The organism is Chryseotalea sp. (assembly GCF_057350905.1).
Genome location: NZ_JBMRCF010000008.1, coordinates 461,374 through 576,716, shown reverse-complemented (window position 1 = coordinate 576,716; position 115,343 = coordinate 461,374). Strand labels below are relative to the sequence as shown.

At 41.1% G+C, this 115,343-nt stretch carries 89 protein-coding genes, 3 tRNA genes and 2 pseudogenes (2 of these 94 only partly in view); 53 read left to right on the top strand and 41 right to left on the bottom strand.

Going from position 1 to position 115,343, the window contains the following annotated elements:
- The 3 genes from ACO1XM_RS11010 to ACO1XM_RS11000 form a co-directional block, all read right to left on the bottom strand.
- Nucleotides 1-841, bottom strand: the 5' portion of a protein-coding gene (locus tag ACO1XM_RS11010) for an oxygenase MpaB family protein (RefSeq protein ID WP_486228823.1). 188 nt of this gene lie to the left of the window's left edge; the window shows 841 of its 1,029 coding nt (coding positions 1-841); its start codon is at nucleotides 839-841; its stop codon lies off the left edge, out of view.
- Nucleotides 842-910: 69 nt separating this feature from the next.
- Nucleotides 911-3,337 carry a bifunctional UDP-N-acetylmuramoyl-tripeptide:D-alanyl-D-alanine ligase/alanine racemase gene (locus ACO1XM_RS11005; protein WP_486228821.1) on the bottom strand — a complete coding sequence of 809 codons (2,427 nt, stop codon included), beginning with the start codon at nucleotides 3,335-3,337 and terminating at the stop codon, nucleotides 911-913.
- Nucleotides 3,338-3,421: 84 nt separating this feature from the next.
- Nucleotides 3,422-3,754, bottom strand: a complete 333-nt coding sequence (locus ACO1XM_RS11000; protein ID WP_486228819.1) for a tRNA-binding protein — start codon at nucleotides 3,752-3,754, stop codon at nucleotides 3,422-3,424.
- Between the two features lie 137 nt (nucleotides 3,755-3,891).
- Between ACO1XM_RS11000 and ACO1XM_RS10995 the strand changes: the two genes are divergently transcribed.
- The 4 genes from ACO1XM_RS10995 to ACO1XM_RS10980 all read left to right on the top strand — a co-directional run bounded on the left by ACO1XM_RS10995 (nucleotide 3,892) and on the right by ACO1XM_RS10980 (nucleotide 8,498).
- Entirely contained in the window at nucleotides 3,892-4,218 is a 327-nt protein-coding gene (locus tag ACO1XM_RS10995; RefSeq protein ID WP_486228817.1) for a hypothetical protein, read from the top strand.
- Between the two features lie 31 nt (nucleotides 4,219-4,249).
- Nucleotides 4,250-6,658, top strand: a complete 2,409-nt coding sequence (locus ACO1XM_RS10990; RefSeq protein WP_486228815.1) for a TonB-dependent receptor — start codon at nucleotides 4,250-4,252, stop codon at nucleotides 6,656-6,658.
- A 298-nt stretch (nucleotides 6,659-6,956) separates the two neighbouring features.
- Complete coding sequence (locus tag ACO1XM_RS10985; protein ID WP_486228813.1) at nucleotides 6,957-7,580, top strand: hypothetical protein; 624 nt, start codon at nucleotides 6,957-6,959, stop codon at nucleotides 7,578-7,580.
- 144 nt (nucleotides 7,581-7,724) lie between these two features.
- On the top strand, nucleotides 7,725-8,498 hold the full coding sequence (locus tag ACO1XM_RS10980) for a hypothetical protein (RefSeq protein ID WP_486228811.1): 774 nt from the start codon (nucleotides 7,725-7,727) through the stop codon (nucleotides 8,496-8,498).
- Nucleotides 8,499-8,575: 77 nt separating this feature from the next.
- On the opposite strand, the gene ACO1XM_RS10975 is transcribed toward ACO1XM_RS10980, so the two are convergent.
- A complete protein-coding gene (locus tag ACO1XM_RS10975; protein ID WP_486228809.1) occupies nucleotides 8,576-9,319 on the bottom strand; it encodes a 1-(5-phosphoribosyl)-5-[(5-phosphoribosylamino)methylideneamino]imidazole-4-carboxamide isomerase in 744 nt (247 codons plus the stop codon).
- A 71-nt stretch (nucleotides 9,320-9,390) separates the two neighbouring features.
- Between ACO1XM_RS10975 and ACO1XM_RS10970 the strand changes: the two genes are divergently transcribed.
- Entirely contained in the window at nucleotides 9,391-10,977 is a 1,587-nt protein-coding gene (locus ACO1XM_RS10970) for a TolB family protein (protein WP_486228807.1), read from the top strand.
- Between the two features lie 14 nt (nucleotides 10,978-10,991).
- Here ACO1XM_RS10970 and ACO1XM_RS10965 read toward each other — a convergent pair whose 3' ends face one another.
- On the bottom strand, nucleotides 10,992-11,378 hold the full coding sequence (locus tag ACO1XM_RS10965; RefSeq protein ID WP_486228805.1) for a DUF3037 domain-containing protein: 387 nt from the start codon (nucleotides 11,376-11,378) through the stop codon (nucleotides 10,992-10,994).
- The gene (locus ACO1XM_RS10960) at nucleotides 11,356-12,147 is read right to left on the bottom strand and encodes a HipA family kinase (RefSeq protein WP_486228803.1); all 792 of its coding nucleotides are present in this window, start codon (nucleotides 12,145-12,147) and stop codon (nucleotides 11,356-11,358) included. Before ACO1XM_RS10960 ends, ACO1XM_RS10965 begins: the two co-directional genes overlap by 23 nt.
- 434 nt (nucleotides 12,148-12,581) lie before the next feature.
- On the opposite strand from ACO1XM_RS10960, the gene ACO1XM_RS10955 reads away from it, so the two are divergent.
- A complete protein-coding gene (locus tag ACO1XM_RS10955) occupies nucleotides 12,582-12,962 on the top strand; it encodes an SWIB/MDM2 domain-containing protein (RefSeq protein ID WP_486228801.1) in 381 nt (126 codons plus the stop codon).
- Nucleotides 12,963-13,038: 76 nt separating this feature from the next.
- On the opposite strand, the gene ACO1XM_RS10950 is transcribed toward ACO1XM_RS10955, so the two are convergent.
- The 3 genes from ACO1XM_RS10950 to ACO1XM_RS10940 all read right to left on the bottom strand — a co-directional run bounded on the left by ACO1XM_RS10950 (nucleotide 13,039) and on the right by ACO1XM_RS10940 (nucleotide 15,696).
- Nucleotides 13,039-13,896, bottom strand: coding sequence for a dienelactone hydrolase family protein (locus ACO1XM_RS10950; RefSeq protein ID WP_486228799.1), 858 nt, complete (start codon nucleotides 13,894-13,896; stop codon nucleotides 13,039-13,041).
- A 309-nt stretch (nucleotides 13,897-14,205) separates the two neighbouring features.
- Nucleotides 14,206-14,281, bottom strand: a tRNA-His gene (locus ACO1XM_RS10945).
- 74 nt (nucleotides 14,282-14,355) lie between these two features.
- Entirely contained in the window at nucleotides 14,356-15,696 is a 1,341-nt protein-coding gene (locus ACO1XM_RS10940; protein ID WP_486228797.1) for a dihydroorotase, read from the bottom strand.
- 25 nt (nucleotides 15,697-15,721) lie between these two features.
- Between ACO1XM_RS10940 and ACO1XM_RS10935 the strand changes: the two genes are divergently transcribed.
- Together ACO1XM_RS10935 and ACO1XM_RS10930 are read left to right on the top strand one after the other, a co-directional pair.
- The gene (locus ACO1XM_RS10935; protein WP_486228795.1) at nucleotides 15,722-16,978 is read left to right on the top strand and encodes a DEAD/DEAH box helicase; all 1,257 of its coding nucleotides are present in this window, start codon (nucleotides 15,722-15,724) and stop codon (nucleotides 16,976-16,978) included.
- A complete protein-coding gene (locus tag ACO1XM_RS10930) occupies nucleotides 16,929-18,083 on the top strand; it encodes a hypothetical protein (RefSeq protein WP_486229555.1) in 1,155 nt (384 codons plus the stop codon). The genes ACO1XM_RS10935 and ACO1XM_RS10930 overlap by 50 nt, the downstream gene beginning before the upstream one ends.
- On the opposite strand, the gene ACO1XM_RS10925 is transcribed toward ACO1XM_RS10930, so the two are convergent.
- Nucleotides 18,080-20,086: a tetratricopeptide repeat-containing sensor histidine kinase gene (locus ACO1XM_RS10925; protein ID WP_486228793.1), complete on the bottom strand. Its 2,007-nt coding sequence runs from the start codon at nucleotides 20,084-20,086 to the stop codon at nucleotides 18,080-18,082. The genes ACO1XM_RS10930 and ACO1XM_RS10925 overlap by 4 nt on opposite strands.
- Before the next feature lie 191 nt (nucleotides 20,087-20,277).
- Between ACO1XM_RS10925 and ACO1XM_RS10920 the strand changes: the two genes are divergently transcribed.
- Nucleotides 20,278-20,718, top strand: coding sequence for a nuclear transport factor 2 family protein (locus tag ACO1XM_RS10920; protein ID WP_486228791.1), 441 nt, complete (start codon nucleotides 20,278-20,280; stop codon nucleotides 20,716-20,718).
- 69 nt (nucleotides 20,719-20,787) lie between these two features.
- Here the strand turns inward: ACO1XM_RS10920 and rho are convergent, their stop codons facing one another.
- Nucleotides 20,788-22,428 (bottom strand): transcription termination factor Rho, encoded by a 1,641-nt coding sequence (gene rho / locus ACO1XM_RS10915; protein WP_486228789.1) that lies wholly within the window; start codon nucleotides 22,426-22,428, stop codon nucleotides 20,788-20,790.
- Between the two features lie 228 nt (nucleotides 22,429-22,656).
- Between rho and serS the strand changes: the two genes are divergently transcribed.
- The 6 genes from serS (at nucleotide 22,657) to ACO1XM_RS10885 (ending at nucleotide 32,755) form a co-directional block, all read left to right on the top strand.
- Nucleotides 22,657-23,931 carry a serine--tRNA ligase gene (gene serS, locus ACO1XM_RS10910; protein WP_486228787.1) on the top strand — a complete coding sequence of 425 codons (1,275 nt, stop codon included), beginning with the start codon at nucleotides 22,657-22,659 and terminating at the stop codon, nucleotides 23,929-23,931.
- A 150-nt stretch (nucleotides 23,932-24,081) separates the two neighbouring features.
- Nucleotides 24,082-24,435, top strand: coding sequence for a hypothetical protein (locus tag ACO1XM_RS10905; RefSeq protein WP_486228785.1), 354 nt, complete (start codon nucleotides 24,082-24,084; stop codon nucleotides 24,433-24,435).
- Nucleotides 24,436-24,574: 139 nt separating this feature from the next.
- Nucleotides 24,575-27,061, top strand: coding sequence for a YbcC family protein (locus ACO1XM_RS10900; protein WP_486228783.1), 2,487 nt, complete (start codon nucleotides 24,575-24,577; stop codon nucleotides 27,059-27,061).
- A 3-nt stretch (nucleotides 27,062-27,064) separates the two neighbouring features.
- Nucleotides 27,065-28,933 (top strand): proton-conducting transporter transmembrane domain-containing protein, encoded by a 1,869-nt coding sequence (locus ACO1XM_RS10895; protein WP_486228781.1) that lies wholly within the window; start codon nucleotides 27,065-27,067, stop codon nucleotides 28,931-28,933.
- Nucleotides 28,934-28,964: 31 nt separating this feature from the next.
- Nucleotides 28,965-31,220, top strand: coding sequence for a SulP family inorganic anion transporter (locus ACO1XM_RS10890; RefSeq protein ID WP_486228779.1), 2,256 nt, complete (start codon nucleotides 28,965-28,967; stop codon nucleotides 31,218-31,220).
- Nucleotides 31,221-31,405: 185 nt separating this feature from the next.
- A complete protein-coding gene (locus ACO1XM_RS10885; protein WP_486228777.1) occupies nucleotides 31,406-32,755 on the top strand; it encodes a hypothetical protein in 1,350 nt (449 codons plus the stop codon).
- Nucleotides 32,756-32,821: 66 nt separating this feature from the next.
- Here ACO1XM_RS10885 and ACO1XM_RS10880 read toward each other — a convergent pair whose 3' ends face one another.
- Nucleotides 32,822-33,580 (bottom strand): hypothetical protein, encoded by a 759-nt coding sequence (locus ACO1XM_RS10880; protein WP_486228775.1) that lies wholly within the window; start codon nucleotides 33,578-33,580, stop codon nucleotides 32,822-32,824.
- Nucleotides 33,581-33,715: 135 nt separating this feature from the next.
- On the opposite strand from ACO1XM_RS10880, the gene ACO1XM_RS10875 reads away from it, so the two are divergent.
- Together ACO1XM_RS10875 and ACO1XM_RS10870 are read left to right on the top strand one after the other, a co-directional pair.
- Entirely contained in the window at nucleotides 33,716-35,278 is a 1,563-nt protein-coding gene (locus ACO1XM_RS10875; protein WP_486228773.1) for a M20/M25/M40 family metallo-hydrolase, read from the top strand.
- A 266-nt stretch (nucleotides 35,279-35,544) separates the two neighbouring features.
- The gene (locus tag ACO1XM_RS10870; RefSeq protein ID WP_486228771.1) at nucleotides 35,545-37,686 is read left to right on the top strand and encodes a prolyl oligopeptidase family serine peptidase; all 2,142 of its coding nucleotides are present in this window, start codon (nucleotides 35,545-35,547) and stop codon (nucleotides 37,684-37,686) included.
- Nucleotides 37,687-37,976: 290 nt separating this feature from the next.
- Here the strand turns inward: ACO1XM_RS10870 and ACO1XM_RS10865 are convergent, their stop codons facing one another.
- The 5 genes from ACO1XM_RS10865 to ACO1XM_RS10845 all read right to left on the bottom strand — a co-directional run bounded on the left by ACO1XM_RS10865 (nucleotide 37,977) and on the right by ACO1XM_RS10845 (nucleotide 46,496).
- Entirely contained in the window at nucleotides 37,977-40,325 is a 2,349-nt protein-coding gene (locus ACO1XM_RS10865; RefSeq protein ID WP_486228769.1) for a TonB-dependent receptor, read from the bottom strand.
- Nucleotides 40,326-40,395: 70 nt separating this feature from the next.
- A complete protein-coding gene (locus tag ACO1XM_RS10860) occupies nucleotides 40,396-42,222 on the bottom strand; it encodes a carboxypeptidase-like regulatory domain-containing protein (RefSeq protein WP_486228767.1) in 1,827 nt (608 codons plus the stop codon).
- Nucleotides 42,188-43,162: a FecR domain-containing protein gene (locus ACO1XM_RS10855; RefSeq protein WP_486228765.1), complete on the bottom strand. Its 975-nt coding sequence runs from the start codon at nucleotides 43,160-43,162 to the stop codon at nucleotides 42,188-42,190. Before ACO1XM_RS10855 ends, ACO1XM_RS10860 begins: the two co-directional genes overlap by 35 nt.
- Nucleotides 43,159-43,737 carry an RNA polymerase sigma-70 factor gene (locus tag ACO1XM_RS10850; RefSeq protein ID WP_486228763.1) on the bottom strand — a complete coding sequence of 193 codons (579 nt, stop codon included), beginning with the start codon at nucleotides 43,735-43,737 and terminating at the stop codon, nucleotides 43,159-43,161. The genes ACO1XM_RS10855 and ACO1XM_RS10850 overlap by 4 nt, the downstream gene beginning before the upstream one ends.
- A 248-nt stretch (nucleotides 43,738-43,985) precedes the next feature.
- Complete coding sequence (locus ACO1XM_RS10845) at nucleotides 43,986-46,496, bottom strand: zinc-dependent metalloprotease (RefSeq protein ID WP_486228761.1); 2,511 nt, start codon at nucleotides 46,494-46,496, stop codon at nucleotides 43,986-43,988.
- A gap of 272 nt (nucleotides 46,497-46,768) precedes the next feature.
- On the opposite strand from ACO1XM_RS10845, the gene ACO1XM_RS10840 reads away from it, so the two are divergent.
- Nucleotides 46,769-47,242 (top strand): GNAT family N-acetyltransferase, encoded by a 474-nt coding sequence (locus ACO1XM_RS10840; RefSeq protein WP_486228759.1) that lies wholly within the window; start codon nucleotides 46,769-46,771, stop codon nucleotides 47,240-47,242.
- A 204-nt stretch (nucleotides 47,243-47,446) separates the two neighbouring features.
- Here ACO1XM_RS10840 and ACO1XM_RS10835 read toward each other — a convergent pair whose 3' ends face one another.
- Entirely contained in the window at nucleotides 47,447-47,983 is a 537-nt protein-coding gene (locus ACO1XM_RS10835) for a hypothetical protein (RefSeq protein WP_486228757.1), read from the bottom strand.
- Nucleotides 47,984-48,011: 28 nt separating this feature from the next.
- On the opposite strand from ACO1XM_RS10835, the gene ACO1XM_RS10830 reads away from it, so the two are divergent.
- The 5 genes from ACO1XM_RS10830 to ACO1XM_RS10810 all read left to right on the top strand — a co-directional run bounded on the left by ACO1XM_RS10830 (nucleotide 48,012) and on the right by ACO1XM_RS10810 (nucleotide 55,331).
- Nucleotides 48,012-48,602: a LemA family protein gene (locus ACO1XM_RS10830; protein WP_486228755.1), complete on the top strand. Its 591-nt coding sequence runs from the start codon at nucleotides 48,012-48,014 to the stop codon at nucleotides 48,600-48,602.
- 196 nt (nucleotides 48,603-48,798) lie between these two features.
- Nucleotides 48,799-50,073, top strand: a complete 1,275-nt coding sequence (locus tag ACO1XM_RS10825; protein WP_486228753.1) for a peptidoglycan DD-metalloendopeptidase family protein — start codon at nucleotides 48,799-48,801, stop codon at nucleotides 50,071-50,073.
- Between the two features lie 68 nt (nucleotides 50,074-50,141).
- Nucleotides 50,142-52,436, top strand: coding sequence for a patatin-like phospholipase family protein (locus tag ACO1XM_RS10820; protein WP_486228751.1), 2,295 nt, complete (start codon nucleotides 50,142-50,144; stop codon nucleotides 52,434-52,436).
- A 127-nt stretch (nucleotides 52,437-52,563) separates the two neighbouring features.
- The gene (locus tag ACO1XM_RS10815; protein ID WP_486228749.1) at nucleotides 52,564-54,627 is read left to right on the top strand and encodes an OmpA family protein; all 2,064 of its coding nucleotides are present in this window, start codon (nucleotides 52,564-52,566) and stop codon (nucleotides 54,625-54,627) included.
- Nucleotides 54,624-55,331: an OmpA family protein gene (locus ACO1XM_RS10810; protein ID WP_486228747.1), complete on the top strand. Its 708-nt coding sequence runs from the start codon at nucleotides 54,624-54,626 to the stop codon at nucleotides 55,329-55,331. The genes ACO1XM_RS10815 and ACO1XM_RS10810 overlap by 4 nt, the downstream gene beginning before the upstream one ends.
- 151 nt (nucleotides 55,332-55,482) lie before the next feature.
- Here the strand turns inward: ACO1XM_RS10810 and ACO1XM_RS10805 are convergent, their stop codons facing one another.
- Nucleotides 55,483-56,307 carry a hypothetical protein gene (locus tag ACO1XM_RS10805; protein ID WP_486228745.1) on the bottom strand — a complete coding sequence of 275 codons (825 nt, stop codon included), beginning with the start codon at nucleotides 56,305-56,307 and terminating at the stop codon, nucleotides 55,483-55,485.
- 107 nt (nucleotides 56,308-56,414) lie between these two features.
- On the opposite strand from ACO1XM_RS10805, the gene ACO1XM_RS10800 reads away from it, so the two are divergent.
- The 6 genes from ACO1XM_RS10800 to ACO1XM_RS10775 all read left to right on the top strand — a co-directional run bounded on the left by ACO1XM_RS10800 (nucleotide 56,415) and on the right by ACO1XM_RS10775 (nucleotide 63,523).
- On the top strand, nucleotides 56,415-57,848 hold the full coding sequence (locus ACO1XM_RS10800; protein WP_486228743.1) for an aldehyde dehydrogenase family protein: 1,434 nt from the start codon (nucleotides 56,415-56,417) through the stop codon (nucleotides 57,846-57,848).
- A 101-nt stretch (nucleotides 57,849-57,949) separates the two neighbouring features.
- On the top strand, nucleotides 57,950-60,931 hold the full coding sequence (locus ACO1XM_RS10795; RefSeq protein ID WP_486228741.1) for an AsmA family protein: 2,982 nt from the start codon (nucleotides 57,950-57,952) through the stop codon (nucleotides 60,929-60,931).
- Between the two features lie 156 nt (nucleotides 60,932-61,087).
- On the top strand, nucleotides 61,088-61,372 hold the full coding sequence (locus ACO1XM_RS10790; protein WP_486228739.1) for a hypothetical protein: 285 nt from the start codon (nucleotides 61,088-61,090) through the stop codon (nucleotides 61,370-61,372).
- Complete coding sequence (locus tag ACO1XM_RS10785) at nucleotides 61,330-61,536, top strand: hypothetical protein (protein WP_486228737.1); 207 nt, start codon at nucleotides 61,330-61,332, stop codon at nucleotides 61,534-61,536. Before ACO1XM_RS10790 ends, ACO1XM_RS10785 begins: the two co-directional genes overlap by 43 nt.
- 117 nt (nucleotides 61,537-61,653) lie before the next feature.
- The gene (locus ACO1XM_RS10780) at nucleotides 61,654-62,121 is read left to right on the top strand and encodes a hypothetical protein (RefSeq protein ID WP_486228736.1); all 468 of its coding nucleotides are present in this window, start codon (nucleotides 61,654-61,656) and stop codon (nucleotides 62,119-62,121) included.
- A 118-nt stretch (nucleotides 62,122-62,239) separates the two neighbouring features.
- Nucleotides 62,240-63,523, top strand: coding sequence for an aminotransferase class V-fold PLP-dependent enzyme (locus tag ACO1XM_RS10775; RefSeq protein ID WP_486228734.1), 1,284 nt, complete (start codon nucleotides 62,240-62,242; stop codon nucleotides 63,521-63,523).
- Between the two features lie 68 nt (nucleotides 63,524-63,591).
- On the opposite strand, the gene hemH is transcribed toward ACO1XM_RS10775, so the two are convergent.
- The 4 genes from hemH to ACO1XM_RS10755 all read right to left on the bottom strand — a co-directional run bounded on the left by hemH (nucleotide 63,592) and on the right by ACO1XM_RS10755 (nucleotide 68,321).
- Nucleotides 63,592-64,602: a ferrochelatase gene (gene hemH / locus ACO1XM_RS10770; protein WP_486228732.1), complete on the bottom strand. Its 1,011-nt coding sequence runs from the start codon at nucleotides 64,600-64,602 to the stop codon at nucleotides 63,592-63,594.
- 63 nt (nucleotides 64,603-64,665) lie between these two features.
- Complete coding sequence (locus ACO1XM_RS10765; protein ID WP_486228730.1) at nucleotides 64,666-65,250, bottom strand: YqaA family protein; 585 nt, start codon at nucleotides 65,248-65,250, stop codon at nucleotides 64,666-64,668.
- A gap of 2 nt (nucleotides 65,251-65,252) precedes the next feature.
- Complete coding sequence (locus tag ACO1XM_RS10760) at nucleotides 65,253-66,422, bottom strand: hypothetical protein (protein WP_486228728.1); 1,170 nt, start codon at nucleotides 66,420-66,422, stop codon at nucleotides 65,253-65,255.
- Nucleotides 66,423-66,488: 66 nt separating this feature from the next.
- Nucleotides 66,489-68,321, bottom strand: a complete 1,833-nt coding sequence (locus ACO1XM_RS10755) for a PAS domain S-box protein (protein WP_486228726.1) — start codon at nucleotides 68,319-68,321, stop codon at nucleotides 66,489-66,491.
- Between the two features lie 265 nt (nucleotides 68,322-68,586).
- Here ACO1XM_RS10755 and ACO1XM_RS10750 point away from each other — a divergent pair, with 265 nt between their 5' ends.
- The 11 genes from ACO1XM_RS10750 (at nucleotide 68,587) to ACO1XM_RS10700 (ending at nucleotide 81,643) form a co-directional block, all read left to right on the top strand.
- Nucleotides 68,587-70,656, top strand: coding sequence for a GAF domain-containing SpoIIE family protein phosphatase (locus ACO1XM_RS10750; RefSeq protein ID WP_486228723.1), 2,070 nt, complete (start codon nucleotides 68,587-68,589; stop codon nucleotides 70,654-70,656).
- A gap of 21 nt (nucleotides 70,657-70,677) precedes the next feature.
- Nucleotides 70,678-71,016, top strand: coding sequence for an STAS domain-containing protein (locus tag ACO1XM_RS10745; protein ID WP_486228721.1), 339 nt, complete (start codon nucleotides 70,678-70,680; stop codon nucleotides 71,014-71,016).
- Nucleotides 71,013-71,438, top strand: coding sequence for an ATP-binding protein (locus ACO1XM_RS10740; protein ID WP_486228719.1), 426 nt, complete (start codon nucleotides 71,013-71,015; stop codon nucleotides 71,436-71,438). The genes ACO1XM_RS10745 and ACO1XM_RS10740 overlap by 4 nt, the downstream gene beginning before the upstream one ends.
- Nucleotides 71,439-71,503: 65 nt before the next feature.
- The gene (locus ACO1XM_RS10735) at nucleotides 71,504-73,453 is read left to right on the top strand and encodes a peptidylprolyl isomerase (protein ID WP_486228717.1); all 1,950 of its coding nucleotides are present in this window, start codon (nucleotides 71,504-71,506) and stop codon (nucleotides 73,451-73,453) included.
- A complete protein-coding gene (locus ACO1XM_RS10730; protein ID WP_486228715.1) occupies nucleotides 73,404-74,360 on the top strand; it encodes a peptidyl-prolyl cis-trans isomerase in 957 nt (318 codons plus the stop codon). Before ACO1XM_RS10735 ends, ACO1XM_RS10730 begins: the two co-directional genes overlap by 50 nt.
- Before the next feature lies 1 nt (nucleotide 74,361).
- Nucleotides 74,362-75,696, top strand: a complete 1,335-nt coding sequence (locus tag ACO1XM_RS10725; RefSeq protein ID WP_486228713.1) for a peptidylprolyl isomerase — start codon at nucleotides 74,362-74,364, stop codon at nucleotides 75,694-75,696.
- Between the two features lie 3 nt (nucleotides 75,697-75,699).
- Entirely contained in the window at nucleotides 75,700-76,671 is a 972-nt protein-coding gene (locus ACO1XM_RS10720) for an AAA family ATPase (RefSeq protein WP_486228711.1), read from the top strand.
- Nucleotides 76,672-76,742: 71 nt separating this feature from the next.
- On the top strand, nucleotides 76,743-78,284 hold the full coding sequence (locus ACO1XM_RS10715) for a glycine--tRNA ligase (RefSeq protein ID WP_486228709.1): 1,542 nt from the start codon (nucleotides 76,743-76,745) through the stop codon (nucleotides 78,282-78,284).
- A 5-nt stretch (nucleotides 78,285-78,289) separates the two neighbouring features.
- On the top strand, nucleotides 78,290-79,093 hold the full coding sequence (locus ACO1XM_RS10710) for a zinc-dependent peptidase (protein ID WP_486228707.1): 804 nt from the start codon (nucleotides 78,290-78,292) through the stop codon (nucleotides 79,091-79,093).
- A complete protein-coding gene (locus ACO1XM_RS10705) occupies nucleotides 79,086-79,676 on the top strand; it encodes an LURP-one-related family protein (RefSeq protein ID WP_486228705.1) in 591 nt (196 codons plus the stop codon). Before ACO1XM_RS10710 ends, ACO1XM_RS10705 begins: the two co-directional genes overlap by 8 nt.
- 128 nt (nucleotides 79,677-79,804) lie before the next feature.
- Entirely contained in the window at nucleotides 79,805-81,643 is a 1,839-nt protein-coding gene (locus tag ACO1XM_RS10700; protein ID WP_486228703.1) for a gamma-glutamyltransferase family protein, read from the top strand.
- A gap of 129 nt (nucleotides 81,644-81,772) precedes the next feature.
- On the opposite strand, the gene ACO1XM_RS10695 is transcribed toward ACO1XM_RS10700, so the two are convergent.
- The 3 genes from ACO1XM_RS10695 to ACO1XM_RS10685 form a co-directional block, all read right to left on the bottom strand.
- Nucleotides 81,773-82,744, bottom strand: a complete 972-nt coding sequence (locus ACO1XM_RS10695) for a caspase family protein (protein ID WP_486228701.1) — start codon at nucleotides 82,742-82,744, stop codon at nucleotides 81,773-81,775.
- A gap of 3 nt (nucleotides 82,745-82,747) precedes the next feature.
- Nucleotides 82,748-83,497 (bottom strand): hypothetical protein, encoded by a 750-nt coding sequence (locus ACO1XM_RS10690; RefSeq protein WP_486228699.1) that lies wholly within the window; start codon nucleotides 83,495-83,497, stop codon nucleotides 82,748-82,750.
- Between the two features lie 493 nt (nucleotides 83,498-83,990).
- A complete protein-coding gene (locus ACO1XM_RS10685) occupies nucleotides 83,991-84,662 on the bottom strand; it encodes a hypothetical protein (RefSeq protein WP_486228697.1) in 672 nt (223 codons plus the stop codon).
- A gap of 68 nt (nucleotides 84,663-84,730) precedes the next feature.
- On the opposite strand from ACO1XM_RS10685, the gene ACO1XM_RS10680 reads away from it, so the two are divergent.
- A complete protein-coding gene (locus ACO1XM_RS10680; protein WP_486228695.1) occupies nucleotides 84,731-84,988 on the top strand; it encodes a helix-turn-helix domain-containing protein in 258 nt (85 codons plus the stop codon).
- Between the two features lie 69 nt (nucleotides 84,989-85,057).
- Here the strand turns inward: ACO1XM_RS10680 and ACO1XM_RS10675 are convergent, their stop codons facing one another.
- From ACO1XM_RS10675 to ACO1XM_RS10650, 6 genes and pseudogenes are all read right to left on the bottom strand, one after another.
- Complete coding sequence (locus tag ACO1XM_RS10675; protein ID WP_486228693.1) at nucleotides 85,058-88,810, bottom strand: PKD domain-containing protein; 3,753 nt, start codon at nucleotides 88,808-88,810, stop codon at nucleotides 85,058-85,060.
- 677 nt (nucleotides 88,811-89,487) lie between these two features.
- Nucleotides 89,488-89,823 (bottom strand): annotated as a pseudogene (locus ACO1XM_RS10670) (transposase); the annotation flags it as partial.
- Nucleotides 89,824-90,242: 419 nt separating this feature from the next.
- A pseudogene (locus ACO1XM_RS10665) lies at nucleotides 90,243-90,420 on the bottom strand (IS3 family transposase); the annotation flags it as partial.
- Nucleotides 90,421-90,509: 89 nt separating this feature from the next.
- Nucleotides 90,510-90,595: transfer RNA gene (locus tag ACO1XM_RS10660), tRNA-Leu, on the bottom strand.
- A 53-nt stretch (nucleotides 90,596-90,648) separates the two neighbouring features.
- Nucleotides 90,649-90,721, bottom strand: a tRNA-Gly gene (locus ACO1XM_RS10655).
- 134 nt (nucleotides 90,722-90,855) lie between these two features.
- The gene (locus tag ACO1XM_RS10650) at nucleotides 90,856-91,791 is read right to left on the bottom strand and encodes an acyl-CoA desaturase (RefSeq protein WP_486229538.1); all 936 of its coding nucleotides are present in this window, start codon (nucleotides 91,789-91,791) and stop codon (nucleotides 90,856-90,858) included.
- Between the two features lie 172 nt (nucleotides 91,792-91,963).
- Between ACO1XM_RS10650 and ACO1XM_RS10645 the strand changes: the two genes are divergently transcribed.
- The 6 genes from ACO1XM_RS10645 to ACO1XM_RS10620 all read left to right on the top strand — a co-directional run bounded on the left by ACO1XM_RS10645 (nucleotide 91,964) and on the right by ACO1XM_RS10620 (nucleotide 99,111).
- Complete coding sequence (locus tag ACO1XM_RS10645) at nucleotides 91,964-92,560, top strand: sigma-70 family RNA polymerase sigma factor (RefSeq protein WP_486228691.1); 597 nt, start codon at nucleotides 91,964-91,966, stop codon at nucleotides 92,558-92,560.
- A 133-nt stretch (nucleotides 92,561-92,693) separates the two neighbouring features.
- Nucleotides 92,694-93,464 (top strand): acyl-CoA desaturase, encoded by a 771-nt coding sequence (locus ACO1XM_RS10640; RefSeq protein WP_486228689.1) that lies wholly within the window; start codon nucleotides 92,694-92,696, stop codon nucleotides 93,462-93,464.
- 93 nt (nucleotides 93,465-93,557) lie between these two features.
- Nucleotides 93,558-93,752, top strand: a complete 195-nt coding sequence (locus tag ACO1XM_RS10635) for a cold-shock protein (protein ID WP_127121908.1) — start codon at nucleotides 93,558-93,560, stop codon at nucleotides 93,750-93,752.
- A gap of 203 nt (nucleotides 93,753-93,955) precedes the next feature.
- Nucleotides 93,956-95,179: a DEAD/DEAH box helicase gene (locus ACO1XM_RS10630; protein WP_486228687.1), complete on the top strand. Its 1,224-nt coding sequence runs from the start codon at nucleotides 93,956-93,958 to the stop codon at nucleotides 95,177-95,179.
- A gap of 54 nt (nucleotides 95,180-95,233) precedes the next feature.
- Nucleotides 95,234-98,290 (top strand): sensor histidine kinase, encoded by a 3,057-nt coding sequence (locus ACO1XM_RS10625; protein ID WP_486228684.1) that lies wholly within the window; start codon nucleotides 95,234-95,236, stop codon nucleotides 98,288-98,290.
- 47 nt (nucleotides 98,291-98,337) lie between these two features.
- Entirely contained in the window at nucleotides 98,338-99,111 is a 774-nt protein-coding gene (locus ACO1XM_RS10620) for a sensor histidine kinase (RefSeq protein ID WP_486228682.1), read from the top strand.
- An 8-nt stretch (nucleotides 99,112-99,119) separates the two neighbouring features.
- Here the strand turns inward: ACO1XM_RS10620 and ACO1XM_RS10615 are convergent, their stop codons facing one another.
- The 5 genes from ACO1XM_RS10615 to mutS all read right to left on the bottom strand — a co-directional run bounded on the left by ACO1XM_RS10615 (nucleotide 99,120) and on the right by mutS (nucleotide 106,705).
- On the bottom strand, nucleotides 99,120-99,755 hold the full coding sequence (locus ACO1XM_RS10615; protein ID WP_486228680.1) for a response regulator: 636 nt from the start codon (nucleotides 99,753-99,755) through the stop codon (nucleotides 99,120-99,122).
- Nucleotides 99,756-100,108: 353 nt separating this feature from the next.
- Nucleotides 100,109-102,652 (bottom strand): ATP-dependent Clp protease ATP-binding subunit, encoded by a 2,544-nt coding sequence (locus ACO1XM_RS10610; RefSeq protein WP_486228678.1) that lies wholly within the window; start codon nucleotides 102,650-102,652, stop codon nucleotides 100,109-100,111.
- Between the two features lie 127 nt (nucleotides 102,653-102,779).
- Nucleotides 102,780-103,421: a WbqC family protein gene (locus tag ACO1XM_RS10605; protein ID WP_486228675.1), complete on the bottom strand. Its 642-nt coding sequence runs from the start codon at nucleotides 103,419-103,421 to the stop codon at nucleotides 102,780-102,782.
- Between the two features lie 42 nt (nucleotides 103,422-103,463).
- On the bottom strand, nucleotides 103,464-104,087 hold the full coding sequence (locus ACO1XM_RS10600) for an L-threonylcarbamoyladenylate synthase (protein ID WP_486228673.1): 624 nt from the start codon (nucleotides 104,085-104,087) through the stop codon (nucleotides 103,464-103,466).
- 44 nt (nucleotides 104,088-104,131) lie between these two features.
- Nucleotides 104,132-106,705 carry a DNA mismatch repair protein MutS gene (gene mutS / locus ACO1XM_RS10595; RefSeq protein WP_486228671.1) on the bottom strand — a complete coding sequence of 858 codons (2,574 nt, stop codon included), beginning with the start codon at nucleotides 106,703-106,705 and terminating at the stop codon, nucleotides 104,132-104,134.
- A 271-nt stretch (nucleotides 106,706-106,976) separates the two neighbouring features.
- On the opposite strand from mutS, the gene ACO1XM_RS10590 reads away from it, so the two are divergent.
- From ACO1XM_RS10590 to frr, 3 genes are all read left to right on the top strand, one after another.
- Nucleotides 106,977-108,827: a M1 family metallopeptidase gene (locus ACO1XM_RS10590; protein ID WP_486228669.1), complete on the top strand. Its 1,851-nt coding sequence runs from the start codon at nucleotides 106,977-106,979 to the stop codon at nucleotides 108,825-108,827.
- Between the two features lie 84 nt (nucleotides 108,828-108,911).
- Nucleotides 108,912-109,619 (top strand): UMP kinase, encoded by a 708-nt coding sequence (pyrH, locus tag ACO1XM_RS10585; RefSeq protein WP_127121918.1) that lies wholly within the window; start codon nucleotides 108,912-108,914, stop codon nucleotides 109,617-109,619.
- Nucleotides 109,620-109,648: 29 nt separating this feature from the next.
- The gene (gene frr, locus ACO1XM_RS10580; protein WP_486228666.1) at nucleotides 109,649-110,203 is read left to right on the top strand and encodes a ribosome recycling factor; all 555 of its coding nucleotides are present in this window, start codon (nucleotides 109,649-109,651) and stop codon (nucleotides 110,201-110,203) included.
- A gap of 121 nt (nucleotides 110,204-110,324) precedes the next feature.
- Here frr and ACO1XM_RS10575 read toward each other — a convergent pair whose 3' ends face one another.
- Entirely contained in the window at nucleotides 110,325-110,735 is a 411-nt protein-coding gene (locus ACO1XM_RS10575; RefSeq protein WP_486228664.1) for a hypothetical protein, read from the bottom strand.
- 222 nt (nucleotides 110,736-110,957) lie between these two features.
- On the opposite strand from ACO1XM_RS10575, the gene ACO1XM_RS10570 reads away from it, so the two are divergent.
- The 3 genes from ACO1XM_RS10570 (at nucleotide 110,958) to ACO1XM_RS10560 (ending at nucleotide 113,130) form a co-directional block, all read left to right on the top strand.
- Nucleotides 110,958-111,830 (top strand): helix-turn-helix domain-containing protein, encoded by an 873-nt coding sequence (locus tag ACO1XM_RS10570; RefSeq protein WP_486228663.1) that lies wholly within the window; start codon nucleotides 110,958-110,960, stop codon nucleotides 111,828-111,830.
- A gap of 72 nt (nucleotides 111,831-111,902) precedes the next feature.
- Nucleotides 111,903-112,751, top strand: coding sequence for an NmrA family NAD(P)-binding protein (locus ACO1XM_RS10565; RefSeq protein ID WP_486228661.1), 849 nt, complete (start codon nucleotides 111,903-111,905; stop codon nucleotides 112,749-112,751).
- A gap of 1 nt (nucleotide 112,752) precedes the next feature.
- The gene (locus tag ACO1XM_RS10560) at nucleotides 112,753-113,130 is read left to right on the top strand and encodes a DUF5367 family protein (protein WP_486228659.1); all 378 of its coding nucleotides are present in this window, start codon (nucleotides 112,753-112,755) and stop codon (nucleotides 113,128-113,130) included.
- A 229-nt stretch (nucleotides 113,131-113,359) separates the two neighbouring features.
- Here ACO1XM_RS10560 and ACO1XM_RS10555 read toward each other — a convergent pair whose 3' ends face one another.
- The 3 genes from ACO1XM_RS10555 to ACO1XM_RS10545 form a co-directional block, all read right to left on the bottom strand.
- Nucleotides 113,360-114,178: a tetratricopeptide repeat protein gene (locus ACO1XM_RS10555; RefSeq protein WP_486228657.1), complete on the bottom strand. Its 819-nt coding sequence runs from the start codon at nucleotides 114,176-114,178 to the stop codon at nucleotides 113,360-113,362.
- Between the two features lie 87 nt (nucleotides 114,179-114,265).
- Nucleotides 114,266-114,781, bottom strand: coding sequence for a hypothetical protein (locus ACO1XM_RS10550; RefSeq protein WP_486228655.1), 516 nt, complete (start codon nucleotides 114,779-114,781; stop codon nucleotides 114,266-114,268).
- A gap of 74 nt (nucleotides 114,782-114,855) precedes the next feature.
- On the bottom strand, nucleotides 114,856-115,343 hold the 3' portion of the coding sequence (locus ACO1XM_RS10545) for an HD domain-containing protein (protein ID WP_486228653.1). 136 nt of this gene lie beyond the right edge of the window; only the last 488 of its 624 coding nucleotides appear in the window; its start codon lies beyond the right edge, outside the window — the gene reads right to left on this strand; the stop codon is at nucleotides 114,856-114,858.

Below are 115,343 nucleotides of genomic sequence, written 5' to 3'. Positions count from 1 at the left end.
GTGCATCGACAAAGTAAGCAGGCACAGCAGGAAAATAACTTTTATAATGATTGATGAGTTCCTCTGTTAATTTTCTTCCTTCCTCTGAAGGCTTAAAGTGCCTAAGTCTGATTTTTCGCTCCAGTATTTCGGCATTTGCCTTACTTTCTGGCAACAATGCATCATTGATATGAAGTTGATAGCCAATGTAGCGCCACACATATAAGAAATCCTCTTGTTCATCAACACTCAACCTGAAGCCAGTGCGTATTAAACCAACAAGTATGATATAAGAAAAGGCAAGGTTGGTACCAGCCATGTCCTCCTGATTAATCGGAACACCCCAGGATTTATTCCATTCCCCTTTGCCCACATAATAACGCGCCAGAGCATGAATCAATCTGATTTTATTGATTTGTATGTAGCCAATACCTTGAGGCGCTAAACTACCGGGACTTAATACTTTAATAATGAAATCGGCTGTTTCTACAAGACGCTTGCCTGTTGCCTTGCGCATCTTCTCAGTTTGATAAAGTGCTTTGTTGCCGGGGCTTGCCGCATAACAATAGGGGAGAGATAAGGCACCCAAGAGGGTCATTACATCGAGGGCATATTTTTTAAAGAATGCCTGGCCATTTTTTATTCGCTCGTATTGATACCAGTCTGGATCTGGTCTTTTGGTATTAAGAAAAGTATATAGACTATTGACTTTACCTTGTTTCTGAATAAAAGAATCTTCTTGTGCAAAAACACTATAGAGTAAACTTTTTTGTTCGTCTGCAAAATAGTCAGCTACAAGTTTATCAGCCGCTGTATCTCCAACGTTTCTTTGTTCATCTAAAAATCTCTCTGATGCGGTCATAAGGTTTAATCTATTCATTAAAGGTTATAGTGAACAGATTGTTTTGACTTTCTGAATTTTAATTTTCGATCAGATGCTTTCTGCAACAAAAACTCTTTTCACGCGCTCACTGGTGTTGGTCAGTATCTCGTAAGGGATGGTATTAATGCTTTCGGCTACTTGTTCTATAGGTAGTTGTTCTCCAAAAACAATTACCTCATCACCTTCCTTCACAGCTAAACCCGTAACATCAATCATGGTCATGTCCATACAAACATTACCAATAACCGGTACAATTTTACCTTTTACCAAAACCTTGCCAATGCCTTTGCTGAAGGCTCTGTTATAACCATCGGCATAGCCGATGGCGATGGTGGCAATGGCTTGTTCACCTTTTATTTTTCCATGTCTCCCATAGCCAACCGTTTGCCCTTCATGCAGATGATGAACCTGAGAAATAATTGTTTTAAGTGTAGCCACTGGTTTTAGAAACTTACTTTTTTGTGGAGTAGGATCAATGCCATATAAACCAATACCCAAACGAACCATATCGAATTGATATTGACTTAAGCGTAAAATACCCGGAGAGTTTAAGAGATGATAAAGAGGTTTGTAGCCAAGCGCAGTGCTTAACTGATCTGCAAGGTTTTTAAACAATTCTGCCTGCTCGGCAGAGTAGACGTCATGTTGTGGATCGTCAGCGCCTGCTAAATGGCTGAAGATGGTGGCCACTGTAATATTTTTATTTTCAAGAAGCAGATTAATCAATACCGGTAAGTCTTGTTCAGCAAAACCCAGACGGTGCATGCCTGTATCAAACTTAACATGTACCGTGCAGGAGCGGCCTTGTAAAAAAGTAAGTAATTTCTTGAGTTGATTGAGGTTGAAAACCTCTGGCTCTAAATTGTATTGTATTAAAGATTCAAACGTTTCAGGCGAGGGATTCATCACCATAATAGGCAGGTGAATATTATTTTTTCGCAACTCCACACCCTCATCTGCATAAGCAACACCCAAATAATTTACTTTATGGTATTGTAATAAACTTGCCACTTCTTTACTGCCACTACCATAGGCAAAGGCTTTAACCATGGCCATTATTTTAGTAGTCGGTTTTAATGAAGAGCGAAAGTAATTTAGGTTGTGCACCATATTACCCAAGTCAATTTCCATAACGGTGCCATGCACTTTTCGCTGTAAGCGCGCCACTATTTTTTCGAAAGCAAAAGCGCGTGCACCTTTGATGAGCACAATTTCATTAGAGAATAAATCTTCATTTAAATTTTTTAAAAAGGCATCCGTATTGTCATAAAATACAGCGTCCGAATCAAAAAAATCCTTGTGCGCAGAGAGATCCTTACCGATGCCAATGAAACGATCAATTTTATTTTGTTTAATCAGATCGCTCACCGCTTTGGTCCAATGTTTGGCTTCAACACCAGATTGTAAAATATCAGAAAGGATTAATGTCTTTTTAGTTTTTTGATACTGGTTATTCAAAAAATCAAGACTGACCTGAAGACCCGCCAGGTCATTATTATAGGAGTCGTCTATTAGTTGGCATTGATTAACACCCTCCTTCAGTTCAAGACGCATGGCAACTGATTGTAGGGCTTGCAAACCTGTTTGTATGTCAACCTGACTTAAACCCAGGTGCATCATGACCGCAACACAATGCAGGCAGTTTTCAACCGAAGCGGCATCTGTAAAAGGAAGACTCAATCTAAAATCAGTTTTGCCATAGCGGACCCGATAAGCATCAACTTTCTCAATGAAGATATCTGCTTCAGGAGTGTGCCCCCAACTCAGTGTTTTTAATTTTTTTGATTGAAGCACTTCGTCAATAAGTGCATGGTCTTTACAATAGACAACGAGATCGCTATTGGAAAAGAGCAGGGCTTTTTCTTCAACCTTCTCTTTCAAATTTGAAAAACCCTCGTTATGGGCAGTGCCAATGTTGGTAAACAAACCCAAGGTTGGCTTCAATATTTTTTCCAGTGCCTGCATTTCATTTTTCTTTGAAATACCTGCTTCGAAAATACCCATGGTATGATAAGGCCTGATATTCCATACTGACAAGGGTACACCTACCTGTGAGTTATATGATCCTGGATTTTTTACAATAGTGAAGTGTTGTGATAATAATTGATAAAGCCATTCTTTGATGATGGTTTTACCATTGCTACCGGTAATACCAATAATGGGAATGTTAAAAAGTGTTCGATGTGAAGCAGCAACTTGCTGCAAGGCCTGCGTGGCAGACGACACCTGCAGTACGTTCGCATCTGTGGGCAGGTCAATTTTTTTCTCGACAATAAAATTTCTGATTCCTTGGTCGTACAACGATTGGATGTACTGGTGACCATCATTGCGACTGCCACTGATGGCAAAAAACACAGCACCTCTTGAAAGGATAGCTTTTCGGCTATCAATCAGAAGATGTTCAAGCACCACATCTTCCCGGAGTTGTAAAACCTTGCCCTGGCAGATGCTTTCTAATTGCGAAAAATGAATCATGGATCAACTGAATTCATGTAAAGTAAAGCCCTGATTCATCAGCATACAAATTGATTGAAGATTGAATGGTTTTACAGAATTAACTTAAAAAAGTCGCATGCCGTTGGGCACAGGTTTATCTACTGTACTTAGTACAACATGACCATTTTGATCCGGAAAGCCAGTTACCAAAACCTCCGACATAAAATTGCCTATTTGTTTTGGAGCAAAGTTACAGACACAGATTACCTGTTTACCAAGCAGGCTTTCGGCTTGGTAATGTTGTGTTATCTGCGCGCTGGACTTCTTTATACCCCAATCGCCCAGGTCTACCCATACTTTTATGGCAGGTTTCCGGGCCCCTTCAAAGTTTTCGGCTTTCACAACGGTGCCTATTCGCAACTCTACACGTTCAAAATCAGCCCATTCAATGGTCATTTAATTAATATTTAGCGTTAAAACTTACATGAAATTCTAAAATTCAGACAAATTGTGGAATTTAGATGGCTAATTCTATTGAATCAAAGAACAAAAAGCTGAACAAAACCGTTTATAAAGCCTATCTTAAACGAACTATGAGGAAATTGCTCGCACCCTTGCTTACGCTTGTGTTGCTCACCGGAGCACAGATACTCGTTTATGCACAAGAATCAAATTCACGTCAATACGGCACTTTAGAAGGGCAAAATGAAAACCGCTACTACGAAAGTAATGCTGAAGGTGATCCAAATACCTTTAAAGCAGCCCTTAAGTCTGATTCAACCGCTCTGAAAGCGCCCCTAAAGAAATTGGCGGATAGCCAAAAACAGGCAGGTAAAAAACCTGAAGACGAGGCAGTTCCCTTTAATTTCCTCTATTACATTATTCAGCGTTTTAAAACTTCCGATATAATCGAGGACTAATATCTATATTTGCAACTTTGTTGCAAATGCCTTGAGAATCCCCATTCTTTTACTTTTACTTTTTGCGGCTTCAAGTGCCTACACTCAGCCACTATGTACCTATACAATTAACGGTAGGGTACTGGACAATGATGGACAGGCTTTGCCTGGCGCCACTATTTTTATTGCTGAGTTACAAAAAGGTTTGGCAAGCGATGACAAAGGCTACTTTTCGCTCCCCAATGTATGCGAGGGTATCTATACCCTTGAGGTAACTTTTGTAGGTTATAAGAATCAATCTCAAAAAGTAAGATTAAAAAAAACAGAATCTGTGCTGATCAGGCTGGAGTCTGATGAAACGGTTCTGGGGGAAGTAATTGTACAGGAGCACTATGACCACATCAGTAAATCGCAAACCAGTATGGCACTTTCAGGAACCCAGTTAGAAAGCCTGCGCGGCAAAAGCTTGGGAGCCGCGCTGAAAAATATTACAGGCGTTAATACCATTCAATCAGGCCCAGCCATTTTCAAACCAGTTATACATGGCGTGCATAGTCAAAGAATATTAATGTTGAACAATGGCATTCGTCATGAAGGCCAGCAATGGGGAGCAGAACATGCTCCTGAGATAGATCCTTTTCTTGCTTCAAATATTGTAGTGATCAAAGATGCCTCGGCCATCAAGTATGGCACAGATGCCTTGGGCGGTGTTGTTATTGTTAACCCGGCTGCATTACCCGTTACTCATGGGATTGGTGGTGCTTTTCATACAGTGTGGCAAAGCAACGGCAGGTCAGGAACTGCGGCAGGTATTGTAGAAGGTGCGAGTAAAAAAATAAAGGGGCTCAATTGGAGGACGCATGGTTCAATCAAAAAATCCGGTGACTACAATACGCCCGATTATCAACTCACCAACACAGGCTTCTCAGAAAGTAATTTTTCTGCGGCCTTGGGTTATCATAAAAATGAAGCGGCAGGGTATGAAATTTTTTACAGTCGATTCTCCTCTGAGTTGGGTATTTTGAGAGGGGCGTCAGTAAGCAGCATTGAAGACCTTCGAAATGCTTTTGAAGCAACCAAGCCACAGTATACAACAGACTTCTCCTACACCATACAATCACCACGGCAACAAGTGGTACATAACTTAATAAAAGCCAACGCACATTTTCATAAAGAGCATAATACGTTTTCCATTCAATATGCGATGCAGCAAAACGACAGGCAAGAATTTGATTTACGAAGAGACTCGTTGAATAGTTTGCCAGCCATTGATTTGACTTTACAAACGCACACACTTGATGCCGAGTGGGAACAGGAATTAGGTGAAGATAATTTTAGGTGCATTGGTATCAATGCCATGTTGCAAAGCAATGATAATAATTTTGGCACCAAACGCCTCCCCTTCGTTCCCAACTTCAGCAACTATTCCGCAGGCATTTATGCCATTCAGGATTTTACCGTTAAACAATGGGATGTTGAAGCGGGTATCCGTTTTGATTACCGATATTATACGGTTGCAGGTCGTGACTTCAGCAATACCGTTTATTCCAGCAACATGTTTTTTGCGAATGCCAGTGCCACTATTGGTGCTACGCGAAAACTTGGTGATGCTGGTAAATACACTTTTGGTTTAAGCAGCACCTGGAGGCCACCCCATGTTGCAGAGCTTTATAGCATTGGTACCCACCAAAGTGCAGCAGCCATTGAGTATGGTCTGTTAATTGATGAAGTAACAACGCGTGTAAGACCCATAGCGGAAGTAGATTTTCAAAACGAAAAAGCGCTGAAATGGGTGAATACATATCGCTTAACAAAACAAAAGACACAACTGGAGCTAACAGCCTATGCCAACTATATTTTTAATTACATTTATTTAAAACCAGAAGGCATCACGCGCGATGTGCGCGGTGCATATCCATACTTCAGGTACAGACAAACGGACGCATCTTTTATAGGCCTTGATTTACTTGCAGAACAGGCAATAGTCAATAATTGGAGTATACAATTTAAAGGCTCTTTACTTAAAGCAGATGATTTCAGAAATAAGGACTATCTGATTTACATCCCATCGAACAGGGCGGAACTACTCTTGCGTTATGATTATAAAAGAACTGGTAAGCTAACTAATTTTTTTGCCACTGCCGGCACAAGCTTTACTGCCAGGCAGCATCGCGCGCCAAGGGTGGTAAGTGTAGCTGAGATTTTACAAGCGCAAGAGGATGGTATAGATCTGTTTGCTACAGATAAAAGTATGTTTGATTTTATTGAAGCTCCCGATAGTTATTTTTTAGTGCAAGCCAGCGTGGGATTTTCAGTTAACATGAATAATCAAAAAATTGATGTTCAGCTTCAGGGCGAAAATTTGCTTGATCAGCGTTTTCGAGAGTACACCAACCGTATGCGCTATTTTTCGGATGAAATTGGCCGTAACATAAGTCTGTCGCTTAAATATAGTTTTTAAGGAATCGGCTATTCCAACGCATACCGCTTGTTTCCAAAAAGTAGAAATCGGACAATAAAGGCAAGGCATCAACACCCTATTGCACAGCAAACATCATCCAGTCAGAATTTAGCTAAAGACAATGATTAAAATTTTTAAAAAATTTTAAATGAAACATTGTTGCAAATAGGAATTATTTCTATACTTGCAACAGTGTTGCAAATTTGCCAACAATGAAATGGCCATATAATTACTGTGCCGGTGACTGCATATGATGATTTGGCTATTCCATTAGACCTTAAACAAAAATTATTACTACATGAAAAACTTACTTCCCCCCAGCTTTTTAAAAGTAACAACCCTTGCCCTATTGGCATTTTCTTTTAATGCCTGCGATGAAGAGGCGCCCGGCAAAGAGGATACCCCTGAATTAATAACAGAAGTCAAATTAACTTTTACTCCGACAGGGGGTGGTACACCTGTGGTTGTAAGTGCGGTTGATCCTGATGGTATTGGCGTACTTGATATTATTGCTGATGATCCTATTTCACTCACAGCGAATACCTCATACGAGCTTTCAATAGAGTTCTTTAACGGTTTATTAGATCCGACAGAAGATGAATATGATATTACAGCGGAAGTATTGGAGGAAGCAGATGAGCACATGCTTTTCTTTTCTTGGGATGGTGGTTTCAGTAACCCAGCCGGTAATGGTAATATAGATAACAGAGCAGATGCCGTTAATTATGAAGACAACGATGCTAACGGTCTGCCCCTTGGGTTAAGCACAAGCTGGACAACAGTTGATACTGAAGCATCAGATTTAAAATTTCGCATTATACTTAAACATCAACCTGATTTGAAGACTGCCAGCACAGGCGCTACAGTCGGGGAGACAGATGTAGATGTTGAGTTTGCGCTAAACATTGCTGTAGTTAATTAGTAATAATAATCACTTAGGTTTGGTGATAAGAAGGGCTTGCTTTGCGCGGCCCTTCTTTTTTTGTTTTAAGATTTAATGATTTTGCAGTGAGCTGCAACTCAAAATGCATATTACGTTTTGGTAGATATGTTCTATTTTTAACCGATGAAATTTGCCCCTGTTTGCTTTCTATTCTTTATCTCTTTTGTTTCTGTAGCCCAGCTCCGTTTCACTAAACTTGTTATCGAGCCGGGGCAGGTTTTCTCCTACGCCCAATCCGATATTTTAGTGGCGGATACACTCATCATGCGAGATTCTTCCAGTATTGCTTTAAATCATTTGAAGAAAGAAAACTATCTCTATGCGAAGGTAGCCATTATTGGTAAAGGTTGCAGTATTAAAGGTAATGCAGATCATGGCAAGCCTGGTGTTGCGGGGCGTGTAGGCTCATCCTCTAGTGCTCCTTGCAAATCGGCTACCAATGGTGAAGACGCACAGCCGGGTAGCAATGGCGGGCATGCCACACGCTTACTGATATATATCAAAGAGATTCAGATCAACAATCCGATTTTAATCTCCCTCAGTGGAGGAAATGGCGGGCACGGTGGAAAAGGAGGCGATGGCGGAAGTGCCGGTGCCGGCACAATTCATTGCAATGGTGGTGATGGTGGCCATGGAGGTAAAGGTGGTCAGGGCGCGAATGGTGGCAATGGAGGAGCCCTTGTGCTGAACCTGCCTATAACGGAACAGACAAAATTGAAACAGCAGTTGAGCGTATTTTTAAAAGCAGGTACTTATGGTCGTGGTGGGCGCGGGGGTTACTCAGGATCGGGTGGTTTAGGGCCAAGGGGTAAGCACGGAAGAAACGGTTTGCAGGGTGAAGATGGTGTTGATGGTTCGCCTGGTGCCGATGGTGCAATAAGTTATTTCGAATATTAAATTCTACTCAAACTCAGCCCATGAACTTTTATTAACAAGCTGTTGAAAATGAAAAGTATTGAAATAAAAAAGGAAGCCTAGGCTTCCTTTTTTATTAAAAATCTTTCAAGGTCTTTCAGTTTGAGTATGCCTTCGTAATAAGCCTTACCAAAGATTACCGCAAAAACACCCATGTCGTTGAGTCGCTGAATATCATCAACACCACGTACACCACCGCTGGCCAACACACTTATTTCTGGGAATGTCTTAATCATATCAGCATAAAAATCAAATGCCGGACCTTCTAACACACCATCACGGGAGATATCGGTTGTCTTTACATATTTTAATCCACGATCGTAGAAAAACTTAACGTGCTCTACTAAACCTTTATGTGCTTTTTTCTGCCATCCTCTGAAAGCAATTTCTTTGCTGACAATATCAGTTACGTCAGCACCCAGGGTTATTTTCTCACGTCCATAAGTTACTACCCATGATGCAAACAAATCCGGATCGGTAACAGCAATACTGGAGGCGGTAATGTAATCGGCACCTGCTTCATATGCTTTGGCAATATCACCATCGGTAGAAATACCTCCGGTAAAATCTATCTTCAAATCGGTATAACCGGCAATAGCTTCTACAACGTGAAAATTCTTAGGACTTCCCTTTTCTGCACCCTCCAGATCAACCAAGTGAACCACCTCAATGCCGTGGTCTTCGAAACGCTTGGCTAAATCAAGCGGATTTTCATCGTATGCTTTTTCGCTCAAAGGGTCGCCTTTACGCATTTTTACCACTTTTCCCTTTCGGAGCGCTATGGAAGGTATTACTTGGATCATCTTTTGTTAATTCTATTTCTAAGGTACGACAAAAGAAATAAGTAATTTTGATTTACACGCATCCTTTTCTTATGAAATACATAATAATTTTTCTGCTGCTGATTTCGGGGGCAACACAATCGTTTTCGCAACCCAAAAGTGTTCGCAAATTGCCGCATCCGCTCAATCAGCCATCGCTGAATACTTATGCGCCTTATATAAGTTTCGATGGCAATGCCCTGGTATTTCTTAATGACTATACTGATGATGGAAATCTGGCACTTAACTACAGCAAGCGCACGGGCGCAGATTGGTCAGCACCTGTTATACAACCACGCACCTACAGCAATATGCTCACCTTCGTGAAAGGTTTTACCCTCAGTCCGGATGGTCAAACACTTTATCTGACTTCTCAATTATCCAATGGCATCGGTGCCTTTGATATTTATAGTTGCACATTGAAGGGCTCTACCTTTGTGGCTCCTGTAAATATTGGTCTACCAGTTAACTCAAAGTTGAATGATGCTTCGCCCTCCATAACCGCAGATGGCATGACGATGTATTTTATGCGTTGCGAAAGCATGAATAGTAAACAGGCAGACCGCTGCAAAATTATGGTAAGCAAAAAGCAACCCGGTGGTCGATGGGGTGAAGCAACAGAATTACCAGCCACAATAAATACGGGAAACTCGCAAACACCACGCATTATGGCGGATGGTGAAACATTAATTTTTGCTTCTACCTTATTGCAACCTAATAAAGGAGGTATGGATTTGTACCAGACACGATTAATAGATAATGTGTGGACAAAACCGATACCACTTACTTTTGCAAACACAGCAGACGATGATCAGTTTATAAGTGTTACCGGACAAGGACAATACTTACTTCGCGATGCAAAAGGCGAAAGACGCTCTGAACTAACGGAGTATTTGTTTCCCGCAGAACTGAAGCCGAGAGGCGTGCTACGCATTGATGGGAAAGTGAACGACCCCGCCATTCCTGTTTATGTGCTGGTAAATGATTTAAATAAAGGAAAGCTCGTTTATAATGCACGCCCCGATAAGGATGGAACGTTTACGGCTTTTATAGTGGAGGGAAGCAAGTACGAACTTGCCATTGAACCAGAAAACGGAAGTGTAATATATGACTGCAAGCTTTTTGATATCACTGAAGGTTTCCCTCGCCCCTTTGAGCGCTATACGGCAAACATAAAACAAGCCACTGCTAATGATGAACTACCGTTAAATGCCATCAGGTTTAGACCGAACACCAGCATTTTAGAAAAGACACCAGCACTGACCAATGAATTAAGACGTTTTAGTCGCTTGCTAAAAAGTAATCCCAGCCTGATGGCCGAGATTCAAGTTGAACTACAAGGTTATGTAGAAGACAGCATACAGTCTTCACCTGACTTAACAGAAATACGTATTGATTCTGTCGAATATTATTTTGATGAGATTGATTCACTCGGCCAGTTGTACAGACACGATACCATTATGGCAGAGTACACTTATCATAATAATAGAACAATAAAGCAGGCGGAGGCTATTGTTGAGCAGTTAGTTGCTTTGGGCTGCAGCCGTGCGGGCATTGTATACGTAACCGCTGTTAAGCCCGAAGCAATACTTGAAAACAGGAGATTGCTGGTAAAGGCAGTACTCAGGAAAAGGCAATGAAGATGAACACAGATTTATGTTTTTACCAATTGTTCGAATAAGCGTTTAAGGGTTGCATCCGGGTCATCACACAAACCTGGATGTACCTGCGAACATTGCACAACAGTACTCCTGCTGGCCGTAAGCCAACGGAAGCGTTCGGCCAGGGGTAGTACACCTATCGGCCCACCTGCCTTGCCTCCTCTACAAATACGGTCAAATGATTGCATGTGTGTGCTGACCTCTTCAATATCTATTGAGGTGCAGAGGGACTTAAGGCGTTCCTCGTTCAACTCTAATAAGCACGAAAGAAATTTTTGCTTTGCACAAAGCAGTATAACACCAACGTTAATAAACTCCTCGCGTTCTACACGAGGAACCACCCTTACTACAGCATATTCAAATAAGTGATGCTCTTGCATGTTTGGCTTCGTTTACAAAAAATTCAGCATTGGCAATTCGATTTTCCAGAAAAGCTGCATAGGCAGCGCGGTTCGCTTCCGGAGTTTCAAAGGCTGCATCGTTTAGCCATTCGGCAGGAATGAGCGAAACAATATGTCTTATTTTATCTGCACTTAAGCGCTGCCGAAAAGCATTATTTACTTCATCTAACTGATCAGCTGTTGGTAATAATACATGGTCTTTAATTTTTGCGAAGGGGCGTTTTGGATTTTCCCAGTCTTGCCAGCTGTGATGAAAATACAAGGCTGCTCCATGGTCGATAAGCCACAGCTCCTTGTTCCACCAGAGCATATTGGTATTTCTGACGGTGCGGTCTACATTGAGTAAGAGTGCATCAAGCCAAACGATTTGCGATGCGAGAAGACTATCAATGGAAACTGCCAGCGGATCAAAAGTAATTGACCCGGACAAGTAATGCAGGCCAAGGTTTAAACCCGTGCTTGCTTTTAGCAAATCCTGAATTTCCTCATCACCCTCTATGCGCCCGAAGGCACTATCGAGGTTGGCAAAAACAATTTCAGGTACCCTCAGACCAAGCGTGCGTGCTATTTCTCCCCCTAATAGTTCTGCGATTAAAGCCTTTGCACCCTGACCGGCACCTCTGAATTTCAGCACATAAAGAAATTGATCATCTGCTTCTACCAAGGCAGGAAGCGACCCCCCTTCACGCAAGGGTGTAACATAGCGTGTTACATTAATACTTCGTATGGCCTGACTCAGTTCCTTCATGTATTGCGATTTTCCTTGGGGTAAATCAATCGCCTAAAATACAATTAAAAGCATTTCCCTAGGGGAAATCGCATTTTTTAGCAACAATTAAGTTGCCTGCTTGTCTTTTGGTTATTTGATTATTGAAGAATAGTTGACTTGAAAAGATCAATTTCCCTAGAGGATTAAGGATGTTCACTGCATTTTCTCTAGGGGAAATCACGCATTTCCCTAGGGAAAACATGATGAAAAGAGTCTGTTTCCCTAGGGGAATTGTAATGTATTACGAGGGAAAATTAGGATAATTTAAAACGCCCATCTATTTTTAAGCCCAGTATGCCATTCTGTGCATCGGTTATCTTGATCGCCTGAGAGAAAACATGAGCAAAACAGAAGGAGAAAACGTACGATATTTTTTAAACAAATAACTTTTATCATCACAAACCACTTGAGCTATGGCAAAAAAGGCAAGTAAAAAGGTTGCAAAAAAAGCAGCCAAAAAAGTAGCGAAGAAAGCTGCTAAGAAAGTAGTAAAGAAGGTAGCTAAGAAGGCTGCCAAAAAAGTAGCTAAGAAGGCTGCGAAGAGAAAACCTAATGCAGCTTTCATGGCAGCATTAACTCCTAGCGCAAACCTGGCAGCTGTTGTAGGTAACAAAGGCCTACCAAGAACTCAGATCATCAAAAAAATCTGGGAGTACATCAAGAAGAACAAACTTCAGGATAGCAAGAACAGACGTATGATCAATGCTGATGAGAAGCTTAAGGCTTTATTCGCTGGCAAGAAGCAAATCTCTATGTTCGAATTAGCTAAAGTTGTGAACAACAACGTGAAGTAATTCTGCACTATCAGGCAAAAAAAGAAAGCGCAAGTTGGAGAGACTTGCGCTTTTGTTTTTATAGGGGTTTAAGAATTTACTTCAATTTTTCTCCAAAGAAAGTAAGCACACGACTCCAGGCCAGCTTGGCGGCTTCTTCGTTGTAGCGTGTTGGTGCGCTGTCGTTAAAGAAAGCATGCTGTGCACCCATGTACATGTGTACCTCGTAAACTATGTTGGCTTTCTTTAGCGCTTCTTCGTAAGCGGCAATACCTGCATTTACGCGCTCATCTTTCTCCGCATAATGCAATTGCATTGCTGCTTTAATTTTAGGCACATCAGCAGCGTCTGGTTGTCTTCCATAAAAAGGTGCCGCAGCTAAAAGATCAGGCACATTTACAGCCAGGGTATTGGCCATAGCCCCACCCCAGCAGAATCCGATGCAAGCAAACTTTCCGTTACAGCCTTTTAATTCTCTTAGAAAATCGAAAGCGCCTACAAAATTTTGTGTGTTTTTGCTTGCATCCAATTTCTGAAAAAGCTCACGGGCTTTGTCTGCATCCGCAGGGGCACCACCCAAAGGAGAGAGTGCATCGGGTGCTAAAGCAATAAAACCCTCGGAGGCAAAACGCCTTGTAACGTCTTCAGTGTGTGGGTTGAGTCCACGGTTTTCATGGATTACTACAACAGCAGGATATTTACCTTTCTTTTTAGGTCTGGCCAGGTAACCTCGCATGACAACGCCATCTACATTGTAATTGATGTATTCGGTTGTAATGCGGTCGTCTTCCGGGCCAATCGTGGCTGCGTGAGCATAGTTTACCTCCAGGAGGGGTAATACAGTTAGTGCGGCAGCGGTACTGCCTGTGAGTATGGCAAGCTTTTTTAGAAACTCTTCGCGTGTTAGCGGTTTATGCGTGTACTCGTCAAATAAATTGATAATGCGTTGATCCATGGGTGTTGTGTTTAGATGTTAGGTTAAACGATTTAACGCTTTTATAACAACAAAACCACGGCTTTGTGACAGGTGGAAAATAAAAGTATCCCTCATTTATGCGGAAATTTTTAAGGATGAAATATGGAGCTCGAACCGCAACCCTCCCATCTACTGCCGGAATGCTCAGTATCTTCGTTTAAATAATCAGTAATTTTTGCAACAGAACTCACCAATTTTCGCAGAGAAGGAATTGTTATGCTCTGGCAAATTGGATGTGCAGAAATTGAGGTAATAAAAAAAGGCTGTCAATGCTGACAACCTTTTTTTGGGTGAAAGACGGGGCTCGAACCCGCGACCCCCAGAATCACAATCTGGTGCTCTAACCAACTGAGCTACATCCACCATAAAAACTGAGGTTCCTGACCGAAAGCCTCAATTGGGTTGCAAATGTAGCCAGTCGATCGAAATTTGCCAAACCTACTTTCTGTCAAATAGCAGTCTTTGTCCCATTTGGCCGTTATTTATCATACCATTTTCATAGGCCAGGTAGCCAGAAACAAAAGTATGGGTGACCATTGACTTGAAACTTTGTCCCTCAAAAGGCGACCAGTCGCATTTTGCCAGGATATTTTTCTTTTCAACTGTCCAGGGATTATCGATGTCTACGAGTACTAAATCGGCAAAGTACCCTTCGCGTATAAAACCACGGTCTTTAATTCTGAACAAAATGGAGGGGTTATGCGCCATTTTCTCCACCACACGCTCAATCGAAATTTTACCTTGGTGGTACATTTCAAGCATGGCCACCACACTATGCTGCACCAAGGGTCCGCCAGAAGGTGCTTTAAAATAGCTTTGTTGCTTTTCTTCCAGGAGGTGGGGAGCATGATCAGTCGCGATCACATCTATTTTGTTGGATAGAACAGCCGCCAATATCGCTTGTTGGTCGCTTGCTTTTTTTATCGCAGGATTCCATTTAATTAACGTACCCAGTTTTTCATAGTCGGCATCATTAAACCATAAATGATGTACACAGGCTTCTGCAGTAATTTTCTTTTTTTCTAAAGGAATGCTGCCATCAAACAAGGCTAACTCCTTAGCGGTGGAGATGTGCAAAATGTGCAATTGAGTGCCATGCTTTTTAGCAAGTTCCACAGCCATTGAAGAGGAAAGATAGCAGGCCTCTTCACTGCGGATGATGGGATGCTGCGCAATGGGTACTTCTTCACCATACTGTGCTTTTGCGTCCTCCAGGTTTTTGCGAATGGTTGGTTCGTCTTCGCAATGAGTGGCAATTAAACCAGGAAAGCGCGAGAAAATGGCTTCAAGCGTTTGAGGACTATCAACCAAGAGATTGCCAGTGGAGGAACCCATAAAAATTTTCAGTCCACAAACCTCCTGAAGATTTGTCTTCATCACTTCTTCTAAGTTATCATTAGAAGCACCAAGAAAAAATGAATAATTGGCCAGAGAGGAATGTGAGGCAATCTTATACTTATCCTCCAATAAACTTTGTGTGAAAGTTGGCGGACTGGTATTGGGCATCTCCATAAAACTAGTAACACCGCCTGCAACGGCAGCCCTCGACTCAGAAAAAATATTGGCTTTGTGTGTAAGACCCGGCTCCCGAAAGTGCACTTGATCATCAATAGCGCCAGGCATCAAATACTTCCCTTTTGCATCAATAATGGAATCGGCTTGTTCGGAAGTAAGATTATTACCTGTTTTTTCGATACGCTCGCCTTTAATAAGCAGATCGCCCTGCCATACCTTACCTTCGTTGACTATATTCGCGTTTAGAATCAGAGTTTTTTTCATAACGTCATAAAGGTAAAACCAAAACGTGTCAGCCATTACAAGCTTTTCAATATTTAATCTGAATAAACAACTGCTTAATGCAGTGGCTGATTTGGGCTTTGAAACCCCCACAGAAATTCAACAAAAAGCGATACCTGTAATACAAGGTGGTCAGCATGTGATTGGCATTGCCCAGACGGGTACAGGTAAAACTGCAGCCTATATGCTACCGTTGATGATGAAAGTAAAGTACGCACAAGGCACAGAACCCCGTGCGGTTATATTGGCTCCAACAAAGGAATTGGTAGTACAATTAGCAGAGCACGCACACAATTTTGCCAAGTACACTGATTTACGTATTGTGCCTGTGTATGGCGGTGTGGGGATAAAGGCACACGTAGATGCTATTGCCAATGGCGTTGATATTCTGGTATCGACCCCAGGGCGCTTTATGGAAATTTACCTGAAAGGTGAACTGCCGGTTAAGCAAATTAAAACCTTGGTATTGGATGAAGCTGACCGGATGATGGATATGGGCTTTATGCCTCAACTAAGAAAAATTTTTGAAGTGATTCCCAGCAAGCGACAAAATTTATTGTTCTCTGCCACCTTTGGAGAACGCGTAGAAAAACTGTCGCAGGATTTTCTGGAATTTCCAGTACGCATTGAAGTGACCCCACCAGCCACTACTTCTATACAAGTAACGCAGGAGCTATACGAAGTACCCAACATTAAAACAAAGATTAATCTTTTGCTGCATTTATTGGAGGATAAAGAAGATTTTCACCGCGTAATTATATTTACCAGAACAAAAGATACAGCCAATAACATTTTTAAATTTCTGGAACGTAAAGCCCTGGGCACTGTAAAAGTTATTCATTCTAATAAAGGACAGAATACACGCATCAATGCCATGTACGAGTTTAAAGATGGGGGCATTCGCATACTGGTCTCTACCGATGTTTCTGCCAGGGGCATTGACGTAACCGATGTTTCGCACGTTATTAATTTTGACGTGCCTATTGTGTATGACGATTATGTGCACCGCATTGGTCGAACCGGAAGGGCGTTGAGCGAAGGCAAGGCGATTACATTTGTAAATCCTGCTGAACATTATCATATTCAAAAGATTGAAAAATTAATCCGCCAGAGAATTCCGGTAAAAAAATTGCCGGATGCTGTTGAGATAGAGGAAGCGAGTATGGAAGAAAAGCAGGACATGGCGCGCGAAATTGACTGGCAAAAGAAAAAGGATGACCCTACCTACCAAGGTGCTTTTCACGAAAGAAAGAAAAAGAAGTAGTACACACTTTTTTAGGTTAGCTACGCTACTGTGCGTGGTTTTCCTGAGCATTAATCTAAGCGCTCAGGTATCAAATAACAGCATACACCAAAGTAGTTTTTTAATACTCGATGCTGATCCAATTCAATCCACTACCGATCAATCTACTGTTGAATGGGCTTGCATTAATAAAAAGTTGACAGAGAAATGCCTGATCTATCACAACGATCAGTGGTTTACTTTCAGCTCGCCCATTGGAGGTAAATTGTTTCTAAATGTAGGCAGCCAGCAATGCAGGAAAAAGTTTGGTGTACAAATACTGGTCATCGAGGGTAATCCTTGTGAGGCCAGCACTTATAAGTTATTGCACTGCGAATCATTCACTGATCAGAATGATACTTATATTACAATAGATTCTGTCGAGGCGAATAAATTCTACCTGATTAACATTGATGGCTTCTTAGGAGACATCTGCTCCTTTGACATTCAATTATCCACGAAGCCAAAAGGATATCCGTTAAAACAGAAATCGATGGACACTTTGCAGTTTCAAGCTACGCTGGATAAAAACATAGTTACACTACAGTGGCGCGTAGATGAGAGACTGAGAGAAGAACTGAACTTCTTTGAAGTACATAGGCAAGAAAGCACAACGTTTAAAGGTCAATTACTGAAGGAAGTTGCATTGCAATTGAATGCACAAGGTAAAAGTCTTGACCACTATCAATATATAGACACACTACAACAGCATGGAACGTATGTATATGATATCATTGGTGTTTCTAAGGGTGGTGAGTTCAGGCAATTGTTGGATAGAAAGCGAATTGGTTTCTGGCCAACAAGCGTTTACAAGGCAAGGCCTAGTCTGGTGGCCAGTGTACCACTTAACTTCAAGAAAAAGTCTGATGTTGATTTACTCATCATGAATGAGTTGAGCGGAGAAGTGTTGTTTAAACGCACCTGCGTGGAATGTTCGGATCAGGAACTAAGCATTGATTTGTCAAATGAAGTGTTGAAGGGAATTCAGCGATTTCGTATTGAACTCTATCACGTTCGCTCAAAATCGCAAGCAGCCTATACTTATCGGGTTTCGCAAGACGGAACGGAATTGAAGCGATCAGACTAATTATACGGAATCTTGATAACAAAACTGGAGCCTTTACCCTTTTCGCTATTAAGTTCAATACTGGCATTTAACCGATTGATAATGATCTTGACAATAGCCAAGCCCAAACCATGAGAAGTTTCACCTGCTGTTGGTCGGGCGCTCAACTTTTGAAATTTCTCATACATCTTCTCACGATCGGCTTCACTAAAACCCTGGCCCTCATCTACCACTTCGAAAGTAATTAGTTGATTAGTTTTATTCGCAACAAGCTGCACCTGTTTCCCTGCAGGAGAATACTTGATGGCGTTGGATACAAGATTACCAATGAGTCGTTTAACCATCTGCTGGTCGAGACCCACAAATTCATCATCACTTAAAGTATTAATATCAATTTGTTTCTGCTTAGCGTAAGGTAAGTACTCTTCTTTAATGCCTTCAATCAGTTTTTTGAGGTTTGTGTTCTCTATGGTCAGGCCTGTTGTTTTTTCCTCCAGTTCGCGTAACTCAAGCAATTCCTTGATTATTTCGTGGCCACCTTCAATTACACGATGCCCGTGTTTGATCATTTCATTGGCAGAAGTATTATGGCTGGTGTCCTGCTCCAATACGTATAAAATTCCCTGCAAACTATTTAAGGGTGCTTTCAGATCATGAACGATTGTGTTAATCAAACCATTGATCTCCTGATTCAATCGATTAAGCTGGATGTTATTACTAATCAATTGTTCATTATTCTTTTTTCTTTCTATGCTGGCCTTTCTGATCAGGTAAACAAAAGAAAGCAGACTGAGTACGGCTATGCCACCGATGATTAACAGGTAGCGTTGACGCAACACCACCTTGTCTTTTTCCTCAAGGCCATCAAGCGCTTTTTGTTTAGCTCGTTTTTCATTTTCAAGATTGATATTATAGGCCTTGGCAAGAATACTACCTCTTACAGACTGATCAAGGATGGTGTCCTTATAAAGTGATGCAAGGTGAAGATATTTAATAGCCTCGGAGTTCTTGTTTATCTTTTCAAAAACCTTGGCCAATATGGTGCAGCTTTCCATTGCCCACACTTTATTTTTAACAGTTAGACTTGCCTGATAGGCCTCCTGCGCATGCTCAAGGGCCATTTGTTCTTTATTCAGATAAAGGTAAGTCTCTGCTAATAAAATCAGACTGGGTAAACGAACATCAGAGATATATTTATCCTTGCTTAATCTTAGGGCATTCAGAAAATGAAGTCGGGCCTGGTCATAGTTTCCCTCCTTCATACCAATTCTACCCAGGTGACTTTCGCTTCGACAAATTAAATAATCAATACTTTGCTCTTTAGCTAAAGCTGAGGCAATAGAAACAAGCGCTCTTGCGGAATCTAACTTTCCTAATTCAATATAAGCCAGCGCCAACGTTTCAGCAGCGTAGGCAAGACCATATTTTTCTTGCGTTGCATTGATTGTGTTAAATGCCTTTTTACCCCACCGTTCGGCAAGCTGATAATTTTTAGAGAAATAGTAAGTTTCCGATAAGTTAATGTAATCGAAACTTGATCCGATTGAGTCTTTCAAGGCCTCATCTATTTCAATAGCCAATAAAAGGTTATGAACAGCCATGCTGTAATCTCCGATTTGATTATAGCCAATGCCCAGGTTGTTATAGATGATGGATATGTTGGCACTGTCATTTGCTTCGCTATACAGCTCGAGCGCCTTTTCGTTGTAAAGAATACTCTCGGTGTACTTACCCAATGTCTCTATGGCCAATGCATAGTTAAGATAAATGCCAGCGGCTTCTTTTTTAGATCTTGCTTTATCAACCAGTGTTAATGCCTCTTTTGCAAGTGCAATGGTGCGTTCATTATTGCTATCCGTATAGCAACGAATCAATTTATTGATAATGGTGAGTCTTGCCGTATCCGTTGATGTTTGGGATAACCTTGACTCTAGGCTGTCAACCTTTCCCGATTGTCCGTTAGCCCATTGCGTAAAAAGCAACAGGCAAGCCAAGAGCATGCGGAAAATCGGTGTTGGGGGCATAGGTTTACTTGTGTTTAAAGGTATTAAATATTAGGAATCAGTCCATTATATAGTGCCTCCATGTAATAAGTTTTTTGATTTTGATGTTTTTTGAAATACCGATCATTATCATCATAAAGTTGCGGTGATGCTTTTTTGACATCATGAAACCCTGTGGTGGATTAAACGTTTCTGTGTAAAAACCCATTATTATGAAAAGTATTTTACTTGGTATCAGCTGCCTGCTTTTGCTTAGTGTTGCAAATGCGCAGGTAAGCGAGGAGGAGTTGGTAAAAAGTGTTGTCAGCAGTGCCTATGTTGAGGGCATTCAAAACAGTGGCAACGTGGAGGATATACGCAAAGGCTTCCACCCAAGCTTTACTATGTTGCGTGTGATGGATAATGATGTAAAGCCATTTGCTATTGAGGACTGGATAGCAGCTATTGAAAAACGTAAAGCTGAGGCCAAACCGGATGCAAAACCGGTACGCACTGAAGCAAAGTTTTTATCCGTTGATATTACAGGAACAGCGGCAACGGTTAAACTTGAACTATACAGAGAAGGCAAGAAAACCTTTACTGACTATATAGTGCTTTATAAATTTGCCGAAGGCTGGAGAATAGTAAGTAAAACCTTTTATCGCCACCCCTAACAATGAAAAAGAGGTTTTCTACAGGCCAGCGCTTAGTAGAAAACCTCTTTATTTTGTGAGAAAAGAATATTAACCGTTCATAGAGAGTAAAAACTCTTCATTGTTACGTGTTCCCTTCATTTTCTGTTGTAAGAATTCCATGGCCTCAACCGAGTTCATGTCACTCATAAACTTACGCAAGATCCATACACGCTGCAGCTCTTCTTCTTTCATCAACAAATCTTCACGTCTGGTACCTGACGCAGGTACATCAATAGCAGGATAAATTCTGCGGTTGGCCAGCTTACGGTCTAATTGCAATTCCATGTTACCGGTTCCTTTAAATTCTTCGAAGATAACTTCGTCCATTTTAGAACCTGTTTCAATAAGGGCTGTGGCAATAATGGTAAGTGATCCGCCATTTTCAATTTTACGGGCGGCACCAAAGAAACGTTTAGGCTTGTGTAAAGCATTGGCATCCACACCACCTGATAATATTTTACCAGATGAAGGAACCACTGTGTTGTAGGCACGAGCCAGACGAGTAATAGAGTCTAACAAGATCACCACATCATGTCCACACTCAACCATACGCTTGGCTTTTTCCAATACGATACTGGCAACTTTCACGTGGCGATCGGCCTGCTCATCAAAAGTAGAAGCGACTACCTCTGCTTTTACGCTGCGAGCCATGTCGGTAACTTCTTCAGGACGTTCGTCAATCAATAAGATCAAGAGGTAGACTTCCGGATGGTTTTGGGCAATGGCGTTAGCAATATTTTTAAGCAATACAGTTTTACCTGTTTTTGGTTGCGCTACAATCATACCACGCTGTCCTTTACCAATAGGTGAGAACAAATCGAGAATACGGGTCGACATGTTGTCGTGTGTAGTGCTCAGTTTAAGCTTTTCTTCAGGGAAGAGGGGCGTTAAATATTCGAAAGCAACACGGTCGCGGATTTCGTCAGTTGTTTTGCCGTTTACTGATTCGACTTTTAGTAAGGCAAAATATTTTTCACCTTCTTTAGGCGGGCGGATAAGGCCTTTAATCGTATCCCCGGTTTTTAATCCGAAAAGTTTTATTTGAGAAGGAGATACATAGATATCATCGGGGCTGGCTAAGTAATTGTAATCGCTGGAGCGTAAAAAGCCGTAGCCATCTTGCATAATTTCGAGAACGCCTTCATTGGCAATGGCACCATCAAATTCACGTATGGAGTTTTTGAGTTGTTGTGCTCTCTCATCGCGTGGTTCGCGTTCTGGGCGAGGTCCACGTTCTTCACGCGGCTGACGCTCTTCTCTTGGCTGGCGCTCCTCACGTGGTGCCCTGTCTTCTCTGGCCGGTCGCTCCTCACGTGGTTTGTCTTCGTTGGTTGTAACCTGTGGTGCTACAACTTTCTCTGCTTCGAAGGTTACTGGTTTGATGTCTTCATCGAAGGCAGTGATTGAAGGTGAGTCAAGGTCTATATCGATGGATTGGAGTAACTCGTCTGCTGTTAACTCTTTTTCTTCAGGTTTGGTAGGTGCTACGTTTTCCCTTCTTCGGGGGCGTTTACCTGTTTCACTTGCTTCCTTTTTAGGGGCATCTTCAGGCTTGGCCGCCTGTTCGTCAAGAATTTTGTAGATGAGTTCTTGCTTACCTAGTTTCTTGGCATTTTTTACGCCCATACCCTCGGCAATTTCTTTCAACTCAGAAAGAAGTCTGACATTCAGATCGTCAATAGTGTACATGTGATATTAAAAAAGTTGTGTTTGATAATGTGAAACTTAAGGTTCCCCCACTTTGGTTGAGGCAAACAGATTAGTTAAGATTTTGGGTTGAGTAGTGCAAAAAGGTGCTTTATAAGTAACGGGCTTTGGATAAAACCCTGTTGACTCTGCAAGTATAGGCGATTTTAAAACCAAAACAAATTATGCTGCGAAAAATCAGCTATTTTTGAGCCCTTAAAATTAAGAATCATGCTACAGGTAAATGTTATTCGTGAACAAAGAGATAAGATAATAGAGGGTTTGCGCAAACGTGGGTTGACCACCATAAGCGAGACAATAGACCAAGTATTATCACTGGATGTTCAGCGCAAGGAAATGCAGCGCAAACAGGATGACATGCTGGCTGAAAGCAACAGCCTGGCTAAGGAGATTGGAAACCTGATGAAAAGTGGCAATAAAGCGGAGGCTGAGCAGTTGAAGAACCGCACGGCTGAGTTGAAAAAGCAAACAACTGAATTGGGCCCAATGCTCAATACGATTGAGGAGGACTTGCAGAAATTATTGTATGCTATCCCTAACGTGCCTGCTGAAAAAGTACCAGCCGGTAAAAGTGCGGAAGATAACATTACAGTACATACTTTCGGTACACCACAAACCTTGGTTGATGATGCCGTGCCGCATTGGGACCTAATTAAGAAGTATGATATCATTGATTTTGAATTAGGGATAAAAATAGCCGGTGCCGGTTTCCCGGTTTATAAAGGTAAGGGAGCAAAATTGCAGCGCGCCCTCATTAACTTTTTTTTAGATGAGGCCGAGAAACAAGGCTACCGTGAAATACAACCACCCATTGTCGTGAATGAAGCCAGCGGTTATGGAACAGGCCAGCTGCCAGATAAAGAGGGGCAGATGTACCATGCCACAGCCGACAACCTGTACTTGATACCAACGGCTGAAGTGCCCATCACAAACCTATATCGCGATGTGATGGTAAATGAAAATGATTTACCAATTAAGAATGTAGGTTATACTCCTTGTTTCAGGCGTGAAGCTGGTAGCTGGGGAGCACACGTGCGCGGCCTGAATCGCTTGCATCAATTTGATAAGGTAGAGATTGTTCAGATAAGAAAACCTGAAGAATCATATGAAGCATTGGAGGAGATGTGCTTATATGTGCAAAGTCTGCTGGAAAAACTAGAATTGCCTTATCGCAAACTTTTACTGTGTGGTGGCGACATGGGGGTGAACAGTGCCATTACTTTTGATATGGAAGTATATGCAGCTGCGCAAAAGCGGTGGTTAGAAGTCAGCTCTGTAAGCAACTTTGAAACCTATCAAGCCAACCGATTGAAGTTGCGCTATAAAAACAAAGAAGGCAAAACACAACTTTTGCACACCTTAAATGGTAGTGCGCTTGCCTTACCCAGAATTGTGGCTGCCATATTAGAAAACAACCAGACTAAAGATGGAATCCTGGTGCCAAAGGTGCTTGTGCCTTACACCAGATTTGATATTATTAACTAGACTGGCTAAGTAGACTACTTCGATTGCAGGATACTAAAATGATAATTATCATGTAGTTGCGAGGCTCGTTTGAGGTTACTTTTGGGGAGTAGCTTGTATCATTTGCAGAATTCAATAAAAATAGCAGACCTTTGTACTGTTAAATAAAGTATGGCAATACGGACATCTAAATATCTGATACGATCTGTGCTCATACTATTCTGCTTTCAGTTACTTGGGGCCATTTTCGTTAGTCAGGGGGATGAAGAACAAATAGCCATTGCGCAAGGGGTGGTTTTCCATAAACACAGTGCTCCCTCCACACTTACTTCTTTATTTGAGAAAACTGAAAAAGAGACAGAAGAAGAAAAGCACGATAAGCTTTTTGCCTTTGCTTTAATTGATTTCTCGGCTTCATTTTGTGAACGGCTTTTTTCCATACGCTATCCGCTACAGTTCAGCGCAGCTTCTCAACACGCACAAGAACCTTCCTTGCGTGTTCTCCATTGTACTTTCTTAATTTGATGAATACAAAAACTGACTGATTCTCTATCAGTCCAGTAACCGGCCTTGTCGGTATTCGCCATTTTTTATTTCTGCGATTCCACAGTTGAATAGTTCAACACCGGTGTTGTGTTTTTTATTCACTTAAAATTATGAAAACGTGCAATCAATTACTTTTCATGAACATGAGGTGCTGCATCGTTTAAAACACTTTTTGCCAGCACAAGCTCCGCTAAAAGATTTTATTCATCATAACACGCTTCATGCTTTTCAAAACATTCCATTTCAGGAGGCCATTAAACAGGCCACTGAAATATTTGGATACAAAACATCCTTGACTATAGATGAGTATCGCGCATTACTAGCATCTGGCAAAATTAAAGATGAAGTGCTACGCGAGATTATTATTAGCCGAAAAGGAAGTACAGCAGTAAACTTTTGGATGAAAAAACTTCTGCATGATGCTTTTGACAAGACCGAAATCCCGCGGGTCGGCCTAGTGCGTGCTTATTGGCGGAATACCTATCGCCTTGATCTTGATGCGATGGTTCACCCTACACTGTTCAGAATTTTGTGTAGTTACCTTGATCAGGGCATTGCTATGTGGAATTTCCCGGTGTGGCATAAAGGATTTTTGTCGTCCATCAGAGAGATGGAGCGAGCAAGCTTTACAAGTTTTTTTAAAACAAAATATGTGAAGCAGTTACTCTTAGATGGTAAGTGTGGCATTGAATTTCTGCTAGATAAACTTATCGGTGATCCAACATTGTATGAACATTATCTGTATGATCAGCAATTTGCACATCAGGGTTGGTCCGGCATGGTCTCTGCCATTGAAGATAATCCAGATACACTGCTCGATCATAGAAAAATTTCAATTCATGATTTAATAAGCTTTGAGTTGTTATTGGAATTAGATGCTGTTATGCATCAACTTGGCGATAGCTGGAAGCCCTTGGGTAAGAGCATTACCAACAGGCCACTTGAACTGTTTGATAAGGTTCCAACGCGTGACTTGCATGAGGCAACAATGATGTTTCAGGAAGCCTATGAATGGACTTACTATAATGCTGTATTGGGTGGTCTTCAAAAACAGGAGCAGATATCAGAAAAAATTGGCCGAAGTTTTCAGGCTATGTTTTGCATAGATGATCGCGAATGCTCCATCAGACGTTACCTGGAAAAATTTGACCCGACTTGTCAGACTTTTGGCACACCAGGTTTTTTTGGTGTAGAGTTTTTTTACAAACCAGAGCATGGTAAATTCCTTACGAAACTTTGCCCTGCACCAGTTACTCCTAAATACCTTATTAAGGAAATTGAAGGGAGAAGCAAGCAACAGAAGGATCCGCACTTTACTAAACAAACGCATTCGCTTTTCAGGGGTTGGTTGATTACACAAACACTTGGCTTTTGGTCTGCCATAAAGTTGTTTATTAATATTTTCAGACCCTCAGTAAGTCCGGCAACGGCCACTTCATTCCGGCACATGGATAAGTTTTCTAAACTGACCATCGAAAACCATAACCCTAACCATAGAGAAAATGATTTGCAAGTTGGCTTCAGCGTAGAGGATATGGCCAATCGTGTTGAGGGTCTACTTTCCAGCATAGGGCTTGTAAAGGATTTTGCGTCTATCGTATACGTTGTAGGACATGGATCGAGCAGTGTTAACAATCCACACTTTGCAGCTTACGATTGTGGTGCATGCTCTGGCCGACCAGGATCTGTAAACGCAAGGGTGATATGCCACATGGCAAACCATAGGCAGGTTAGAAATATTCTTGCAGGTCGTGGAATTGAAATTCCAGACACTACGCAATTTGTAGGCGCATTGCATGACACTACCAGAGATGAGGTTGTGTTTTTTGACGAAGCGTCATTATCGGATGACAACAAATTGAATCACACACGCCACGAGCAATTATTTTCAATTGCTCTCGATCATAATGCGAAGGAACGCTCGAGAAGATTTGAAATCATAAACTCTGCCTTAAGTCCTGAGACCGTACATGATAAAGTGCGTTTACGTTCAGTATCATTGTTTGAGCCAAGACCTGAACTGAATCATGCTACCAATGCACTTTGCATTGTTGGTGATAGGTCTTTAACGAGAGGTTTATTTTTGGATAGGCGCGCTTTCTTAAACTCCTACGACTATCGAATTGATCCGCAGGGCAAGTATTTGTTTTCTATTTTGAAGGCCGCAGCACCTGTGTGTGGAGGTATTAACCTTGAGTATTATTTTTCTCGCGTTGATAATCAGAAACTGGGCGCGGGCACTAAACTTCCTCATAATGTAATGGGTTTGTTTGGCGTGGCGAATGGCATTGATGGTGATTTACGTCCGGGCCTTCCAAGTCAGATGATTGAAGTACACGACCCGGTGCGCCTATTAATTGTGGTTCAGCATTACCCTGAAGTTGTATTGGAAACCATTCAGCGTAATAGTGAAACTTACGAATGGTTTATTAATAACTGGGTAAACCTTGCTGTCATGCACCCGGACACCAAGAAAATATTTGTCTTCAGGGATGGTGAGTTGCATCTACACAAACAATTAAGCTACGGCCCCGATGTTGTTAGTGATCTAGAATTACTGATGGAAACACATCAGGAAAATTTACCGGTATACCTAATTGCTTAAGCTATGGAAATCTATTTGCAAATTTTTATAGCCATTCCCTTAGTAGGATTTTTGGGTAGTTTACTGGCACCATCCGCCAAAGAAGCATTGCTCTCAAGAATAGCGTTTATAACAGTTGGCCTGAACGCACTGCTGGTTACATTATTTATTGTAGTCTGGATCATGCAGGGGCATGTAACGCTAAACTTGCGTGACTTCGTTGTTTTTCAATCTGCCAATTATGAATTTCTGATTGATTTCTGTTTTGATAAAGTGGCAGCCGTTTACTTAATGGTTGGTTCTATACTTACTTTTTTAGTAACCATCTATAGTCGCTACTACTTACACAGAGAAGAAGGATACAAACGTTTTTTTAATACCGTACTTTTCTTTTATCTCGGCTACACCATTGTAGTACTATCAGGAAATCTGGAGACACTATTTATTGGTTGGGAAATTCTTGGCATATCATCCTTCTTGCTGATTGCATTTTACAGAGACAGGTACTTACCAGTGAAGAATGCAGTAAAAGTATTTTCTATTTATAGAATTGCGGATGTTGGTTTGATTTTAGCCATGTGGTTAAGCCATCACCTGTGGGGGCAGAATATTACGTTCGTTGAATTTAATAACGAAGCATTAGTGAATGCACAATTGCAAACACATGCATTGGTTGGTATTCTGGTTTCATTGATGATCTTAATTTCAGCAGCAGCTAAATCGGCACAGCTTCCTTTTTCATCATGGTTGCCTAGAGCAATGGAAGGACCAACACCTTCCAGCGCAATTTTCTATGGATCATTGTCTGTGCACATTGGTGTGTTCGTATTGTTGCGCACTTTTCATTTTTGGGAACATCAACTATTTATCAGGATACTCATCGGAGCTGTGGGCTTGACCACCAGCCTGATTGCTACCGGTATTGCCAGGGTACAGTCATCTGTTAAAAGTCAGATAGCTTATGCCTCAATCGCTCAGATTGGTTTAATATTTATTGAAGTGGCAGCAGGCTTCGATAATCTGGCACTCATTCATTTTGCAGGGAATGCTTTTTTGAGAACCTATCAGTTATTGGTTTCACCATCAGTGGTTAGTTATTTGATACGCGAGCAGTTTTACAATTTTATTCCTCGCCAACATACCATTGAGGATTCGTTACCTAAAAAGTTAGAGTATACAATCTATATGCTGTGCCTGAAAGAATGGAATCTTGACACTTTGCTGCATCGCTACCTATGGAAACCCATTAAGTGGGCTGGCAACCGTCTGGAGTTTTTACAAGTAAGGGGTGTTTTGATTTTTCTTTTTACAGCTGGTGCAACAGGTGTACTGGCAGTAATCTATAAGCAATCAATTCCCGATTTGTTAAATAAATCACTTCCGTATGCTTTTGGTTTGATAGGATTAATCATGGTGTTTAAAGCTTTTACTAAAAGAAAGAATGTTCAGCTGACCTTGTTGTTGATTGTAGCAAACCATTTTATGATAGCGTTGGCAATTTCTTTCAATGAGCATTTCAGCTATGATCACTTATTGATTTACCTCAGCGGGATAATTGTTTCTGGTGTATTGGGTTATCTGGCCATACTTCGATTAAAAATGCTGGAGCCTCTTGTAGATCTTGAACGATTCTATGGCTATGCCTATGAACATCCTAGAATTGCCTTTACTTTTTTATTGGCTTGTTTAGGTCTTGCCGGCTTTCCCATTACACCGACTTTTATAGGAGAGGATTTAATCTTCAGTCATATCCATGACGATCAGTTTGTGCTCGCCTTTATCGTTGCGCTTAGTTTCATCATTGATGGTCTGGCCCTGATCAGAATGTATGCCCGTGTTTTTATGGGGCCTCATGTTAAGTCAATTCACGAAATGGCCTATCGTTCTTCCTAGTATTTAAAAAAACTTAAAAGCATTTATTTATATGAAAAGTATAATTGTTCCTAAAGACGGTCTACAAGGCCTGAAAGAAAACTGGAGATCAGATATGGTCTCGGGATTCTTAATATTTTTAATTGCCATGCCTTTATGTCTGGCTATTTCTAAAGCATCGGGCTTTCCTCCGATAGCCGGTATTTACACCGCCATAATTGGTGGTCTTTTCGTTTCCCTTTTTATGGGCTCTCGCATTACTATTAAGGGTCCTGCAGCTGGTCTTATTGCCATTTCAGTGGGTGCAGTTGAAGAGTTAGGTCGTGGTGATAACATGAAGGGTTATCAGCTAACGCTGGCTGTCATTGTGATCGCATCTATTATTCAAATTCTTTTCGGATTATTTAAAGCCGGCAAGCTGGGTGATTTTTTCCCTGCTTCAGCGGTGCATGGTATGTTGGCAGCCATTGGTATTATTATCATCTCTAAACAACTGCCCGTATTGTTTGGTGAACAGGCACGTGGTAAAGAACCTTTAGAATTATTGGCAGACATTCCTTACATGTTGGCCAATATGAATCCTGAGGTGGCTTTTATCGGGATCATCAGTTTAATTATCCTCTTCACCTTACCTACTTTTAAAAACAGATTTATTAAATTAATTCCCGCCCCAATGTTGGTTTTGCTAATAGCCATACCGTTGGGTCTTTATTATGATTTTCAACATGAGCACGATTATTCACTTGCAACCATCAGTTACCATATTATTCCTGATAACTTGCTTGTTCAATTGCCCGATACTTTCTTAGGCGGAATAAGTTTTCCTGATTTCAGCGAAATATTCTCACTGACTTCTATTAAGTACATTATCATGTTTGCATTGGTTGGCAGCCTTGAGTCAATCTTAAGTGCTAAGGCCATCGACATTCTCGATCCATTTAAAAGAAAATCTGATTTAAATAAAGACACACTAGCGGTGGGTGCAGGAAACCTGGCGGCAGGTCTTATCGGGGGTTTACCTATGATATCAGAAATTGTTCGTTCATCTGCGAATATTAACAATGGCGCTAAAACGCGATGGTCAAATTTCTTTCATGGTTTATTTCTTTTGGTGTTTGTTGCTTTAGCGGCCCCACTGATTGAACTTATACCCAATGCTGCCCTGGCGGCCATGCTAATTTATACAGGCTTTCGCTTGGCATCACCACGCGAATTTCAGAAGACCTGGAAAATTGGCTGGGATCAGCTAATCATATTTGTAACTACAATTGTTGTAACACTGGCGAGCGATTTACTTCTAGGGATTTTTGCAGGTGTTTTGATGAAATTCATACTGCACATTTTAAGAGGCGCTTCTGTAAAAGGCTTATTTCGTTCGAATGTTACCATAGAAGAACAAAGTGGTGATTATGTGATTAAGGTTAAGGGCGCAGCCATTTTCTCTAATTACTTAAGTTTCAAAAAAGTGCTAGAAGGTATTAAACCTGGAAAGAACCTGACATTTAATTTCTCTGAAGCAAAAATTATTGATCACACCTTCTTAGAACACCTGCATCATTTTGAAGAAGATTATCATGCAACCGGTGGGCATATAACCATACAAGGCATAGGTAAACACAAAACACATTCAGAGCACCCGCTCTCCACCCGCGTGTTTTCTGCAGGTCTGCTCAACAGGATGGAGTTTAAACTCAACGACAGACAGATGGTTTTGCGTGACTTTGCCGAAGAACACGAGTTCGCCTTTTATCCCACGACTTTACGCAACATGGCCAAATACAAGGATTTCCCTATCGAAAAAGGTAAAAGGATATTGTACGAAGAGAATCTGCTATCGAAGTATGATGTTAATGGTAAGATGGAAATTTCTGACATTACGCTTACAGAAGGTGCTGGTGCAGCCATGGAAGAATCAAAAATGACTATAATTCATCTCTCTGATCTTGATTTTGCTATTCCTGACTTTGCATTAGAGCCAGAACGCATGTGGACTAAGTTTTCTGAAGTCACCTTCGGTAAAGACATTGACTTCAAAGACCACGAACGTTTTTCAAGAATGTACTATTTGCGTAGCGATGATGAGATGAGTACGAGAAAATTTTTTCATCCTGAATTATTATCTTTTTTGGAAGAGCATGAGGATATGCATATTGAGTCGCACCGCAATAAATTGCTGGTGTACACCAAACATGATGTGCTTGAACCAGTTGAAATCATTGAATTGATTTTGAGAATCAATGGTCTTGTAGAAGCCATTCAAGCAAAACAGGATTTACTTCAAGAATCTAACGGTATGGCTAAGCGATGAAGAATCTAATTGGTTATTACCTGGCTGCCTAATTTAACGAACAACAGAAAAATGCAAGCAGGGCACTTCAGTATGCTGAGGTGCTCCTGTTTAAGCATTATTATTTTCTATCAAGACAATCAGCCGATAGTCAAATAGCTATTTCATATTAGTGTTTTATAAATAATTTTGATGTAAAATTTATCATGAGAAAGATTTTTTTGCTTATAGGGGTATCGTTGTTTTCTACAATATACGTTGCCGCACAGTCTAATGAAGTTTCCGAAATGAAATTGAAGCTAAACGAGGAAGGTAGTCATTACCTGAAGGCTACTTTTTTAAATCAGGTTTGGCTCAGATTTGATCAGAGTAATCCGGGCACACAGGTACTGGGCGAGCCAGTAGATAACACGTTTGACATTGGCTTACGAAGAACCAGGATTCAATTCTTCGGGCAGCTGACTGATCATGTTTTTTTCTATACACAGTTCGGTCAAAATAATTTTAATTATTTGGCCGGACAAAATGCCACCAATTCGGGCAATAGAAAATTTCAGGTTTTCTTCCACGATGCCTTGGGTGAATATAAAGTATGGAAAGACAAGGATTTATTATTTATAGGGAGCGGTTTAACCATTGCAAATGGTTTGTCTCGTTTTAGTCAGCCCAGCATTGGCACTATTGTAACCATGGATGTGCCCGTTTTTGCACAGGCAACCGTTGATCAAACTGATGAGTTCTCGCGTAAGCTAAGTGTTTATATGCGTGGTCAATTAGGCAAAATTGATTATCGACTGGTGTTAAGCGATCCATTCCCCATTACATCCAATGGTCAACCCGCTCCTGCAATTTCAACTAATGCAACCTTCTCACAACGCGGGCATCACAAACAGTACCAGGGTTTCTTTGCTTATAATTTTTTCGATAAAGAACCACACACCACACCTTACATGACTGGAACATACCTGGGCAAGAAAAAGGTGTTGAACCTTGAAGCAGGTTTTATTACACAGCAAAAGGGTATGTGGACAAGAGAAACTGTTGTGTCAGATACGATTTATCACAATGTGAATCTCTTGTCTGCTGCTGTATACTATGATGCACCCCTTAATAAAGAGAAAGGAACGGCCTTGTCTGCCTATATCGGATATTTTGATTATGATTTCGGTAAGGGTTATCTCCGTTACAACGGTATCATGAATCCCGCAACAAGTATTAGCGGGCCTTACCTGTCCGGAAGTCAGGGAAATGCATTTCCAATGTTTGGCACAGGCGCTGCTATCTATGCACAGATAGCGTACCTACTGAAAAAAGATTTGCTTGGTGAAGGCAACGGAACCCTACTGCCTTATGTATCCATTATGTCAGCTGATTGGGATCGTTTACTTGACAGAATGAACGTGATCGATGCAGGCGTAAACTGGTTGATAAAAGATCACAATGCAAAGCTGACACTTAACTACCAACATAGACCTTTTTTTGAAACACAGGGCAATGATCTTGTGAAGAAGGGAAACAGAGGACAGGTAGTTATGCAGTATCAAGTATTTTTTTAGAATTTGCAATAATTGCCTGTTTAGCAAAGTGCCGTGATTTTTTACGGCACTTTTCTTTTGCGGGATTCAGAGTATGGTGAAACGCAAACGTCTCCATGTATTAAAAGCAGCACCTAAAACAATGAGTAATAAACTCAATGCTGCATAAGCAATGGCATAATTATCCGTGCCTTCCCACCGTACATAAATACCAAACAGTGCCCATACGATTACAAGTGCAAAAGGTGCTACCCTGTATTTAGTAGTTACGAATATGCCAAGCAATGCCGCTACAGTCATCATAATAATGGCCCAGGTAGCATGTGCAATGTTCAATGCGGGCCATTCAGTAGAAACAAGTAAAGCAGCGATGTTGGCAATAGTGGCAACACATATCCAGGCGAAATACAGCGTAAAAGGTAAGCGCACGAAAATTTTTTCAGCAGCGGTGTTCATCGAAATCTTGCGCACTTTTAAAAACAATTGTGCCAACGTAAGTAACAATAATAACATGATCGTGACTGACATAGAAACTTTTAAATAGTGCCAGGCGAGTATCCAGCTTACATTCAATACACACGAAAGCCAAAAGAATTTAGCGGTTTCGGCAAAAACATAAGCATCAGATTTAAGCCATTGTAATACCACATAACCAAGCAGCAGTAAATAAATAATGCTCCAAATTGAAAAGGTAATACCTGCCGGGGTAAAAAGACTGGGATATAGGGCAGAGACCTCGCCAGTATTGAGCCCGTTAATGGGGAGAATATTCGCCAGTGCGTTAACAGCAATGGTCGCTATAAAAGCGAGTGTGGTTAAAAAGGCGTTACGTTTTGTAGATTTCATGCTTTGGTAAACATAAGCAACTGAATTAAGTTAATAAAATGCTATCTGTTTCCGCTGGTGTAAAACAATGGACTTGCCTTGTACCACCTGTTTTAGCTGACTACTTTAGTCCGCAATAACCAAACCGATTATTTCATGAAAATTAAATTTACTATGCTGAGCCTTGTTTTGCTCCTGTTTGTAACCTCAGGTTACACCCAGACAAAAGACAAGGTTGATTCAGCTGTTTATGCTAAATTAAAGAGCGAAGGCTTTGACCGTTCACAGGTTATGCATATCCTGAGTATGCTTACCGATGTAAACGGACCTCGTTTAACGAACTCCCCAGGCTACAAAACAGCTGCGAACTATGCTAAGTCAACCATGGAGGGCTGGGGTTTGAGCAATACTCACTTTGACTCCTTTGGAGAATTCGGTAAAGGTTGGCAAGTGAAAAAATTTGCTTTGAGTGCTACTGCTCCTACTTACTTTAATATTATCAGCAATCCAAAGGCCTGGTCTCCAGGGATTAAAGGAACGGTGACAGCAGATGTTGTTTACCTCGATGTTAAAACCGAAGAGGATCTTGAAAAATATAAAGGCAAACTCAAGGGAAAAATTGTGCTCTTCAATTTTCCAATTATGCCTAAGCCACACTTTGCACCTGATGCCACGCGTCATGCAGACTCTACCTTGTTAAAGATGGCCAACGCGGCACCACGGGATCGCGCTGCCAGTGGAACCAGAAGATTTGCAACTGGTGCACCAGAAGCATTAACCTATAAGAAGTGGTTACTGTGCCAGACAGAAGGTGTTATTGCCGTATTAGAATGTAGCCGTGGCGATCACGGAACCCTGTATCCACAAGCGGCTACCATTCCTTACGCACCTGAAACACCTGCTGCGCAACGCCTTCGTGCACATTCAGCCAATGCACCTAAAATTTTGCCACAGGTATTAGTGGCAGCCGAACACTACAACAGAATGGTGAGACAGATTGAAAAAGGCGTAACTGTTAAAATTGAGATAACCATGGAAACAGAGTTTACACCTGCCGAAGATGGTTTCAATGTGATTGCAGAAATACCAGGTTCCGATAAAAGTGCTGAAGTAGTCATGATTGGTGCTCACTTAGATTCATGGCATGGAGGCACGGGTACAACCGATAATGGTGTTGGTGTAGCCGTTTGTATGGAAGCGATGCGTTTGATTAAGGCATCGGGTATTCAACCAAGACGTACTATTCGTATAGGTTTATGGGGTGGTGAAGAACAAGGTCTATATGGCTCACGCGGTTACGTGAAAAAACACTTGGGAGAAACTATTGATGGCAAAGTTGTATTAAAACCGGCTGCTGAAAAATTCTCTATTTATTTAAATACAGACAATGGCACAGGTAAGTGGCGCGGCATTAACATGCAAGGCAATGAAAAAGTACGACCTGTTTTTCGTGAATGGTTGAAGCCATTTGCAGCAACAGGAACTGCAACACTTTCATTAAACAGCACGGGCAGTACTGATCATGTTCCGTTTGATGGTATAGGACTACCTGGGTTTCAATTCATAACAGACCCGATTGAGTATTTCACCAGAAGCTGGCACTCTAATATGGACACTTACGAACGCGCCATTGAAGATGATTTAAAATATAATGCCGTACTGATGGCTACATTAGCTTATCAGGCAGCGGTAAGAGACGAGTTGGTGCCGAGAAATTAAGTAGTAGGTATTTTAAATGTGAAACGCCCGAAGGAAACTTCGGGCGTTTTTTATTGGCTGTCTTTCCTTGCAAAAAATTACAGAAATAATGCTGCCTTCTACTTTATAAGTCTCTACTGTCAGCAATAAAAATTTCAATAATACCTGAATTACTAGGTGCATTAAATAACCATTTTTCTTTGTCTAAAACCATTAATCACCGATGCTCCTATTGTTCTTGTTGTCTGCCTTTACTTTTTGTACATTTCTTTATTAAACAATCAACTATGAAAATACTAACCCTTATTGCAGTATGCTTTATCGCAGCTGCACTTACTTCCTGCGGCTCTAAAGAGCAGGCGGCTAAGTTTAACTACCCCACTACCGCCAAGGTGGACACGGTTGACCATTACTTTGGCACTGATGTACCAGATCCTTACCGCTGGTTGGAAGATGATACCAGCAAACAAACAGCACAATGGGTGACAGCACAAAACGATGTTACTTTCTCTTATCTCAAAAATATTTCTTACCGCGATAAAATTAAGGAACGTCTGTCAAAAATCTTTAACTACGAACGTTTAAGTGCACCCTTTAAAGAAGGTGACTATTATTATTTTTATAAAAATGATGGTCTGCAGAATCAAAGTGTGATCTATCGTAAAAAGGGAGAAGATGGAGAAGTAGAAATTTTCCTTGATCCGAACAAATTTAGAGAAGATGGAACCATTTCATTGGCGGGTCTTTCTTTTAGTAAAGATGGCACACTCGCTGCCTACCGCATTTCTAAAGGCGGAGCAGACTGGACAGATGCCATTGTGATGAAAACAGCAGATAAAAGTATTGTAGAAGACACACTTAAAAACATCAAGTTCAGCGGTATTGCCTGGAAAGGCAACGAGGGTTTCTACTACAGCACCTATGATAAACCTAAAGGCAGTCAGTTATCGCAGAAAACACAATTTCACAAATTGTATTATCACAAACTGGGTACACCGCAGAGCAGCGATGTCATGATTTTTGGTGGAGAGAAAACACCACGCAGATACATTGGAGCTTACCTGACAGAAGATGAAAGATTTTTAGTGATCACAGCATCGACCAGCACAACCGGTAACGAATTATATGTGCAGGATTTAAAAGATCCTAAAGGAAAAATTATTACAGTCGTAGATAATTTTGACAAAGACCACTATGTAGTAGACAATGACGGCACTCGCTTGATCATTCAAACAAATTTAAATGCGCCTAATAATCGTCTCGTGGAAGTAGATTTTTCCAAACCAACTCCAGAAAATTGGAAGGATTTGATTCCGGAAACAGAAAGCGTATTGAGTACATCGACAGGTGGTGGTAAAATATTTGCCGAATATTTAGTGGATGTCAAAACAGTCGTGAAACAATACGATATGCGTGGTAAACTGGAACGTGAAATAGAATTACCAGGAATCGGAACCGCTGGCGGTTTTGGGGGAAAGGCAGATGAAAAATTTGATTATTACACTTTCACCTCATTTACCTTCCCACCTACTATTTATAAGTATGAGATTGCCACGGGTAAATCAACAGTATACGAAAGACCAAAAGTTGATTTTAATCCGGAGGATTATGAAACGAAGCAAGTGTTTTATACCAGCAAAGACGGAACAAAAGTGCCGATGTTTATTACACACAAAAAAGGCATTGAGTTAAATGGAAAAAATCCAACCATGCTTTATGGCTATGGTGGATTTAGCGTAAGCCTTCAGCCAAGCTTCAGTACTGCGCGTATTGTGTGGTTAGAGAATGGCGGTATTTATGCACAACCTAATTTGCGAGGTGGTGGTGAATACGGTGAAAAATGGCATTTGGCGGGCACTAAAATGAATAAGCAAAATGTGTTTGATGATTTCATTGCTGCAGCCGAATACCTGATTAAAGAAAAGTATACATCAAGTGACTATTTGGCCATCTCTGGTGGTTCCAACGGTGGTCTATTGGTAGGTGCTACCATGACACAGCGTCCTGATTTAATGAAGGTGGCCTTTCCGGCTGTGGGTGTAATGGATATGTTACGCTATCACAAGTTTACAGCGGGTGCAGGTTGGGCTTACGATTACGGAACAGCCGATGACAGCAAAGAAATGTTTGAGTATTTACGAACATATTCTCCTGTTCATGCTTTAAAACCAGGTGTTAAATACCCGGCAACCATGGTAACAACAGCAGATCATGATGATCGTGTAGTGCCTGCGCACTCCTTTAAATTTGCAGCAACTTTGCAAGAAAACCATGCAGGTGATGCACCAGTACTGATTCGCATTGAAACGAATGCAGGTCATGGTGCGGGTACGCCTGTATCTAAAACAATAGAACAAGTGGCAGATCAGTATTCATTTGCCTGGTATAACATGGGTGTAGTTCCCCCTATTGCAAAAGGCGACATGTAAGCCCACCCCAAACCCCTCTCCTTTAGGAGAGGGGCAAGGGTCACTGCAAAGGACGCGAAGATTCGCAGAGTTAACGAATTGTATTTCTTTGCGAAACTCAGTGATCTCCGCGGTTATGTATCAGACGTGTATTCATTTAGTAAGCATGTAAATCATAACCCACTTCACCCCTCTCCAGTTGGAGAGGGGCAGGGTTGAAACCCAATGCAAAGGACGCGAAGATTCGCAGCGTTTATGAAACATCTTTCTTTACGAACCTCAGCGATCTCTGCAGTAAAGAACGTTGAGGCTTAAAATTCAATCTTATAACTCAAAATTGGAATCAAAGGTGTTTGGTAAGATACTTTTACTTCACCAGTAAGTGGTTCGAAGTAGCTACCATAAATATTTTTTCGATTAATGGCATTCTGAATATCTAATGCCAGCGTATGTGTTGATTTAGCTTTATTTCTTTTTAAACTAATGCGTAAATCTGGGCGGAAATAATCGGACACTTGTTCAGTGAAGGCACGTTCTTCGTAATACACCGTTTCACCTTTGTCAACAGACGCAGCTACATTTATAGGTGTAGTTCTGAAGCCACCGCTGTAAATACTTCGGATGTTGATGCCTAAAATTCTGTTTTTGTTTAGCGTAAACTCCTTGCCACCAGTAAAAGTGATGTTGGCATTTCCATTATAACGCGTATCTCTCCACACATCATCAGTTGCTTTATATTTCGATTCATACAATGAAGCTGAAAGAAGAAAGTATACATCGTTGTGCATAAACTGCTCTAAGGTTAGTTCTACCCCATAATTTCTACCCAGCCCATTATTTACTAAAGGATCCGTTTCATAATCCCATTGGCGATTAATGAGTGAAAACGAACTGTTGGCCTCTGCTTTTACAGGTATATCGTACAAATGCTGATAGTAGGTTTCAAGCTTTACACGCAAGTGATCATTCAGCGAACGATCATAACCTAAAACAAAATGGTGGGACTTGCTTAAACCTAAATCTTCATTGGTTCGAACGGATTCACCATTTTGTACTGACTCGCCAAAATAGGTTCCTAAGGGTTGCATCTGGCTGTGTAATCCGTAGCCTAGATTTATGCGTTGAATATCATTCAGAGCATAAGAAGCTGACAAGCGCGGTTCAACAGAGAAGGAATTGTTTAACAAAAGTTGCAGATAATGAATACCGCCATTCAGGGTGAGTTTATCGGTTGCCTTAATATTTATCTGCGAGAAAGCCTGAACACTTTGTGTGTTTCCCTTTGAATTTAAGTGGGTCTCAAAAACATTGGTGTTTTCATTAAGGTCACGCTGTTGTACATTGTAGAAAAGTTGGTTAAGGTAAATACCGCTTCGCAGGTTATAGCGTGCCGAAAGCTTGGTGTTTAGGACACTGCTAAAAGTAATCTTGGCATTACCATACTTTTGTGTGTAATCAAGAAAGGGATTGTAATTATCATCCAGTCTTTCCTGTTCGTAGAAAATTTCATTCCCGGAAAAAACTATGGCATTTTGAAGGTGAGAATTTGTATTTAAAATGGTAGCATACTTGATGCCGAGCGCGCCAGTATTAGAGTGATAGACGGCATTAAAACTTTCGAACTCCGATTCCCATTTGGTTGAATCTTTTTCTGCTTCACTCTTTTGGTCACTCAATCCACCAAATCCAAAAACAGTGAGCGTACTTTTCTTACTTGTAGGTAAATGGATATTGAATGATAAGTCCTGGAAATCAGTTGAATAATCGCCTATGGGCACCCCCATTTTAGCCAGTAGGGTAAGGGTTGAGTATCGGTAGTTAACCAAATAAGAGCCTTTGTATTTTTTGCCCAATGGGCCTTCAGCCGCGATATCTGTTCCTAAAAAGCCAGCTTGAAATGTGTACTCACTTTTTTCATTATTTCCCTTTCTAAGTCGAAGATCGAACACACCAGACAGAGCATTACCATATTCGGCAGCAAAAGCACCTGTTGTAAAATCTGAATTGGCCAGTAGTTGCGAACTTAATATGGAGATACCACCACCTGCTGTACCTGCATTGGCAAAGTGATTGGGGTTCGGAATATCCACACCCTCCATGCGCCACAATAAACCGAATGGTGAATTACCACGGATAGAGATACTGTTGTTGCCATCATCAGCAGAAACTACACCGGCAAAAGAACTTACTGTACGCGCAGGGTCATTAACTGCAGCAGCAAATTTTCTGGTCTCTTCAACAGAGAACGTACGTGCGCTTACCACCGACATATCATTTAGTGCACGGTCTTTTTCTGTGGCAGTAATTACTATTTCCTGCATTTGCATAACATCTTCTTCTATAGCAATGGTAAGCACTACTTCCTTACCAGAATTGACAATCACATTGGGTAAGGTTATTTCTTTATAACCGATAAAAGTGATTTTGAGCGCATGTGATCCAACGGGAACTTTGGTGATTTTAAACTGCCCATCTACATCGGTGGTAACACCAACAATAGGAGAACTATTTAAAAGTATCACATTGGCTCCCGGCAAAGGCATTTGCGATACCTGATCAATAACGGTACCGCGTATGGTTTGGCTGAGTTCTTGTGCTTGTGTATTTAAGCAACTAATAAGTAATAGAAATGTGACTGGGATTGTTTTAAAGGGTTTCATGTTTTGATTGGTTTGTTATGAGACAATCCAATCAATAGTTACCCCTATGTATAAAATAATTTTTTAGGATTTAAAAAAAGCGCAAGGCCACCTTACCACCCCACCACAATTGATAATCTGTGTTGCGGGAGAAGGAGCCCTCATCAATTATTGTAGGCTCGTAATATGTGAATAGTTTAGCGTGATTATCAAAATCAGCATCGTAAATGCGCAGATTTAATGTAGAACCAACAGCTAAAGCAAAGCGTTTCGAAAACTTAAACTCAAAACCCAGATAAAATTTATTGAGCATGTTAAGCGCTTCAACATTGCCTTTGTTAATATGATTTGCAGTAATGTCAGTATTCAAATAGATGCGCTTGCTTAATTTAGGAGCCGCACCTAATCCGTATCCAAACGACCAGGTAGTGGTGTCGGCTTTATCGGGTCTGACACTCGCAGTGAAAATATTATAAAAACCAGTAACGCCCGTTCGTAATGCAACAGCAACCGGAAATAGTTCGTCAGCGCCAATTTCAAGTTGATGATAACCCTTATTGACAAAACTTAAGAAACCAACAGGCACACCCTTTACGCTATCGGCTATATTAAGAAAGCCTACTTGTGTGCCTTTAATATTCTTGGCAATGTTGAGTAAACCAGAAACTTGCGAACCGTTTACTTCTTTTGCTACATTGAATAAGCCTGCCACCTGGGCGCCATCCGTTTTTCCAGGACTAAAATTAAAAAGCCCTGCCGCTTGTGCACCTCTTACATCAGCAGTGGCCAAGTTAAATAAGCCTGCAAATTGTGGTCCACCGTATAGGCCATTACTAAAATTGATAAGTCCGGCAAACTGTGCGCCTTCGGATGCTTGCATATTTACATTGGCAAGTCCGGCAAATTGTATTGCTTTTGTAGTACCTAGATTTGTATTGAATAGTCCTGCGAACTGCACACCTTCTGTTTGCCCACCATTAAGGTTAAACAAACCTCCAAATTGAGCATAACGCACATCACCACTGTTAATATTGAACAAGCCTCCGAACTCTACTATTCTAGTGCCGGCTGAATACCCGCCAAGGATGTTCAATGAATAATCATTCACAACATTCCCACTCAGTTTATGATTTGTTCCGACAAAGGGCACAAAAGAAACTTGCCAGGTGCGCTGCAGCGTGTCTCGAATGTTACGCATGTTAGTACGTTGAACAGATTGTTTCGTCCATGACCACAAGCGATTGAGCTTACTATCTAAACTATCCGAAAGTGCCTGCCATTTTTTTTCATCAATATTTAAAGAAAGATTTTGAAAGGAGGAGCGTCTGCTGTTCACAACAATAGTTGTATCGGCATAATTATTTCTTTTTATAGCCAACTGCATTTCCTCTTTGCTTGGCTTTTTCACCTCAAGTTGAAAATAACCGAACTCATCTGTAACAGTGGATTGAAGTGAAATGGGATCATAGATACTAACTTCCTTTAATTTTTCACCCGTGGCTTCGTCTACCACATAACCGCTCACTACAATGCCATCATCTTTATTTGCTTTCGTCAGAATGATGTAATTATTTTTTTGTTTGTACTTAACTCTCCCCTCAAAAATGATTTCCAGTATCTCTCTTACCGTTTTTGACTTGAAAGTAAAGCTAATGTTTTGCTGAGCATCAAAAGCATTTTTACTGTAGGAAAAAGTGAAGCCCGCCTGTTGCGAAATTTCTTTCAGTGCTTCATCAGTTCTCTTGTTTTGAAAAGCAATACTGACTATTCTTTCAAGCGGAGGACTGGATACTTGTGCAAACAGGGATGTGCCTGCATGTAATACAATCAGGCAGAAGCCAAACGCAAAAATATGATGACGCTTATAAACGTTGTATAAAATTTTATTCACAGCCATCACCCTCCAGGCTGATTTCATTTGCTGATGAAGTAATCTGTAAATTTAAAGTCTCTGCAAGAATCTCAGCAATGGTATCAATTTCTTCGTTATTAAAGTTCACAGTTACTTTGCAGGTCTTTAATTTTTCACTGATTCTGATTTTCTTTTCATAAATGGCATTCAATTGCTCCACCACTTGTTGTAAATCACTCTCTTCGAAAATAAATTGACGTGTTTGGTAAGCTATCACATTGGTGTCAGCCTGCTGAAGGGTAAAGCTTTTAGAAACCTTATCATAAACACCTTTATTGCCCGCCTTAATAAAAATGCCCTCTTTTTGCTGTGTGTAGAAATGAACCTCACCCTCTTGGACGCTTACTTCTACTGTATTGCTTTCCGGATAGGCTTCAACATTAAACACCGTGCCGATATCGCGAATCAGTAACTCCTCTACCTCAACAATAAATTCTTTTTCCTGATCGTGCTTTATTTCAAAGCTCGCCTCGCCTTTCAATTTTATTCTTCCTTTCTTCTTCTTAGCATCATAGGCAACAAACATTTCAGTTTGCTTATTTAGCGCAACTCTCGTTCCATCAGGCAGTGAATCTTTTACAACCACATTGCTGCTGGCCAAAGTCAAGCGACTGGTATTACTAAAGAATTGTTGATATGCCCAAAAACCGGATATCGCAATAAGCGCAACGCTGGCAGCTATACGCAAATATGACCAGTCGCCAGGTTTATTTTGATTCGGTTGAATTTTGGCTTTTACTTTTTTCCAGGCAATATCTGCATCGTAATGACTATTGTCTATCACCATTGCTGCCTTTTCAAAAATCGTCTTAAACTGGTCAAACTGTTTTTGATTCTCGGCAGACACTGCACACCATTCCTCTACCTGTTGCCTTTCCTGGTCAGTGGCTTCTTCGGCAAGGTACTTGCCTATCAACTCATCAATATCGTATTCGTGTGCGCTCAATCCAGTAATCCTTGAAATAACAATAATATGACAGGCAGATAATCGCGCAACTGTTCACGCATTATTTTTAATGCTTTGCCGATTTGGTTTTCTACCGTTTTTATAGAAATATTTAATTGATCAGCAATCTCCTGATACTTCAGTTCTTCGAAGCGGCTTAGTTTAAAAACAAGTCTGCATTGTTCCGGCAGGGCCTGCATAGCAACATATATCCGCTTCTCTAACTCATTAGATAAAATTTCATCCGAAGTAGACTCCGCATGGTCAACTCGCATGTAAGCTTCATGTTGTGCATGTTGCTGCTTTACTTTGCCATGTTTGATAACATTAAGGCAACGATTCCGGATGGATTGATACAAATAGGCTTTGAGGGAAGTATTGACAAAAAGCGCCTCACGTTTCTCCCAAAAACCAAGAAATGAGGCTTGTACAACCTCTTCTGCCTCTTCACGGTCGTTGAGGAAGCTATTGGCATAGCGACAAAGCGCTTGGTAATATTCTTTAAAAATCATTTCAAAAGCAGTTTCATCGCCCTCGCGTATGGCTTCCAATAAACTTGTTTCGGATGCTAGCACTGCTTTTTGTTTTCAGTGCAAAATACGGATTTATACGACTCAGGGTTATGACAACCATAAGCTGCCTTACCCCCACGCGCTTTTCATAAATATATTAGTCATCCATAAACCGACATTCGCAGCAATATCTGGATGCTGATGGGCAGCACTTCTGTTTAAATCTGTGGATTCTGTGAGGAGCAAATCAATTACAAATAAAAAAGCCTGTGAGGCTTATCCCCACAGGCTCTTAAAATCCACATATTTAATTACTTAGGATCAAGAATCTCGTTGATGCGTTGTACGGCATCTTCCAGGTGATACTTCGACATAGGATCGGCAGTTCTGGCAATGGCACCGTTAATCTGAGTGCGCAATGTTTTCAATTCTGCTCTTACCATGGGACGAATGTCGGACTGGCTTACATCGATGGGTGTACCACCAACAAATGCCCTGAAGTTAGCAGGTACTGGGGCTGGTTCCTCCTTCATCAGATATTCCAGACGCTCAATATGTGCACGCTGTAAATTTCTGCGGTAAGCATCAATAGTTCTGCCGGCAGCAAGCTCTGACCAGATACCATTGCGCAAGTCGCTCATCATTTCTAAAGCAGTGTAAGTGCTGTTACCCAATGCAACCTCTGCTTCTAATAGACGTGCTATACGGCTAGGATCTAATAAGTTGTTAAGTGTACCAACCTGAGCACTGCGAATGCGATCCAATGAACCTGCATTTTCAATCTTCTTTAAAATGTTTTGATCTAACATCCAGGTAGGTGTAGCAAAAGTTTCTTTTTGCAAATACGCCATAGCTCTTTTTTGAATGTCTTCAGGTACAGGCACAAATACGTTACCAGCCTGCTCGTACGATTTAGGTGTGTCGTAAACACCACCAATGTTAGCACGCACATGTCCGTTGTAACGGTTCCACTGTCCCAACACCTGACCATACAGTTCTTCAAGGTCATCGTAGTTTTTACCTTCTTCTTTTGTCCACTCAACTAAGTTAGGAATGATACGCTTTAAGTTAGCCACACCATATGTGCTGGCCTTCATGGCATCGTTTCCTAAATCTTCTGATTGTGAACGTGGATCTTGTGGATTACCCGTCTGACGACCATAGAAGTATACAGGGTTGTTTGCTTTTTCAAGAATCCACTTATTAAGGATTGCCTTTTCTTCCTTTGAAGTTTTAGCTTCAGGAATATACTTGTATCCCCACATAACAGCGTACTTATCGTACTCACCAACATCGGGCATTAAAGAAACACCTTTGTCTTCAGGTTGTGCTATGTAGTTGAAACGTGCGTAGTCCATAATAGACGGAGCTGTTCCGCTTTTCTTAGTAAAGGTGGCAGAACGCAAAGAGTCAACCGGATAAGCAAAGCTTGAACCGAAGTTATGTGGTAAGCCAAGGGTGTGACCTACTTCGTGAGAAGACACAAAGCGAATAAGACGGCCCATTACTTCATCCTTAAATTGAACGCCACGGGCATCAGGGTTGATGGCAGCAGTCTGGATAAAGAACCAGTTACGCAACAAGTTCATTACGTTGTGGTACCATCCGATATCACTCTCCAAAATTTCGCCTGAGCGAGGGTCAGCAACGTGTGGGCCATACGCATTCTGAATGTCAGAAGCGAAATAACGAATAACAGAATAACGTGCATCTTCAGGGCTCCAATCCGGATCTTGTTCTTTGGTGGGTGCATCTTTTGCTGTGATGGCATTTTTAAAACCGGCACGTTCGAAAGCAGCGTTCCAGTCTTCAACACCTTGCTTCAAATACGGTCTCCACTTTTCAGGAGTAGCAGGATCGATATAGTAAACAATTTGTTTCTTAGGCTCAACCAATTCACCGCGCTTATAAGCTTCAACATCTTTAGGTTCAAGTCTCCATCTTCTGATGTAAGAAGTAGTTACTGCCTTTTGTGCATCTTGTCCATAATCAACCTGCGACTGTGCAAAGAAACCTACACGGTCATCAGCCAGGCGTGGCATCATGGCTTTTTTCGGAAGCAAGATCATCGAGTTGTTCATCTCTAATGAGATGGAACCTACGCTTGAGTTAGAAGGTGCTTCACCGGCTCTGTAGGTAAGTACATGGCGGGCCTCAATATTGATAGGGAAACTTTTAACATGCTCAATAAAAGTGCGGGATTCGTCAAGGGTAGAAACTTTATATTGTTTTCTGCGCGCATCATCAAAGCCAATAGCAGGCACATCCTTCGTAAATAAAGCGGTCACTTCAATCACTAACGATGAGTCTTTTCCGATCGCCTTGATGTCAAAAGCTTGAACAATAGGTTCGAAGTTAGAATTGCGAACAGATAAAGACATCGGAGAATTTTCGTCAGCAATGTTGCTGTAAGAAACAACCCTTAATAAAACCTTTTTGTCTTTCTTCTGCCAGCGCACTACCTGGTTGCGTACATTCTCACCACCATAACCGATATCATCAGCAGTTTTAGCAATACGCGTTACCATTAACATTTCACGATCAACCAATGAATCAGGTATTTCATAGAAATACTTATCATCAAGCTTATGCACCTTAAACAAACCTTCATCACTTACCGCTTTGGCGGTAATCACTTTGTCGTAAGGTTGAATGCCACCGGCATCTTTCTTCTCACCGTTCGCAGCCGGAGCAGCAGCCGGAGGGGGTGCTGGCGTACTGCCCTTCTTCTTCTTTTGCGCAAGTGCCGGAACCACTGTAGCCAGCATAAATGCTGACAACAGAAGCGCAGCCCCTGCTGTTTTTGTATAGACTATTTTCATTTTATTTGGATTTTTGATGAAGCAAAGTATTGGCAAAAGAATTCACCCTGAAACGGTGCAAATACTGATGGTAAAAGTGCCTGATAAGCGGGCGCTGGAGGTAAGCAGAGGGCTGGAATAATCGGTTCATCTGCCTTTATTTGCAGTAAAATAAAAATATAATGTCGTTTAGTTAAGCTTCTTTGGTCATCCTCTCCTTTGGAGAGGACCGGAGGTGAGGCCAATATAAAGGCTTAAGTAAATGACATTCAGATAATAATAACGAGCTAATTATGGCAACCATTCGAAGAGGCACTAAAGCAGACTTACCACGCACCTTGGAGTTAATTAATGAGTTGGCACTATACGAAAAAGCGCCCCATGAAGTGACAAACACCATTGCCCGAATGGAAGAAGATGGCTTTGGCGCAAATCCTGTTTTTGGTTTTTTTGTAGCTGAAAACAATAGAGGTATCGTTGGTATCTCCGTGTACTATTACCGTTACTCAACCTGGAAGGGCAAGCGTTTATATCTTGAAGACATAGTAGTAACGGAAAAAGAACGAGGCAGTGGTTTAGGTAAATTACTTTTCGACAGAACCATGCAGCAATGCTTAGAGGATAAATGCACAGGTATGATGTGGCAAGTGCTGGACTGGAACGAACCCGCTATCAACTTCTATAAAAAATACAATGCTAAAATGGATTATGAATGGGTAAACTGCCACCTGGAAGCCTCTCAAATTACTGAGTTGTTAAAAACCTGAATTAAAATTTTAACCTCACAAAGCACATTTATTTTATTGTTTAATGTTATCGGGTACTCAGCGCCTATTAGCAGAATACTTACAAGTGCAATATATTAAATGCGATTTTCTTATGCCTTCAGGCTGCATACTCAGCCGTTGCTATTTTTTCATTTGCGGGTATTGGGTCTTTGTTAACGAAAACAGGCATTACTAGACCCTTATTTAAAATATTCTAGTAAGTCTGTAATAATCACCCATTACTTTTCTGAAATTTTCTTTTTCCTCTTCATCATTGAAAAGTAATTGTTGTTTAGTGTTAAGATAGATGGTCTTTTCTTCCATGATATTTTCGTAAATAATGGTGGCAAATTCTAAGACATTGTCACGGGTGCGATCTTTAAGCGAAAAAGATTTTTCTTCAATGATTAAGCTCAGACTATCATAAGCTTGTGTTGCCTCGAGAAAAAGTAAAGCATCATCAGTTTGCTGGTTCAGTACAATGGTTGGATGAAGGTGAAATTGCGTGGTATCTTTGTTACGGGCCTTAAACCGGAAAGCGATTACTTCGCTATCCGCAATGATTTCTCTGTCGTAGTAAATCATGCGGATATTCTGAAAAAAAGTTCTTGTATCGGCATAAGCCTTAAAATGGAAGCGGCTTCTATCTACCGCTTTTTTACGATCCAGCTTACAGGCGGTCAGCATAAACATCAATAAAAAGATAACTACCGGTATTTTGTTAACACTAAATGTTGCCATAACTTCGTCTTGTTAAATAAACAATTTTATGAGCAAAGGTTTAATTACCACATTGGTTATTGTTGGCGTACTGGTATTGGGTGCCCTTATTTTCTTTATGTGGGGAACAGGTGTTTACGACAGCGCAATAAAGTCGCAGGAAGAGGTGAAAGGAGCATGGGCAGACGTTCAGGCTACTTATCAGCGTAGGGCAGACCTTATTCCTAACCTTATTGCCACCGTAAAGGAGGCCGCAGAGAACGAAAAAGGCATTTTAACACAGGTAACTGAGGCACGTGCAGGCATTACGAGCGCACAAACACCGGAAGATATGGAGCTGGCTGGCCGGAAAATAAATACGGCCATCAATCTGGCATTTGAGGCCTATCCACAAATTCGATCAACTGAAAATTTTCAGGACCTGCAGGCCCAGCTAGAAGGCACCGAAAACAGGATTAATGTGGCTCGCCAGCGTTATAACGATGCTGTAAAAGTCTACAATTCATATGTACGCGGATATTTTAAGAAAAGAGCCCTAAGCTTCTTTGGCGATGGTGAGGATTTTTCTCCCCGTAAAGGCTTTGAGGCGAGCGAGGGAGCAGATAAAGCCCCAGATGCTGGCGAACTTTTTAATAAATAAAAAAATCTTCAACTCTCTGCTTGCAAATAGAGAGGCCCCACTCATGGTGAGTGGGGTTTTTTCGTTTTTAGGGATAAGGGAAAGCCCAAAGCTTTTATTAGTCGATAAAGCGCGTTATATTTGGTCAGCGTGGGGCGTGCCCGCTGGTAATTTTTTAATTTTGCCCTTCAATTTTTTACGCTTTTAAACATTTGAAATGAAAAAAATTCGGTGGTCTATTCTTTTGGTTAGTCTGCTCATGGCAGCGCTTGTTGTCGTGCAAATGAACAAACAAGTGGCTGTGGAAGCGGAGACATTGCATGTTCCATTGATTGAGCAGCATCAGCCGGCATTGTTATATGGCCTGCCCATCGACAACAAAATTGTAATAGAAGAGAAGATCAAAAAAAATGAGTTGTTGGGGGATATTCTTTACCAATATAATGTGCCTGCAAAATTGGTACACCAGATGGCTTCATTGCCACGCCACATTTTTGATGTGCGTAAAATAGCACCAAATAAAAAATACACACTGATATGCGATCAGGATTCTGTCATGCGCGCTACAGCGCTTGTATACGAGCCCAATGCTATTGATTATGTAATCATGAAGTTTGGAGACACACTTACTGTTGATGTTTGCCAGAAAGAAATAAGCATTGTTGAAAAAGGTGTATCGGGTACCATTCGTTCCTCGCTTTCTGAAACCATTGAAGAGATGGGCATCACCCACGAGTTAACCAATAAGTTTGTAGATATTTTTGCGTGGGTAGTGGATTTTCAACGCCTGCATGTAGGTGACGAATTTAAAATACTCTTTGAAGAAATTCAGGTGGAAGGCCAGACGGTTGGCATAGAAAAAATTAATGGTATTTATTTTAAGCATGTAGGCAGTGAGTACTATGCTTATCCATTTGATCAGGGTGAAGGCCTGGATTATTTTGATGAGGAAGGGAAAAGTCTGCGCAAAGCGTTGTTAAAATATCCAATCGAGTTTACCAGAATCAGCTCGCGTTATAACTTAAATCGTTTCCATCCTGTTCAAAAAAGATTTAAGGCTCACCTGGGCACCGACTTTGCAGCACCTACGGGCACCCCTATCCGTTCCGTGGGCGATGGGCGTGTCGAGGAAGCACAATACAAAAGCAATAATGGTAACTATGTAAAAATCCGGCACAACGGAACCTACACCACACAATATCTTCACATGTCACGTATTGCACAAGGTGTAAGAGCTGGCACCCGCGTAAAGCAAGGGCAAGTAATAGGCTATGTAGGAAGTACAGGTCTTGCCACCGGCCCGCATTTATGCTACCGTTTTTGGCGTAATGGTGTGCAGGTAGATGCCTTGCGCGTTGAATTGCCCCCTTCGCAGCCCATTAAGCAAGATAAATTAACTGAGTTTAATGCCGTAGTGAATGCGCTAAAGGCCAAGCTCGATCAGATAGAATCTCCGAATCAGTTAGTGGTAACAACAGCATCGGTTTTTTAGTTTTTTCTTTCATCTGTGTACAACAAAAAACCGTAACTGTCGTCTAATAATATAGTCCTCAGTTATTCATGCGCCAAGCATTTCTTATTTGCCTCTTAAGCCTTGCACAAATAGCCCATGCACAAAAAGTGGGCTTAGTCTTGAGTGGAGGTGGCGCAAAAGGGATAGCGCATATTGGCGTTTTAAAAGCCCTTGAGGAAAATCACATCCCCGTTGATTACATCGTTGGTACTTCCATGGGAGGTATTGTAGGTGGCTGCTATGCAGCTGGCATGAGCCCAAAACAAATTGAAGACCTTATGCTGTCTGAAGATTTTTTGCGTTGGGTAACAGGCCAGACAGATAAGGATAAGTACAGCTATTATTTTCGTGAAGAGGACAGTCCGGGCTTTATTACACTTACGCTTACCCTCGACTCTGCATTTAACACCCAGGTAAATACAAGCATTGCAAACGATGTATTACTGAACTTTGCATTAGCAGAGTATATGGCGCAGGCAGAAGCCATTGCAAAACAAAACTTCGATAGTCTTTTTGTTCCGCTGCGCGTAATGGCGGCAGATGTCTTCTCACAATCACAGATTGTATTAAAACAAGGTTCACTCAGCAAAGCGCTCCGAGCTACGCAGACGGTTCCCTTTTTTTACACCCCCATTCGTGTAGATGGAAAATACTTATTTGATGGTGGTGTTTATAATAACTTTCCGGTAGATGTATTGCAGCGTGAGTTTGCACCTGATGTAGTTATTGGCAGTAATGTTTCAAGTAAAATTTTTAACAAATATCCTTTTGGGAAAGATGATGAATTGCTGGATAATTCCATGCTTTTTATGTTTTTGGATAAGTCAAATCCCGAAGATGTGCCGGCATCAGGTGTGTACTTGCAACCCAACTTAGACGGCTATACAGCGGTAGATTTTAGCAAGGCGCGTAGTTTGATTGATAGTGGTTATGTGCAGACCATTCGCAAAATTGAAGAAATTAGAACCAAGGTAAGCAGCAGAATTACCACGGAGGAATTGGAGGTAAAGAGAAAAAAATTCTCGAGTAAATCACACCCCTTTATTTTTGATAACCTGAAGTTCGAAAGCTTCAACTCCAAACAAGAAATTTATTTGAAGCGTGTATTTGGATTCCCTTCACGCAAAGAACCTCAACTACCTATTGATGAAGTACGGTCGCGTTATCTTAAACTGGTATCAGAAAATTACTTCAGCAACACTTTCCCGACCATTTCATTTAATCAACAAAGAAGAAAATTTGAATTAGAGTTAACACGAAGAAGGCAAAAAAACTTCCAGTTGGATTTTGGTGGTGTATTAGCCACACGCGATATCAGTAATATTTATACAGGGGTTAATTTCTATCACTTCGATAAGCAGTTGCTTCATGCCTATATCGGTTTCCAAACGGGTAATTTTTATACATCGAGCACAGTAAGCACACGCATTGATTTTCCTTTCTTCGGACAATTTTTTGTCGAACCTCGTTTTGTATACAACCGTTGGAATTATTCTGCCAGTAATGACTTGTTGCGTGAAAACCGTACTACTATTTTGAGAAGAGTGGATCGGAGCTACACAGTAAGAGTAGGCTGGCCTGTTAGAGAAAAGGCAAAATTAGGACTGGAGTTTGGTGGCCTTTCCAACAAAGACAATTATATAAATGAAACCGTTTTCAGTAACACCAGTACACTTGATGAACTTAAACTGAGTGGTTTTATGGGTGGCATTTCGCTATCGGGAAATACATTAGACAAAAAGCAATATGCTTCCGCGGGGCGAGCTTACTCTCTTTCCCTGAATTACTATAACGTGAACGAGAACCACACCCCTGGTTCAACCAGCGTGCGCCTGTTGAATTATAAAGCCGCGCATCAGTGGATAAGTGCCAGGATAAGGGCTGAAAAATATTTTTCAAAAGGGAGCGTCAGACCCGGGCTTTTGGTTGAGGCTGCCTATTCTTCTATGCCTTTTCTTGTTAATTACCAGGCAACACTCATCAATGCACCGGCTTTCAATCCTTTAGCTGACAGTCGCTCACTATTCCTGGAAAGATTCAGGGCGTTAAGTTATGTAGGTGGTGGCGCCAGGATCGTGGTGACCCTAAGCCCAAAACTTGACTGGAGAACTGAAGCCCACATTTTCAAGCCTTTTGAAGCTTTGGCACAAGGCCCCAATCAGCAGACAATTATTGATACAGACCTGCTGGCTGTCTCTTTGGCTGCGGGCACCTCTTTTGTTTATCACTCACCAATTGGGCCTATCAGCCTCATGGTTAACTATTACGATGACGATGAGAATGAGTTAGGCGTACTTTTTCATGTAGGTTATTTACTGTTTAATAAATCTTCTACGGAATAAATTAAACACTGGCTTTAGATTTGAAAGATCTTTGACAAAACATTGAATTTATAGATGTAGGGTCTCTCACAATTTTTAAAAATTTTACCTAAGTTTAAAGATTAATTATAGGTAGATAGCCCCTCTTATGAAAAGACTCTTATTCTTTGTTTTTTTCGCTCTCACATGCATACCAATAGCACAGGCTCAGGTGGTACAATGGGCCAATAAAGTGCTGGATTTTTCAACAGAATTAACAGCCGGACAATATGCTGCCCAACAGGCCTTGGGCAAACCCAATGTAATCAGCGATGCCAGTGGCAGGCTTACCGGTGGGCAAAGCCCCAGCGCCTGGACGCCTGATCGTCCAAACCGCAAGGAGTTTTTAAAACTTGGTTTCGCCAATCCTATTCAAATACAACAAGTAGCTATAGCAGAATCGCATAATCCCAGTGCTTTATATAGAGTATTGGCGTATGATGAAGCAGGCAATGAATATGAATTGATGACACTAAACCCACAGGTGGTGCCGTTAAAAAGCAGAATGTTGAACATATTTATCGAAAAGACCACCTTTAAAGTGGCTGCCATTAAACTGGAGTTCGATGGGGCTGCGGTAGGCGAATACTTTGCCATCGATGCAGTGGCCATTTCAGACTCTAAGTATGCCATTATACCCGAAATTTCTAAACCCGAATTATTGGCGGCAGGCCTTACGGTAGATGGACTGGATGAAAATGTAAACAGTGAATACAGTGAATTAAACCCACTCCTGTCTCCAGATGGTAAAACACTTTACTTCAGCCGCAAAAATCACCCTGAAAATGTAGGCGGTGTTACTGATAAAGAAGATATCTGGTATTCAGAGCTGGATTCCACCGGGCATTGGAAGTTGGCGCAAAACCTGACGCCACTCAATAATCCCGGTCCTAATTTTATCAACTATATAAGCTCTGTTACACCAGATGGAAAATCGGCCATTGTTTTGCTGGGCAATCAATACAATGAAAAGGGTAAAATGCTGGCTGGTGTTTCAGTGAGTACAAACGTTGGGGGTAATTGGACAAAACCTGAAGCCCTTAAAATTGAAGATGACTACAACTTCAGCGAAAAGGTAAACTACTTTATGGCTAACAATAGAAAAACACTATTGATGTCAGTAGAGCGCGAGGACTCAGAAGGTGATCGCGATTTATATGTGAGCTTTCAGAATACAGACAGTAGCTGGACAAAGCCTTTGAATCTGGGAAAAAATGTGAATACAGCGAGCGAAGAATCTTCTCCTTTCCTGGCAGCAGATGATAAAACGCTGTACTTCTCCTCAAAAGGATTTAGTGGTTATGGTGGAAGCGATATCTACATGTCGAAACGCTTGGATGAAACCTGGACTTCCTGGTCTGAACCTGAAAACCTTGGTCCAGACATAAACTCCGCACAGGAAGATGTTTTCTTCAACATTCCAGCCAACAGCGATTACGCTTACTATTCAAGAGGTATTACTGAAACCAACACCGATATCTACAGAGTAAAATTGCCGATCATGAACTCTCCGGAATTGTGGGTTACAGTAAAAGGAAAACTGATTGATGGAAAAACAGGTTTGCCCATTGCAGCAAAAATTATTTACGAACGCTTACCGGATGGTGTTGAAGCCGGCATAACACAGACCAACCCTGCAACAGGGGAGTACGAAATTCGTTTACCTGCCGGCTATCAATACGGAGTGCGTGCAGAAGCGAAAGATCACATATCTGAAAACCAGAGTTTGGATTTACGCAATGTTAAGGGAGATCAGGTATTAGATCATCAGGACTTTAAACTGAAGCCAATGGAAGTAGAAACCATTGCCATGGTACCCATTGAAGAGAATGCAAAAATTACATTGAATAATATTTTCTTTGATTTTGACAGCCATGTGTTACGCGAAAATTCAAAACCAGAACTGAATCGCATCGTTAGTATGATGAAAGAACGAAGCAATATGCAGGTAGAAATAGCCGGACATACCGATGCTAACGGCCCGGATGCATACAACCTGAAACTCAGCGAACGCAGAGCAAAATCAGTAAGCGATTATCTGGTAAGTCAGGGCATTCAATCAGTGCGTATTGCTGTTGCATTTTTCGGTGAGCAGAAACCCATTGCTGATAATAACACAAAAGAAGGACAGCGTAAAAACAGACGTGTAGAATTCAAAATTGTGAAACCATGAGTAAGTTTTTTACTTTAACAATACTCGCTTTGTGTGTTGCCAGTGGCTCAGCATTGAGTCAGCAACAAGACACTACCACCATTTGGGCAGAAGGACGTGTGTTAAATGCTGAAACAAAAGAGCCGGTAGTAGCACGCATTATGTACCAAAGCTTGCCTTATGGCAACAGAATGGGCTCAGCGACAGCAGCAAATTTTTCTTTTCCTTTGATTGATGGGGATAAGTACTCCATTACTGTGCAGGCAGATGGTTTTGAGCCGGCAAAGTTTTTATTGGATCCTACAGAAGCAAACGCAGGCAAGAAAGTAATTAAAGACATTGAGCTAAAAAAAGGCTCAGCACCACCCGCACACCCTGTAGGACATGTTATGCGTTTGGATAACCTCATCTTCCAGCAAGGCAAGGCACGTATTGAAACAACCTCGTATGAAGAATTAGATGTACTGGTTGATATGCTCAAGACCAACGGTAAAATGGTAATTCAGTTAGAAGGCCATACCGATTATCTCGGCCCTGCGAAACAAAACCTTGAGCTCTCTGAAAAAAGAGTGGAAGCAGTAAAAAATTATCTGATTAGCAAGGGCATTACTAAAACACGAATCAAAACCAAAGCTTTTGGAGGTACACAACCGCTTTCGCGTGATGATACGCCTGAGGCACACACAGCCAACAGGCGTGTAGAGGTAAGGGTGTTACAGAACTAAATAGTTAATTCGTTGATGTGCTGATTGATTTGAGGATTTGGTGATTTGAGAATTTGGAAATGGAACTCAGCCTTCTGCTTAAAAGTCTGGTAGATAAAATTGGTTGAATAATTTTGAGAGAACGTATTCATTGCAAGAATAAAGCCTCATACTAGCGTACTAAACCTGCAGCAAGTTGTGTAGCATGCTGGCGCTGAACAAGGCTCAGTTTATACAAGAGATTTTTCTTCTCATCCGCATCCAGCTTACTCTCACGAATGCTGAGTATAAGTAAAGCACTGAATTCTTCAATTCTTGGAGAAGGCTTATACTGACCAGCTTTGATCAAGAGCATAGCTGCTTCAATGAGATCCTGTTGGTTGTACGCTTTTACCGCATTGTTAAAATACAACAGCCCTGTTAATTCTTCAAGGGTAACAGCCTCCCAAAGATTAAAGCTAAATTCATAGCGAACACCTTCGCGTGCAGCATTTGGTACAACATTATTTCTGTAATCATCCAAACGCATTTGTATTTTTTCAGGATTGTCTACAAATCCTTCCAGGGGATCAGTAGTTTCAATTAATATCTCAGCACCATCGGCCTTGGCGATAATGAAAATGTGGTGGTTTGTTTCAATAATGGAATAGTCAATGTTAAAATGCTCAAAAAGCAAAGCATAAAGCGCAGTGCCTGTTAAGCAATTATACTTACCAGTAGTAAGCAACTCTCCAAAGGACGATTCGGTTTGAAAATTCTTCAGGAATTTCTGGTGTGTTTTATAAAATATGTAACGAACCAGGTCCTTTTCCTGCTTAAAGGAATGTTTCTTTTTGTCTAGTTGCTGGAGAAAGGAAGAGAAATTTTTAGGGTTTGCTTTTATGGCTACATCTGTGTACAAAAAGCCTAAAAGGGGGTCTGATTTCACCGGATCTGCCCCGGCATAAGCCAAAGCAGTGGTAAAAAATAGTGTCAGTATGATGCCCCAGCCCCTCATTGTTATCTCAATATTAACAAATTGTTAATAAAAAGGTATAATAAACCGAATTATTTAACATGATCTTAATATTCATTCACCTCAGGCAGATTTTGTAACTTTCATTTATGGAAGTAAAAACAGCTACTACAGTCACCTCATCCATTGATCAGGCCTTCGAAAAACAGCAAAAAAATGCCCTGAAACTTCGTTTGGCACCACTTAGCGAGCGCAAAAAGCTATTGCAGAACCTGCGCACGTGGGTACACGGGAATCGAGAAGCCATACAAAAGGCTATGTATGCTGATTTTATGAAACCGGCAGGGGAAGTGGATGGCGTTGAAATATTTCATGTGTTGGGCGAGATAAAACTGGCTTTGCAAAAGTTGGATCAGTGGGCTGCCCCACAAAAGGTGGATGCACCCCTTACTTTTTTAGGTACACGCTCTTATGTAAAACCTGAACCCAGGGGTGTTTGCTTAATTATTGCCCCATGGAACTATCCTTTTTCCCTGGCTGTCGGTCCTTTAGTTTCTGCCCTGGCCGCAGGCAACACTGTCATGATTAAACCTTCAGAAGTTACACCTCATACTGCCGCTTTAATCAGTCGCATGGCAACAGAACTTTTTGAAGAAGACAGAGTAAAGGTTGTAGAGGGGGATGCTTCAGTGGCTTCTTACCTTACCTCACTCCCTTTTGATCATATCTTTTTTACAGGTAGTCCTGCGGTGGGTAAACTGGTTATGAAAGCCGCTGCCGAAAACCTGACATCGGTAACGCTTGAACTTGGGGGCAAGTCTCCTGCAATAGTAAGCGCTTCTGCACGTTTAGAGGATGCCGCAGAACGCATAGCTGTGGCTAAATTTTTTAACTGTGGTCAAACCTGTATTGCACCCGATTATGTGTTGGTAGAAGAAAAAGTTGCTGAGGCTTTTGTAACACGCCTGAAAGAAAAGGTAATGGAGCGGTTCAGTCTGAACAACGAACCCTTGCGCGACAGCAAACACTATACGCGCCTGGTTAACCAAAAACATTGGCTGCGCATGAATGCCTTGCTGGAAGATGCCTTGAGTAAGGGTGCCGTTACAGCCTTTGGCGGAGAAGTGCGCGAGGCGGACAGATTTTTTCACCCAACGATATTGACAAAGGTGAGTAGTGATAGTCGTTTGATGGAAGAAGAAATTTTTGGCCCCATACTTCCAATTGTTACTTACTCAAGTCTGACAGAAGCCTTGCAGCTTATAAATGATAAACCTAAGCCATTGGCACTGTACATTTTTTCGCAGCGTAAAACTGATATAAATCAGGTTATGCAGGCAACTTCTTCGGGGGCGGCTTGCGTTAATGAGTGCGCAGTACACTTCTTAAATAACCACCTGCCTTTTGGAGGTGTAAACAATAGCGGGACAGGCAGTACGCATGGTTATTATGGTTTTATGGCCTTTTCGCATTTAAAACCAGTTATGAAGCAACGTAATGGCTTTACCTCCATTAAACCACTTTACCCACCTTATACAAAGATGGCAAAGCGTTTGATGGATCTTGTGCTGAGAATGTTTTGATGGTTCGTTTAGCGTAACAAAGACTTAATCATCGAAACAAAAATTATTTACACTTTTTGCTTTGTATTTTTGTATCCCCTAAAAACTCAATAGAAAACTTTATGAAAAAAGTACTCAAGTGGTCACTGATTGGTGTTGGTTCACTTATCGCATTGGTGGTGGTGGCAGCCATTGTTATTCCAGTAATTTTTAAAGATGACATCAAGGCAGCCATAGATAAGCAATTGGCAGGTTCCGTGAATGCCGATGTTGTGTTTGATATAGACAACCTTAACATTACCCTGTTCAAAAACTTTCCTAACCTCACGGTAGAGATGGCAGACCTGGGCGTAATGAACCGCGAGCCTTTTGCCGGTGAAATACTTTTTGCAACAGAGAGCTTCGGTGTGGAGGTTAACCTGGCTGATATTCTCTTTGGGGATCAGTTAAAGGTGAAAGGTATTTCGGTAGTGAGACCCACCGTTAATATTAAGGTGTTAAAAGATGGTCGCGCGAATTATGATATCGCCATTCCATCTACCGACACAGTAGTTGTGGAAGAATCTGGCGAAAGCGCTTTCTCTTTTGGTATTGATCATTGGGAAATAGTAGATGCCACCGTTTCATATGACGATCAGACGATGCCCTATTTGCTTAAAATAAAAGGACTGAATCATAATGGCAGCGGAGATTTTAACCAGGACACCTTTGACCTAAAAACCTATACAAGTGCTGATACCATTACCACTGCCTACGATGGTGTGGAATACCTGAGCAACAAACGTGCAGTCATTGATGCCGTAGTGCAGATCAGCGAAGATTTCAGCAAGTATACCTTTAAAGAAAACAGCATCAAGCTTAACGACTTTGCTATGAGTTTTGATGGCTGGTTTAAAATGAATGAAAAGGATTTTGGCATGGATCTTACATTCAAGAGTCCAGAGAATACATTTAAAAGCTTGCTCTCCCTGGTGCCGGGTATTTACACGGCCGACTTTAAGGGCATAGAAACAAAAGGAGAATTATCTTTTTCAGGATTGGTGAAGGGAACTTTCAGTGATACACAGATGCCGGCATTTAATGTGGCATTATTGGTAAGCGATGCTATGTTTAAATATCCTGACCTTCCTACCGCAGTAAATAATATCAACCTTGATTTATTGGTAGACAACAAAGATGGTGTGATTGAAAACACGGTGGTGAATGTGAAGAAGTTTCACATGGACTTTGGTTCGAATCCTTTTGATGCCAGTCTGTTGATAGAAAACCTGCGCGACTATCGGATGAAAGCTGATTTGTCTGCCAAGCTTAACCTGGCCGAGCTAACCACCATGTTCCCCATCGAAGGTCTGGAAATGAAAGGTATCTATGCGGCTAACATTAAAGCACAAGGTGTATACGATAGTATCAATAAAATTATACCCACTGTAGATGCAATCATGTCCTTAGATAATGGTTATGTAAAATCAAGCGAGTTTCCCTTGCCTATTGAAGATTTACATTTTGCATCAAGCATTAAAAATACTTCAGGTAAAATGGCCGAGACCTTTATTGCAGTTAAGGACCTGGCTTTAGTATTGGATGGGGAAAAATTTGCAGCCGACATGACTTTACAGAACCTGGACAACTATACTTGGGATGTTAAAGCCAAAGGAGGAATTGATCTGGAGAAAATCACAAAAATATTTCCGCTCGAGGGCATGACCCTCGCAGGAAAAGTGCAGGCCGACTTGCATACACAAGGTAAGATGAGCGACCTGGAGGCAGAGAAATATGATAAACTGCCAACCAGCGGAACAGCCTCATTAAAGAACTTTTCTTACGCAGCAGCTGATCTACCTTATGCTGTAACCATTTCACAAGCTGGTATGGTTTTCGATCCTAAAAAAATTGAACTGACCAACACGGTAGGTACCATAGGTAAAAGTGATTTCACAGTGAGTGGAGCCATTGCCAATTACCTGGGCTATCTCTTTGGCGAGAATGAAACCATTAAGGGTAACGTTACCTTCGCATCCAATCTGTTAGATCTGAATGAATTCATGACAGAGACAGAAGAAACTGCTACCGAAGAAGACACAGCCTCATTTGGTGTTATTCCTATTCCTGAAAATATAGACTTTCTGCTTCGCTCTAACATTAAAACAGTGAAGATGATGGACTACACTATGACAGAAGCAAAAGGTGACATTACATTGAAAAACGGAATCGCGAATTTGCAAGGCATTATATTTAAGATGTTAGGCGGTTCTTTTGGCGTTGATGGCAGTTATAACGCTAAAGACATCAATCATCCGCAATATGATATGGCACTTAAAATTGAAAAGCTTTCTATAAAAGAGGCATCCAATGCATTCTCCATTGTAAAAACCTATGCGCCTATTGCAGGTTTGGTTAATGGTGACTTCTCTACCGATTTTAAAATTAATGGAGAGCTTACACAGGAAATGATGCCAAATATGGGAACTGTAAGTGGTGCAGGTTTAATTAAAGTAGCACAGGCAACACTGCAAGGATCAAAGCTTGTATCAGGTGTTACCTCGCTTACTAAGCTGGACAATACAGACCAAGTAACCATGAAAGACGTATTAATGTCAGCAACCATTAAAGATGGTAAGCTCAGTGTAAAACCATTTGATGTAAACTTTGGTAATTATAAAACAACTGTAGCGGGTAGCACCGGATTGGATGGTGTTATTGACTACACGCTAAAGATGAACGTACCAGCTAATAAAGTGAGTTCACAATTGGCGGGCTTGACCAATAAATATGCGAGTACTTCAACGGATCCTAACCAACCAGTTCCTGTTACTATTGGTGTGGGTGGTAATTACAACGATCCTAAAACACGCCTGATCATGGACGAACAAAAGGAACAAGCCAAGGAAGCTGCAACAGCAGCTGTAAAAGAGGAGGCTACTAAAAAAGCGACAGAGTTAGCGAAAGGAACAGAAGCTGAAAAAATTGTTGGCTCCTTGCTGGGTGGAGATAAAAAAGCGACTGACAGTACGCAAACAACAACTCCAAAAGAAGAGGCCACTAAAAAAGTGCAGGAAGAGGCCACAAAGAAAATTCAGAACCTGCTGAAGAAAAAGAAAAACTAAGCAAGACATATTATTTAAATAACAGAACCCTGATGGTAAAACGTCAGGGTTTTTTATTGATGGAGTTTCCATTGGACTTATTATATTTACTTACAGCAGAAATATTGTGCAGCAGTGTAAAAGTAAATACCAACAGAGATTTAAATCAAAACCAATATGAACGCTAAATTCACTAAACTATTAATCATGCTAAGTATTATACTTGGCGCGTGTAGTTCAGATGTGCAGCAAACCAATAACGAGCTGCTGACTTTATCACCATGGACAGCGGAAAGAAAACCCTTGTTAAATGGAAGCATGCCAAAACTTACCGAAAACCACATTTTCCATAGAGACGGAACATATACACAGGAATTTGGCGATGGAACAGGGCAAGTGGTAATGAAGTCCACGGGTAAGTGGAGAGCTGGACAGAGAATAATGAAATCTATTTCCAGGTAAATTCATTTAGCGTAAAGGACACAGACCATAACTTAAAAAAGCCGCAGGGTTATTATTTACGAATACTGGAAGTTTCTGCAGGTACACTTAAAACATTAGAGCGATTTGAGGGTGATGCATGGGATTCAGGTTTTGCTAAAGAGAAATTCTATAGTCGTAGTTAATTTGAAACTTGTTATTAATCTTATTAGACATCCGATGCTGTGCGATAATTTTTACAAAAAAATGTGACTTTCGGGGCTGTAAGTTATTATAACTGCAAAGCCAACCTATTCATAACCATGAAAAGAATACTCGTTGTTCTCCTTTTGCTCCTGCCGCTAGTTACACAGGCACAAAAAATAGCAGCAACATTTAAAGATGCAGTTGAAAATAAGGGCTTATCTATTGAAAAATTAGACGAAACCTATCAAAGTGCACTCCATGATGATTCTACCAAGGCTGCCTTTAAAGGTCAGGAAAAAGAGTTTTATGATGCTTACATTTCTTTGTTGAAGGACCTGAGCACACACCTCAAGAAAAACAATTTTACATGGGGTAAGAAGACAAGATGTTTTAACAGGATTTATATAAACAAAGAGGGTGGAATCGATTATTTTCTTTTCAGTTTCAAACCAGAAGAAGTATCAAACGAAAAACAAGCAGAATTCAGGCAACACCTGGAGAGTTTCATTCAGACCTATAAATTTCCCCTGAGCAATAAAGTTAATTTTGCCCAATGTAGTCCGGTAACTTACTTAGATCAATAAGGTAGCAATCTTCATAAACCACTTCAGCAGCCCACATGCCAATACCATCGCTTAGCCCTAAACGATTGCAGTTTTTCGGGAATAACACTACATTCCATGTAGTAATCCAATCCTGACCATGACTAACCGCAGATCATTTTTGCAAAAATCATTCACAGCCGCTAGTGCTTTTTCATTGGCCCCGCTTGCAGCAAAAGCCATCGCTGAAGATGTAGTAGATGCCTTACAATCTCTTAATAGACTTAGCCCGCTACAGGCTGCCAGCGATGAGGATTTGTGGGCGCGCATGGCACAAGCTTATACTGTTTCTCCTAATATATTAAACCTGAACAATGGTGGTGTAAGTCCACAACCGAAAGTAGTGCAAGATGCTGTAGACCGTTATTACCGCTACAGCAACGAAGCCCCCACTTATTACATGTGGCAGATTTTAGATAAGGGACGAGAGCCTGTACGCAGAAAGCTTGCAGACCTGGCAGGCGTTTCTTCGAAAACAATTGCCATTAATCGTAATACTACAGAAGCCCTGGCAACAGTAACCTGGGGGCTCACCCTGCAAAAAGGTGATGAGATCATCATGACGAAGCAGGACTATCCGAATATGATTCAAGCCTGGAAGCAGAAAGAAATGCGCGATGGTATTAAAACAGTCTGGCTGAATTTTTCCTTACCCACAGAGAATGAAGAAGAAATTGTGAAAGGATTTATCAATGCCACCACATCGCGCACAAAGATCTGGCACATTACACACATGATTAACTGGACAGGTCAGATTATGCCGGTGAAGCGTTTATGTGAAGAAGCCAGGAAAAGAAACATTATTTCTATTGTAGATGGCGCACATACTTTTGCGCACATGGATTATAAGATCAGCGATTTTAATCCAGATTATTTTGGCACCAGTTTGCACAAGTGGTTGTGTGCACCTTTCGGAACAGGCATGCTCTACGTAAAAGAAGAAAATATTGCAGGTTTGTGGCCCTTATTTCCTAATGATAAACCACAACTGAACGACATCAAAAAATTTGAATCCTTAGGCACACGATCTTTTGCGCCAGAACAAGCTATAGGTCAGGCCATCGATTTTCATCATGCCATTGGCAGCAAACGCAAAGAAGAAAGACTTCGCTACTTAAAAGATTACTGGTGTAAGAAGTTAATGCAACATCCGAGAGTGAAATTAACCATCTCACTTAATCCAGCCTACTCCTGTGCCTTGGGCAGTTTTGCCATAGAAGGAATAGAGCCAGAGGTAATTTCCAGTAAGCTGATGAGCGAGCATCAGATACATACCGTTTCTATAAAATGGGAGAACATCAGTTGTGTTCGGGTAACACCACACGTGTACACCACTACACGCGATCTGGATAGGTTTGTAGAGGCAGTTTTAAAAATGTGTTGAGCCGATCAGAATTTGAAATTTGAAATTTTGGATTCTAGCCAATGCTCCATTACTTCCAGTCTTCAAACTCATCCTTTCAGCACAAGATCTTTCAAGCACTCAATCCACAGCGGATGGCTGTTCAGGCTCTCTACCAACTGCACCTTCTCACCACCATGCTCTTCAAAAATCTCCTGGTACTCTTCTCCAATCTCTATTGTAGTTTCCAAGCAATCAGCGGTAAAAGCCGGTGAGAAAACTAAAATTTTCTTCATGCCTTTTTTAGCACACTCTTCCACTACCTTATCAGAGAAGGGCTCTAGCCATTTTTTATCAAGGCGTGATTGGAAGCACACAGTGTACTTCTCTTTAGGAATATTTAATTTCTCTGCCAACAGCCTTGTCGTTGCATAACAGGTTGCCTTGTAGCAGTATTTATTATCCTCATCAACTTCATGTTCGCAGTTGTGATTTGCACACAAGTCGCTATCGTACACTTTGTCTACCTGGCGCTCAGGCAAACCATGATAAGAGAATAGTATATGGTCGTATTCAGCAAGGTTATGTTGCTTACCGCGCTCTTCAAAACCCTTAATGTAGAGTGGGTGGTCGTAATATTGGCTGATAATTTTTAACTCAGGGATGACCCACCAGGTTCTGATCACACGCATGACTTCATCCAGAGCAGAACCTGTTGACGCTGAAGCGTACTGCGGAAACATCGGAACAATAATCAGGCGATCGTAATTTTTCTTGCGCATCTCTTCTAACACAGAAGGGATCGAAGGATTTTTATATCGCATGGCCAGGTACACATCATGTGTGCCCTCTAATTCCTTTTGAAGAAGATTTTTTACATTAATACTGTGATAGAGCAGTGGTGAGCCATTTTCTGTCCAAAGCTTTTTATAAACTTTTGCAGATTTAGGTGCACGAAATGGCACGATAATACCATTAACAAGGATTTTCCGTAGCAGCCAGGGTATATCAATAACACGAGGGTCGTTAAGAAATTGCGAGAGGTAAGAACGCACATCCGAAACAGAAGGACTGTCGGGTGTGCCCAGATTAATAAGTAATACGCCAATTTTAGAACTCATGATAAACAAATGCTTTTAAACCTAAACCCAAAAGTAACAGAAGAGTTTGGGGTACAGATACTTTTAAAACCAATTAGGAAAACTCCAGACCATCCAGCCATAAACCGCAAAACGAATGATGCGTGTGATGCAGATGAGCAGAAATGTTTTAAATGGATATTTTATTGATCCTGCCAACATACAAGTTGCCGAATAGGGAATAGGTGTAACGGCTCCAACGATTACTAAAAATCCCCCATAGCGCTTCAGTTTTGATTCGTAAGGTTTTAAGTATTTATCATATATTTTTTTGAAGGTCCCAGTTTTCGAGAAATAATACCCGATAAAATAACCGACTACACCAGCAGCATAAGAAATCAAAGTAAGGATGCTTAAGTTAAAAACATATTCAGATAAAATCCCTTTGGTTTGCCAGATTAACATGAAAATCTCAGGAGGGAGAATACCAAAAATGATTTCGGAAACAGTAAACACGCTTAAGAGTAATGCCATGTTATCGCCAATCTTATTAATTTGAGCTTCATAGATTTCCAACTCACTCTGCACAAGTATGTAAGCAGTAATGATAACAGCAAACCAAATGAGGCCTCTTAAAAGGTTTTTGAATAAAAACCCTGATGGTGTTTCTTCTTGTTCTTCGGTTGACATACTTATACGTTCATAATTGGGTAACGCTTAAAAACCTTTTGCGCATCAAATAATTTGCGGTAGGTAGCGTGTCGTTTAACAACATTGGGTGTAACCTGTTCAGCTACACGAATCATTTTGGAATTGAAATCGCCAATCCAATTCATTTCATACTCTTCATAGCGCAGGTATTCTTCCTGCATTACTTTTTTAAATGCCATAATCATGCCCCCGTCCACACCTTTGCCCTGATGTTCAGGTACAACGCCAAAGAGAATACCAAATGCCTTCTTGTTGGTTTTGCGCCACCGGTGGTAAACAAATTTGAGCTTGCCTAACAAATCAAGCTTGCCATTAACATGTTTGAATATCTGATTTACTTCCGGCAAAGAGAGGAAGAAAGCAACGGGTTCGTCTTTATAAAATGCAAACCATAAGAGCTTTTCATCCATGATGGGTTTCATTTGCTTGACGATATGCTTTGCTTGCGCTTCCGTTAATTCTGGTATTTCGCCACGCTTGGCCCATGCTTTATTATACACATACCGTATTTTATCGGCTAATGTGTTATCAGATTTAGAGATGTAGCGAAAACTATAGTCAGGGTCCTTAGCAGCTACTTCTGCCTTTACTTGTAAGCGACTGTCCAGATCGCCCATCATAGGCCTGCCAAAGGTAAGTTGATAGAAATACACCTGAAATCCGTACGCTTCAAAAAAATCTTTGTAGTAGGGAAAATTATAATTGCATTGATAATTGGGTTCGCGATCAAAGCCTTCCACCAATAAACCCCACCACTTATCGCGGTTACCAAAATTGATGGGACCGTCCATGGCCTCCATCCCTTTCGCCTGTAACCAGTTTTTACAGGTATCGAACAGCAAAAAAGCAATCTCCTGATTATTGATACAATCGAAAAACCCCAAACCGCCAGTAGGCTGCTCGTTCCCTTTATTAGTGGTTTTATCATTAATAAACGCGGCCACTCTTCCCACCACAGTACCCTGTGGGTCTTCAGCTATCCAGCGAATACATTGGCCGTGCTGAAAAGTCTTGTTTTTCTTTTTGTCGAAAACGGCCTCAATATCGTTATCCAGGGGTTGGATCCAGCCCGGATGGTTTTTATATAGACTGACAGGGAAATCAAGAAAGGCTCTGATATGTGCCTGCGTTGTAACCTCAATAATTCTCATGCGGGCGCAAATTGCTCAATTTTTAAGTCACGAAAAACGCCTCTTTTGAAAATAAGCTAAGCCAAATCAGGACCTATCGCTTATCAACTGGGGTATTTTGGCAACAATGCTGTTTATTTTATTGGGCAAAATGATATGAAAACGGGTGCCAATGCCAGATTTACTTTGAACAGATATTTTACCGCCTAATTTGTCTACAGCGTTTTTAACAATATATAGGCCTATACCAGAGCCGTCAGATTGCTCAGAGGCACGATAGAACATTTCAAAAACGCGGGACAGATTTTCCTCGCTAATACCTATCCCGTTATCGGTAAAACTGATGTCAGCACGTAAATTGTCGATGCGGATTTTTATGCTGATTTCTGACTGAATCCGTAAATCCAGGTTTCGGTATTTAATGGCATTTGAAATCAGGTTACGCAAAATTTCAGATACACGCCAAGGATCACTAAAAAAGTCAATACCATCAATATTGATATTGCGCTTAATATCACTTGCGCCACTCAGATAACTGAGGTCGCTGAAAGTATGGGCTATTACTTCTTCCAGATTCACTCTGGCAACGGACACATCCAGCTTAAGATTTTTTGAATGGCTCAACACATCGCTGATGAAATGATCCAAACGATCAACTTTTTCACCAATCAAATTAATGTAGTCCATAGGGTCGTCTGTATTACCGGGCAACTTGGCCAGGTTAACCAGACCCAGTATAGAAGAGAGCGGTGCACGCAGATCGTGCGATACTTTATATACGAAATTGTCGAGCTCGGTATTTCTGGTTTTAAGTTCTTCTTCTACACTCTTGCGCTCAGTAATATCAACATACACGCCATAAATGCCGATAGTCATATTCTCCATCATTACCGGCACCCCATACAAAATAACGTTGATGATGCGACCGTTTTTATGTTTGCGAATTGTTTCAAGGCTTACCACCTTGTGTGAGGTAATGAGGTTATTAAGGTCAATGCCTTCATTCTTCAGGTCTTCCGGAACAATAAAGTCGTTCAGGTTTTTACCAAGCAGCACCTCACGTTCATAGCCAAACATTTCGGCAAAGCCTTTGTTAACTTCCTGCACCCTGCCATTTTCGTCCAGCATAACCACAGCCATAGGTGCACTTTCAAAGAGTTTGGTGAAGAGCATCTCATTCTTCTTCATTTGACGCTCTGTCTCTTTGCGCTCTGTAATATCTCTGAAAACTACCTGAACGGCAGGTTCATCGCGGTACATAAAAGGAAAGGCAGTGGCTTCTACGATAATTTCTTTTCCATCCACGCGCACAAACTTTTGCTCAAGCATAGGTACAGGTGCACCACTCATGGCTTGTTGAATGCGCTTGGCTACTTCCTCACGGTAAGCAGGATGTACAAATTGTGTTACGTCAGCGCCAATCAATTCTTTAGAACGTGTTGCCCCCAATGCCTGATAGGCAGTAGTGTTAGCATAAATTAATTTGCCATGCTTATGTATAACAATACCAATGGGTAATTTTTCAACCAGCGACTGATAGCGTATTTCGCTTTCTCTGAGTGTTTCCTTTCGTTTGGTAATGTCCTCGATAATACCCCTCCGGATAATTTTGCCATTTTCAACCAAATCATGATTAGATCGCATCTCCAGCCAGCGCATATTGCTGTTTATAGTAGCGCGTCCCTGCCAATACCACTCACTCTTAGCTTCATGGCTTTCCTGTGCTGTTTCCTTAAGCTTAGGCAGATCGTCAGCATGAATGATGGCATCCAGCAAGGTATGATCCTGCATCAAAGCAGTTGACGATATACCCAAAATCCGCTCACTGGCTTCACTGACAAAAGTGAAGTGACGTTTCCCGGAAGGCTCAATGGTGTATTCGTATAGTACGGCTGGCAAAAACCTGATCAGGTCTTGCATGGATATGCGGTTAAGGTTGGGGACTCGGTTTTAATGCTAAATTTTGTATTACTACAAGCTTGCAAGATACAGTTATCCAGCGATTAAACAACTTTGCCACCAATTGACAGAATGTTATTTGGACTATTCTATTACATCAATAATTTTATTGCGTTTATGCTATTATGATCTTCCCCCTGGCAAAACTTTTGACTTAAAAGGGCCTTTTAACCCCTCGCTCAATTTTTGTATCATTGCAGGCTTAAATTCGAACTAGTTTTTGTTAATGCGTACCAAAGCTCTTACACGCCTGCTCTTCACCCTTGCTGTGTTTACATGGCTGGCTTTGGTATTTACGGATTTAAGCATACTCTTTAGCACCACTAACGGACTTAAACCCGAGGTGGCCACCTGGATTCCGCGCCTGATTCTTAACATTTACATCATCATCCTTTTCTACTATTACAAGTTTAAAATTGAAAGGGATGAGTCGCTCAATTTCATAGATCTCTTATGGCGTGTTTTTGCCACCGGGCTCATATCTACTGTAATTTCCCTATTACTCCGCCTGGTTGAAACCCTCTTAGGCGGTACAAAACTCACAAGTCATTTTTTATACCTTGAGTTTACCTACCTGATCAACCTGGGTTTAATGGTAAGTGTACTGCTGTGCGCTTTCATGGCCTGGAAGCGTCTTATCTTGTATCAAAAATCCAAGTGGCTTATTCGCCTCTGGACTTTCTTTGAGGCGGGTATGGTCTTGTCCCTGCTCTATAACAGCCTTAGCGATCCGTTTGTACAACAGTATTATGAATACGTACTCGGCCTCTTTGTATTCGTGGGCCTGGTGCTTTCGGGTAATATGAAATGGGTGGCCTATCTTAACTTCCGCCAGAAGTGGACAGGTCTGCTACTCTTACTTCTGACGATTTTTTATCTCTTTTACATTTTCCTTACATCAGGCTCCCTTGTTCCTGAGGATCCGACCGAAGGTCAGCGGGTAATCAACCACTCGGTGCATATCTTCATTTTATCACTGATGATTTTTGTGTCGATGTACAGCATCTTCTCCTTTCTGGTGATTTTGTTCAACCTCCCGACCACATCAGTTTTTGAACAGAAGCTGGAGGAGGTGGTGAACTTTCAGCGCATCAGTCAGTCGATACAAACCGAACAAAATGAAGAGAGCGTTTACAACATCTTGTTGGAAACATCTGTAAGTACGGTGTTTGCAGATGCCGCCTGGCTCGAGGTAAATGGAAGTAAAGAATCGCACAGGCTCTACACCTACGAAATATCAGAGAAAGAAGCGAGAGACATTATCGATCATCTGGCCAAGCAACAAGTGCGTGGCTTGCTGGATCAAAACCAGGATAAAACCAGGAACTTGTCGAAACACCTTGGTTCATTGCGTGGCGCACGCTTCCGCTCAATTTTGGCCTACCCGATTTATGTAAAGGGTGAAAATATCGGAACGCTCGCTTTACTGAAGGAACTGCCAGAAGGTTTCAATAAGGAAATGAATAAAATCGTTTCCACTTTTGCCAACCAGGCCGGCATTTCTATTGAAAACTTCCGCTTGATGGAGGAGGCACTTCAAAACGAACGCTATAAAGAAGAGCTGAAAATTGCAAAAACAGTTCAAAAGAGTTTACTGCCCCAACAACTGGAATTCGATGATCATTTTGATCTGGTGGCCTTCTCCGAATCTGCTGACGAAGTGGGTGGCGATTATTATGACTCCCTGCGCATCAATGAACATCAGACGGCATTAATTATTGCAGACGTTTCCGGAAAAGGTACTACTGCGGCCTTTCACATGTCGCAGATGAAAGGAATATTCCACAGCCTGGCACAAGGCTGTACTGATCCGGAAGAGTTTATGTTCAGGGCCAATCAGGCACTTATCCGATGTCTGGAACGCGGTTCTTTTATCAGCGCCATTTTCTTTGTGATTGACACACAAACAAAAAAAGTAAAATATGCCCGCGCAGGACATTGCCCGGTTTTGTATTACAATAGTTTAACCGATAAAGCCGACTATTTTAAAGACAAGGGTGTGGCCTTAGGCATGGTGCGCAATAAAAGCTATAAAGAATTTATTCAGCAGAATGAATTTACCTACGCCCCTAACGATGTAATGGTGCTTTATACCGATGGTATTACAGAAGCAAAGAGTGTGAAAGGTGAACAATTTGGTGACGACAGACTTACCCAGGTATTGTGTGAAGTAAAAACACTTTCACCGGAGCAGATTCAAGAGCATTTAATCAATCGTTTGTATGAGTTTTCAGGAACCGATAATATCGATGATGACTATACAACCATGATTGTAAAATTTAAAGAGAAAACATAATTAGAAAAAAACCGTTTAACCATGATACATATTAAGCGATTACAAGAAGACGGGGCCGATGTAATGGCGTTGGTGGGAGAAATTGATGCGAGCTCGTCTATAGACCTTGATTTGGCTATTGCCAAAAGTGTCGGGGAGGGTTTCACTAAATTATTAATTGATTGCGCTGCACTGGAATACATCTCCTCTGCCGGACTTGGTGTCTTTATGTCGTATATCGAAGAGTTTAGAGAAAAGAGTATTCAAATGGTATTATTTGGCATGAACGAAAAGGTGGCAAATACGTTTCAAATATTAGGCTTGAATGAGTTGCTGAAAATTGCATCAGACAAGACAGAAGCAAAGAAAATGTTAGCATGATTTACAAGCAAAAAGTTGGCTGCAAGCTGGAGAATCTAAAAACCCTCCGCGACTTTATCAGAGAGTCGTTAGGTCGCCATGGCGTGCACGAGTTGCACATTAGCGAGATCGTGTTGGCACTTGATGAGATGTGTTCGAATTTAATGATTCATGCACATCATTGTAATCCATTAGATCTCTTTGAACTTCACATTACCGTTGAAAATGGTAAACCAATAGTTTTTGAAATTATTGATGACGGAACAGTTTTCGACATCAATAAATTTGACGAGCCTGCATTAGGCAACCTTGTGCACGACAAGCGCAAAGGAGGCCTGGGCATTCGCCTTGTAAAATCCATTATGGATAAAATTGAATACATCCAGCGTGATGGTGCTACCGTTTGCCGCCTGGAAAAACAGGTGCGCAAAGCTGTTGCTTAAATAAACCCCGAGATTTCAGATGCCTGCTTTTCAACTTATGTTTGTCGATTAATTTTTTCGTACGTATGCGACTTGTTTTAGGCCTCTTCAGTTTCCTGTTACTAATCAATTTTTCTCTTCTTGCGCAGCCGAAAGAAAAACCAGTAACCATTTTTACAGTTAACAGAAAAGCTGTTAGTGCAGAAGAATTCATCTACCTGTATCAGAAAAATCATAAAGGCCGGGAAGGCGAGTTTAGCAAAGAGAAAATTGAAGAATACCTTGACCTCTACATCAAGTTTAAATTAAAAGTAGAAGAGGCGCGCCAGCGCGGTATGGACACAACCGCAAAATTCACAAAAGAATACCTCGGCTATAAAGAAGCATTGCGCAAACCTTATTTACCCGACAATAACCTCATTGATAGCCTTACGCTGCTTACCTATAATCGTATGCTGGAGGAAGTGAAGGCCGCACACATTTTAATAAAGGTTAATGCAGATGCAAGCCCTGAAGACACAGCAAAGGCATACAACAAAATACTGGGCATCAGAAAGAGAATAGAAGCTGGAGAAGACTTTGGCACACTGGCCATGAGTTTGTCAGAAGACCCATCAGCGAAAAGCAATGAAGGAAATCTGGGTTACTTCACGGCCCTGCAAATGGTTTATCCTTTTGAAGCAGCAGCGTATTCAACCACTGTGGGTGCTGTCAGTAATCCTGTGCGCACCCGTTTTGGTTACCACTTGGTAAAAGTGGCCGATAGGCGTAAAGCCTTGGGTGAGGTGGAGGTGGCTCACTTACTCATTCGCGTGGGTAAAGATCGTGACAATGAAAAAGCCAGGTTACAGATTTTTGATATTTATGACAGACTTCAAGGTGGTATGGCCTGGGCTGATCTGTGCAGACAGTACTCTGAAGATCAAAGCTCGAAAGATAATGGTGGAAAACTCAGGCCTTTTGGCGTTGGTGCCATGGCATCAGTTCCTGAGTTTGAAAGTAATGCTTTCGCCCTGGTAAATCCCGGAGATTACTCAGCACCATTTGCTACCCAATATGGCTGGCACATTGTAAAGCTTGAAAGAAAAATTCCCGTGCCATCTTATAAAGATTTAGAGAGCAGTCTGAAAAGCAGGGTAAGTCGCGATGAGCGTATGCAGGTAGCAAAAGAATCAATTGCCTCGCATTTAAGAAAAAAATATGCATTTCAGGAAAATGCAGAAATAAAGAAAAAAGTAATGCAGCTGGCTGACAGTACCCTGCAAAAGGGAGCGTGGAGAGCCCAGGAGAAAAACCTGAATGCGCAGCCTCTATTTACCCTTGAGAACAAGCCCGTCTCGGTTGAAAAATTCTTTACCTACGTTACAGCTAACCAAAAGCCGAATAAATTAAACCCCTCCCTTTATTTTAATCAGTTGTATGAAAACTTTGTAAACAGCAGTATTGAGTTGGTGGTTGAAGAGACGTTAATGAACACCAATCCAGATTACCGTTTTCTAAGTAATGAATACTATGAAGGCATTTTACTTTTTGACATCATGGAGAAAGAGGTTTGGAATAAGGCCTCAACGGATACGATTGGTCAGCGTGCTTATTTTGAGAATAATCAGGTTAAGTATAAGGCTGGCGAAAGGGCGCAAGCCACTATTTACAGTGCCGCCAAAAAGGAATCATTGGACGCTTTGGAAGCCTTGTTAAAAGCAGACACGCTCATAGATAATGCTTACTTGAAAAGGAATGCTATCCGCGTGGATCAGGGAAAACTTGAGAAGAGCGAAAGAGCAGTGTTAGCCAAAGTAAATTGGGCAGTGGGCCTTGAAAGAATTGAGTTGGATGGAATTTATTATCTTGTAAAAATTGAGCGCATACTGCCGGCAGGTGATAGAACGTTTGAAGAGGCAAGAGGATTGCTGGTAGCAGATTATCAGGCTTATCTGGAAAGCGAATGGCTTAAGGTATTGCGTAAAAAGTATGCTGTAAAAATAAATGCAAAAGGAAAGAAATATGTGTTGGGCAAACTCACCAAAGAAGGCTGAGTCTGCTCGCATCAGCAGGAAACAAAATCTCAAAAGCTATGGATCCTATAGCCTAGTAGCTTTATGCCTGCTGCTTTCTTCATGCGATCTAATTAAGAGAAAAAGCGAATCAGAAACAGACAACATCCGGCCTTCCGTGGCGCGGGTGGGAGAAACCTATCTTTATCTGGACGAATTAACCGGTATTGTGCCATCAGGTACACCCAAGGAAGATAGCATTACAAGGATGGAAGCCTACGTAAACAGCTGGGTGCGCAAGCAGTTGCTGATCAGACAGGCAGGCAGACAAATAGACATCAATAAGGCTGAAGTAGAGCGAAAATTGCTGGATTACCGTTACAGCCTTATAGCCTATGAATTTCAGACCTATTACATCAAGCAGAACCTGGATACCGTAGTGGCACAGTCTGAAATTGAGCAATACTACAATGAACACCTCGACAACTTTGTGCTTAAACAAAATATCGTCAGGGCAACATTCCTGAAAGTACCGCAAAGCGCGCCACGAACCAAGAAAATCAAGGATCTCATCTTTTCTACCAAGGATAAAGATGTTGAAGAACTTAAATCATATTGTCTTAGTTTTGCTGCCGCTTATCATTTATCTGATTCCAGTTGGATGGAGTTTGACGAACTGGTGAAGGGAACCCCCCTGGTGGGTATTCCTGACAAAGTGCAGTTTTTGAAACGTACACCCTATTATGAGACAAATGACGAGGCTTACTTATACTTTTTGAAGGTTGATGAATACCGAATCTCAGATAACGTTTCACCACTTCAATTTGTAAGAGATGACATTGTAAACGTTATTTTGAACAGGCGTAAGGTAGAACTGGCAAAAAAACTGGAGGAAGAGGTATACAGTAAAGCACAAGAGAACAATGAGTTTGAACTTTTTAAAAAATAACATGAAGCAGTTAAAATGCCTGGCACTGGTTTTTTTGTTGGCTGGTTCTGCCTATGGTCAGGGCGAGAACAAGGGCTTTGTGGTTGATGAAATCATAGCCAAGGTTGACAATAATATTGTGCTTAAGTCTGAATTAGAACGTGCTTATCAGGATTACATTACTAATGGTGGCACGCCTTCGCAAGAAGCCCGCTGTCAATACCTGGCTATTTTGGTTCGCAATAAATTAATGGTTGCAAAAGCAGAAATAGACTCAGTTATCGTAGAGGAATCTCAGGTAGACAATAACCTGCAACGCAGATTTGATCTTATACTGGGGCAATACAACGGCTCAGCGCAGCAACTGGAAGCTGCCTATGGTAAATCCATTGATCAGATCAAGGCAGATATCTATGATCTGGTAAAAGAACAGTTGGTAGTACAAAGAATGCAGGAAGAAATAACCAAGGATGTTACAGTAACACCAGCGGAAGTTAAACGCTTCTTTAATAAAATCCCCAAAGACTCTATCCCCTTTCTTTCAGCCGAAGTTGAAGTAGGACAGATTGTACGCATAGCGAAGGTAAGCGATGAGCAGAAAGAAGAAACAAAACGCAAACTTATCGACTTGCGTGAAAGAATTTTGAAAGGAGAGGATTTTGCAACCTTGGCCAGACAATACTCTGCCGATCCAAGCGTAGTGGCGAATGGAGGTGATATGGGTTTTGTAGGCAGGGGTATGATGGTGCCAGAGTTTGAAGCCATGAGCTTTAAATTGAAACCTGGAGAAATTTCCATGCCTGTAGAAACTGATTTTGGTTTTCACATTATTCAGTTAGTAGAACGCAGGGGTAATGAATATAACTCACGCCACATATTAATGTCACCATCACCCTCTGAAAAAGATCTGAAAGACGCGAGCAATTTTCTCGACAGCGTTCGTACCCTCATTTTAAACGACAGCATTAAATTTAATAAAGCAGCCAAAGACTTCTCTGATGACGACCAAACCAAGAGCACAGGAGGATTTTTTGCTGATCAGGATGGTGGAACTTTTGTATCGGTGGATGAACTTGATCCGGTGATCTTTTTTAGCCTGGATACCATGAAAGTAGGCGGCATTTCAAAGCCTGTAGCATATAGAACAGACACGCAAAAGGACGCTGTGAGGATCTTCTATTATAAATCAAGAATCCCGCCACATGAAGCTTCCTTAAAAGACGACTGGAACAAAATTGAAAGCTTTACCCTGAACGATAAGAAGAACAGACTTTTATACAAATGGTTTGAGAAAGCCCGTCAGGATGTGTTCATTAGCATAGATCCTACGTACGATTATTGCGGACTTTTGGAATAAACAATGATGAAACCATTTGCTAACGATGTTGAAGCTGCCGATGCACTGGCGGCTTCGTTTAAGAAAATGCAGGCAGAGATTGGTAAGGTAATTATCGGTCAGCATGAGGTTGTGCGCTTAGTACTTACAGGTATTTTCTGTCACGGGCATTCCCTCTTGGTGGGTGTTCCCGGCCTGGCTAAAACATTATTGGTGCAAACCATTTCATCGGCCCTCGACCTGGACTTTAAACGTATACAGTTTACCCCTGATCTGATGCCATCAGACATCGTGGGTGCTGAAACCCTGGATAAGGAACGCAACCTGAAATTTGTTAAAGGCCCCATCTTCTCCAATATTATTTTGGCGGATGAGATCAACAGAACGCCACCTAAAACCCAAGCCGCGTTACTTGAGTCTATGCAAGAGTATACGGTAACCATTGGTGGGATTAAGTATGAATTACCCCAGCCATTTTTCGTACTGGCTACACAAAACCCTATTGAACAGGAAGGTACTTACCCCCTACCAGAGGCACAGCTCGACCGCTTTATGTTTAACATCTTGTTAAACTATCCGAGCATGGCAGAAGAAATTGCTGTAGTAAAAGCAACCACCAGCGATAATGTAACAAAAGCTACGAAGGTTGTTAGTGCTGAAGAAATTGTTGCCTTTCAACATTTAGTAAGAAGGGTACCCGTTGCTGATAATGTGGTAGAATATGCCGTAGCGCTTGCCAGCAAAACTAGGCCTCAAACCAGCGGAGCTTCCCCATTAGCCAATGATTACTTAGAGTGGGGCGCAGGCCCGAGAGCCTCGCAATACCTGATTTTGGGTGCCAAATGCAATGCACTCTTCAATGGCAAGTATTCTCCGGATATTGAAGATGTACAGGCCATCGCCCAACCCGTGCTTCGCCACCGCATTGTGCGCAACTTTAAGGCAGAGGCAGAAGGCATCAGCGTAGACGAGATCGTAACCCGATTGATGCGTTAATTTTGAGCTATCGCCAAAATTGACAATTGACAATTGAAAATTGTTCATTGTTAAATTTATCTTTGCGCCTTATGGCGAATCAAGAAGACAACCTTTTAAAGAATGTTATATCCCATGCCAAAGAGTATGGATTCATTTTTCCTTCCAGTGAGATTTATGATGGCCTTAGCGCTGTTTACGATTACGGACAAAATGGTGCCGAATTAAAGAACAACATCAAGGAATACTGGTGGAAATTTATGACACTTCTGCACGATAACATCGTGGGTATCGATTCAGCCATTTTTATGCACCCCACCATTTGGAAAGCCTCTGGTCACGTAGATGCTTTTAACGATCCGATGGTTGATAATAAAGATTCCAAGAAGCGCTACCGTGCCGATGTGCTGGTGGAGGATGCCGTTGCTAAACTTCAGGATAAAATTGAAAAAGAAGTTGAGAAAGCTGCCAAGCGTTTTGAAAATTTTGATCGCGCTATGTTTATCTCAACCAATGCGCGTGTAGTTGAATACCAAAAGAAAATTGATGAGGCCAATGAGCGCCTGAAGACTGCCATGAACAACGGTGACATGGTGGCGATGAAACAGCTTATTGAAGACTTAGAAGTTACATGCCCGGTTTCCGGTACACGTAACTGGACAGAGGTTCGTCAGTTCAATCTGATGTTCTCAACTGAGATGGGTTCAGTAGCCGAAGACGCTAATAAGATTTATTTAAGGCCAGAAACTGCACAAGGTATATTTGTCAACTTCCTGAATGTGCAGAAAACCGGCAGGATGAAAATCCCTTTCGGTATAGCGCAGATAGGTAAAGCTTTCAGAAATGAGATTGTAGCCCGTCAGTTCATTTTCCGTATGCGCGAATTTGAGCAAATGGAGATGCAGTTTTTTGTAAAGCCAGGCGAGGAAATGACATGGTACGAATACTGGAAAGAGAAAAGAATGAAATGGCATAAAACGCTTGGTTTAGGCGATGCTAATTATCGCTTTCACGACCACCTGAACCTGGCTCATTATGCCAATGCAGCCTGCGATATACAATTCAATTTCCCCATGGGCTTTAAAGAATTGGAAGGAATTCATTCGCGCACAGACTTTGATTTAAAGAGCCACGAAAAGTTTTCGGGTAAAAAATTACAATACTTCGATACAGAGGATAATCAGAACTATATTCCTTATGTGGTAGAAACTTCAGTTGGTTTAGACCGCATGTTTTTGTCCGTACTTGCCTCCGCTTATCAGGAAGAAAAACTGGAAGATGGCAGCGACAGGGTAGTATTGCGTATACCGGCATCCTTGGCACCTAATAAAGTAGCTATTCTTCCACTGACTAAAAAAGATGGTCTTCCTGAAAAAGCGATGGAGATTATGAATGAATTGAAGTTCGATCTTCGTTGTTTCTATGAAGAGAAAGATGCCATTGGTAAGCGTTACCGCAGACAAGATGCTATCGGTACACCTTACTGCATTACCATCGATCATCAAACTTTACAGGACAATACAGTAACCATTCGCGACAGAGATACTATGCAGCAAGAACGCATTGCAGTTGATGTTTTGCGCACCAAACTCATGGATGCCTGCTCTATTAATAACTTGTTGAGAAAAATTTAAACCGAATGCTGACCATTTTCATTTTCGGAACGATCATCCTACTGGTGTTTAGTTTCCGAAATAAGATGGCTGAAGGTTTTGGCCAGGTGGAGATTCAAACTGCAGCATTGCGTAGCAGAATAGTGCCTGTACCCGCTTCATATACTGAAACACTCAACAAGTACTTTAGCTATTACCAGAAACTTTCTGAGAAAGACAAAAGGGAGTTTGAGCAGCGGATGATGCACTTTTTGATGTCCAAAAAATTTATTCCACGAAACTTCGCGGCAGTAACCGATGAAATGAAGGCAACGATAGCTGCCACAGCCGTTCAGCTTACGTTTGGCTTACCCTCCATTTACTTTCTACATTTTCAAAAAATACTAATCTATCCGGACGATTACTATTCTAATATCACCAAACGCTATCACAGAGGTGAAGTGAATCCGGCCTTTGGTATTATTGTATTGTCGTGGAGAAGTTTTGTAGATGGCTTTATTACACCAGACAATGCCATTAACCTTGGCTTGCATGAGATGGCACATGCACTGCGCTTAGAAAACATGATCAGGAATGAAGAGTTCGGCTTTTTAGATGAAGAGGCACTTGAGCATTTTAATCAATGTGCGTATGAACTCTGCAACGATCCCGTGAAAAGTTTTCAATTCTTCAGAGCCTATGCCTGCACCAATGAACATGAATTTTTTTCGGTAGCGGTCGAAAACTTCTTCGAACGACCCCTTGATTTCAGAAACAATCTTCCTGAATTATATCAAACAATGGTAACCCTGTTAAAACAAGATCCAATTAAACTACTAAACCATGAATAGTGTACTCAACAAAAATGTGTTCTTTGTTAAAGAGCATGTAAAAGTATTTAAGGCATCCAACAGTTTCGACATCTTTGATCCGGAAACACAACAGATAGTAATGCAGGCGCGCGAGGAACGTTTGGGATTTTTTACCAAACTATTTCGCTTCACAGACTATAAGCGCATGACACCCTTTGAAATCGATATCAACACACCAACAGGTCAGCGTATTTTAACGGTGAAACGTGGTGTAGCTTTATTTGTGTCAACGGTAGAGGTACTGGACGAGCACAACCAACTGATTGGAAAATTTAAACAAAAGTTTTTCTCTATTGGTGGCAAATTTGAAGTATTGGATGCGAATGAGCGTTCCCTCTGCTGGTTAAAAGGCAAGTGGACGAGCTGGGACTTTAAGTTTTTAAGCAACGATGGTAAGGAATTTGCAACGGTGACTAAGAAATGGAGTGGCTTTGGTAAAGAGTTTTTTACCTCTGCCGATAACTATGTTTTGCAGATCAGCCATGAAGTGCCGGAAAATCATCCGCTACGTCAATTAATTTTGGCTGCAGTAATGTGTATTGATTTGGTGTTGAAAGAGTAGAAGTATAAATTTTGATTTAAGAATAAAAGACCTCCCTGACCGGAGGTTTTTTATTTTTTAACCACTCGTGTAAGTCACTGTAACAGTCTTAAGGAAAGCTTTATATTCGTTATACTAAATCAATATTTATGAATAAGATCGTTTTGCTTCTTATGCTGTTAAGCTTTGTTGCTACAGGGCAACAAACCCAAAAGCCTGTTTTGCATGGAAAGAACTGGATGGCCATTACCGGTAAACCACTGGCAGCTACTGCAGGTGCTATGATTTTTCAAAAAGGAGGAAATGCCGTTGATGCATCATGCGCCATGCTGGCAGCTACTTGCACCATGTGGGATGTACTCAGTTGGGGAGGAGAAACGCAAGCGATTATTTACAATCCTAAAACAAAAAAGATAATCGGCATTAATGCATTGGGTGTTGCACCTACGGGAGCTACCCCTGAATTTTTTAAAGACAAGGGTATGAATTACCCTCCACAATATGGACCACTGGCTGCTGTTACACCAGGAACCCCCGGTGGACTCATGTACATCCTGGCTGAATATGGCACCATGAGTTTAAAGGAAGTGCTTACACCTGCCATGCAATTAGCAGATGGTTATCCGATTGAAGCGCAAACGGCTAATGCCATGGAGCGTGATAAAGTACGCATCAAAGAATGGCCTTATTCAAAAGCAGTTTTTCTGCCGCATACCGGAGAGAAACGTGAGGCACCGGTAGCAGGAGAAATTTTCAGACAAAGTGATTTATTAGCAACACTGCAAAAATTAGTAGATGCTGAACAACAAGCCTTGAAAAAAGGTAAGAATAGAAAGGAAGCTATATATGCAGCATACGATCGATTCTATAAAGGCGACATCGCTAAAGAATTTGTGCGCGGCAGTAAAGAGCAGGGAGGTTTAATTACAGAACAAGACCTGGCATCCTGGAAGGTAATAGAAGAAGAACCACTTCACGTAAACTATAAAGGCATTGAAGTGTACAAACTTTCACAATGGACCCAAGGCCCTATGTTACTTCAGTCCTTAAACATTCTTGAAAATTTTGATCTTAAAGCAATGGGCTTCAACTCTGCGCGGTACATTCATACATTATATCAAACCATGAACCTGACCTTTGCTGACAGAGATTTCTATTATGGTGATCCCTATAAATCACCTGAAGAACCTATTAAAGGTTTGTTGTCGAAAGAATATGCAAAAGAAAGAGCGAAGACAATTAATCTGGAGAGTAATGACGCCAAAGCAGCACCTGGCGATCCTTATCCTTTCGAAGGAAAAATAAATCCTTATCAGGATTATTTAAAGCAATGGAATCAGGCGGCTGTAGAAAAACCGGTACTCAGTCCGTTGGATGAAGAATGGTTGAAGAATCAATTTTTAGGCACAACATCCATTGAAGCAACTGATAAGGAAGGTTGGATAGTATCGATGGTACCAAGCGGTGGGTGGTTGCCCGCCACCATTGCAGGTAAAACGGGTATTGGTATGAGTCAGCGCATGCAAAGTTTTGTAACGGATGCTAAATTAAATCCTTTCAATGTGGTGGAGCCCGGTAAGCGTCCTCGCGTTACACTTACGCCTACGTTGGCAATGAAGGACGAAAAACCTTTCTTAGCCTTTGGTGTACAGGGTGGAGATACACAGGATCAAAACCTGTTGCAGTTCTTTTTGAATGTAGTGGAGTTTGATATGAATGTGCAGGAGGCCTGTGAGGCACCCAACATCAACACTGATCAGCTGTATTTATCCTTAGGCGCAGAAGACCGCAAACCAAAACCTGGATCAATACTTCTGCATGACAGCACACCACCTTATGTAAGAAGTGAGTTACAAAAAATGGGATACCGTATGCGCTTTGATGACAGAACCTCCGGACCTATTAACGCCATCTTTTTCGATTGGCTGCATGGCAGTTTCTGGGGTGGCTCGAGTAACCATGGGGAAGACTATGGTATAGGATGGTAGATCTTTGAGTTACCAGCTTCTAGCCACTAGCTACTCAGCTTTCTTGGTATTAAGATTGATATTTTCCGCTCCTTGTCTCTTGAAGGGGACAAGGAGCATTAATAATGTTTCTTTTATTTAAGCAATGATTTAATCCTTTCGGATAAAAATAAAATCTCCACCTTCATCACCCGTGTCTTGTATCACACCGTATTGAGGAACTGTATTAGTGTTATTAATAACAGCGTTGTACAAACTGTTAAACAACTCACGAGAGGATAAATATTTGGTATCATTATCCATCAGTCGCTTATTCAGGTATTCGAAAAACTTGCTTTGATCCGGAACAGTCTTCAGGTTTCCGCTGGTCATCGCTTTTCGACTGGATAGCCTGTATATTTTTGCCACACCATAATCAGACAGGCCAGCTACTTCACGCGACTTAAAAATACTGCCACCAAAACACGCATCAGTAATTAGCAAGGTATGCTTGGATTTTATACCGGCTATATAATCTTTAAGGTTACTGTTCGAAAGCCAGGTAGATTTCTTATCAAACCTTGCATCCGATGGCAGCCAATAACCAACCAGTAATTTCTCATCCCAGAAACCATGTCCTGCATAAAAAATCAACAGGTTATCATTCTCCTTTATCTTTCCAGAGAGTACCTCCAGTGTTTCAATAATATCGCTGCGTGTAGGATTTCGTAAGAATGTAGTACGCTCTGCTTCAAAATGATAGTTGCGCAAGGTCTTCATGAGTGCCTCAGCGTCTTTAACAGGTTTATCTAAATCAACTAAATTCTGGTTAGAAAATTGATATTCAGACACGCCAATAATCAGCGCATAATATTTAGGAAAAGCAGTACTGCCAATTTCCTTGCTTACACGATTTGATTCTTCGTTGGATGTTTCTTGCTTAACCACAGTGCGGCTTTCTGAGCTAGCAGGGCTAGCATTTGTTTTCGCAATTGCGGCACCTGCTTTTAAATTTACATGAAGCACATTAGAAATGCCTTCATTCATTTTATACTGTACACTGACAGTATTACTAATATTACTTTGCGCCCAAGTGTTTGAGAAAAGACAAACAACGCTAAAAAGTAGGAGTAACTTTTTCATGACTTAAAAGCGAGGAAGATTATTGAGTTGGATAGTACCCAGTGTGGTATCAACGGTCAGGCTTTGGAGCACCCTGCCAGTAAGGCTTGCGGTATTCATCTTAGATATCTTGAGGATCATCTCCCCATCTTTTCTAGCATTAGCAATAAACTTTCTTGTCTTACTATTTAATACGCCAATACCTTCAATATCGCTGGCAGTAATGGTATATAAATTTCCATTTTGATCTTGAGCTGAACAGGTGTTGAGTAATCCGATTTCAAAATCAGATTTTGCCTTTATTCTGAATACGACTTTAAATCCTTCTGGTACATTGTATACGCTAACTACTGAAAAACTAAGTTGTTCGGTTTCCGCGGTAGCAGATCCAGCTGTACTATTGCTTGTGCCAGTGTTGCTGCTGCGAAGAGGAGGAGCTGTACCACCACCCTTGCCGGTAGCAATGACTTTGAATTGCAAATCGCCTTCAAATTCACCCAGGTCTTTTTTGGCTGCCCAGGTAATCACTTTACTGGTTCCTGGGGCTTCCCACCTGTTAACAGCACCATTAACATTATTGGGGGTAACAGCAAAGGTTTTCCCACCATCTTTAGAGCAGGATATTTTTACCTCATAACTTTCTCCGGCATTGCCTGCCAGGTCATAACTAATGGTAATTTGCTCGCCCTCAGTACGTGCAATAACGTTGCTAACCGATTGACACCAGCCAATGGAGGAGAGAAGCAATAAGAAGGGGCAGATAAGTTGTTTCATAAACAGATTATTTTCGAGACTTATTCCGGATCGGCATACTTAGACGACCGTATATCAAATTTAATGCAATTTTAAAGAGATAATAGTACTTCAGTCGTTTAAACCAAGCTTAATGCTTTACGAAAGTATACCTTTGTAAAAAATTGATCATGCGAATACTATATACGCTTTGTTTCTTTTTACTACTGTCCTCGACTGCTTATGCACAAAGGCCGCCTAAGGTAACCAAAAGCCAGTCTGCACACCTTACTCCGGAACAACGTCTAGTACTGGAGTCCAATCGAAAAAGTAAAGGGGGCAAGAAAAAACTGAGCATGAAAAAGCGGGTTAAAATTGATAAAAAACAAGATAGAAGAGCCCGCAAAATCAGACATTCCGGGTACAGGCCAGCGCAAAGAAATTTAAATAGCCACGCCTGATAAATTGTAACGCACTCCTCAGCACCTTCACTTGTCATCATTTAAATTTCTGGTCATGTGAGCCTTCTTTGAAATTATTTGAAGACGCTCAGCACATCATCTTTAATTGTACGATTCTTCTTTGCCCATGTCTGAACAGATATTGGTTGTGTCGTTGCTACTCCATCAAGATCATAGTGATGAATGATGATTGATGGTTCCTTAGCTTTCTTGTCTGGTTCTGCAATGCAATAATACATCCCCGAATAATCTACTTCATTGATTACACCTAAATCAAAATAATGGCAGTAATGGTTTTCAGACAAATCTAGTTTGAACAAAGTATTTTCAACCCTGTTTCTGAAATTTGGTTGCCTGATAATTTTTAACAAACCATCTATAAGGTAAGTCGGGTGATATACCATGGGTTCAACCAATCCGCTCAATAAAACTTTTATTGTAGCGATATCAATCTCGTTGCTGTTTTCTCTTTCAGTAAAAGAGATTGAACGAAGGTGTATATTAGTAAATACAGAGTCGAGTTTTCCGATAGAAATATGACATGTTGCACCAGACTTATTGATTAACAGAAAAGTCAATTGCTCACCAACTAAATTTGAACTTGTTTTTATATAAAGTGATCTCTCTACAATTAACTTTTTTTCAAGATTATTCAGTCCCAGGAGATCAGTAATAATAAAATACAACTCCTCATTCGAAAATGAAGCTAGTTTTTTAGGGATTTGACCCAATGTTTCAGTGATCATTATCAAATATAATATTTGAACACTATAGTATTCAATCAAACAATTGTCTTCGAAATAGCTTGCTTAAGGTGGAAAGAGATTTAAAACCAGCCTTTGCGAAAATATTAAAAGAGCTGCGGATAAAGAGTGGACTTAGTCAACAGGCATTGGCAGATTATTGCGATCTGGAACGCGTTTACATATCCAAATTGGAGAGGGCATTATCTATGCCTTCGATAGAAACTATTTTTAAAATTGCAGAAGTACTTGCGATTAAACCTTCTGCACTGGTACAGGAGTTGGAGAATGCGCATAGAAAGCAAACAGCTACTGATAAATCAAAGTAAGATCATTTGATATAATGAGTTTTACTTTTCTTGTCTCTACTGCATGTGCATCAGTAATCTCAGTTTGAATTACTTATGGATAACATGAACATAGCCCTTGGCTATGTAATCTTTACGAAGATTATTGCTTAGTTCGAAAAAATAAACACCTGACGCAACATTACTGCCTGTCCAATCATTTTTATACTCATCATTGGTATAGACTAAATTTCCCCATCGGTTATAAATCTGAATACGCCAGCTACCATCCTCTACAGCAGGTATTTTAAAAGCATCATTTTTACCATCTTCATTTGGTGTAAATACATTGGGAAGAAAATCCAGAGCCTGCTGTATAACCAATGACTTAATGACTTCATTGTAACATCCATGTTCATCGATGGCAGATAACTTAATTGAGACCTCGTCTGGTTGTTCAAAAATAGTTTCCACCGTGTCTTGTAGGATTTCATTTTCGAGCCAATGCCATGTTAATGCAGCAGGTTGCTCATAGTTTCCTAGAAGTAACACAGATTCTCCGGTAAAAGGCGAGGACGGATTGGTTGTAAAATCAATTTGAGGTACATCATAAACAACAATTTGCGGCCCCGTATCAATGGCAACCTGACAGCCTTTATTATCAATTAAGAGAAGCACTGGTTTATAATTTCCTGGGTTATTATAAATGTGAGTTTCTGTTGTTGTCCCCTCTTTCACCCGGCCATCGGCAAAATCCCAACGATGCGTAACAGCGTTAGTGCTTGTTGCAGTAAAGGTAAGCGTGTCTAAAATACAAGCACTTACAGGATATAGTATTGCACCGAAAGGACCCCCAACACTCACAATATTTTCTTGTGTAATCGAACTTGTACAGCCTGCATTGTCTGTTACCTGCAGGGTAACATCGAATGTTCCCGGCAACCTGTAAGTATTTAAGGGCGAAGCAAAAGTAGAGTGCTGCCCATCACCAAAGTTCCAGTTCCAGCTCACCACATCTGCCGATGATCGGTTTGAAAAAGTAGCGATCAGCGGTGGGCATTCAGCTGAGGTTTGGAAAGCTTCAAAGGCAGCAACAGGTTTTTTTATTTCAATAAAATCAGGTTTGATAAGTGTAACCTCACAACCGTAGTTGTCCTCTACGGTCAACGACACATCATAGAAGCCGGCCACATCGTATTCAACAACTGGGAAAAAGTCTGTGACAGTTCTCCCATCGCCTAGATTCCATAAAAACTGACTGGCTCCTTGCGATTGATTTGTTAAGAGAATTGCTTCACCTGCACAAAACTGGTTTTTTGCTGCAGTAAAATCAGCAACAGGATTAGTAAATGCAATGGCTTGCTCTCTTACGATAGAACACATACCCAATGCGTTGGTTAACTCAAGCGTTACTGAATAAGTGCCTAATTGATTATAAGTATTAATTGCATGGCGGTCTGTAGATGTTTTCCCGTCACCAAAAAACCAATTCCATTGTGTAATAGGCGGACTGGCTACGGATAAGTCTGTAAAGGTTACCGTCATTTCATCACAAGTACTGGTAGCAGTATGTGAAAAATTTCCGTTGATGTCGATCACTTGTATAATGCCTGCTTTCTGAATTTCATCTATACAACCATCCGAATCTGTTACGGTTAAAGTAGCATTATAGACCCCTGGTTGCGTGAATTGTTTTATCGGACTGCTAAGGGACGAACTAGAGCCATCGCTGAAACTCCAAAACCATTGGGCGGCAAAATTACTTTTATCGATAAATTCTGAAGTTTCCCCTTTACATACATTACTGTTGCTTACTTCAAAATCAGCCTTTACATCCTGTATAGTAATATTTTTTTCTCGGCTGATCGCACAGCCTGTGGTAGTGTTGGAGGCAGTGAGTTTGATGGTATAACTACCTAAAGGATATGTGTGCGATAAATTTTCAGCAGACGATGCAGCACCATCGCCTAAATCCCATTGAATTGAGTTATAATTTGTAGAAGTATTAGTCAACGAAATGGTGTAGGGATCTGCACAATTTTTCTCAAGTATAAAATCTGTTCCCGGATCTCGTACTTCAATCAGATTTGTTTTTACACGATTAGAAGAGCATCCATCATTTTTAGCTGTAAGTGTAACAGTATAGATACCTGGTAAAGCATAAGCGTAATTAATTTCCTTTGTTGAACCGGTGCCACCGTCTCCGAAATTCCAACAAGAAAAGTTACCGTTTTGCGATGTGTCAGTAAACTTAATCACCTCACCTACACAAACAGAAACCTTGTCGCTTGTAAACTCCGCACTGGGTGTTACATCAGATACGTAAATTTTAGCCTTGGTTGTATCAGTACAGCCCAGGGTATTAGTTACACGCAAGAGTACTTCATAAACACCTTTGGAATTAAAGGTTTTGCTTACATCAGTTTGTGTGCTCTGCGTGTTGTCACTAAAAGTCCATAAGGTTTGTATGGGTAAATCTGAGGCACTCTTATTCTCTAGTGGAAGCGTAAAGGGTGCGCAGCCCGAGAGACTGGGTAAGAGACAATTTTGTTTTTCGAAAGGGGAAAAAGCTGCTACCGGATCTCCTGCCACTACAATATTTTTTTTGAGTTGAATCGGGCAATTCAGGGCATTGAAAGCCGTGAGCGTAACCTCGTAGGTTCCTGCTGCTGCATATTGATGTTCGGGTGCACTCGCGATTGAGCTTCCACCATCACCAAAATCCCAGGTAACATTTGTGGTGTGTAGGGATGCTTGAGTGAATAATACCTTTCGCTCACATTGTTGTACCTGACTGAAAAGTGGCTGAGGATTATTAATAATTTCTATTTGTTTTGTTACAAAGGAGGCGCAGGTATTTCCCTGTAGTAATGCTTCGAGTGTTATTGTGTACGTTCCTGCAGAAGTATAAGTAATGATGGGATTAGCCGAGGAGGAGACTTGACTGTTTCCAAAATTCCATTGCCGTGAGAGTACACTTTTTTGTGTTGTTTCAGTTAAGGAAATCGGACTCCCAATACAAGCCTGAATAGCACTTGGTGTAAAGTCAATACCGCCCTCGTTAGCGATTCTAATTATTTTTTTGAAAGTACCAGCGCATTGATTGGCATCTCGAACTGTCAGCGTGACTTCGAAGTTACCTGCTTGCTGAAAAGTATGCACAGGGTTAGCTTCAGTGCTTGTAGTATTATCACCGAAGCTCCATGCGTATTCCAGGTTAGCGCCACCACTGGGATTGCTTGTAAACGAAATTTGTGCAGGAAGTATACACACAATTTCCTTGTCGGCACTGAAATGTGCTGTAACACCAGGTATAGTTATTGAATTTTCTTTAATGCGTGTAGTTTGGCAGCCATGCGAATTTTTAACAGCGAGTGTAACGGAGTAGTTACCTGCATTTTCATAGGTATGTGCTGGCGACTGTTGCGTGCTGCTGGCGCCATCACCAAATAGCCACAACCATTCGGAAAGCGTTCCACTTACGGGAGATGATTGATCTGTGAAAGCAATGGATACAGGCGAGCATACACCCTGTACCTGAGTTGACCAATCGACTATTGGTTTTTCAAAGACTTGAATAAAAGCTGTTTTGGTTTTGGAAACCGATCCGTTTACTGTTAATACAATCGTATAAGTACCAGGCTCTGTATAAATGGCAGAAGGATTTTGTAAAGTAGAGGTGCTTCCGTCATTTCTGCCAAGATCCCACAGCCATGAGGAGGCAGTGCCCACAGTTGCATCCTGAAACTGCACCGTCAGCGGGGCACATCCTGAAGTGACATTGGCAGTGAAATCAACAGTTTGTGAATAGCTTACTGTTGCAGAGAGGAGCAACAACAACGAGGGGAGTAAATGCCGAACCATAAAGCACTAATGACAGAGTATACTTGGGATTGGTTAAATATAACGATACTACGAAATAGTTGAACAAAGGATGGCCTTTTAGAGACACAAATTGAGCGAATGAATGTTTAGATGTAAGGTTTAGGAGTAAGTAGGAGTTTTTTGATTGAGATATTAGTGATTCAAAAGTACCAATGAATTAACTATCATCTTTGTCAACTAAGCGACACTGCCTAACTAAGTGTGTAAATGATGTCTAAGTAACTGTGTAAGGGGACTATAGTTTACATCGCTCTCCGAAATATTAATAAATTGATTGACCTCTAAATTTCGGTTTTTTACTGGCAATGTTCATTGTCCTTGTAATCTCCTGTAGAGCAAGGTAAACAGTTGAGTACAGAAGCATCATTGGGGAGGACATTTTTGTCTTTGTATACTTACGAGTTTTACTATTCAGATTTTCGATAATATTCTGTGTGTACACTAAGGTTAGAACCTCCAATAGTGACTTGTCCTGAAATAGGTTGACAGTTTTAAAATAAATCCTGTTGCCTCAGTTAGCCGGGATTTTTGTTTTATAAACCTGTTCTGTTGTTTTTATATTCAACGCCAAGTGTGCTCTTTTATGATTGTGCAAAGCTATACTTTCTGTGACTAACTGTTTGACCTGATCTTTACTTTTCAATACTTTATCCATTTCAAATTCTTCTTTGATGGGTTCTGTTCATGCGTTCGGCTGGCGCATTTTCATATGGATAACCATTTTCAGTCATACTTAAAGTGATGCTGTTTTTACTGATAACCAATGCGTGTTCCTTACTACAGTATTGTAACTCCCTATCTGAATGATCGATGGAAGCACCTGATTGATTATTCCGTTGCTCAACAGCTATTTTTAATGCTCCAATCATACTCTCTGTTTCCATGTTATCAGCAATTGTATAGCCCACTATCTTCCTGCTATACTCATCTGTAATCATGTTCAGGTAACAATTTCCCTGTTCAGTTTTCAAGTAAGTAATATCACTAACCCAAACTTCAGATTTAGCTCTTCGAGATCAGCCTGTATTAGATGATATGCTTTTCTAATACCTAATCTAGGCAATAACTCTCGCTTCCTGTCTACGAGATGTTTTACAGCTTCCTGTTTTACAATTCTACAATCAGCTTCCTGTGGTTCTTGTAAATATATTGACTGCTATATTCTAAGGTGGAAGCTATATGTCCAATGGGGAGTTGGTTTCCCTCTGTTGCTTTCCTGGAACTTCATGCGACAGAGGCAAGTACTTTTTTCTGATATCTGTACCTAGGTATCATCAGCAATATCAATCGCTCGATTCAAAATCTCTTTCTCGACCTCAAGACACTTAATCTTGGCCTGCAATTGAGAAGTGTAGGTCTTGGGTCATGCTTTCTTCTTCAGGGGAGATTGAGATGTTCAGTTCAAAGTTCAATGTTTTCGCAACCATACCAAAGCAGTGAAGCGACCTTGAATGCCATATTTCTTTTGGCTCTGCTAATAGATTAGGTGTCATTTCTCAATCTGATCTACTACCTGTAATTTAAAAGTTAAGACTATAGCCCCTTTTTGTCCGCTTTAGTGAACATCTCTTCTCAGTCTTAATTTTCATAATAAGCCAACTTTTATATCAACTTATTTCAATACGAGGCAAGATTTTAAATTAAAAAACCCGGCCGTAAGGTCGGGTTTTTGATTCTGTACCTCGGGCGGGACTTGAACCCGCACGACTATTACTAGCCACAGGATTTTAAGTCCTGCGTGTCTACCAATTCCACCACCAAGGCAGGTTGTGAAACCTATTAAAAATAAACCCCTCTCTGTTGAGGAGAGGGGTTTGAGCGGGAAACGAGACTCGAACTCGCGACCCCGACCTTGGCAAGGTCGTGCTCTACCAACTGAGCTACTCCCGCTTTTACCCACCGAAGCCTTAGCTTAGGCAGATTTTGGTCATTTCTTGCTGAAATGGGATGCAAATTTAGTGATGCTTTCTAAAAATGCAAACATCAGAAAAATAATTTCTGAGGCTTTTATAAGCTTACTGGACCTAACTACTGGTTTTCAACTCCTCAAATTCCTTTCGCAACTGCGCAGCCTCCGTTTTATTCTTTGAATATTTAATGTGCTTCGGTACTTCTTTCAAATCCCAGATTAAACCCACGGCCTGAAAAGCCCTGAGCACATAATATGTGATGTCTATCTCCCACCAGAAAAAACCCTGTCGGGCGGCAGTCTCATAATAATGGTGGTTATTGTGCCAGCCCTCTCCTAAGGTTACCAGCGCTAACCAAATACTATTGCGACTTTCATCGTTCGATTCATAACGCTGTGTACCTACTTTGCGCATGATGGAGTTAATAGAAAAAGTAGCGTGATATAAAATCACGGTGCTCAGAAAGAATCCGATCAACAGCGTAGACATACCGGCAGAAGTGAACATATCCTGAATGCCATCACCATTCACAATACCGCCCAGGGCGGTAACAATAACGGCTAAAATAACTGGAGGCACCAGGTAGTGTTTGTTTAACCAAACCAGTTCAGGGTACTTGGCATAATCGCCAATCACTTTATAATCGGTCTTTTTAAAATCAGGGCCTACTATCCAGCCAATGTGCGAATACCAAAAACCATAAATTTTCATGGAATGAGGATCGGCCGGTGTATCGCTGTGCCTGTGGTGATGGCGGTGATGTGCAGCCCACCAAAGTGCACCTTTTTGTGCTGTGGTTTGTGCCATAAAGGCGATTACAAATTGAAACCAACGCGAAGTTTTATAGGATTTGTGGGCAAAATAGCGGTGATAGCCACCCGTGACCCAAAACATGCGTACCACATAAAGTACAGCGCAAACAACCCAATCGAATAATGTAGCTCCTGTTAACAGTGCCAATAAAGGCAACATGTGTACAAGCGCAAAAGCAATTTCTTGTCTTAAAATAGGTTTGCTCCGGGCCTCAGGAACCATGGCATTTTCCGTCATCACAATTAATTTTTGAAAGGGCTAATTTCGTACCTAATTCTTAATAACGTGCAGCTACCAGAAATAATTCTGGTTAAAAGCTTCTTAAACACTTTGAAAACAATTTACTCGGCATGCACACCAAACGGTTGGCCTACTGGTTTTAAGCGTATCTTTGTAAGCTAATATTACTATGAATCACGCCCAGACCATATCGCTTTATCAGCCCATGCTACATGCCATTGCCAACAACTTGGTAAGGTGTAAAGCGGATGCGGAAGATATTGTGCAGGAAACCTTTCTGAAATGGTTAAGCATTGATCAGGCTAAAATCGAAAACACCAAGGCTTATCTTATTAAGGCGGTTACAAACAACTGTCTAAACCACCTTAATTCACTCAAGAAAAAGAAAACCGAATACCTGGATGCGATCCACATGCCTGAGTTTCTGCACAAAGTGATGGAGAATAATTTCTCCAAGATGGACCTCGATGCTAACCTGAAAGCTGCCTTTAAAGTGCTAAACAGCAAGCTTGAGCCTTTAGAAAGGGCCGTTTTTCTTTTAAAAGAGGTATTTGATTTTGATTACGAGGCGGTTCAGGCCACTCTGGATAAAAAGAAGGATCATTGCCGCCAATTGCTGAGCAGGGCTAAAAAGAAGTTAAGCGAGGAGCGCTCCAAAATCAATTTTGAGATGCCAGATGCCACACAATTGATGGAAAGTTTCAGAAAAGCCTGCGACTTAAATAATGCCTCAGACTTCGTTTTAGCGCTCAAAAACGACCTTTAACACTTTTCTAAAAAAATATTTTAAAAAATCTCTCCCATTCTGTCACAAAGGAGAGGTCCGTTTGTCTTACAGGACATTCAAGTCACATTTAGGCTTGTTTGATTTTGTTTAACATTTAACCTTTTCCTAACAAATGGAAGTTATTCTTATCTTTTTTGCAGCGCATTGGTATTTGTCGCTGTTCTTTCAAACCTTCTTTTTGCATCGCTATGCATCGCACAAGGCATTTACGATGAACAAGACCACAGAAAAAATCTTTTATGTGCTTACCTGGTTTTTTCAAGGCTCGAATTATTTAAGCCCTTATGGCTATGGTGTTATGCACCGTATGCACCATGCTTATGCTGATACTGAAAACGATCCGCACTCACCCAAATACGATGAAACGATTTGGAACATGATGTGGAAAACAAAAACGATCTACTCTGACATTGCAAATAAGAAAATGATTCCGGACGCACGTTTTACAGAGGGAGTTCCTAACTGGGAAGCCTTCGACAAATTTGCTCGCTCATGGCCGTCACGCATTTTCTGGGGAGCTGTATATATATCTGTTTATGCTGTATTTGCTACACAATGGTGGTTATGGTTATTATTACCGCTTCAGTTTTTAATGAGCCCTATACATGGTGCCATCATTAACTGGTTTGCGCACAAGTATGGTTACAGAAATTTTGAAGTAGGCGATACATCACGCAACTTCCTTCCTACTGATTTTCTGATGATGGGCGAAAGCTATCATAACAATCACCACAAAAATGGCTCACGTGCAAATTTTGGCGGTATCCGTTGGCACGAGATTGACCCTACTTATCAGGTTATAAAAGTGTTAAATGCTTTAAGGATTATTAAGCTTGTTAAAAACAAGGAAATAAACCTGGAGGCTGTTAAAAAGGCCGCATAAAGCCCTAATTAATAGCATTTTACGAACAAATACTGATATGTGGTTTATTCTGCATACCTTTGTTTATTAATTATTTTAACACAATTATCACAAATGAAACAAGGAACAGTAAAGTTCTTTAACACAACTAAAGGTTTTGGTTTTGTTAAGGAAACAGCAACAGGTGAAGAATTTTTCGTTCACGTATCAGGTCTAGTAGACGAAATCCGTGAAAACGATGCTATCACTTTTGAAGTACAACAAGGAAAGAAAGGCTTAAATGCCGTTAAGGTTCGTTTAGCCAACTAATTTTATATTAGTAACAAAACAAAAAAGCCCCGCCTCATAACGGGGCTTTTGATTTTCTACCCCGCAACAAAACAGATCTTCGCGGGCGAACGACAAGATTCCCAACAATCAGGTAATTTTAGCAGTTGACGCCTGAACACACACGTGTATCAATTCGGACGAGAATTCTGCCTTGTGTATTTTTGATTTTGACATAAAAACAAGTGACATTCCACGATTTTAACTTTGATGAGCGTTTGGCTGAAGGCCTCGACTCAATGAATTACCAAAAGCCTACACCCATACAAGAGCAGGCTATCCCCCTTATTTTAGAAGGATATGATTTGATTGCCTGTGCACAGACAGGCACCGGTAAAACCGCTGCTTACATTTTGCCTGTCGTACACCGCATGATACGCGGAGATCATCGGCATTTAAATACACTCATTATCGCGCCCACGCGCGAGCTTGCACAGCAGATCGATCAACAAATTGAAGGCTTCGCTTACTTTACTGGTGTGAGTTCTATACCTGTCTATGGTGGAGGTGATGGAGCAACCTGGGAGCAACAAAAGCGTGCGTTAGAGCAAGGTGCTGATATTATTATTGCCACACCTGGCCGATTGATTGCCTTGTTAGCATCAGGCACTATTGACCTTACTCATTTACAGCATTTAATATTAGATGAAGCGGATCGCATGCTCGACATGGGCTTCTATGATGATATCGTAAAGATCATCAGCTACCTTCCTAAAAAAAGACAAACACTTCTTTTCTCTGCCACCATGCCGCCTAAAATCAGGCAGCTGACAAGCAAAATTCTGCACGAGCCTAAAGAAGTAAACATTGCCATTTCAAAACCGGCAGCAGGAATTTTACAGCAGGCATACGTTGTGTACGATGCACAAAAAATGCCTTTGATTAAACATATATTAACAGCAGATACCTACAACAGTGTAATCATTTTCTGCTCAACTAAAGATGGCGCCAAGGCACTTGACCGTGCTTTTCAGAAAGAAGGTTTAAAAGCCAGTGCATTCCATTCAGACCTGGAGCAATCGGAACGGGAAGAAATTATGCGCGCTTTCAAAAGCAAGCAAATTAATATTTTAATTGGAACCGATGTTCTCTCTAGGGGGATAGATGTAGATGGCATTGATCTTGTAATTAATGCAGACGCACCTCCTGACCCTGAAGATTATATTCACCGCGTTGGCCGCACTGCACGTGCAGAGCGCACCGGTACAGCCATTACATTGATTAATGACAGAGATCAACGCAGGTTTTTCAGCATAGAAAATCTGATAGGACAAGAGATACCCAAATTACCTATTCCGGCAGCACTTGGCGAGGGACCAGTCTATGAACCTGGTGCAAAAAAGAAAAGTACCTTCAAGAAGGGTGGCAAAAAATTTAGCGGGAAGCGTAAATTTGTAAAGGGCAAGTAGTTGGTGTGTAAAAGCACTTTTTAAAATAATATTACTGATCGAAACTAACGTTCAATGAGATTTAACGTTTACTGGCTGATGTATCGGTGTTTTGTTTTATTTGCCTTGCTTCTCTGTGTCCATGCGATTGTTGCGCAGCCTCTTCCCGTTTTAAGAAGTTCAACACTGTCACAAACCTCCGTCTATCAGTGGACAGGTGAGAATGGTCTGATCTCTAACAACATTACCTCAGCCATCCAATCTGAAGATGGTTTTATCTGGATTACTACTTACAATGGAATAATGCGTTTTGATGGTGAACGTATTATTGTATATGATCGTGGTGTACTTCCCTTTCTGGCGACTGATGCATTCTATCAGGTATATGAAGATAAAACTGGTATGCTCTGGTTTGCATCGCAAGGCAGTGGTGTTGTGCTGTATAAAAATAAAAAATTTGAGCGGCTAAACGTTACTGGAGAAAAAATGCCAAAGTCGGTGCGGTCATTACTGATAGAAGACGATGGCACGGTGTGGATTGGATCAAATAACGAAGGTCTGTTTAGAATGACGAAGGAAGGGGTCCTGAGTCGGCTTGATCATGCAGTGCTCAATACACTAACCATCTTTGACGTGGTGAGAGACAAAAGAGGAAAAATCTGGGTGGCAACTGATGGTAACGGGCTGTTTTCATTTAACGGAACACACCTAGAACACTTTGATCAAAATGATGGCCTGTTAAGCAATAACGTAAATACACTTGGTTTGTCCAGAGGAGACACACTCTATGTGGGCACAGCCGATGGTCTTCACACCATTTACAATGGCAAACTTCGTTTGGTAGATTTTTTGAAGAACATTCCAATCAATGACATCTACATTGATGATGAAAACAGAAAATGGTTTGCTACAGAAAACGGGCTTGCCAGAATCAGTACTGATAATAGGCTTGAAGAGTTAACCAGTCGAAGAAGAGGTTTCCCGTACACAAGATTAAATTCAATAAGCCGAGATAAGGAAGGTAGCGTCTGGATAAGTACAGGTCGTGATGGACTTTTACAAATGCGCGAAACAGGCATCATGAATATTGGCGAAGAGCAGGGCCTTGCAAACAACCGTATTAACATTGCTGTAGAGGAGGGAGATGCAACCTTTTACATAGGTTCTGATGTAGGCACCATTGATCGCTATAAGAACGGTGAGATTACACCTGTTGAGTTTAAAACCGATCTGAAGGAAGCGGCCATCCGCGATATTTGCGAAGGTGATGACGGCACTTTATGGATAGCCTCTTACAGAGGTATCTTACGTCTGCAAGGTAAATCAGAAAAACTGCTGGGCGAGAATGAGGGACTGACAGCAATCGATATGCGAAGAATACTCAGGGATAAAAATAATGATCTTTGGTTTGCTTCGCGATCGGGCGGCATTTTCAAGTACTCTCAAAGATTGAATAAAATTGTAAAACGATATAGTAAAGATGAAGGACTTGAGTCTAACTATATCCTGTCATTAGAAGAAAACACTCGAGGTGATGTATATGTAGGAACTCATAGCGGAGGCCTCACCATTATTAAAAATGACGGGAGCATCAACACTTACCACATTTCTAAGGATGATGCCGGGGTTTTGATCTTTAATATTCACCTGGATAAAGAGGACAAAGTATGGGTGGTGAGCAATCTGGGTCTTTATTGTTTCGACAATGGTGTATTCAGAAAAATCAAATTACAGACTATTAATAAAGGCGAAACATACTTTGATTGGTTAGAGGATAACGAACACAATGCCTGGATTACTACTAATCTGGGTGTTTTGAAAATCGAACGGGAGCACCTGCTTAACTTTATTGAAGGTAGAGATACCGTTGTGCACACAAAGCTTTACGACAACCATGACGGTATGAAAAATAAAGAGTGTACAGGTGCGACCCGCTCAATCGTTTCAAGCCATGGTGAATTGTGGATACCAACGCTTGGTGGTGTAGCCGTTTTCAATCCGCAAAAGATAATTAAGAATGCTTTGCCACCTCCGGTGTATGTTACTGATTTGATTACAGACAATAAAACATTCGAATCGGACACAATAATTGTAGAACCAGGAAATCTACGTTACATCTTCAATTACACAGCATTGAGTTATTTGTCACCCACAAAAATAAAATTCAAATATCGTTTAGAGCCTGTAAATAAATCGTGGGTAGAATCAGAATTAAAACGCGAGGTAGAATACACTAACCTATCGCCAGGCACTTACACTTTCAGGGTAATGGCCTCCAACAACGATGAAGTATGGAATACAACAGGTGACAGCAAAGTACTTATTGTAAAACCATTTTTCTATCAAACAGTCTGGTTCTACATTCTCTGCCTGCTGGCTATTCTTGTTTTATTGTACAGCATTTATCAGTGGAGAATTTATGTGGTTGAAAAGCGAAACAGGGAGTTGCGAAAACTCAATTCGGAACTTGACAGATTTGTTTATAGTGCCTCACACGACTTGAGGGCGCCTTTAGCATCCATTCTCGGATTGATTGCTGTCGCTAGACTTGATAAGGCAAACAACGTAGAGGAATATCTTAACTTAATTGAGAAAAGCATACATAAGCTGGATGGTTTTATTCGAGATATCATCGACTTCTCGCGTAACTCACGACTTGAACTGGACACGGAACCCATTAAGTTTGAATCAATGATTCACGAAATCATTGACGAGCTTAAATACATGGATGAACGAGGCTTGATTGGAAAAAATGTAGAAGTAGTGGGTAGTGGAGATTTTTGCACGGACAGAAAGCGATTGGCCATTATTCTTCGCAACTTGATCTCAAATGCATATAAATATCACAACCCTTACACAGAAGATAATTTTGTTCATGTAACAGTTAAGCACTCAGCGCAAGAAGCGACTATAACAGTAGCTGATAATGGCATTGGAATTTCTGAAGAACATTTGGCTAATATTTTCAAAATGTTTTATCGTGCTAACGAAAACAACAATGGTTCCGGTCTGGGCTTATACATAGTGAAGGAGACTGTAGAAAAATTGAAGGGTAACATCACAGTTCGTTCCGTACCTGGTAAGGGAAGCACTTTCGAGTTAAAATTAATCAGCATAAAGCCTGCTCATTAAGTTAAGCCCTTGTTCCCCGGAGTACGATTTTCTATTTTTGATGCCCCATGGAAAATCAAACATATGTTATTTTATTTTATGGCATTGTTGGCTTTTTAATGCTGCTGACTGTTATCACGGCAGTCATATTTTTTCTGATACGCAGACACTATAAAGCACGTTTTTTCATCTTAGCCCAACGTCTCAACGCTGCCAGTTATCAAAAAGAAGTGGATTTGGCCATTACAAAAGAGCATGACCGCATATCGCAGGTAATTCACGATGAAGTTGGCAACAAACTTATTGCCCTGCTTTACGAGTTTGAAAGACATTTTCAGAAAGGAACTTTTGGTGAGAATGGATCAGATATGCTGTGGCAACTCACCAAACAATTAAAAGAACGCATCAGAGATACGCGTGCTTTAGTCAGGGCCTTTTCCAGTTCAGAACTGAACAGCAGCGGTATAGTGACAGACCTGGATCACTTTTGCAAGAACAAAGATGGTTATCAGGGTGTAACAGTTACCTTGGCAGGTGTGTCTGGTGCCAGACGTTTTGAATTGAAGCGTGAGAAGGAGTTGGTAGCGATGGTAAAAGAACTTGTTTACAATAGTTTGAAATATAGCGGCTGCTGGCATATTGACGTTGCCCTTACCTGGACAAAAGACAGTCTTATTGTTGAGGTAAGTGATGATGGCTATGGTTTGTCAAAACCGGGCAGCAAAGACTACAAGATTTCAGGACTTGTGGGCATGCGCGAGCGCTGTATCGCTATTGATGCCATATTCAAAGTTGAGAATCCGGAGCGCGGATCACGGGTACTCATCACATTACTTATCTGAACAGCTGATCAGAGAATTCCATTTTTCTGAACGTATGCAATCAATTCAATGGTAGTTTGCGTTCTGGTCAGCTCCATCATGTCGCTCTTGTAAGAGTTTACAGTATTAACACTCATGCTCAGTTTCTCTGCAATTTCTTTTGGCGACCGCCCCTTTACCAATAACTCAAGCACTTGCTTGTGACGAGGCGCAACATTAATATCAGGTAACTGTGCTGTTTTCTGAGGGTTAGCATTAATTACCCGCAAAACAGATGGTGCAAAATAATTAACGCCACTCATCACTGTCTGAAGCGCCAATTCTAGCTGTGCGGGTTCTGTGTCTTTTAAAAGAAATCCGTGAATACCCAGTCGATAGAGTGTGAGTATGAGGGCATCACCATCGTGGTTGGTGAGCATTACAATACGAATATTTTGTTTGGTTTTAAGTACAACTTGTGCAACAGAGATACCATTGCGTATGGGCATGTTTACATCAAGCAATAAAAGCTGGTAGTTATTTTTCTCCAGCATCAAGAGCGCTTCTTCACCATTAGCTGCAGTATCTATTGAATCCACCCAAGACCATTTACGCATAAGCTCTGCAAGCGTGGTACGTAAAAGCTTTTCATCTTCACACAATAATATAGAGGCACGGTTAGGCATTATTTATTTTGTTTGGCATAAATCTAATGTAAAATCCAAGAGTAAGTATACCTTAATTTTAAGGTATACAACCATATGTATACCTGCAATGTGTGCGGGAAAAGCATTGTGGATTTTTCTCTACTCTTTTTGGATTTTAAAAAACTGAAATCTATGGATTCTGTTTAACGAAGACAAAAAACAGAACAAGGAAATTAAGTATTTGAATGCGCACAGCTTCAACAGAATGAGGTGTTTGATAAAAATAAAGAGATTAAAAAATTGAACAGCACACAGCGAATAGCGAAGCTGATATAAAACAAAAAAGCAGGTAATGTTAGTTACCTGCTTTTTAACGTTTATGTGGTTAACGTTTACTTTTCTTTAGAGGCAGCTTTCGCCTTTCTTGTTGTAATCGTCAGCACTTCTGCTTTGTCTTCGTAGTCGGCAATAATGGTTCCGCCTTCTTCGATTTCACCTTTCAGAATTTCCTCAGCTACCGGATCTTCCAGATATTTCTGGATGGCCCTGTGCAGCGGTCTTGCTCCGAATTGGTGATCATAACCTTTTTCAGCCAGGAAATCTTTCGCCTTGTCAGTTAATTCAACATGGTAACCGATTTGCGTAATGCGATCGAAAACCTTTTTAAGAATGATATCGATGATTTTGTGAATGTGCTCACGTTGTAGTGAGTTAAACACAATTACGTCATCCAAACGATTCAAAAATTCAGGGCTGAAGGCACGCTTCAAAGCATTCTGAATGGTTGACTTCATTATTTCTTCTTCATTTTCACGCTTGGCTGCTGTAGCAAAACCAATTCCTGAACCGAAGTCTTTCAAGTCGCGAACACCAATGTTAGAAGTCATGATGATAATGGTATTACGGAAATCGACCCTACGGCCCAAACCATCAGTTAATATACCATCATCTAATACCTGTAACAGTATATTGAATACATCCGGGTGTGCTTTTTCAATTTCATCCAAGAGCACCACTGAGTAAGGCTTACGTCTTACTTTCTCGGTAAGCTGTCCGCCTTCTTCATAACCCACGTAGCCTGGAGGTGCTCCCACCAAGCGAGATACAGAGAATTTCTCCATGTACTCACTCATATCAATTCTGATCAAAGAATCTTCTTTGTCGAATAGATAAGTGGCCAATACTTTAGCCAACTCAGTTTTACCAACACCCGTTGGGCCTAAGAATACAAAAGAACCAATTGGTTTTTTAGGATCCTTTAAACCAACTCTTGTGCGTTGTATCGCTTTGGTTAATTTTTTAATAGCCTGATCCTGCCCAATTACTTTGCCGGAAAGCTCCTCGCCCATGTTGAGTAACTTGTTGCTTTCTTTCTGCGCGATACGTTTGGTCGGTATGCCCGTCATCATGGCGATTACGTCTGCTACGTTATCTTCATTAACGGTATACTTTTCAGTTTTAGTTTTCTCTTCCCACTTGGTTTTGGCAATTTCTAATTGCTCAAGTAGTTTTTTCTCCTTGTCGCGAAGTTGGGCGGCTTCCTCATACTTCTGACTCTTCACTACACGGTTTTTCTCTTTCTTGATTTCTTCAACCGCCTCCTCCAACTTCACTATTTCTTCCGGTACGTGTATGTTGTTAATGTGCACGCGAGCACCCGCTTCATCCAGTACGTCAATTGCTTTGTCCGGTAAATAACGGTCGCTAATGTAGCGATCAGAAAGTTTTACACAGGCATCAATCGCTTCTTTAGTATAGACTACATGGTGATGCTCTTCATATTTTTCTTTGATGTTATCCAGAATCTGGATAGTTTCTTCCACCGTGGTAGAATCAACCATCACCATTTGGAAACGTCTTGCAAGGGCACCATCTTTTTCAATGTACTGACGGTACTCATCCAATGTGGTTGCACCAATGCATTGTATTTCTCCACGTGCCAAAGCAGGTTTAAACATGTTGGAGGCATCCAGTGAGCCGGAAGCACCACCAGCACCAACTATGGTATGAAGTTCATCAATGAAGAGGATTACATCCGGAGATTTTTCCAATTCATTCATTACTGCTTTCATACGCTCTTCAAACTGGCCGCGGTATTTAGTACCGGCAACAAGTGAAGCGAGGTCGAGTGTTACAACGCGTTTACCGAAAAGTACACGCGATACTTTCTTTTGTATAATACGCAAAGCCAGACCTTCTGCAATCGCAGTTTTACCCACACCGGGTTCACCAATAAGGATAGGGTTGTTTTTCTTTCTGCGTGAAAGAATCTGCGCTACACGTTCAATTTCTTTTTCACGGCCAACGATAGGATCGAGCTTGCCGTCTTCTGCCAGTCTGGTTAGGTCACGGCCGAAATTATCAAGCACAGGTGTACGTGATTTTTCTGTTCCCTTCTTTTCGCCACCGCGTTGTGCACCTTGTCCGCCAGCGCCAAAAATCTTAGATGAATCATCATCCGGATCGTCAGTGTCTTGCGAAGCTGTTGGGCCGTCTGCCTGGTACTCTAGCATTTCTTTCACTGTTTCATACACAACATCGTAACGGCTTAATAGCTGTGAAGCGAGGTTATCCTTGTCGCGAAGGATGGAGAGCAATAAGTGCTCTGTGCCAATTAACTGTGCCTTAAATATTTTGGCTTCGAGGTAAGTGATTTTCAATACCTTTTCAGAGGCCTTTGTTAAAGGAATGTTAGTCAGGTTTTTTACGTCAGGAACTTGTGAGGCTGTGCCCTTAGAAATTTTTTCAATTTCAGCACGCAAATCATCAAGGGGCACCCCAAGTTTTTTGAGGACGCCTACTGCAACGCCTTCACCCTCGCGAATGAGACCTAACAGTAAATGTTCTGTGCCTATGTAATCGTGTCCGAGTCTGAGTGCTTCTTCTCTGCTGAGGGAGATAACCTCTTTAACGCGGTTAGAGAATTTTGCTTCCATATTAAATTGGAGTGGATGTTACTGTAAATGTAAACTTTTGCTTTAATTTTTAATGAAGATCGTGTTGTTTATTGAATGATTACCGATGCAACTTAACAACTCTAAACGCAGGTGCTTTATTAAATGTTCATTCGACTTCCTGAAGATATGTAAGCGCCTGAGGTCCTGTGCAAAAAATCAGATCGATAATGCTGAGGTTATTGACAAAAGCATTGCCAAAAACCTGAGTATAGGGCTTAAACTGAGGCCCCGCGCTGATTAAACCCTTATTTTTCGCTGAAATAGCATTTCTCAGATCAATTTCACCTGAAGCGGTCTGTTTTTGATACGCCAAACTTTCTTCTATTTGGACATCGAGTTTCAACCACTTAAGACACAATGTCAGCAAGTTCCTGTTTAGTTCATATAAATGTGGGTATTGCTTAAACAAAATAGCGTGAAGTGCATCGGCATAATATTCGAAAAAAGGTGCTTTGGCATACGCTGCTTGTATGCTGCGCCAGTGATTATTAAGCCATTTTTGTGAATAATCGATTTGTACATCAGTAATCAAGCTTTTAGTGTAACCATCAGCCCCAGCGTTGTGCTTGCCACTAAGTGGTACGATTAAAGTTTGTGGCCCTTGTGAGGTGTTGATAACACACCGGCTACGGTAGCTTTGTTTAACGAAATGTTCATGTCGCTCAAGGGTAATCACCTTATACTTTGCAAGGGTGGCAAAGTATTGTACCGATGGGAGGTAATGTAGTTCGATAAGGCAGGAAGACATAGGTAATTTTAAATTTCAAATTTAAAATTTACGTATAAAGTTTTAGCGTATTAACTCCCCTAAGCCCTGACGAATTATATAAGGCTCAGCTTGGGTGAGGTCTACAAAAGTAGAAGGTATGTTGCCTCCGGCTCCACCATCAATCACCAAGTCTACTACATTTTTAAAGTCCTCATAAATCTCTTCCGGATCGGTTGTGTACTCTTTGATAAGATCATCGTCTTTTATAGAGGAGGTAATTAAAGGGTTGCCTAACTCAGCCACAATCATACGCGGAATATGATGATCGGGAATGCGTATGCCCACTGTCTTTTTATTAACATCTAAAATTTTAGGCACCTTATTGCTGGCTTCTAACAAAAAAGTAAAACCACCAGGTAAGTTCTTCTTTAGTATTTTGAAGGTAGGGGTTTCCAGATTTTTTACATACTCAGAAATGTGACTTAGGTCATTGCAGATAAATGACAAGTCTAACTTCTGTGGTTTAATGTCTAATATTTTACAAAGACGTTCAACGGCCTTTCTATTGGTAAGATCGCAACCAATGCCGTAAATAGTATCGGTAGGGTAAACAATAATGCCACCTTCGCGCAGTATTTGCACTGCCCGTGCAATCTTTCTCCCCTCAGGGTTTTGCGGATGTATTTTTAAGAGTTCGGCAGGCATGTATTAAAGGTAGAATAATCTGGCATCGTCTTTTACAAAAACAATTAAGATTTCTTCAAAGCACTTAGTACCTCGTTTAACTTCAGCAAAGCTTCCACAGGACTCATGGTGTTGATGTCAATTTTTTGAAGAATTTCTTCAACAGCTTTGTGGCGAGGATCTAATTCAAATAAACTGATCTGGTTGGTAGACTTGGGCAGTTCTTCCAGTTTTTTTCTGGGCTCGTTTTTGTGCTTGTCCTTTTCCAGAAAGTGAAGAATTTCATTGGCGCGCAGCACAATCTTATTCGGCATACCTGCAATTTGTGCCACGTGAATACCAAAGCTATGTTCGCTGCCACCTGGTTTCAGCTTGCGCATGAAAATGATTTTGTCGCCTACTTCACGTACACTCACATTAAAATTCTTCACCCGCACCAAGTCTTCCGTGAGTTGATTGAGTTCGTGGTAGTGTGTGGCAAAAAGTGTTTTAGGCTTAAAGTCTTTATGATTATGGAGATACTCCACAATAGCCCAGGCAATGGATACACCATCATAAGTGCTGGTACCGCGCCCGATTTCATCCATTAAAATTAAACTGCGGTCGCTCAGGTTATTGAGGATGCTGGCGGTCTCGGTCATCTCCACCATAAAAGTGGACTCACCTTTAGATAAGTTATCGCTGGCACCCACACGCGTAAACACCTTGTCTACGATTCCCAGTGTTGCAGCATCTGCTGGTACAAAGCTACCGATCTGTGCCATCAACACGATCAAGGCTGTTTGGCGTAGCAAGGCAGACTTACCGGCCATGTTTGGCCCTGTAATCACCAGAATCTGTTGCGTTTCATTATCGAGGTAAATATCGTTGGGCACATAGCTTTCGCTGATACTCAATTGCTTTTCAATAACCGGGTGGCGACCCGATTTGATGTCGATGACTTTTGAATCGTTAAGATCGGGCTTTACGTATTTGTTTTGTCTGGCAACGCTTGCAAAGGATAATAAACAATCGAGCATGGCAATAGCCCGCGCATTTTGCTGAATGGGTGCAGTAAAGTCGGCCGCTTGCAAAACCAAATCCAAAAAAAGCTTTTGCTCAATGGTGCTAATCTTTTCTTCAGCGCCTAAAATTTTCTCTTCGTAAACCTTTAGCTCTTCTGTGATGTAGCGTTCGGCATTTACCAGGGTCTGCTTGCGAATCCAGTCAGTAGGCACTTTGTCTTTATTGGCATTGCTTACTTCCAGGTAGTAACCAAAAACTTTGTTGTAGGATATTTTTAAGGAGTTGATGCCAGTGCGTTCTACTTCTCTCTTTTGAACTTGTAATAAATAGTCTTTACCACTTCCAGAGATGCCGCGCAGTTCGTCCAGTTCGGCATCGATACCATCTTTAATGATGCCACCCTGGTTGCTGTGAATGGAGACATCATCGCGTAATTCCTTATCTATCTTCTCCACCAAAAATTCGCAGGCATGCAAGAGATCGCCAACTTTTTGTAGTTGTGTGGAGCTTTGCGCACTGATTAATTTTTTAATGGGCGCGATGCGCTGCAATGATTTTTTCAACTGCAATAGCTCACGTGGATTAATGCGACCTACAGCCACTTTAGAAATCAGGCGCTCCAGATCAGTGATGTTGCGCAGTTCTTCTGTTAATTTTTCGGTGAGTTCTGCTTCACTGAAAAAAGTATCAACAATGGCATGGCGTTCTGCAATGCTGCTTAAATCTTTTAAAGGTAGGATCATCCATTTGCGTAGCTGGCGCGATCCCATCGGGGTAAGGGTATGATCCAATATTTGTAACAAGGCCACACCTCCTTCTTGCTGCGGACTTACTAATTCAAGATTGCGAATGGTGAACTTATCCAGCCAGACATACTTCTCCTCATCGATGCGTGAGATGGAAGTGATGTGCTGTGTGTCTTTATGTTCAGTAGCTTCGAGGTAATGTAAAATGGCTCCGGCAGCGGTAATGGCTTCAGGCATATTTTCAATACCAAAGCCTTTTAATGAAGCAGTCTTGAATTGATTTAATAACTTCTCTTGCGCAAAATCAAAAGCATAAACCCACTCATCTAAAGCGAAAGTAGCATAAGCATCGGCAAACTGTGTTTCCAGTTTTTCTCTGTTACTTTTTGCAAAGATGATTTCAGCTGGGGCAAAACTTTGAATGAGTTTGAAAATATAAGTTTCAGAACCTTGCGCTGCAAAAAACTCACCTGTACTAATGTCTAGAAACGAAACACCAGCTCCATTTTTTTGAAGCGCTACCGATGCCAGGAAATTGTTTTGTTTGCGTTCCAGTACATTGTCGTTATAAGATACACCGGGTGTAACCAGTTCTGTAACACCACGTTTTACAATGCCTTTTACCGAACGCGGATCTTCCAATTGATCGCAGATGGCAACCCTGTGCCCTGCCCTGACAAGCTTAGGTAAATAAGTGTCGAGCGAGTGGTGCGGGAAGCCGGCCAGTTCAATTTCAGAAGCTGAACCATTCCCTCTTTTGGTAAGGGTGATGTCGAGCACCGCAGAAGCCTTAATGGCATCTTCACCAAAGGTTTCGTAAAAGTCGCCAACACGGAAAAGCAATAGGGCCCCCGGATACTTTGCCTTGATGGCATTGTATTGTTTCATTAAAGGGGTTTCGAATGCAGCAGGACCGGCCATAAGCGACAAAGATAAATTTTTCGGCTGTAGGAAGAACAGAAAAGATCAAACACTGGCATCTATTTTTTATGCAAGCTCATAGATTGTAATGACTGGTTTTGCAGGTGTCTGTCTAGTCAGGATGGGGTATTTTCAACATTCGAAGTTCCTAATGTATCCAGCGCGAAATCCTGTAAGTAATATTTTGCATGATCAGCAAGCATTATGGTTATTTGTAGAAACACAAACCCAAATGCACATGAGAAAACTAGTGGTTATTTTCTGCCTGCTGGTAGGTTTAGTCGGTTGCCAATTAAATCAAGAAAAGATGAACGAGTTAGTGAATGATGTACACTCTTTTTCAAGACCTGCACAAGTACGTGTAACACATTTACATTGGCAGGCCAAGGTTGATTTCGAAACCAAAACCATACAAGCACAAGCCGATTGGCAAATTGCACACAATGAAGGCGATTCAATAATATTGGATACACGAAGTCTTACCATTCAAGGGGTTAAAGTTGATGGTGTGCAAGTAGCATTTACATTGGGTAATCAAGATCCGATACTCGGACAGGCACTGCGCATTCCCATAAAAGCAGATTCAAAAATAGTAAGTATCAGCTACACCACTTCCCCATCGGCAGAAGCCTTACAATGGTTAAGTGCGCAACAAACTGCTGATAAGCTACAGCCTTTTTTGTTCACACAATCGCAAGCCATTTTAGCGCGTTCCTGGTTGCCATGTCAGGATTCACCCGGAGTACGCTTCACCTATGAAGCCTATGTACAGGTACCCTCAGCCTTAATGGCTTTGATGAGTGCCGCTAACCCGCAACAGAAAAGTGCAACAGGCGAGTATCATTTTAAAATGAAGCAGGCCATTCCTTCTTATTTATTCGCCTTAAGTGTTGGTGATTTCGCTTTTAAACCCATTAGTGAACGCAGCGGTATTTACGCTGAAGCATCTGTGCTGGATACAGCCGTATGGGAGTTTGCCGATCTGGAAAAAATGATTGCTGGTGCAGAATCACTTTACGGTGCTTATGCCTGGGAGCGTTATGATGTGCTGGTGTTACCACCTAGCTTTCCTTTCGGTGGTATGGAAAATCCACGCCTTACTTTTGCAACGCCCACCATATTGGCGGGCGATCGCTCACTCACTTCTTTAATTGCCCATGAACTTGCGCATAGCTGGTCTGGTAATTTAGTAACCAATGCTACCTGGAATGACTTCTGGCTGAATGAAGGATTTACAGTTTATTTCGAACACCGCATTATGGAAAAGCTGTATGGTAAAGATTATTCAGAAATGCTTGCGGCTCTTTCTTATGCAGACCTGCAGGCAACCATTGCTGAACTAACCAAGGATGGTATGGCAGAAGATACCAAACTGAAACTGAACCTGGTTAATCGTAATCCTGATGATGGCGTTACCGATATTGCCTACAACAAAGGTTATTTCTTTTTAAGAAGTATTGAAGAACAATTCGGGCGTGAAAAATTTGATGCCTTCCTGAATGATTATTTTAAAGAGCAGGCTTTTAAGGTGATGACCACAGAAGCATTCATACCCTACCTGCGCAATTATTATCAAAATAAATTTAACATTACACTGGAAGATACACTTTTCGAAAAATGGATTTTCACTGTTGGACTTCCGGATGACTGCCCTAAACCACAGTCGCTTGCCTTCGAAAAAGTTGATAAGGCCTTGTATAGTTTATTAACCACGGATGAATTGCCACCAAGTATTACACAACAATGGACAACGCACGAGTGGCTGCACTTTATCAATAATTTACCAGCAGGCTTAAGCGAAGAACAAATGCTAAGATTGGATCAAGTGGGCAAGTTTACGCAATCCGGTAATGCAGAGATACTGTGTGCATGGCTTGTACAGGCAGTGCGATATAACTATGCACCTGCTAATGCCAAGCTGGAGTCATTTTTGGTAAACACCGGCAGACGGAAATTCCTCAGTCCAATTTACCAGGAGTTGCTGAAAACAGCGGCTGGTAAACAGCGTGCACTTGCCATTTATGAAAAAGCCCGACCTAATTATCACTTTGTAGCCACCAATACTTTCGATGCTATGCTTAAAAAGTAGCAGAAGAGTGTGCCTTGGTGTCGGATACTTAGAGAATCTTTACAATATTTGCGGGATTAATCTTACCACACCTTATCCAAAAGCATGAAGTACAAACGCATTCTCCTGAAACTCAGTGGTGAAGCCCTGCAAGGCAGCTCTAAAAGCACGAATATTGATCCGGCAGTGCTGGAACAGTATTGTGAAGAAATTAAGGCTGTTCGCGACCAAGGTGTAGAAATTGCCATTGTGATCGGAGGCGGAAATATTTTCAGGGGTGGACAGGCCGAGGCCTTGGGCATAGAACGTGTGCAGGGCGATTATATGGGCATGCTCGCAACCGTGATTAATGCCATGGCTTTGCAGAGTGCCTTGGAAAAACATGGTGTTTATACCCGACTAATGGCTGGTATAAAAATGGAGCAAGTTTGCGAGCCATTTATTCGCAGACGGGCCATCCGACACCTGGAAAAAGGGCGCATCGTCATTTTTGGTGCGGGTATTGGTAATCCCTATTTTACAACAGATTCTACCGCCAGCTTACGCGCTATTGAAGTGCAGGCTGATGTAGTTTTGAAAGGAACACGTGTTGATGGTGTGTACACAAAAGATCCAGAGAAACATCCAGATGCAGTGCGCTACAGTACACTATCATTCCAAGAGGCATACGAAAAGAACCTCAACATTATGGATATGACGGCCTTTACCTTGTGTATGGAAAACAACTTACCCATTATTGTCTTTGACATGAACAAGAAGGGTAATTTATTGCGCGTAGCTAAAGGCGAGGAAGCAGGAACATTAATCAGTTAATTTTTACAGATAACAATAAAGATCAATTCATGGAAGAGCTTGAATTATTATTGGACGAAGCAAAAGACCTGATGAATAAAGCATATACCCACGTGGGTAATGAACTTGCTAAGATTCGTGCCGGCAAAGCAAACCCGGCTATGCTGGACAGCGTTCAGGTTTCTTATTATGGTTCCATGTCGCCACTCAATCAAGTGGCCTCAGTAACCGCACCAGAGGCACGTACACTATTTATTAAGCCTTGGGAAAAAAGTTTGATTCATGAAATCGAGCGTGCTATCACAAACGCTAACCTGGGCTTGAATCCACAAAATGATGGTCAGCAAGTGATCATTAATATTCCTATGCTGACAGAGGAGAGAAGAAAGCAACTGGTGAAGCAGGCAAGTCAGGAATGCGAGCATGGTAAAGTAAGTGTGCGTTCTGTGCGTAAAGAGATTAATGAAATGATCGACAAACTGAAAGGTGTTTCAGAAGATGATCAGAAGGTATCTAAAGAAACCGTGCAGAAATTAACAGATGAATTTATTTCTAAAATTGAAGCCTTGATGAAAAAGAAAGAAGGCGAGATTATGACTGTCTAGTTTTAGTTAACTACCAACAAATGGACAATTGACTGTAATAGGTTGGTTGTCCATTTTTATTTCCCCCCATCTCTCTATGAATCCTAATGATGATTCAAAACGATAATAATGAGATTGCTTATTATGATTCGACCGACATTTTCTCCTTTAACCATTCCATAGCAGAATCGAGACTTCTGAAAAGTTTAATCTCCACGCTGTTCGTTTTTACGACTTTCAGATATTGATTAATGGCAAACACCGAAAACACATCGCTTGATATAACCAGTGCCGAACGTTTTCCCCCATACTTTTCAAAATTCAACGCCACCTCCTTACTCATAAAGTCATTAAGTTTTGTAAATGTTCCTAACATTTCAGTGGCATCATGCAATACAAAGTAGCAAGGGTGAGTTTGTATGAAAGACATTGTTTTTTTGAATGCTTCAATACCTAAATCAAAATTTACGATACCAGTCCACTTGTAGGTGAGTAGTTTCAAATCAGGGTTGTATGTTACCGACACGAATTTATTGGTGATGAGGATATCCATGCTTGATAATGATTAGCCAATTCAAAATTAACACGAGCTATTACTGGACTCAATCGTAAAACATCCAAACAATATCCTTAAAGGGTTATTTAAGACATGGTCTTAAATCTTAGCTGCTTATATTTGAATGATAACTAATACCGAAGAACCAGCTATTTATATGATCAGTAGAGGTTTACCTGGCTAAACAACTCACAAGTACTTAAATCCGTAAAACAGATAATGACCACTGACATCATTGAAATAAATGACTTCATTGTTTTAATCGAACAATCGAATGCGGCAAATGAACTTATACAAAAGTGCGAGATTGATACGGATGTTGTCGGTTTTGCTTTCTATGGATCCGGCCATGTAGAATTAGAAATAAAGCACAATAGCCAAACTAAGTACGTGATCAACACCACAGGAATGGCTATTTCTTTTTTTGGCAATCAAAAAGTAGAATTTTCGCATAAGATTGCTCCGGATAAACCATTGCAGTCGATTAGTATTTTTACCAGAATTAAAAACCTGCATGCTTTAGCGCAGGCCGAACAACAGATTTTCCGAGAACAACTCCCTCAACTACTGCATCCAAAGGAAAATTTTGTAAAAGGTCCTTCGCTGTATATGAATTTGGAAATGCAGAACGCAGTGCAGAAAATTTTTAACACTACCTATACAGGTAATACACGATTGTTGTTTTTGAAAAGCCAGGTAAATGAATTACTGGCCCATTTTTTTGCTCTCCTGTCAACTGAAAATGAATGCAAGATCAGCGATAAGGACAAACTTTTTCAGGCTAAAGAAATCATCACCAATAATATGGCGAAACCACCTTCGTTAACGGAGCTGTCTAAAACCATAGGTCTTAACAGTAATAAACTGAAGCGAAACTTCAAGGAATTATTTGGTGTGCCGGTCTTCAAATTTCTTCAGGAAGAAAGACTCAAGAAAGCGCATGAGCTACTTACCACCAGCGATTTAGGTGTTCAGGAAACAGCCTGGTATGTCGGCTACGAAAGCATCAGTTCTTTCTCAAACGCTTTTCAAAAAAAATTTGGTTTAAGACCGAATGACCTAAAGCAACAATTCTTTTCGAACAAATCTTAATTCTTTCAGGACAAATCAATCGGTAAATACAAGTACAACTTTGTATAAAGTATTTTACTAAAAGACATTTGTATGAAAGAAAAGAAAATTTTAGTGCTTGGTGGAACAGGAAAAACCGGTCGCAGGGTTGCGGAACGATTAAAGCAATCCGGAGTGAGTAATGTTCGTATCGGTTCGCGCGCGGCACAGCCTTCCTTTGATTGGGAGAACGCCAGTACCTGGAATGAAGCAGTCAAAGACATTGACACTGTGTATATCACATTTCAACCCGATCTGGCTGTTCCTGCTGCACCTTCCCTTATCCGAAACTTTACCACACAGGCTTCACGAATGGGAGCAAAAAAAATGGTGTTGCTGTCTGGTCGTGGGGAGAAAGAAGCGCAGGTATGTGAAGAGATTGTAAAACAAAATGCCAATGAATGGACTATTGTTCGAGCAAGCTGGTTTAACCAGAACTTTAGTGAGAGTATTTTCCTGGATCCCCTTTTGGCTGGTCATGTGGCATTGCCACGTGCAGAGGCATTAGAGCCATTTACCGATGCAGATGATATTGCGGATGTTGTCGTGCAATGTCTGTTGGATGAAAAACATAACAAACAAACTTATGAACTGACAGGACCGCGACTGTTGACTTTTCAGCAAGCCGTTTCAGAAATAGCAAAGGCTACGGGGAGGGACATTACCTTTCAGGCACTTTCTTTGTATGAATACACAGATATGCTTCGTCAATACCAGGTGCCGGAGGATCACATTTGGCTGGCGAATTATCTTTTTACTGAAGTGCTGGATGGAAGAAATGCCAGTGTGAAAAATGATATCGAAAAGGTGCTTGGCAGAAAAGCAAAAGACTTTTCAGAGTATGTGAAAAACACGGTCAGCACTGGTGTTTGGCGTTCAGCAACTTTAAATACAGCTGAATAGTATGAATTACCTTAGAGCAATAAGATCTGGTCTTATCGTTTGGATATTGTTGATCATTACATTCGAAACGTTAAGCAGCATTCCGGGCATTCAGAATTCACTGCAGCGACAAACAATTGTGGTGGCGATACTCATGCTTGCTTACTCCACATTGGGAGCAACTTTGTACTATAACAAGGGTGATAAACATCATGGTATAAAAATAGGACTGATCATTTCAGCTACTGCGCTTGTATTGGATGCCCTTATCACAGTTCCTTTTTTTGAAATACCAGCCGGAAGAAGTTACCAGAGTTTTTTTACGAGCCCTTTGCTCTGGATGTTGGTCCTGATAAACATGATAGTAGTGTATCTCTTTTGGAGATTGAGAATTAAGTAGCAGGTAAACAGTTTGTTAATTACGATGTTACGGTAACATGTATGAGGCTATAATTGAGCAATACAATTCGATGATAAGAGGTATTTTTTCAGTTGTTCTTGCCCATAACGAGGGCAACTGAAAAGATATTTGCAAAACATTTATCAGAAGTCATCTCAAAGATACTTCGAAGAGTACGCGACATTGCTATGAACGAAGCGTTGAATGATCTCTGGTTTTCAATCAATAGTCAGTCAAAGGTCTTAAGTTCTCTTTCTATATCTGCCAGATAAATTTTATCCATCGGATGTGTGTATGGATCAAATCGTCTATAACCTTTCAGATAATGTGTTTTGGCCTTTTCCATATTCTCCATGAAATCTTTTATCGATTTCTTTTTTTTGTAGATAAGTGCCAGATAATAATAAGGTTCAGCTAGGTACTCATTATAGGCAATTGATTTTTTAAGATAAACGATTCCACCATCCAAATCACCCAGCTCCATTTTTAAAACCCCAACATGGAGATAATCGTATGTCATAGGTGAATAGTTTTGTTTAGCCAATTGCTGTTCCATTATTTCAAGAGCTTTTGCTTTTTGACCAAGGGCTTTATAGCATAATGCTTTGGCAAAATTCAGCTGGTAATCACCATTAATAGAATAGCCAATGTCATGCGGAGATAATGAATCCAGTTTTTCAAGATCACTGATCGCACCCTTATAATCTCTGATAAATTGATACCTGGCCCAGCCCCTGTATCCTAGATATTCCATTGGACTTAATTTAACAGCTTTATCAATCAGTCTTCTGTAAGTAACAAAATCACCACGCTTTAAGTAGGGCACCGCTTTTTCGAAATACGCGTAAGCAAAATTCGGACAGAGCGTTATAGCCTGATCGAATTTTAGCTGCGATCCCCTCGTACCTTGTCCGTAAGTTTCTTCTGTAGCGATTATACAGGCTTCATAACAAACCTGGTTGTTTTCCATTTTGTATACATTGCAATTAATCTGAGCAATCGTGCAGAGGGGAGCAGTCACTAGAAAAGTAAATACATATTTTTTCATATGTTATTGTCTATTTTTCTGTTTTAGGAATGTATGAAATGACTATTCAATTATTATGTTGATCAACTTATTTTTTTACACGTGATTTCATGGCATGATCTCGATAAGCTTGCCATTTTCAATTTTGAATGTCAGGTATTGGTAATAATCAAAGGCTATTCCTTCTCCTTCAAACTCACCCACTATCCAGCCGTCTAATTGTTTTGTTAGTTCTAGAAGCTGCTTAGTTAAGGGTTCGCTAAATACTTTCTCTTTGTAATCAGTGTCCATGCCCAACACCCTGAATCTGCCGCTTTCCCCCTTACAGTTAATGATAAAACGGATGGTGAGATAGCCAGATTCAGGGATAGCATCATTTGGTTTAAAACCAGCTCTAAAATGTTCATTGATTTTTATTTTCTCTCCTTTGTAATTCAGCCCTTTACCAAAGTTATAATATTGAAAGACCTGTGTTTCGTCACAAACCTTAAAGGTTGAATCATCAATTTTTGCATCGAAGTAGATGTCGCCTACTTGCTGGGGATAATTGTTTTGCTGCTCTTGCGTTTGTGCACAGGCGTAAAGCGTAGTTAATAAAATGAATATGGAAAGGAAGTTCTTCATGTTAACCTTAGTTTTACTATTGGTAACTAAAATACTAATTTAATTTCTTGGTGTAACTCAACAAAGAGCCTATATCACTCATTGAGTAGACTTATTTCTCTTAAGAGATTTGATTTTGCACTTTCTTCAAATTTACCATGGAAAAATTTCGTTTTGAAAACCCTATCCATTGCTAGAAAATGATTGAGTACTTTTTTACGTCCTGGATTATAGATGAGGTCGGGATAGATACCATACTCTTTTCGTACAGCTTTATAATAATGTGAGTAAGCTTCCCAGCCCTGACCCAATATAGAAAGATCGGCATCTGTAAAATAGTTTGTATCGCTATTCAATGACGCAATATGTGATTTCGTGGCCAGAATTTGTTCTTGACAAAGTTCAATAACTTGAGTGGGGACACCAATTTGTTTCATTCGCTGAACGGCCAGCTTGGCACTTTTTTCTTCATTATCGGACCGTAATGGATTATAAATGATATCGTGATAATAAAGTGTAAATAGGATTGCTTCCCAGTTTTGTATTTTATCCCTTACTTGAGTCAGTTGCAACAATAAATTAT

Coding starts and splice junctions, on each gene's coding strand:
- ACO1XM_RS11005 (WP_486228821.1), bottom strand. CDS start 3,337: ATGATTCATTTTTCGCAATTAGAAAGCATCTGCCAGGGCAAGGTTTTA.
- ACO1XM_RS11000 (WP_486228819.1), bottom strand. CDS start 3,754: ATGACCATTGAATGGGCTGATTTTGAACGTGTAGAGTTGCGAATAGGC.
- ACO1XM_RS10995 (WP_486228817.1), top strand. CDS start 3,892: ATGAGGAAATTGCTCGCACCCTTGCTTACGCTTGTGTTGCTCACCGGA.
- ACO1XM_RS10985 (WP_486228813.1), top strand. CDS start 6,957: ATGAAAAACTTACTTCCCCCCAGCTTTTTAAAAGTAACAACCCTTGCC.
- ACO1XM_RS10980 (WP_486228811.1), top strand. CDS start 7,725: ATGAAATTTGCCCCTGTTTGCTTTCTATTCTTTATCTCTTTTGTTTCT.
- ACO1XM_RS10975 (WP_486228809.1), bottom strand. CDS start 9,319: ATGATCCAAGTAATACCTTCCATAGCGCTCCGAAAGGGAAAAGTGGTA.
- ACO1XM_RS10970 (WP_486228807.1), top strand. CDS start 9,391: ATGAAATACATAATAATTTTTCTGCTGCTGATTTCGGGGGCAACACAA.
- ACO1XM_RS10965 (WP_486228805.1), bottom strand. CDS start 11,378: ATGCAAGAGCATCACTTATTTGAATATGCTGTAGTAAGGGTGGTTCCT.
- ACO1XM_RS10960 (WP_486228803.1), bottom strand. CDS start 12,147: ATGAAGGAACTGAGTCAGGCCATACGAAGTATTAATGTAACACGCTAT.
- ACO1XM_RS10955 (WP_486228801.1), top strand. CDS start 12,582: ATGGCAAAAAAGGCAAGTAAAAAGGTTGCAAAAAAAGCAGCCAAAAAA.
- ACO1XM_RS10950 (WP_486228799.1), bottom strand. CDS start 13,896: ATGGATCAACGCATTATCAATTTATTTGACGAGTACACGCATAAACCG.
- ACO1XM_RS10940 (WP_486228797.1), bottom strand. CDS start 15,696: ATGAAAAAAACTCTGATTCTAAACGCGAATATAGTCAACGAAGGTAAG.
- ACO1XM_RS10930 (WP_486229555.1), top strand. CDS start 16,929: ATGACCCTACCTACCAAGGTGCTTTTCACGAAAGAAAGAAAAAGAAGT.
- ACO1XM_RS10925 (WP_486228793.1), bottom strand. CDS start 20,086: ATGCCCCCAACACCGATTTTCCGCATGCTCTTGGCTTGCCTGTTGCTT.
- ACO1XM_RS10920 (WP_486228791.1), top strand. CDS start 20,278: ATGAAAAGTATTTTACTTGGTATCAGCTGCCTGCTTTTGCTTAGTGTT.
- rho (WP_486228789.1), bottom strand. CDS start 22,428: ATGTACACTATTGACGATCTGAATGTCAGACTTCTTTCTGAGTTGAAA.
- serS (WP_486228787.1), top strand. CDS start 22,657: ATGCTACAGGTAAATGTTATTCGTGAACAAAGAGATAAGATAATAGAG.
- ACO1XM_RS10905 (WP_486228785.1), top strand. CDS start 24,082: ATGGCAATACGGACATCTAAATATCTGATACGATCTGTGCTCATACTA.
- ACO1XM_RS10895 (WP_486228781.1), top strand. CDS start 27,065: ATGGAAATCTATTTGCAAATTTTTATAGCCATTCCCTTAGTAGGATTT.
- ACO1XM_RS10890 (WP_486228779.1), top strand. CDS start 28,965: ATGAAAAGTATAATTGTTCCTAAAGACGGTCTACAAGGCCTGAAAGAA.
- ACO1XM_RS10885 (WP_486228777.1), top strand. CDS start 31,406: ATGAGAAAGATTTTTTTGCTTATAGGGGTATCGTTGTTTTCTACAATA.
- ACO1XM_RS10880 (WP_486228775.1), bottom strand. CDS start 33,580: ATGAAATCTACAAAACGTAACGCCTTTTTAACCACACTCGCTTTTATA.
- ACO1XM_RS10875 (WP_486228773.1), top strand. CDS start 33,716: ATGAAAATTAAATTTACTATGCTGAGCCTTGTTTTGCTCCTGTTTGTA.
- ACO1XM_RS10870 (WP_486228771.1), top strand. CDS start 35,545: ATGAAAATACTAACCCTTATTGCAGTATGCTTTATCGCAGCTGCACTT.
- ACO1XM_RS10865 (WP_486228769.1), bottom strand. CDS start 40,325: ATGAAACCCTTTAAAACAATCCCAGTCACATTTCTATTACTTATTAGT.
- ACO1XM_RS10860 (WP_486228767.1), bottom strand. CDS start 42,222: ATGAAATCAGCCTGGAGGGTGATGGCTGTGAATAAAATTTTATACAAC.
- ACO1XM_RS10845 (WP_486228761.1), bottom strand. CDS start 46,496: ATGAAAATAGTCTATACAAAAACAGCAGGGGCTGCGCTTCTGTTGTCA.
- ACO1XM_RS10840 (WP_486228759.1), top strand. CDS start 46,769: ATGGCAACCATTCGAAGAGGCACTAAAGCAGACTTACCACGCACCTTG.
- ACO1XM_RS10835 (WP_486228757.1), bottom strand. CDS start 47,983: ATGGCAACATTTAGTGTTAACAAAATACCGGTAGTTATCTTTTTATTG.
- ACO1XM_RS10830 (WP_486228755.1), top strand. CDS start 48,012: ATGAGCAAAGGTTTAATTACCACATTGGTTATTGTTGGCGTACTGGTA.
- ACO1XM_RS10825 (WP_486228753.1), top strand. CDS start 48,799: ATGAAAAAAATTCGGTGGTCTATTCTTTTGGTTAGTCTGCTCATGGCA.
- ACO1XM_RS10820 (WP_486228751.1), top strand. CDS start 50,142: ATGCGCCAAGCATTTCTTATTTGCCTCTTAAGCCTTGCACAAATAGCC.
- ACO1XM_RS10815 (WP_486228749.1), top strand. CDS start 52,564: ATGAAAAGACTCTTATTCTTTGTTTTTTTCGCTCTCACATGCATACCA.
- ACO1XM_RS10810 (WP_486228747.1), top strand. CDS start 54,624: ATGAGTAAGTTTTTTACTTTAACAATACTCGCTTTGTGTGTTGCCAGT.
- ACO1XM_RS10805 (WP_486228745.1), bottom strand. CDS start 56,307: ATGAGGGGCTGGGGCATCATACTGACACTATTTTTTACCACTGCTTTG.
- ACO1XM_RS10800 (WP_486228743.1), top strand. CDS start 56,415: ATGGAAGTAAAAACAGCTACTACAGTCACCTCATCCATTGATCAGGCC.
- ACO1XM_RS10795 (WP_486228741.1), top strand. CDS start 57,950: ATGAAAAAAGTACTCAAGTGGTCACTGATTGGTGTTGGTTCACTTATC.
- ACO1XM_RS10790 (WP_486228739.1), top strand. CDS start 61,088: ATGAACGCTAAATTCACTAAACTATTAATCATGCTAAGTATTATACTT.
- ACO1XM_RS10780 (WP_486228736.1), top strand. CDS start 61,654: ATGAAAAGAATACTCGTTGTTCTCCTTTTGCTCCTGCCGCTAGTTACA.
- ACO1XM_RS10775 (WP_486228734.1), top strand. CDS start 62,240: ATGACTAACCGCAGATCATTTTTGCAAAAATCATTCACAGCCGCTAGT.
- hemH (WP_486228732.1), bottom strand. CDS start 64,602: ATGAGTTCTAAAATTGGCGTATTACTTATTAATCTGGGCACACCCGAC.
- ACO1XM_RS10765 (WP_486228730.1), bottom strand. CDS start 65,250: ATGTCAACCGAAGAACAAGAAGAAACACCATCAGGGTTTTTATTCAAA.
- ACO1XM_RS10760 (WP_486228728.1), bottom strand. CDS start 66,422: ATGAGAATTATTGAGGTTACAACGCAGGCACATATCAGAGCCTTTCTT.
- ACO1XM_RS10755 (WP_486228726.1), bottom strand. CDS start 68,321: ATGCAAGACCTGATCAGGTTTTTGCCAGCCGTACTATACGAATACACC.
- ACO1XM_RS10750 (WP_486228723.1), top strand. CDS start 68,587: ATGCGTACCAAAGCTCTTACACGCCTGCTCTTCACCCTTGCTGTGTTT.
- ACO1XM_RS10745 (WP_486228721.1), top strand. CDS start 70,678: ATGATACATATTAAGCGATTACAAGAAGACGGGGCCGATGTAATGGCG.
- ACO1XM_RS10740 (WP_486228719.1), top strand. CDS start 71,013: ATGATTTACAAGCAAAAAGTTGGCTGCAAGCTGGAGAATCTAAAAACC.
- ACO1XM_RS10735 (WP_486228717.1), top strand. CDS start 71,504: ATGCGACTTGTTTTAGGCCTCTTCAGTTTCCTGTTACTAATCAATTTT.
- ACO1XM_RS10730 (WP_486228715.1), top strand. CDS start 73,404: ATGCAAAAGGAAAGAAATATGTGTTGGGCAAACTCACCAAAGAAGGCT.
- ACO1XM_RS10725 (WP_486228713.1), top strand. CDS start 74,362: ATGAAGCAGTTAAAATGCCTGGCACTGGTTTTTTTGTTGGCTGGTTCT.
- ACO1XM_RS10720 (WP_486228711.1), top strand. CDS start 75,700: ATGATGAAACCATTTGCTAACGATGTTGAAGCTGCCGATGCACTGGCG.
- ACO1XM_RS10715 (WP_486228709.1), top strand. CDS start 76,743: ATGGCGAATCAAGAAGACAACCTTTTAAAGAATGTTATATCCCATGCC.
- ACO1XM_RS10710 (WP_486228707.1), top strand. CDS start 78,290: ATGCTGACCATTTTCATTTTCGGAACGATCATCCTACTGGTGTTTAGT.
- ACO1XM_RS10705 (WP_486228705.1), top strand. CDS start 79,086: ATGAATAGTGTACTCAACAAAAATGTGTTCTTTGTTAAAGAGCATGTA.
- ACO1XM_RS10700 (WP_486228703.1), top strand. CDS start 79,805: ATGAATAAGATCGTTTTGCTTCTTATGCTGTTAAGCTTTGTTGCTACA.
- ACO1XM_RS10695 (WP_486228701.1), bottom strand. CDS start 82,744: ATGAAAAAGTTACTCCTACTTTTTAGCGTTGTTTGTCTTTTCTCAAAC.
- ACO1XM_RS10690 (WP_486228699.1), bottom strand. CDS start 83,497: ATGAAACAACTTATCTGCCCCTTCTTATTGCTTCTCTCCTCCATTGGC.
- ACO1XM_RS10685 (WP_486228697.1), bottom strand. CDS start 84,662: ATGATCACTGAAACATTGGGTCAAATCCCTAAAAAACTAGCTTCATTT.
- ACO1XM_RS10675 (WP_486228693.1), bottom strand. CDS start 88,810: ATGGTTCGGCATTTACTCCCCTCGTTGTTGTTGCTCCTCTCTGCAACA.
- ACO1XM_RS10650 (WP_486229538.1), bottom strand. CDS start 91,791: ATGACGGAAAATGCCATGGTTCCTGAGGCCCGGAGCAAACCTATTTTA.
- ACO1XM_RS10645 (WP_486228691.1), top strand. CDS start 91,964: ATGAATCACGCCCAGACCATATCGCTTTATCAGCCCATGCTACATGCC.
- ACO1XM_RS10640 (WP_486228689.1), top strand. CDS start 92,694: ATGGAAGTTATTCTTATCTTTTTTGCAGCGCATTGGTATTTGTCGCTG.
- ACO1XM_RS10635 (WP_127121908.1), top strand. CDS start 93,558: ATGAAACAAGGAACAGTAAAGTTCTTTAACACAACTAAAGGTTTTGGT.
- ACO1XM_RS10625 (WP_486228684.1), top strand. CDS start 95,234: ATGAGATTTAACGTTTACTGGCTGATGTATCGGTGTTTTGTTTTATTT.
- ACO1XM_RS10620 (WP_486228682.1), top strand. CDS start 98,338: ATGGAAAATCAAACATATGTTATTTTATTTTATGGCATTGTTGGCTTT.
- ACO1XM_RS10615 (WP_486228680.1), bottom strand. CDS start 99,755: ATGCCTAACCGTGCCTCTATATTATTGTGTGAAGATGAAAAGCTTTTA.
- ACO1XM_RS10610 (WP_486228678.1), bottom strand. CDS start 102,652: ATGGAAGCAAAATTCTCTAACCGCGTTAAAGAGGTTATCTCCCTCAGC.
- ACO1XM_RS10605 (WP_486228675.1), bottom strand. CDS start 103,421: ATGTCTTCCTGCCTTATCGAACTACATTACCTCCCATCGGTACAATAC.
- ACO1XM_RS10600 (WP_486228673.1), bottom strand. CDS start 104,087: ATGCCTGCCGAACTCTTAAAAATACATCCGCAAAACCCTGAGGGGAGA.
- mutS (WP_486228671.1), bottom strand. CDS start 106,705: ATGAAACAATACAATGCCATCAAGGCAAAGTATCCGGGGGCCCTATTG.
- ACO1XM_RS10590 (WP_486228669.1), top strand. CDS start 106,977: ATGAGAAAACTAGTGGTTATTTTCTGCCTGCTGGTAGGTTTAGTCGGT.
- pyrH (WP_127121918.1), top strand. CDS start 108,912: ATGAAGTACAAACGCATTCTCCTGAAACTCAGTGGTGAAGCCCTGCAA.
- frr (WP_486228666.1), top strand. CDS start 109,649: ATGGAAGAGCTTGAATTATTATTGGACGAAGCAAAAGACCTGATGAAT.
- ACO1XM_RS10575 (WP_486228664.1), bottom strand. CDS start 110,735: ATGGATATCCTCATCACCAATAAATTCGTGTCGGTAACATACAACCCT.
- ACO1XM_RS10570 (WP_486228663.1), top strand. CDS start 110,958: ATGACCACTGACATCATTGAAATAAATGACTTCATTGTTTTAATCGAA.
- ACO1XM_RS10565 (WP_486228661.1), top strand. CDS start 111,903: ATGAAAGAAAAGAAAATTTTAGTGCTTGGTGGAACAGGAAAAACCGGT.
- ACO1XM_RS10560 (WP_486228659.1), top strand. CDS start 112,753: ATGAATTACCTTAGAGCAATAAGATCTGGTCTTATCGTTTGGATATTG.
- ACO1XM_RS10555 (WP_486228657.1), bottom strand. CDS start 114,178: ATGAAAAAATATGTATTTACTTTTCTAGTGACTGCTCCCCTCTGCACG.
- ACO1XM_RS10550 (WP_486228655.1), bottom strand. CDS start 114,781: ATGAAGAACTTCCTTTCCATATTCATTTTATTAACTACGCTTTACGCC.